Annotated in this window: 134 protein-coding genes, 1 pseudogene and 1 riboswitch (2 of these 136 cut by a window edge); of the genes and pseudogenes, 115 read left to right on the plus strand and 20 right to left on the minus strand. The window is 33.4% G+C overall.

The annotated features are described in order from the left end of the window. The 14 genes and pseudogenes from MUA60_RS03690 to MUA60_RS03755 form a co-directional block, all read left to right on the plus strand. Nucleotides 1–509 carry the end of an FdhF/YdeP family oxidoreductase gene (locus MUA60_RS03690; protein ID WP_262649800.1) on the plus strand. It extends 1,852 nt beyond the left edge of the window, so only the last 509 of its 2,361 coding nucleotides appear in the window; its start codon lies beyond the left edge, outside the window; it ends in the stop codon at nt 507–509. 161 nt (nt 510–670) lie between these two features. Continuing rightward, nucleotides 671–1,438, plus strand: a complete 768-nt coding sequence (gene modA, locus MUA60_RS03695) for a molybdate ABC transporter substrate-binding protein (protein ID WP_037589049.1) — start codon at nt 671–673, stop codon at nt 1,436–1,438. A gap of 11 nt (nt 1,439–1,449) precedes the next feature. Then, the gene (gene modB, locus MUA60_RS03700) at nt 1,450–2,118 is read left to right on the plus strand and encodes a molybdate ABC transporter permease subunit (RefSeq protein ID WP_037589047.1); all 669 of its coding nucleotides are present in this window, start codon (nt 1,450–1,452) and stop codon (nt 2,116–2,118) included. A gap of 6 nt (nt 2,119–2,124) precedes the next feature. After that, entirely contained in the window at nt 2,125–2,724 is a 600-nt protein-coding gene (locus MUA60_RS03705; RefSeq protein ID WP_262649808.1) for an ATP-binding cassette domain-containing protein, read from the plus strand. A gap of 200 nt (nt 2,725–2,924) precedes the next feature. Continuing rightward, nucleotides 2,925–6,596, plus strand: a pseudogene (locus tag MUA60_RS03710) (nitrate reductase subunit alpha). Beyond that, nucleotides 6,586–8,142, plus strand: a complete 1,557-nt coding sequence (gene narH, locus MUA60_RS03715; protein WP_262649810.1) for a nitrate reductase subunit beta — start codon at nt 6,586–6,588, stop codon at nt 8,140–8,142. The pseudogene MUA60_RS03710 and the gene narH overlap by 11 nt, the downstream one beginning before the upstream one ends. Next, nucleotides 8,135–8,710, plus strand: a complete 576-nt coding sequence (gene narJ / locus MUA60_RS03720) for a nitrate reductase molybdenum cofactor assembly chaperone (protein WP_262649811.1) — start codon at nt 8,135–8,137, stop codon at nt 8,708–8,710. Before narH ends, narJ begins: the two co-directional genes overlap by 8 nt. After that, nucleotides 8,703–9,383 carry a respiratory nitrate reductase subunit gamma gene (gene narI, locus MUA60_RS03725; RefSeq protein ID WP_262649812.1) on the plus strand — a complete coding sequence of 227 codons (681 nt, stop codon included), beginning with the start codon at nt 8,703–8,705 and terminating at the stop codon, nt 9,381–9,383. Before narJ ends, narI begins: the two co-directional genes overlap by 8 nt. A gap of 29 nt (nt 9,384–9,412) precedes the next feature. Beyond that, entirely contained in the window at nt 9,413–9,856 is a 444-nt protein-coding gene (gene nreA, locus MUA60_RS03730) for a nitrate respiration regulation accessory nitrate sensor NreA (RefSeq protein ID WP_262649814.1), read from the plus strand. Next, entirely contained in the window at nt 9,853–10,887 is a 1,035-nt protein-coding gene (locus tag MUA60_RS03735) for a sensor histidine kinase (RefSeq protein ID WP_262649815.1), read from the plus strand. The genes nreA and MUA60_RS03735 overlap by 4 nt, the downstream gene beginning before the upstream one ends. Before the next feature lie 16 nt (nt 10,888–10,903). Then, nucleotides 10,904–11,491 (plus strand): nitrate respiration regulation response regulator NreC, encoded by a 588-nt coding sequence (locus MUA60_RS03740; RefSeq protein ID WP_262649816.1) that lies wholly within the window; start codon nt 10,904–10,906, stop codon nt 11,489–11,491. Between the two features lie 204 nt (nt 11,492–11,695). Continuing rightward, nucleotides 11,696–12,856 (plus strand): nitrate/nitrite transporter, encoded by a 1,161-nt coding sequence (locus MUA60_RS03745; protein ID WP_262649817.1) that lies wholly within the window; start codon nt 11,696–11,698, stop codon nt 12,854–12,856. A 121-nt stretch (nt 12,857–12,977) separates the two neighbouring features. After that, a complete protein-coding gene (locus MUA60_RS03750; RefSeq protein WP_262649818.1) occupies nt 12,978–13,979 on the plus strand; it encodes a ThiF family adenylyltransferase in 1,002 nt (333 codons plus the stop codon). 11 nt (nt 13,980–13,990) lie between these two features. Further along, on the plus strand, nt 13,991–14,491 hold the full coding sequence (locus tag MUA60_RS03755; protein WP_394812733.1) for a MogA/MoaB family molybdenum cofactor biosynthesis protein: 501 nt from the start codon (nt 13,991–13,993) through the stop codon (nt 14,489–14,491). Here the strand turns inward: MUA60_RS03755 and moaC are convergent, their stop codons facing one another. Further along, on the minus strand, nt 14,492–14,971 hold the full coding sequence (gene moaC / locus MUA60_RS03760) for a cyclic pyranopterin monophosphate synthase MoaC (RefSeq protein ID WP_262649819.1): 480 nt from the start codon (nt 14,969–14,971) through the stop codon (nt 14,492–14,494). Nucleotides 14,972–15,038: 67 nt separating this feature from the next. On the opposite strand from moaC, the gene MUA60_RS03765 reads away from it, so the two are divergent. The 6 genes from MUA60_RS03765 to moaA are packed head-to-tail and all read left to right on the plus strand — an operon-like array spanning nt 15,039 to nt 19,093. After that, nucleotides 15,039–16,298, plus strand: coding sequence for a molybdopterin molybdotransferase MoeA (locus MUA60_RS03765; protein ID WP_262649820.1), 1,260 nt, complete (start codon nt 15,039–15,041; stop codon nt 16,296–16,298). Next, the gene (gene mobB / locus MUA60_RS03770; protein ID WP_262649821.1) at nt 16,295–16,753 is read left to right on the plus strand and encodes a molybdopterin-guanine dinucleotide biosynthesis protein B; all 459 of its coding nucleotides are present in this window, start codon (nt 16,295–16,297) and stop codon (nt 16,751–16,753) included. The genes MUA60_RS03765 and mobB overlap by 4 nt, the downstream gene beginning before the upstream one ends. A gap of 8 nt (nt 16,754–16,761) precedes the next feature. Beyond that, nucleotides 16,762–17,211, plus strand: coding sequence for a molybdenum cofactor biosynthesis protein MoaE (locus MUA60_RS03775; protein ID WP_126477759.1), 450 nt, complete (start codon nt 16,762–16,764; stop codon nt 17,209–17,211). Then, nucleotides 17,211–17,444, plus strand: a complete 234-nt coding sequence (gene moaD / locus MUA60_RS03780) for a molybdopterin converting factor subunit 1 (RefSeq protein ID WP_262649823.1) — start codon at nt 17,211–17,213, stop codon at nt 17,442–17,444. Before MUA60_RS03775 ends, moaD begins: the two co-directional genes overlap by 1 nt. Before the next feature lie 7 nt (nt 17,445–17,451). After that, nucleotides 17,452–18,042, plus strand: a complete 591-nt coding sequence (mobA, locus tag MUA60_RS03785; protein ID WP_049320020.1) for a molybdenum cofactor guanylyltransferase MobA — start codon at nt 17,452–17,454, stop codon at nt 18,040–18,042. A 28-nt stretch (nt 18,043–18,070) separates the two neighbouring features. Further along, nucleotides 18,071–19,093 (plus strand): GTP 3',8-cyclase MoaA, encoded by a 1,023-nt coding sequence (gene moaA / locus MUA60_RS03790; RefSeq protein ID WP_262649825.1) that lies wholly within the window; start codon nt 18,071–18,073, stop codon nt 19,091–19,093. Nucleotides 19,094–19,403: 310 nt separating this feature from the next. On the opposite strand, the gene MUA60_RS03795 is transcribed toward moaA, so the two are convergent. After that, nucleotides 19,404–20,444, minus strand: coding sequence for an SDR family oxidoreductase (locus MUA60_RS03795; RefSeq protein WP_262649826.1), 1,041 nt, complete (start codon nt 20,442–20,444; stop codon nt 19,404–19,406). Between the two features lie 149 nt (nt 20,445–20,593). Here MUA60_RS03795 and MUA60_RS03800 point away from each other — a divergent pair, with 149 nt between their 5' ends. The 5 genes from MUA60_RS03800 (at nt 20,594) to MUA60_RS03820 (ending at nt 28,954) form a co-directional block, all read left to right on the plus strand. Further along, nucleotides 20,594–21,796, plus strand: a complete 1,203-nt coding sequence (locus MUA60_RS03800) for a putative multidrug effflux MFS transporter TcaB (RefSeq protein ID WP_262649827.1) — start codon at nt 20,594–20,596, stop codon at nt 21,794–21,796. An 18-nt stretch (nt 21,797–21,814) separates the two neighbouring features. Continuing rightward, a complete protein-coding gene (locus tag MUA60_RS03805; RefSeq protein ID WP_262649829.1) occupies nt 21,815–22,570 on the plus strand; it encodes a VOC family protein in 756 nt (251 codons plus the stop codon). Nucleotides 22,571–22,948: 378 nt separating this feature from the next. After that, on the plus strand, nt 22,949–24,199 hold the full coding sequence (locus MUA60_RS03810) for a lipid II:glycine glycyltransferase FemX (protein ID WP_262650580.1): 1,251 nt from the start codon (nt 22,949–22,951) through the stop codon (nt 24,197–24,199). 124 nt (nt 24,200–24,323) lie between these two features. Then, a complete protein-coding gene (locus MUA60_RS03815; RefSeq protein ID WP_316964774.1) occupies nt 24,324–27,488 on the plus strand; it encodes an efflux RND transporter permease subunit in 3,165 nt (1,054 codons plus the stop codon). A gap of 305 nt (nt 27,489–27,793) precedes the next feature. Further along, nucleotides 27,794–28,954: an aminotransferase class I/II-fold pyridoxal phosphate-dependent enzyme gene (locus tag MUA60_RS03820; protein ID WP_262649830.1), complete on the plus strand. Its 1,161-nt coding sequence runs from the start codon at nt 27,794–27,796 to the stop codon at nt 28,952–28,954. Nucleotides 28,955–29,023: 69 nt separating this feature from the next. On the opposite strand, the gene mspA is transcribed toward MUA60_RS03820, so the two are convergent. Both mspA and MUA60_RS03830 read right to left on the minus strand, forming a co-directional pair. Continuing rightward, nucleotides 29,024–29,344 carry a membrane stabilizing protein MspA gene (mspA, locus tag MUA60_RS03825; protein ID WP_262649831.1) on the minus strand — a complete coding sequence of 107 codons (321 nt, stop codon included), beginning with the start codon at nt 29,342–29,344 and terminating at the stop codon, nt 29,024–29,026. A gap of 15 nt (nt 29,345–29,359) precedes the next feature. Beyond that, nucleotides 29,360–29,527 carry an SE1832 family protein gene (locus tag MUA60_RS03830; protein ID WP_049320027.1) on the minus strand — a complete coding sequence of 56 codons (168 nt, stop codon included), beginning with the start codon at nt 29,525–29,527 and terminating at the stop codon, nt 29,360–29,362. 45 nt (nt 29,528–29,572) lie between these two features. Here MUA60_RS03830 and ybaK point away from each other — a divergent pair, with 45 nt between their 5' ends. Both ybaK and MUA60_RS03840 read left to right on the plus strand, forming a co-directional pair. Then, nucleotides 29,573–30,055 carry a Cys-tRNA(Pro) deacylase gene (gene ybaK, locus MUA60_RS03835; protein ID WP_262649832.1) on the plus strand — a complete coding sequence of 161 codons (483 nt, stop codon included), beginning with the start codon at nt 29,573–29,575 and terminating at the stop codon, nt 30,053–30,055. A 104-nt stretch (nt 30,056–30,159) separates the two neighbouring features. After that, nucleotides 30,160–31,071 carry an AEC family transporter gene (locus MUA60_RS03840; RefSeq protein ID WP_262649833.1) on the plus strand — a complete coding sequence of 304 codons (912 nt, stop codon included), beginning with the start codon at nt 30,160–30,162 and terminating at the stop codon, nt 31,069–31,071. 54 nt (nt 31,072–31,125) lie between these two features. On the opposite strand, the gene MUA60_RS03845 is transcribed toward MUA60_RS03840, so the two are convergent. The 3 genes from MUA60_RS03845 to MUA60_RS03855 form a co-directional block, all read right to left on the minus strand. Further along, complete coding sequence (locus tag MUA60_RS03845) at nt 31,126–31,911, minus strand: glucose 1-dehydrogenase (protein WP_262649834.1); 786 nt, start codon at nt 31,909–31,911, stop codon at nt 31,126–31,128. A gap of 30 nt (nt 31,912–31,941) precedes the next feature. Next, nucleotides 31,942–32,799, minus strand: coding sequence for a GRP family sugar transporter (locus tag MUA60_RS03850; RefSeq protein WP_262649835.1), 858 nt, complete (start codon nt 32,797–32,799; stop codon nt 31,942–31,944). 161 nt (nt 32,800–32,960) lie between these two features. Further along, nucleotides 32,961–33,833 carry a GNAT family N-acetyltransferase gene (locus MUA60_RS03855; protein ID WP_262649837.1) on the minus strand — a complete coding sequence of 291 codons (873 nt, stop codon included), beginning with the start codon at nt 33,831–33,833 and terminating at the stop codon, nt 32,961–32,963. A 142-nt stretch (nt 33,834–33,975) separates the two neighbouring features. On the opposite strand from MUA60_RS03855, the gene MUA60_RS03860 reads away from it, so the two are divergent. Both MUA60_RS03860 and MUA60_RS03865 read left to right on the plus strand, forming a co-directional pair. Next, on the plus strand, nt 33,976–36,111 hold the full coding sequence (locus MUA60_RS03860; RefSeq protein WP_262649838.1) for a DNA topoisomerase III: 2,136 nt from the start codon (nt 33,976–33,978) through the stop codon (nt 36,109–36,111). A gap of 226 nt (nt 36,112–36,337) precedes the next feature. After that, nucleotides 36,338–37,672, plus strand: a complete 1,335-nt coding sequence (locus tag MUA60_RS03865; RefSeq protein ID WP_262649840.1) for an NCS2 family permease — start codon at nt 36,338–36,340, stop codon at nt 37,670–37,672. A 55-nt stretch (nt 37,673–37,727) separates the two neighbouring features. On the opposite strand, the gene MUA60_RS03870 is transcribed toward MUA60_RS03865, so the two are convergent. Beyond that, nucleotides 37,728–38,096, minus strand: coding sequence for a hypothetical protein (locus MUA60_RS03870; protein ID WP_025906797.1), 369 nt, complete (start codon nt 38,094–38,096; stop codon nt 37,728–37,730). A 316-nt stretch (nt 38,097–38,412) separates the two neighbouring features. Here MUA60_RS03870 and rpsJ point away from each other — a divergent pair, with 316 nt between their 5' ends. The 37 genes from rpsJ to MUA60_RS04055 all read left to right on the plus strand — a co-directional run bounded on the left by rpsJ (nt 38,413) and on the right by MUA60_RS04055 (nt 58,027). Beyond that, nucleotides 38,413–38,721: a 30S ribosomal protein S10 gene (gene rpsJ, locus MUA60_RS03875; RefSeq protein WP_016998799.1), complete on the plus strand. Its 309-nt coding sequence runs from the start codon at nt 38,413–38,415 to the stop codon at nt 38,719–38,721. A 31-nt stretch (nt 38,722–38,752) separates the two neighbouring features. Beyond that, nucleotides 38,753–39,415: a 50S ribosomal protein L3 gene (gene rplC / locus MUA60_RS03880; RefSeq protein WP_262649841.1), complete on the plus strand. Its 663-nt coding sequence runs from the start codon at nt 38,753–38,755 to the stop codon at nt 39,413–39,415. A 29-nt stretch (nt 39,416–39,444) separates the two neighbouring features. Continuing rightward, the gene (gene rplD / locus MUA60_RS03885) at nt 39,445–40,068 is read left to right on the plus strand and encodes a 50S ribosomal protein L4 (RefSeq protein ID WP_262649842.1); all 624 of its coding nucleotides are present in this window, start codon (nt 39,445–39,447) and stop codon (nt 40,066–40,068) included. Beyond that, on the plus strand, nt 40,068–40,346 hold the full coding sequence (gene rplW, locus MUA60_RS03890) for a 50S ribosomal protein L23 (protein WP_262649844.1): 279 nt from the start codon (nt 40,068–40,070) through the stop codon (nt 40,344–40,346). Before rplD ends, rplW begins: the two co-directional genes overlap by 1 nt. Nucleotides 40,347–40,377: 31 nt before the next feature. After that, the gene (rplB, locus tag MUA60_RS03895) at nt 40,378–41,211 is read left to right on the plus strand and encodes a 50S ribosomal protein L2 (protein WP_262649845.1); all 834 of its coding nucleotides are present in this window, start codon (nt 40,378–40,380) and stop codon (nt 41,209–41,211) included. 64 nt (nt 41,212–41,275) lie between these two features. Beyond that, nucleotides 41,276–41,554 carry a 30S ribosomal protein S19 gene (gene rpsS / locus MUA60_RS03900; RefSeq protein ID WP_025906792.1) on the plus strand — a complete coding sequence of 93 codons (279 nt, stop codon included), beginning with the start codon at nt 41,276–41,278 and terminating at the stop codon, nt 41,552–41,554. Between the two features lie 25 nt (nt 41,555–41,579). Further along, entirely contained in the window at nt 41,580–41,945 is a 366-nt protein-coding gene (gene rplV / locus MUA60_RS03905; protein ID WP_262649846.1) for a 50S ribosomal protein L22, read from the plus strand. 28 nt (nt 41,946–41,973) lie between these two features. Further along, nucleotides 41,974–42,627 carry a 30S ribosomal protein S3 gene (rpsC, locus tag MUA60_RS03910; protein WP_262649848.1) on the plus strand — a complete coding sequence of 218 codons (654 nt, stop codon included), beginning with the start codon at nt 41,974–41,976 and terminating at the stop codon, nt 42,625–42,627. A 2-nt stretch (nt 42,628–42,629) separates the two neighbouring features. Next, complete coding sequence (rplP, locus tag MUA60_RS03915) at nt 42,630–43,064, plus strand: 50S ribosomal protein L16 (protein WP_016998807.1); 435 nt, start codon at nt 42,630–42,632, stop codon at nt 43,062–43,064. Then, nucleotides 43,054–43,269: a 50S ribosomal protein L29 gene (rpmC, locus tag MUA60_RS03920; protein WP_016998808.1), complete on the plus strand. Its 216-nt coding sequence runs from the start codon at nt 43,054–43,056 to the stop codon at nt 43,267–43,269. The genes rplP and rpmC overlap by 11 nt, the downstream gene beginning before the upstream one ends. A gap of 23 nt (nt 43,270–43,292) precedes the next feature. Next, nucleotides 43,293–43,556, plus strand: coding sequence for a 30S ribosomal protein S17 (gene rpsQ, locus MUA60_RS03925; RefSeq protein ID WP_016911101.1), 264 nt, complete (start codon nt 43,293–43,295; stop codon nt 43,554–43,556). A 33-nt stretch (nt 43,557–43,589) separates the two neighbouring features. After that, nucleotides 43,590–43,958 carry a 50S ribosomal protein L14 gene (rplN, locus tag MUA60_RS03930; protein WP_016911102.1) on the plus strand — a complete coding sequence of 123 codons (369 nt, stop codon included), beginning with the start codon at nt 43,590–43,592 and terminating at the stop codon, nt 43,956–43,958. 43 nt (nt 43,959–44,001) lie between these two features. Continuing rightward, nucleotides 44,002–44,322: a 50S ribosomal protein L24 gene (gene rplX / locus MUA60_RS03935; RefSeq protein WP_262649850.1), complete on the plus strand. Its 321-nt coding sequence runs from the start codon at nt 44,002–44,004 to the stop codon at nt 44,320–44,322. Nucleotides 44,323–44,347: 25 nt separating this feature from the next. After that, complete coding sequence (rplE, locus tag MUA60_RS03940) at nt 44,348–44,887, plus strand: 50S ribosomal protein L5 (protein WP_025906788.1); 540 nt, start codon at nt 44,348–44,350, stop codon at nt 44,885–44,887. 27 nt (nt 44,888–44,914) lie between these two features. Continuing rightward, entirely contained in the window at nt 44,915–45,100 is a 186-nt protein-coding gene (locus MUA60_RS03945) for a type Z 30S ribosomal protein S14 (RefSeq protein ID WP_016998812.1), read from the plus strand. 29 nt (nt 45,101–45,129) lie between these two features. Continuing rightward, a complete protein-coding gene (gene rpsH / locus MUA60_RS03950; RefSeq protein WP_025906787.1) occupies nt 45,130–45,528 on the plus strand; it encodes a 30S ribosomal protein S8 in 399 nt (132 codons plus the stop codon). Nucleotides 45,529–45,557: 29 nt separating this feature from the next. Beyond that, nucleotides 45,558–46,094, plus strand: a complete 537-nt coding sequence (rplF, locus tag MUA60_RS03955) for a 50S ribosomal protein L6 (RefSeq protein WP_025906786.1) — start codon at nt 45,558–45,560, stop codon at nt 46,092–46,094. 27 nt (nt 46,095–46,121) lie between these two features. Continuing rightward, nucleotides 46,122–46,484, plus strand: coding sequence for a 50S ribosomal protein L18 (rplR, locus tag MUA60_RS03960; RefSeq protein WP_037589017.1), 363 nt, complete (start codon nt 46,122–46,124; stop codon nt 46,482–46,484). 18 nt (nt 46,485–46,502) lie between these two features. Continuing rightward, nucleotides 46,503–47,003, plus strand: a complete 501-nt coding sequence (gene rpsE, locus MUA60_RS03965) for a 30S ribosomal protein S5 (RefSeq protein WP_037589016.1) — start codon at nt 46,503–46,505, stop codon at nt 47,001–47,003. 16 nt (nt 47,004–47,019) lie between these two features. Next, on the plus strand, nt 47,020–47,199 hold the full coding sequence (gene rpmD, locus MUA60_RS03970; RefSeq protein WP_037589015.1) for a 50S ribosomal protein L30: 180 nt from the start codon (nt 47,020–47,022) through the stop codon (nt 47,197–47,199). Between the two features lie 30 nt (nt 47,200–47,229). Beyond that, nucleotides 47,230–47,670: a 50S ribosomal protein L15 gene (rplO, locus tag MUA60_RS03975; protein WP_025906782.1), complete on the plus strand. Its 441-nt coding sequence runs from the start codon at nt 47,230–47,232 to the stop codon at nt 47,668–47,670. Then, nucleotides 47,670–48,971, plus strand: coding sequence for a preprotein translocase subunit SecY (gene secY, locus MUA60_RS03980; protein WP_262649852.1), 1,302 nt, complete (start codon nt 47,670–47,672; stop codon nt 48,969–48,971). The genes rplO and secY overlap by 1 nt, the downstream gene beginning before the upstream one ends. An 18-nt stretch (nt 48,972–48,989) precedes the next feature. Continuing rightward, the gene (locus MUA60_RS03985; RefSeq protein WP_262649853.1) at nt 48,990–49,637 is read left to right on the plus strand and encodes an adenylate kinase; all 648 of its coding nucleotides are present in this window, start codon (nt 48,990–48,992) and stop codon (nt 49,635–49,637) included. Nucleotides 49,638–49,944: 307 nt separating this feature from the next. After that, complete coding sequence (infA, locus tag MUA60_RS03990; RefSeq protein WP_001118443.1) at nt 49,945–50,163, plus strand: translation initiation factor IF-1; 219 nt, start codon at nt 49,945–49,947, stop codon at nt 50,161–50,163. Between the two features lie 32 nt (nt 50,164–50,195). Then, a complete protein-coding gene (gene rpmJ / locus MUA60_RS03995) occupies nt 50,196–50,309 on the plus strand; it encodes a 50S ribosomal protein L36 (protein WP_003156543.1) in 114 nt (37 codons plus the stop codon). Nucleotides 50,310–50,329: 20 nt separating this feature from the next. Next, complete coding sequence (gene rpsM, locus MUA60_RS04000; protein WP_037589013.1) at nt 50,330–50,695, plus strand: 30S ribosomal protein S13; 366 nt, start codon at nt 50,330–50,332, stop codon at nt 50,693–50,695. A gap of 22 nt (nt 50,696–50,717) precedes the next feature. Next, nucleotides 50,718–51,107: a 30S ribosomal protein S11 gene (gene rpsK, locus MUA60_RS04005; protein ID WP_025906484.1), complete on the plus strand. Its 390-nt coding sequence runs from the start codon at nt 50,718–50,720 to the stop codon at nt 51,105–51,107. An 82-nt stretch (nt 51,108–51,189) separates the two neighbouring features. Next, on the plus strand, nt 51,190–52,134 hold the full coding sequence (locus MUA60_RS04010) for a DNA-directed RNA polymerase subunit alpha (protein WP_262649855.1): 945 nt from the start codon (nt 51,190–51,192) through the stop codon (nt 52,132–52,134). Nucleotides 52,135–52,150: 16 nt separating this feature from the next. Next, on the plus strand, nt 52,151–52,516 hold the full coding sequence (gene rplQ, locus MUA60_RS04015) for a 50S ribosomal protein L17 (RefSeq protein ID WP_025906481.1): 366 nt from the start codon (nt 52,151–52,153) through the stop codon (nt 52,514–52,516). Between the two features lie 329 nt (nt 52,517–52,845). Then, nucleotides 52,846–53,652, plus strand: a complete 807-nt coding sequence (locus MUA60_RS04020) for an energy-coupling factor transporter ATPase (protein ID WP_025906480.1) — start codon at nt 52,846–52,848, stop codon at nt 53,650–53,652. Then, nucleotides 53,649–54,512, plus strand: coding sequence for an energy-coupling factor transporter ATPase (locus tag MUA60_RS04025; protein ID WP_262649856.1), 864 nt, complete (start codon nt 53,649–53,651; stop codon nt 54,510–54,512). Before MUA60_RS04020 ends, MUA60_RS04025 begins: the two co-directional genes overlap by 4 nt. Further along, on the plus strand, nt 54,505–55,302 hold the full coding sequence (locus tag MUA60_RS04030) for an energy-coupling factor transporter transmembrane component T family protein (protein ID WP_262649857.1): 798 nt from the start codon (nt 54,505–54,507) through the stop codon (nt 55,300–55,302). The genes MUA60_RS04025 and MUA60_RS04030 overlap by 8 nt, the downstream gene beginning before the upstream one ends. Nucleotides 55,303–55,312: 10 nt before the next feature. Continuing rightward, complete coding sequence (truA, locus tag MUA60_RS04035) at nt 55,313–56,116, plus strand: tRNA pseudouridine(38-40) synthase TruA (RefSeq protein ID WP_262649859.1); 804 nt, start codon at nt 55,313–55,315, stop codon at nt 56,114–56,116. 209 nt (nt 56,117–56,325) lie between these two features. After that, nucleotides 56,326–56,763, plus strand: a complete 438-nt coding sequence (gene rplM / locus MUA60_RS04040) for a 50S ribosomal protein L13 (RefSeq protein ID WP_025906474.1) — start codon at nt 56,326–56,328, stop codon at nt 56,761–56,763. Nucleotides 56,764–56,782: 19 nt separating this feature from the next. Next, a complete protein-coding gene (rpsI, locus tag MUA60_RS04045) occupies nt 56,783–57,175 on the plus strand; it encodes a 30S ribosomal protein S9 (protein WP_025906473.1) in 393 nt (130 codons plus the stop codon). Nucleotides 57,176–57,350: 175 nt separating this feature from the next. Then, the gene (locus tag MUA60_RS04050) at nt 57,351–57,842 is read left to right on the plus strand and encodes an HAD family hydrolase (protein WP_262649860.1); all 492 of its coding nucleotides are present in this window, start codon (nt 57,351–57,353) and stop codon (nt 57,840–57,842) included. 20 nt (nt 57,843–57,862) lie between these two features. Further along, nucleotides 57,863–58,027 (plus strand): HAD hydrolase-like protein, encoded by a 165-nt coding sequence (locus tag MUA60_RS04055; protein WP_262649861.1) that lies wholly within the window; start codon nt 57,863–57,865, stop codon nt 58,025–58,027. Between the two features lie 38 nt (nt 58,028–58,065). Here MUA60_RS04055 and MUA60_RS04060 read toward each other — a convergent pair whose 3' ends face one another. Continuing rightward, a complete protein-coding gene (locus MUA60_RS04060) occupies nt 58,066–58,695 on the minus strand; it encodes an ABC transporter ATP-binding protein (RefSeq protein WP_316964802.1) in 630 nt (209 codons plus the stop codon). A gap of 12 nt (nt 58,696–58,707) precedes the next feature. Further along, on the minus strand, nt 58,708–59,790 hold the full coding sequence (locus MUA60_RS04065) for an ABC transporter ATP-binding protein (RefSeq protein ID WP_262649862.1): 1,083 nt from the start codon (nt 59,788–59,790) through the stop codon (nt 58,708–58,710). Between the two features lie 282 nt (nt 59,791–60,072). Here MUA60_RS04065 and MUA60_RS04070 point away from each other — a divergent pair, with 282 nt between their 5' ends. Together MUA60_RS04070 and MUA60_RS04075 are read left to right on the plus strand one after the other, a co-directional pair. Beyond that, nucleotides 60,073–60,444 carry a VOC family protein gene (locus MUA60_RS04070; protein WP_107590391.1) on the plus strand — a complete coding sequence of 124 codons (372 nt, stop codon included), beginning with the start codon at nt 60,073–60,075 and terminating at the stop codon, nt 60,442–60,444. A 17-nt stretch (nt 60,445–60,461) separates the two neighbouring features. After that, nucleotides 60,462–60,923 carry a DinB family protein gene (locus MUA60_RS04075; protein WP_262649863.1) on the plus strand — a complete coding sequence of 154 codons (462 nt, stop codon included), beginning with the start codon at nt 60,462–60,464 and terminating at the stop codon, nt 60,921–60,923. A 154-nt stretch (nt 60,924–61,077) separates the two neighbouring features. Here the strand turns inward: MUA60_RS04075 and MUA60_RS04080 are convergent, their stop codons facing one another. Next, complete coding sequence (locus tag MUA60_RS04080; protein WP_262649864.1) at nt 61,078–61,218, minus strand: hypothetical protein; 141 nt, start codon at nt 61,216–61,218, stop codon at nt 61,078–61,080. 87 nt (nt 61,219–61,305) lie between these two features. Between MUA60_RS04080 and MUA60_RS04085 the strand changes: the two genes are divergently transcribed. Genes MUA60_RS04085 through MUA60_RS04095 form a run of 3 tightly spaced genes read left to right on the plus strand, consistent with a single transcriptional unit; the run spans nt 61,306 to nt 62,992 of the window. Beyond that, a complete protein-coding gene (locus tag MUA60_RS04085) occupies nt 61,306–61,509 on the plus strand; it encodes a DUF1272 domain-containing protein (protein ID WP_262649866.1) in 204 nt (67 codons plus the stop codon). A 19-nt stretch (nt 61,510–61,528) separates the two neighbouring features. Then, a complete protein-coding gene (locus MUA60_RS04090; RefSeq protein WP_262649867.1) occupies nt 61,529–61,969 on the plus strand; it encodes a GNAT family N-acetyltransferase in 441 nt (146 codons plus the stop codon). Between the two features lie 18 nt (nt 61,970–61,987). Then, complete coding sequence (locus tag MUA60_RS04095) at nt 61,988–62,992, plus strand: zinc-binding alcohol dehydrogenase family protein (protein ID WP_262649868.1); 1,005 nt, start codon at nt 61,988–61,990, stop codon at nt 62,990–62,992. A gap of 281 nt (nt 62,993–63,273) precedes the next feature. On the opposite strand, the gene MUA60_RS04100 is transcribed toward MUA60_RS04095, so the two are convergent. Beyond that, nucleotides 63,274–64,719, minus strand: coding sequence for a YhgE/Pip domain-containing protein (locus MUA60_RS04100; protein ID WP_262649869.1), 1,446 nt, complete (start codon nt 64,717–64,719; stop codon nt 63,274–63,276). Next, a complete protein-coding gene (locus tag MUA60_RS04105) occupies nt 64,703–65,161 on the minus strand; it encodes a MarR family winged helix-turn-helix transcriptional regulator (RefSeq protein ID WP_204186379.1) in 459 nt (152 codons plus the stop codon). Before MUA60_RS04105 ends, MUA60_RS04100 begins: the two co-directional genes overlap by 17 nt. A 249-nt stretch (nt 65,162–65,410) precedes the next feature. On the opposite strand from MUA60_RS04105, the gene MUA60_RS04110 reads away from it, so the two are divergent. From MUA60_RS04110 to MUA60_RS04170, 13 genes are all read left to right on the plus strand, one after another. Next, nucleotides 65,411–66,511, plus strand: a complete 1,101-nt coding sequence (locus tag MUA60_RS04110) for an ABC transporter ATP-binding protein (protein WP_262649870.1) — start codon at nt 65,411–65,413, stop codon at nt 66,509–66,511. 41 nt (nt 66,512–66,552) lie between these two features. Further along, complete coding sequence (locus MUA60_RS04115; protein WP_262649871.1) at nt 66,553–67,806, plus strand: extracellular solute-binding protein; 1,254 nt, start codon at nt 66,553–66,555, stop codon at nt 67,804–67,806. Nucleotides 67,807–67,814: 8 nt separating this feature from the next. Next, on the plus strand, nt 67,815–69,083 hold the full coding sequence (locus tag MUA60_RS04120; RefSeq protein ID WP_262649872.1) for a sugar ABC transporter permease: 1,269 nt from the start codon (nt 67,815–67,817) through the stop codon (nt 69,081–69,083). After that, on the plus strand, nt 69,083–69,925 hold the full coding sequence (locus MUA60_RS04125) for a sugar ABC transporter permease (RefSeq protein WP_262649873.1): 843 nt from the start codon (nt 69,083–69,085) through the stop codon (nt 69,923–69,925). The genes MUA60_RS04120 and MUA60_RS04125 overlap by 1 nt, the downstream gene beginning before the upstream one ends. Before the next feature lie 15 nt (nt 69,926–69,940). After that, nucleotides 69,941–70,945, plus strand: a complete 1,005-nt coding sequence (locus tag MUA60_RS04130) for a LacI family DNA-binding transcriptional regulator (RefSeq protein WP_262649874.1) — start codon at nt 69,941–69,943, stop codon at nt 70,943–70,945. 14 nt (nt 70,946–70,959) lie between these two features. Continuing rightward, nucleotides 70,960–72,615 (plus strand): alpha-glucosidase, encoded by a 1,656-nt coding sequence (locus tag MUA60_RS04135; RefSeq protein ID WP_262650583.1) that lies wholly within the window; start codon nt 70,960–70,962, stop codon nt 72,613–72,615. A gap of 293 nt (nt 72,616–72,908) precedes the next feature. Then, on the plus strand, nt 72,909–73,874 hold the full coding sequence (dhaK, locus tag MUA60_RS04140) for a dihydroxyacetone kinase subunit DhaK (RefSeq protein WP_262649875.1): 966 nt from the start codon (nt 72,909–72,911) through the stop codon (nt 73,872–73,874). A 12-nt stretch (nt 73,875–73,886) separates the two neighbouring features. Beyond that, a complete protein-coding gene (dhaL, locus tag MUA60_RS04145; RefSeq protein ID WP_262649876.1) occupies nt 73,887–74,462 on the plus strand; it encodes a dihydroxyacetone kinase subunit DhaL in 576 nt (191 codons plus the stop codon). Between the two features lie 2 nt (nt 74,463–74,464). Beyond that, on the plus strand, nt 74,465–74,833 hold the full coding sequence (dhaM, locus tag MUA60_RS04150; RefSeq protein WP_196308411.1) for a dihydroxyacetone kinase phosphoryl donor subunit DhaM: 369 nt from the start codon (nt 74,465–74,467) through the stop codon (nt 74,831–74,833). Nucleotides 74,834–74,912: 79 nt separating this feature from the next. Then, the gene (locus tag MUA60_RS04155; protein ID WP_262649877.1) at nt 74,913–75,641 is read left to right on the plus strand and encodes a FadR/GntR family transcriptional regulator; all 729 of its coding nucleotides are present in this window, start codon (nt 74,913–74,915) and stop codon (nt 75,639–75,641) included. A gap of 389 nt (nt 75,642–76,030) precedes the next feature. Then, nucleotides 76,031–77,566 carry an AbgT family transporter gene (locus MUA60_RS04160; protein ID WP_210127221.1) on the plus strand — a complete coding sequence of 512 codons (1,536 nt, stop codon included), beginning with the start codon at nt 76,031–76,033 and terminating at the stop codon, nt 77,564–77,566. Nucleotides 77,567–77,739: 173 nt separating this feature from the next. Continuing rightward, nucleotides 77,740–78,681, plus strand: a complete 942-nt coding sequence (gene manA, locus MUA60_RS04165) for a mannose-6-phosphate isomerase, class I (protein ID WP_262649878.1) — start codon at nt 77,740–77,742, stop codon at nt 78,679–78,681. 15 nt (nt 78,682–78,696) lie between these two features. Continuing rightward, nucleotides 78,697–78,927 carry a hypothetical protein gene (locus MUA60_RS04170; protein WP_048541014.1) on the plus strand — a complete coding sequence of 77 codons (231 nt, stop codon included), beginning with the start codon at nt 78,697–78,699 and terminating at the stop codon, nt 78,925–78,927. Nucleotides 78,928–79,050: 123 nt separating this feature from the next. Here MUA60_RS04170 and MUA60_RS04175 read toward each other — a convergent pair. Beyond that, a protein-coding gene (locus MUA60_RS04175; protein WP_262649062.1) for an IS3 family transposase occupies nt 79,051–80,603 on the minus strand; the annotation gives its coding sequence in 2 pieces (ribosomal slippage) (nt 79,051–79,926 and nt 79,929–80,603; 1,551 coding nt in all). Between the two features lie 319 nt (nt 80,604–80,922). Here MUA60_RS04175 and MUA60_RS04180 point away from each other — a divergent pair. The 15 genes from MUA60_RS04180 to MUA60_RS04250 all read left to right on the plus strand — a co-directional run bounded on the left by MUA60_RS04180 (nt 80,923) and on the right by MUA60_RS04250 (nt 96,815). Next, entirely contained in the window at nt 80,923–81,945 is a 1,023-nt protein-coding gene (locus MUA60_RS04180; RefSeq protein WP_262649880.1) for a LysM peptidoglycan-binding domain-containing protein, read from the plus strand. Between the two features lie 214 nt (nt 81,946–82,159). Further along, on the plus strand, nt 82,160–83,530 hold the full coding sequence (locus tag MUA60_RS04185; protein ID WP_204183031.1) for an EVE domain-containing protein: 1,371 nt from the start codon (nt 82,160–82,162) through the stop codon (nt 83,528–83,530). A 140-nt stretch (nt 83,531–83,670) separates the two neighbouring features. Beyond that, nucleotides 83,671–85,044 carry an alanine/glycine:cation symporter family protein gene (locus tag MUA60_RS04190; protein ID WP_262649884.1) on the plus strand — a complete coding sequence of 458 codons (1,374 nt, stop codon included), beginning with the start codon at nt 83,671–83,673 and terminating at the stop codon, nt 85,042–85,044. A gap of 243 nt (nt 85,045–85,287) precedes the next feature. Beyond that, entirely contained in the window at nt 85,288–85,647 is a 360-nt protein-coding gene (locus MUA60_RS04195) for a transcriptional regulator, SarA/Rot family (RefSeq protein ID WP_262649885.1), read from the plus strand. Nucleotides 85,648–85,775: 128 nt separating this feature from the next. After that, the gene (nhaC, locus tag MUA60_RS04200; RefSeq protein ID WP_262649886.1) at nt 85,776–87,200 is read left to right on the plus strand and encodes a Na+/H+ antiporter NhaC; all 1,425 of its coding nucleotides are present in this window, start codon (nt 85,776–85,778) and stop codon (nt 87,198–87,200) included. Nucleotides 87,201–87,322: 122 nt separating this feature from the next. Continuing rightward, nucleotides 87,323–87,727, plus strand: a complete 405-nt coding sequence (locus tag MUA60_RS04205; RefSeq protein ID WP_262649887.1) for a thiol-disulfide oxidoreductase DCC family protein — start codon at nt 87,323–87,325, stop codon at nt 87,725–87,727. Between the two features lie 66 nt (nt 87,728–87,793). Further along, nucleotides 87,794–88,759, plus strand: coding sequence for a LacI family DNA-binding transcriptional regulator (locus MUA60_RS04210; protein ID WP_262649889.1), 966 nt, complete (start codon nt 87,794–87,796; stop codon nt 88,757–88,759). Between the two features lies 1 nt (nt 88,760). Beyond that, nucleotides 88,761–89,642 carry a ribokinase gene (gene rbsK / locus MUA60_RS04215; RefSeq protein WP_262649890.1) on the plus strand — a complete coding sequence of 294 codons (882 nt, stop codon included), beginning with the start codon at nt 88,761–88,763 and terminating at the stop codon, nt 89,640–89,642. Continuing rightward, a complete protein-coding gene (gene rbsD / locus MUA60_RS04220) occupies nt 89,635–90,024 on the plus strand; it encodes a D-ribose pyranase (RefSeq protein WP_262649892.1) in 390 nt (129 codons plus the stop codon). Before rbsK ends, rbsD begins: the two co-directional genes overlap by 8 nt. A gap of 11 nt (nt 90,025–90,035) precedes the next feature. Further along, complete coding sequence (locus tag MUA60_RS04225) at nt 90,036–91,532, plus strand: sugar ABC transporter ATP-binding protein (RefSeq protein ID WP_262649894.1); 1,497 nt, start codon at nt 90,036–90,038, stop codon at nt 91,530–91,532. Further along, nucleotides 91,513–92,451 (plus strand): ABC transporter permease subunit, encoded by a 939-nt coding sequence (locus MUA60_RS04230; RefSeq protein ID WP_262649896.1) that lies wholly within the window; start codon nt 91,513–91,515, stop codon nt 92,449–92,451. Before MUA60_RS04225 ends, MUA60_RS04230 begins: the two co-directional genes overlap by 20 nt. Before the next feature lie 24 nt (nt 92,452–92,475). Continuing rightward, complete coding sequence (locus MUA60_RS04235; protein ID WP_037588978.1) at nt 92,476–93,390, plus strand: D-ribose ABC transporter substrate-binding protein; 915 nt, start codon at nt 92,476–92,478, stop codon at nt 93,388–93,390. 185 nt (nt 93,391–93,575) lie between these two features. Then, on the plus strand, nt 93,576–94,019 hold the full coding sequence (locus tag MUA60_RS04240) for a Dps family protein (RefSeq protein WP_262642693.1): 444 nt from the start codon (nt 93,576–93,578) through the stop codon (nt 94,017–94,019). Nucleotides 94,020–94,159: 140 nt separating this feature from the next. Next, the gene (locus MUA60_RS04245) at nt 94,160–95,569 is read left to right on the plus strand and encodes an FAD-binding oxidoreductase (protein WP_262649897.1); all 1,410 of its coding nucleotides are present in this window, start codon (nt 94,160–94,162) and stop codon (nt 95,567–95,569) included. Beyond that, complete coding sequence (locus MUA60_RS04250) at nt 95,559–96,815, plus strand: (Fe-S)-binding protein (RefSeq protein ID WP_262649908.1); 1,257 nt, start codon at nt 95,559–95,561, stop codon at nt 96,813–96,815. The genes MUA60_RS04245 and MUA60_RS04250 overlap by 11 nt, the downstream gene beginning before the upstream one ends. Before the next feature lie 274 nt (nt 96,816–97,089). On the opposite strand, the gene deoD is transcribed toward MUA60_RS04250, so the two are convergent. After that, complete coding sequence (gene deoD, locus MUA60_RS04255; protein ID WP_025906394.1) at nt 97,090–97,800, minus strand: purine-nucleoside phosphorylase; 711 nt, start codon at nt 97,798–97,800, stop codon at nt 97,090–97,092. A gap of 112 nt (nt 97,801–97,912) precedes the next feature. Here deoD and MUA60_RS04260 point away from each other — a divergent pair, with 112 nt between their 5' ends. The 5 genes from MUA60_RS04260 (at nt 97,913) to MUA60_RS04280 (ending at nt 102,525) form a co-directional block, all read left to right on the plus strand. Next, nucleotides 97,913–98,848 carry a DNA-binding transcriptional repressor DeoR gene (locus MUA60_RS04260; protein ID WP_243560743.1) on the plus strand — a complete coding sequence of 312 codons (936 nt, stop codon included), beginning with the start codon at nt 97,913–97,915 and terminating at the stop codon, nt 98,846–98,848. An 84-nt stretch (nt 98,849–98,932) separates the two neighbouring features. Beyond that, nucleotides 98,933–99,595 carry a deoxyribose-phosphate aldolase gene (deoC, locus tag MUA60_RS04265; protein ID WP_262649909.1) on the plus strand — a complete coding sequence of 221 codons (663 nt, stop codon included), beginning with the start codon at nt 98,933–98,935 and terminating at the stop codon, nt 99,593–99,595. 82 nt (nt 99,596–99,677) lie between these two features. Continuing rightward, the gene (locus tag MUA60_RS04270; protein WP_262649910.1) at nt 99,678–100,979 is read left to right on the plus strand and encodes a pyrimidine-nucleoside phosphorylase; all 1,302 of its coding nucleotides are present in this window, start codon (nt 99,678–99,680) and stop codon (nt 100,977–100,979) included. Nucleotides 100,980–100,990: 11 nt separating this feature from the next. After that, a complete protein-coding gene (deoB, locus tag MUA60_RS04275) occupies nt 100,991–102,175 on the plus strand; it encodes a phosphopentomutase (protein ID WP_262649911.1) in 1,185 nt (394 codons plus the stop codon). After that, entirely contained in the window at nt 102,175–102,525 is a 351-nt protein-coding gene (locus MUA60_RS04280) for a DoxX family protein (RefSeq protein WP_262649912.1), read from the plus strand. The genes deoB and MUA60_RS04280 overlap by 1 nt, the downstream gene beginning before the upstream one ends. A gap of 399 nt (nt 102,526–102,924) precedes the next feature. Here MUA60_RS04280 and MUA60_RS04285 read toward each other — a convergent pair whose 3' ends face one another. Continuing rightward, nucleotides 102,925–103,392 carry an S-ribosylhomocysteine lyase gene (locus tag MUA60_RS04285; RefSeq protein ID WP_025904442.1) on the minus strand — a complete coding sequence of 156 codons (468 nt, stop codon included), beginning with the start codon at nt 103,390–103,392 and terminating at the stop codon, nt 102,925–102,927. Nucleotides 103,393–103,529: 137 nt separating this feature from the next. Here MUA60_RS04285 and MUA60_RS04290 point away from each other — a divergent pair, with 137 nt between their 5' ends. The 6 genes from MUA60_RS04290 (at nt 103,530) to MUA60_RS04315 (ending at nt 108,876) form a co-directional block, all read left to right on the plus strand. Next, nucleotides 103,530–104,072 (plus strand): GrpB family protein, encoded by a 543-nt coding sequence (locus MUA60_RS04290; protein WP_206180385.1) that lies wholly within the window; start codon nt 103,530–103,532, stop codon nt 104,070–104,072. Nucleotides 104,073–104,115: 43 nt separating this feature from the next. After that, nucleotides 104,116–104,215: riboswitch (SAM riboswitch) on the plus strand. Nucleotides 104,216–104,274: 59 nt separating this feature from the next. After that, nucleotides 104,275–105,462, plus strand: a complete 1,188-nt coding sequence (locus MUA60_RS04295) for a M20 family metallopeptidase (RefSeq protein ID WP_037589813.1) — start codon at nt 104,275–104,277, stop codon at nt 105,460–105,462. Then, complete coding sequence (ldmS, locus tag MUA60_RS04300; protein WP_262649913.1) at nt 105,459–106,652, plus strand: L-aspartate--L-methionine ligase LdmS; 1,194 nt, start codon at nt 105,459–105,461, stop codon at nt 106,650–106,652. Before MUA60_RS04295 ends, ldmS begins: the two co-directional genes overlap by 4 nt. A gap of 95 nt (nt 106,653–106,747) precedes the next feature. Further along, entirely contained in the window at nt 106,748–107,410 is a 663-nt protein-coding gene (locus MUA60_RS04305) for a DUF2750 domain-containing protein (RefSeq protein WP_262649914.1), read from the plus strand. Nucleotides 107,411–107,587: 177 nt separating this feature from the next. Then, complete coding sequence (locus MUA60_RS04310) at nt 107,588–108,352, plus strand: hypothetical protein (RefSeq protein ID WP_262649915.1); 765 nt, start codon at nt 107,588–107,590, stop codon at nt 108,350–108,352. Nucleotides 108,353–108,354: 2 nt separating this feature from the next. Further along, on the plus strand, nt 108,355–108,876 hold the full coding sequence (locus MUA60_RS04315; RefSeq protein ID WP_262649916.1) for a hypothetical protein: 522 nt from the start codon (nt 108,355–108,357) through the stop codon (nt 108,874–108,876). Nucleotides 108,877–108,949: 73 nt separating this feature from the next. Here MUA60_RS04315 and MUA60_RS04320 read toward each other — a convergent pair whose 3' ends face one another. The 3 genes from MUA60_RS04320 to coaW are packed head-to-tail and all read right to left on the minus strand — an operon-like array spanning nt 108,950 to nt 111,177. Next, nucleotides 108,950–109,720 carry a TrmB family transcriptional regulator gene (locus tag MUA60_RS04320; protein ID WP_262649917.1) on the minus strand — a complete coding sequence of 257 codons (771 nt, stop codon included), beginning with the start codon at nt 109,718–109,720 and terminating at the stop codon, nt 108,950–108,952. 11 nt (nt 109,721–109,731) lie between these two features. After that, entirely contained in the window at nt 109,732–110,361 is a 630-nt protein-coding gene (locus MUA60_RS04325; protein ID WP_262649918.1) for a pentapeptide repeat-containing protein, read from the minus strand. A gap of 18 nt (nt 110,362–110,379) precedes the next feature. Beyond that, nucleotides 110,380–111,177 carry a type II pantothenate kinase gene (gene coaW, locus MUA60_RS04330; RefSeq protein ID WP_262649920.1) on the minus strand — a complete coding sequence of 266 codons (798 nt, stop codon included), beginning with the start codon at nt 111,175–111,177 and terminating at the stop codon, nt 110,380–110,382. A gap of 150 nt (nt 111,178–111,327) precedes the next feature. On the opposite strand from coaW, the gene MUA60_RS04335 reads away from it, so the two are divergent. The 5 genes from MUA60_RS04335 to MUA60_RS04355 are packed head-to-tail and all read left to right on the plus strand — an operon-like array spanning nt 111,328 to nt 114,043. Continuing rightward, nucleotides 111,328–111,576 (plus strand): CDP-alcohol phosphatidyltransferase family protein, encoded by a 249-nt coding sequence (locus MUA60_RS04335; RefSeq protein ID WP_262649921.1) that lies wholly within the window; start codon nt 111,328–111,330, stop codon nt 111,574–111,576. 20 nt (nt 111,577–111,596) lie between these two features. Further along, entirely contained in the window at nt 111,597–111,935 is a 339-nt protein-coding gene (locus MUA60_RS04340) for a hypothetical protein (protein WP_262649922.1), read from the plus strand. Continuing rightward, nucleotides 111,932–112,870 carry a phosphatidate cytidylyltransferase gene (locus MUA60_RS04345; RefSeq protein ID WP_262649923.1) on the plus strand — a complete coding sequence of 313 codons (939 nt, stop codon included), beginning with the start codon at nt 111,932–111,934 and terminating at the stop codon, nt 112,868–112,870. The genes MUA60_RS04340 and MUA60_RS04345 overlap by 4 nt, the downstream gene beginning before the upstream one ends. Before the next feature lie 13 nt (nt 112,871–112,883). Next, nucleotides 112,884–113,513, plus strand: coding sequence for a lysophospholipid acyltransferase family protein (locus tag MUA60_RS04350; protein ID WP_262649924.1), 630 nt, complete (start codon nt 112,884–112,886; stop codon nt 113,511–113,513). Beyond that, entirely contained in the window at nt 113,507–114,043 is a 537-nt protein-coding gene (locus MUA60_RS04355; protein WP_262649925.1) for a YqaA family protein, read from the plus strand. The genes MUA60_RS04350 and MUA60_RS04355 overlap by 7 nt, the downstream gene beginning before the upstream one ends. A gap of 69 nt (nt 114,044–114,112) precedes the next feature. Here MUA60_RS04355 and MUA60_RS04360 read toward each other — a convergent pair whose 3' ends face one another. Continuing rightward, nucleotides 114,113–115,343, minus strand: partial view of a BCCT family transporter gene (locus MUA60_RS04360; RefSeq protein ID WP_262649927.1) — the 3' portion only. 368 nt of this gene lie beyond the right edge of the window; 1,231 of the gene's 1,599 nt are visible here — the last part of the coding sequence; its start codon lies off the right edge, out of view; it ends in the stop codon at nt 114,113–114,115.

The raw sequence follows: 115,343 nt of genomic DNA on the forward strand, positions 1-115,343 counted from the left end.
ACGTCTTCCAGTGGGGCGGTGCTTGGCTATGTGAAGATGGCATTTGTCCAACTGAAGATGGTAAAGGTCATTTAATCAGTGTAGACATTCCAGACTTAAACAGACAACCTGATGATTTCATGTTAACGACAAGAAGAGGTAAACAATTTAACTCAATGGTATATGGCGATTATGAATCCTTTAACCATGGTGGAAGATATGATGTATTAATGAATAAAGAAGATGCCGATAGATTAAGCATTGCTGAAGGTGAAGGTGTTGTATTGCATAATGGTTTCGGCGTATTCCAAGGTGTTGCAAAATATGTAGATATCTTAAAAGGAAACATTGAAGTCTATTTCCCTGAAGGCAACTATTTATTACCTAGAGGTAGATATGAGAAGTACGCTAAGATTCCAAATTACAACATTACAGTTAAAGTAGAAAAAGCAGATAGATTTAACGCTAAAAAAGATAGAGATTATTATGAAAAACCAATTAAAGATTTAGAAGAAATACCGATGCAATAATAGATAGGGAGTATCCTCAATTAAATAAGGATATTCCCTATCGTTACATATTTCACTATACTTTAAGAATAATTTGTGAAAAAATGTACTTGAGCCTTACAATAGTATAAATAAAGGTGTAAATTAAGTTTGTACATATCTAAAAAGGAAGGAAAGAAGTCATGAAAAGATTTTTAACATTAGTCTTTGCTTTGTTACTTGTATTAGCTGGTTGTAGCACAGAATCTAACCAAGATAAAGCTAAAAAAGAAACTGAAAGTAAGACGTTAACAGTATCAGCCGCAGCAAGTTTGACAGATGTTTCTAAAGCTCTAGAAAAAGAATTTAAGAAGAAGCATCCGAATACGAATATTAAATTTAATTACGGTGGTTCAGGTAGTTTACGTAAACAAGTAGAAGCTGGCGCAGATGTAGACGTATTAATGTCTGCAAACACTTCTGATGTTGATAAATTACAAGATAGTAAAAAAGTTAAAGAAGTTTATGATTACGCTAAAAATAAATTAATTATTATTAAATACGAAAACTCTAGCATCAAAAATATTAAAGATGTTAGTGCGCCAAACAAAGTCGCAATTGGTGAAGAAAAAAGTGTACCAGCAGGTCGTTACGCTGTAGAATACTTGAAAAAAGAAGATCTATATAACGGCATGACAAGTACATTTGTTTTCGCTAAAGATGTTAAACAAGTATTAAACTATGTTCAAAAAGAAAATGCAGAAGCAGGATTTGTATATGCAACAGATATGTATAAAGGTAAAGATAAAAAAGTCGATAACGTCGTTAAATTAGCGGATGCACCTTTAGATCATCCAATTACTTATAGAGCTGGTCTTGTTACCGACAAGAAAGAAGCTAAAGAATGGTTTGAATTCTTAAAATCAAAAGAAGCTAAAGAAATTCTTAAAGAATATCACTTTGAAGGATAGGAGATAATGCTATGCCAGACTTAACACCACTATGGATATCAATAAAAGTAACAATTATCAGTACAATCATTGTGTGTATCCTAGGTATTATTCTGGCAAAGCTGATGCTCAATTATAAAGGTAAATTAAAGCCTGTAGTTGAAAGCATTATTATGCTTCCAATCGTATTACCACCGACCGTTATGGGGTTTATACTCCTTATTGTCTTCGGTAAGAATAAGTTTTTCGGTCAATTTTTATCTGATGTATTGCATATCAATGTGATTTTTACGTGGGTAGGTGCAGTGATAGCAGCGATTATTGTAAGTTTGCCGCTTATGTATCAACATGTAATGAATGGATTTCAATCTATTAATCCAAAGATGCTTAACTCAGCAAGAACGATGGGCGCTAGTGAAGGGAAAATTTTTAGAACAATTATTTTACCGTTATCTAAACGTTCCATTTTCTCTGGTGTTGTGATGAGTTTTGCTAGAGGGTTAGGAGAATTTGGTGCAACGCTTATGATTGCTGGCTATATTCCTGGTTTAACGAATACATTGCCATTAGAAATTTATTTCTTAGTGCAAGCTGGTGAGGAACACAAAGCATGGTTATGGGTTATTGTACTCATCGCATTTGCAGTTTGTGTGATTAGCTCACTTAATATATTAAATCAAAAGAATCATAAATGGGAGTAGATATGGATGATTGATATATCAATTAAAAAGTTAATTAAAGACAGAACGATATCATTAAATATCCAAGCTGACACTCCGAAAATTTATGCGATAGTTGGGCGATCAGGTATAGGTAAATCCACATTATTAAACATTATTGCAGGTCTTACTGAAGCGGAAACTTGCAGAATAGAAATTAATCAAAAAGTGCTCAGTAATCAAAAGCATGTAATTAAAGTGCAAGATAGAAATATTGGTTATCTGTTTCAAGATTATCAACTTTTTCCACATAAGACAGTTCATGAAAATATTCATTACATGATTGAGACTAATAAAGAGACAGAGCAATTGATTAAACATTTACGTATAGAAAATTGTTTAAATCAATATCCATCTACTTTATCTGGAGGAGAGTCACAAAGAGTTGCATTATGTAGAGTATTAAGTGTCAAACCTAACTTATTACTTTTAGATGAACCCTTTTCAAGTTTAGATGATGAAACAAAAGACGAAGGTATGGCGTTAGTAAAGTCCATTTTTAAGACTTGGCAAATACCGATCATACTTGTGTCTCATTCTAAAAAAGAAGTTCAAATTTTAGCAGATGAAGTTATCGAAATTAGTTAAATGTTCATTGTAAGGTGAAAAATAAATAATATGTCTGAAGCCTCAAACAAAGATAAACACTTTGTTTGAGGCTTTTTTGTGCAAATAAAAGAATGTAGGGAATTCGTTATGTTGTATAGGTAATCCCCTAATACATAAACATTGTGAAAAAAATACAATTGATATAGATAATTAAGGGCAAATAATAGGAGGTTCTAACTATGTCTAAGTTAGGTTTGAAATTCTTTAAGCCAACCGAAAAATTTAATGGAAATTGGTCTATATTAGATGAAAAAAGTAGAGAATGGGAGAAAATGTACAGAGAAAGATGGAGCCACGATAAAGTTGTCAGAACGACTCATGGTGTGAACTGTACAGGTTCTTGTTCATGGAAAGTATTCGTGAAAAATGGTGTGATTACATGGGAAAATCAACAAATTGATTATCCTTCTTGTGGACCTGATATGCCTGAGTTTGAACCTAGAGGATGTCCGCGTGGTGCTTCTTTTTCATGGTATGAATATAGTCCATTACGTGTGAAATTTCCTTATGTTAGAGGTAAGTTATGGAAACTTTGGAAAGCTGCTTTAAGTGAATACGGAGATCCTGTTGTCGCTTGGGCATCCATTGTTGAAGATGAACAGAAGGCTGAAATTTATAAAAGTGCACGCGGTAAAGGTGGACATGTTCGCGTCAATTGGAGAGATGTGACACAACTCATCGCAGCACAAATTATATATACTGTGAAAAAATATGGTCCAGATAGAATTGCTGGATTTACACCTATACCGGCTAAGTCCATGATTAGCTATGCTTCAGGTGCGCGTTTTATATCGTTATTAGGTGGGGAAATGCTTAGTTTTTATGATTGGTATGCTGACTTACCACCCGCTTCACCACAAATCTGGGGTGAACAAACGGATGTACCTGAATCAAGTGATTGGTATAACGCCGGTTATATTATTATGTGGGGATCAAATGTACCATTAACGCGTACTCCAGATGCGCATTTTATGACAGAAGTTAGATACAAAGGTACTAAAGTCGTGTCTGTCGCACCAGACTATGCTGAAAATGTGAAATTTGCTGACAACTGGTTAGCACCAAATCCAGGTACAGATGCAGCATTAGCGCAAGCCATGACACATGTCATTCTTCAAGAATATTATGAAGATAAACAAGAAGAGATGTTTATCAACTATGCTAAACAATACACTGATATGCCTTTTATTATACAACTTGATAAACATGGAGAAGGCTATAAAGCAGGTCGTTTCTTAAGATCAAGTGATTTAGGTATAGAAACAGAACACGCAGAGTGGAAGCCTGTTGTATTCGATCAAAATAGTAAACAACTTGTCATACCTAATGGAACAATGGGACAAAGATATGAAGAAGGCGTTAAATGGAATTTAAATTTAGTTGGTGAAGATGGAAAAGAAATAGATCCAGCTCTATCTTTTAAAGACCATGAATCAAAAGTGATGACAATTCAATTTCCGTATTTTGATAATGATGGAAATGGTATTTTTGAAAGACCTATTATCGTTAAAGAAATCGAAAATAAAGACGGAGAAACAATTTATATCGCGACAATATACGACTTAATGACAAGTCAATATGGCGTAAGAAGATTAAATCATCCATTAGAAGCAACAAGTTATGAAGATGAAAATTCAATGTATTCACCTAAATAGCAAGAAAAAGTAACAGGTGTTAAATATTCAATAGTGACACAAGTAGCTAGAGAATTTGCACAAAATGCAGTTGATACAAATGGTCGCTCAATGATTATTATGGGGGCAGGTATCAATCACTGGTTTAACTCTGATACGATCTATCGATCTATATTAAACCTTGTTATCTTATGTGGATGCCAAGGTGTAAATGGTGGCGGATGGGCGCATTACGTTGGTCAAGAAAAATGTCGTCCGATTGAAGGTTGGTCAACGATTGCTTTTGCGAAAGATTGGCAAGGACCACCTAGACTTCAAAATGCTACAAGTTGGTTCTACTTTGCAACGGATCAGTGGAAATATGAAGAGTCTGGTGTTGATAAATTACAGTCACCATTATCAAATGAATTAAAACATCAACATCCAGCTGATTATAACGTATTAGCTGCTCGATTAGGATGGCTACCATCATATCCGCAATTTGATTGTAATAGCTTATTGTTTGGTGAAGAAGCGAAAGATGCAGGAGATGACTCAAATGAAGCAATTCTTCAAAGGGCAGTTGAATCTGTAAAATCTAAAAAGACTAAATTTGCTATAGAAGATCCAGATGCAAAGAAAAATCATCCAAAAACATTGTTCGTATGGCGTTCAAATTTAATCTCTAGTTCAGCTAAGGGACAAGAGTACTTTATGAAACATTTATTAGGAACTAAATCAGGTCTATTAGCAAATCCTAATGAAACAGATAAACCAGAAGAAATTGTATGGCGAGAAGAAACAACCGGTAAACTAGATTTATTAGTTGCGCTAGATTTTAGAATGACTGCAACACCGTTGTATGCAGATGTCGTATTACCAGCAGCAACGTGGTATGAAAAACATGATATTTCTTCTACTGATATGCATCCATTCATTCATCCATTTAATCCTGCAGTTGACCCATTATGGGAATCAAAATCAGACTGGGATATTTATAAAACATTAGCAAAATCTGTTTCGGATTTAGCGAAGACACATATGAAAGGCACATTTAAAGATGTTGTAACAACGCCTTTAGCACATGATTCTAAACAAGAGATTTCAACACCGTACGGAATTGTTAAAGATTGGTCTAAAGGTGAAATTGAAGCAATACCTGGTAAAACGATGCCTGGTTTCGCAGTTGTAGAAAGAGATTATACAGCCATATACGATAAATATGTATCAGTGGGACCATTATTAGAAAAAGGTAAAGTAGGTGCACATGGGGTAAGTTTCTCAGTAAAAGAGCAATATGATGAATTGAAGCTTATGTTAGATACGTGGGAAGATGATACTGTTAAAAATGGCCTTCCTAGAATGGATACAGCACGTAAAGTAGCAGATGTCATATTGAATGTTTCATCAGCTTCAAATGGTAAAGTCTCACAAAAATCTTACGAAGATTTAGAAGAACAAACAGGCATGACATTGAAAGATATTTCTAGTGAACGTGCATCAGAAAAAATCACATTCCAAAATATAACAGCACAACCGAGAGAAGTTATACCGACAGCAGTATTCCCGGGTTCAAACAAATTAGGTAGAAGATATTCACCATTTACGACAAATATCGAACGTCTTGTACCGTATAGAACGTTAACAGGTAGACAAAGTTATTATATTGATCATGAAGTATTTTTACAGTTTGGCGAGAACTTACCTATCTATAAACCAACATTACCGCCAATGGTATTCGGTACGAAAGATAAAAACATAAAAGGTGGCGTAGATACATTAGTATTAAGATATTTAACGCCACATGGTAAGTGGAATATTCATTCAACATACCAAGATAATTTGCATATGTTGACGTTATTTAGAGGTGGTCCAACTGTATGGATTGTGAAAGAAGACGCAATGGCGAACGACATTAAAGATAATGATTGGTTAGAAGTATATAACAGAAATGGTGTTGTTACAGCAAGAGCAGTTGTATCTCATAGAATGCCTAGAGGTACGATGTTTATGTATCACGCACAAGATAAACATATTGAGACACCTGGATCAGAAATTACAGATACTCGTGGTGGTTCACATAACGCACCTACACGTATCCACTTGAAACCTACGCAATTAGTAGGCGGTTATGCACAAATTAGTTATGGCTTTAATTACTATGGGCCAATTGGAAACCAAAGAGATGTATATGTTGCCATCAGAAAAATGAAGGAGGTAGATTGGCTTGAAGATTAAAGCGCAAGTAGCTATGGTTATGAATTTAGATAAATGTATAGGATGTCATACATGTAGTGTCACATGTAAAAGTACATGGACAAATAGACCAGGCGCTGAATATATATGGTTTAATAATGTCGAAACGAAACCTGGTATCGGTTATCCGAAACGTTGGGAAGACCAAGAAACTTATAAAGGTGGTTGGGTACTCAACAAAAAAGGAAAATTAGAATTAAAATCAGGTAGTAAACTATCTAAAATTGCACTGGGTAAAATTTTCTATAATTCTGATATGCCAGAAATGAAAGATTATTACGAGCCGTGGACATATAATTATAAACATTTAACAACAGCTAAAGAGGGGAATCATTCTCCAGTTGCAAAAGCTGAATCTGTTATTTCAGGTAGAAAATTAGATATTAAATGGGGACCGAACTGGGAAGATGATTTAGCGGGTGCTCATGTTACAGGACCTACTGATCCAAACATTCAAAAAATCGAAGAAGAAATTAAATTTAACTTCGACCAAACATTTATGATGTATTTACCAAGACTGTGTGAACATTGCTTAAACCCAAGCTGCGTTGCATCATGTCCATCTGGTGCAATGTATAAAAGAGATGAAGATGGTATTGTACTTGTCGACCAAGATGCATGTCGTGGTTGGAGATATTGTATGACAGGTTGTCCTTATAAGAAAGTATATTTCAACTGGAAAACGAACAAAGCAGAAAAATGTACATTCTGTTTCCCAAGAGTTGAAGCTGGTTTACTAACAGTATGTTCTGAAACATGTACAGGTCGTATGAGATATTTAGGTGTATTACTTTATGATGCTGACAAAGTTCAAGAAGCAGCTTCTGCAGAAAACGAAAAAGACTTATATCAAAAGCAACTTGATCTATTTTTAGATCCATTTGATGAAGATATTATTCAACAAGCTGAAAAAGATGGTATTTCACATGATTGGATTGAAGCGGCACAAAATTCACCAGTATATAAACTGGCAATAGAATATAAATTAGCGTTTCCTTTACACCCTGAATATCGAACATTGCCAATGGTATGGTATTGTCCACCATTAAGTCCGATTATGAATTACTTTGAAGGTAAAGATTCTATTAGAAATCCAGATATGATTTTCCCAGCAATAGAAGAAATGAGATTACCTGTTCAATATTTAGCAAATATGCTAACAGCAGGTGATACGAAGACAGTTAAAGAAGCATTGCAAAAAATGGCGATGATGCGTAGTTATATGAGAGCTAAATCAAGTGGTAAAGACTTTGATATTTCAAGACTTGAACGTGTAGGACTCACTGAAAGACAAACGAAATCGATGTATAGATTACTCGCGATTGCTAAACACGAAGATCGTTTTGTTGTTCCAACATCACATAAAGAAGGTTATATGGATACTTACAGAGCACAAGGTAGTCAAGGATATGGCGGCGAAATGTTTGGTCCAAATTGTGATGGTTGTGGTGTTCAAGGATTATCAGAGCAAAAATCCGGACAAGAAATATACAATGAGAACTTCTATGGAGGGATTTTCCGTGATTAATTTAGATGCATTATATGAACTTAAAGAAAGCTTTGGTTTCTATAGTAACCAGTTAACTTATCCAGAAAAGTTAGATTTTCATCCTAAAGCATTTAATAAAGCTTTCGATACCAATCATCCGGCTTATCGTGACATTAAGCAATATTGGGAAAATATGCATGATATTTCATTAGATGATATTCAAGAAGTGTATACAAGAACGTTTGATTTTGAAAAAAAGACGACGTTATATATGACATACAACAAGCTAACAGAACAAAAAGAACGAGGACAAATGCTAGCAAGATTAAAAGTACTTTATGAAATGTTCGGGCTAAAAATGCCTCAAAATGAACTGTCAGATTTTTTACCGCTTATGCTTGAATTCTTATATGCTGCAGAGTGGAGAGGTGACAGTCGTGCACAAGAAAGTTTAACGCTTGTTGTGATGGTCATTGAAGATGGAACGTATGGATTGCTTCAAGCTTTAGGTAAACAAAACAGTCCGTATTTTCATCTAATTAAAGCAATTAGAGAAACGTTAAAATCATGTGTAGTAGAGCAAGAGAAGGTGATCAACGGTGATTAATCAATTTATATGGGTTATCTATCCTTATTTATGTATCGCTATTTTTATTACTGGTCATTTATTCAGATTTAAATATGATCAATTTTCATGGACAGCAAAGTCTAGTGAGTTTATTGAGAAGAAACAATTGATGTGGGGAAGTATTTTATTTCACTTAGGTATTATTCCAGTTATATTCGGACATATAGTTGGTTTGGGCATACCTGCAGAATGGTTGAGTAGTGTCGGCGTTAATGATCATTTATATCATATCGGTGCAGTTTATATTGGAAGTATTTTCGGTATTGTGACATTAATCGGTATGGTTCTGTTAACAGCTAGAAGAATCACGAAACAAAATGTAAGAAGGTTAAGTTCAGCATCGGACATTATTGTGAATATATTATTGTTAGTGATTGTATTGATGGGTTGTATTTCAACGTTATGGACGAACGCGACAACACCAGACTTTGATTATAGACAAACAATTTCTGTTTGGTTTAGAGGTTTATTAATCTTTAAACCGGATGTTGCTTTAATGAATGACGTACCTTTAACATTTAAGACGCATATTATTTTAGGATTTTTAATCACAAGTTTATGGCCATTTACGAGATTGGTACATGTTTGGAGTGTGCCACTTAATTACTTCAGTAGAAGTTACATTATTTACAGAAAACATAAAACAAATTAAACTATAAATAAAAAGTCGAGGTGTTTAAAATGTCTAATGATTTTAATTTTCAGGAACAGTTGGATCTTATTCGTAGTACTTATGGTGTTGATTTTGTCGGATTAGCTATGACTTCTGAAGACGCTGCTCACTTTCATATAAAGTGGCAATATGTATCTGGAAATTTAAATCATAGATATCAAAACATCGTTTTAAGAAGCGGAAGAGGGATAGCAGGAATTGTGATTAAAAGTGGCAAACCTATTGAAATTCATGATTTGAAAGAAAGTCCATATCGTGATCAACCCTTTAACTATCCAATTGTTCAAAGTGAACAATTAACATCATTGCTTGCAATTCCATTATGGAAAAAGTATCGAGTATGTGGTGTACTCTTGCTTGGACAACGTGATGAAAAACAATTTCCTGAAATAGATATGAATGATTTTAATCGCTTTGGACCATTTTATGGAAAGGATATGATGAATGCATGAGTTCAGAAGATGCTTCAATATTAATGGATATATTAAAACAATACTATGAAAAAACGAGCGAAATGATTGTGTTTTTAAATAGTAAAGGACAGGTTATTAATATGAATGAAGCTGCCCGAAGAGTAATCTCTGAAGACAATCAATCATCATTGACACATGCCATTTGTAGTAGATGTGAAGGTTATTCAAATGAATATGCCTTACAATCATGTAGAGACTGTTTTTTAGAGTCTTCAAAGATTGGTAATACAAGTTTTCAAGTGTTTATGCAGACAAATAGCGGGACTGTTGAACCTTTTACAGCGACTTATCAAACGATTAGTCAAGAAGACGATGTTAAAGTGTATACATTACAAAATGTATCGCCACAAATTGAAAGACAGCAGAAATTACATCAACAAACGATGATCCAAAAAACAATATCCGCACAAGAAAACGAACGTAAAAGAATTTCTAGAGAGTTACACGATGGTGTTGTTCAAGAATTGCTAAATGTCAGTGTTGAACTTAGATTATTGAAATATCAGAATGATATTGACGTATTGAAGCAGCAGTCTCAACATATTGAAACGTTAATGTCTCGATTAATCGATGATATTAGAAACTTATCTTTAGAACTAAGACCTTCATCATTAGATGACCTTGGACTAGACGCAGCTTTTAAGTCATATTTTAAACAGCTTGAGAAAAATTTTGGGTTCCATGTTCACTATCATTATGATTCGTCTATTAAACGTTTTAATACGGAGATTGAAACGGTCGTATATAGAATTGTACAAGAAGCGGTGTTTAATGCGTTGAAGTATGCTAATGTGGATAGTGTTGATGTACATATGTCTTGTGATGGCAATGAAATAGAAGTTGAAATTGCTGACCAAGGAAATGGCTTTGTATTAGGCAGTCAGCCAAAAGGTTCAGGACTTGGTATATATGGGATGAAAGAACGTGCTGAAATCGTTGGCGGTAAAATCAATATCGAAAGTAAACTTAAAAAAGGTACAAATATTAAATTGAATGTACCAATAGCATAAATGGTGGGTGGTATATATGAAAATCGTAATAGCAGATGATCATGCAGTGGTGAGAACAGGCTTTTCAATGATTTTGAATTATCAAGAAGACATGGAAGTTGTTGCGACAGCTGCAGATGGTATAGAAGCATATCAAATGGTTGCAAAACATTCACCAGATGTATTGATCATGGATTTAAGTATGCCACCTGGTGAATCGGGATTAATCGCAACTGGTAAAATAGCAGAAGACTTTAAGCAAACTAAAATATTAATATTAACGATGTTTGATGATGAAGAATTAATTCATGCTGTAAGAACGATATATAGAGGCGATATGTATATTGATTCTAAAGTTACAAGTTCGCTCGTGAACGAACTCTTTAATCATCAAGGTAACAATGAGCAAAGTACTTCTGATCCATTTAAAATATTGTCTCAAAGAGAACTAGAAATCTTACCTTTAATCGCAAAGGGTTATGGTAATAAAGAAATTGCGGAGAAATTATTTGTTTCTGTCAAAACGATTGAAGCACATAAAGCGAGAATTATGGATAAACTCGGTTTAAAATCGCGTCCAGAATTAGTTGAATATGCTATGAAGAAAAAATTATTAGACTTCTAAAACAAAATTGACCTGATAAATTGTGACTCAAAAGCCTCAGTTTGTCAGGTCTTTTTATGTTTTTTATCGGATTGAATTTATAAATGAATATAGGGATTTTCCATGTTTCAATAAGGGGATATCCTTATGTGCACTTTTTCACAAATAACCTACAATAATATTGGAAAGATTATACATAAAGATTAATTTCGAAGGGTGAAAAACATGAGAAACAATTTAGGAAAAGTTCAACTACCGCTCCAAACCTTTAGTTTAATGGCAGGATTTATGGTTTGGAGTATACTCGCACCTTTAATGCCTTATATTACACAAGATATAAGTGTAGAAGAAGGTCAGAAAGCCATTATTTTAGCAATCCCTGTTATTTTAGGATCGATTTTAAGAATACCAATTGGCTACTATACGAACTTATTAGGTTCTAGACTTGTATTTTTAGTGAGTTTTATTATTTTATTATTTCCAGTTTTTTATTTAAGCCAAGCACATTCAACTACAGGATTGATGGTTGCAGGATTCTTTATAGGTCTTGGTGGTGCAATCTTTTCAGTAGGTGTTACTTCTATTCCTAAATATTTTCCAAAAGAAAAGCATGGTTTTGCGAATGGTATTTATGGAATGGGGAATTTAGGGACAGCTGTATCATCATTTTTAGCACCTCCAATTGCAGGCATTATCGGATGGCAGCATACTGTACAACTTTATTTAATCGTATTACTTATCTTCTCAGTATTAATGTTTATCTTTGGAGATAAAGAAGAACCTAAAGTGAAAATTCCAATGATTTCACAAACGAAGCAAGTCATCAATAACTATAAACTTTACTATTTTAGTTTCTGGTATTTTATTACATTTGGTGCATTTGTTGCATTTGGTTTGTTCTTGCCAAACTTTTTAGTGAGTCATTTTGAAATTGATAAAGTAGATGCGGGTATTAGAACAGGTATCTTTATTGCGATTGCAACATTACTTAGACCAATTGGTGGTATGTTAGGAGATAAATTTAATGCTTTAAACGTATTGAAAATATTCTTTATCGGTTTAATAGCGGGCGCAATCGTACTTTCAATATCACATCATCTCATCTTGTTTACAATTGGATGTTTAACGATAAGTGTTTGTGCAGGTATTGGTAATGGACTAGTATTTAAACTTGTACCAACATACTTCACAAAAGAAGCAGGTGTTGTAAACGGAATCGTATCTATGATGGGTGGTCTCGGCGGCTTCTTCCCACCATTAATGATAACGTTAGTAACGAGTTTGACTGGTTCAAATCATTTAGCATTCTTTATGCTTGCTATATTTGGTGTGATTGCACTCATTACAATGATGCATATGACTAAAATAGAAAGTAAGCATGTTTAGTTGTTTGTCTTTAAAATTAAAAAGGCTGAGGCAATGTGTTGCCTCAGCCTTATAATTAATTGAGGATAAAAGCGTTTAACTCTATAATAGAGTTAAAGAGATTCGTGAAAGGTTGATATAAATGAACGAACGTTATTCTCGTCAAATTTTATTCGATAAAATTGGAGAACAAGGTCAAGAAAGAATTGAACAAGCGAGTGTCACTATTGTAGGCATGGGTGCACTTGGTACTCATGTTGCTGAACAGTTGACTAGATCGGGTATAAAGAGACTCAATATTATTGATCGAGATTATGTTGAATCGTCAAATTTACAAAGACAAACATTATTTATAGAGAATGATATTAAAGAAATGTTGCCTAAAGTCGTAGCAGCAGAAAGACATTTAAAGAAAATTCGTGAAGACATTACAATAAAATCTTATATTGCACAATGTGATGCAAAGTTATTACATGAAGTTGCGCGTTACTCAAACATTATTATTGATGCGACAGATAATTTTAATACGAGACAAATTATTAATGATTTTGCGTACAAGATGAATATTCCGTGGATATATGGCGCATGTTTAGAATCTACTTATGTTCAAGCGACTTTTGTGCCTAGTGAAACACCTTGCTTCAACTGTGTATTACCACAATTACCAGTGATTAACAGAACTTGTGACACAGTAGGCGTGATAAATCCTGCTGTTACAATGGCAGCAAGTTTACAAGTTGCAGATGCACTTAAAATATTAGCTGGTTATTCATTTACACCTAAAATTACGTACGGTGACGTTTGGTTCGGTGAACATCAATCATTTGGATTTGAACAAATGAAACGAGACGATTGTGAGACTTGTGGAGCAGAACCAACTTATTCAAAATTATCAAATTCAGACAAACAACTAACTGAATTATGCGGCCGTCATACTGTTCAATATATAAACGAGAAACTTAATCGACCAGCAATTGAAAAGTTTGTTGCTCAAAATGGATTATTGCATCGTTCTAATGCTTATATGATTCAGTATTTATACGATGACCATCGTGTCGTAGCATTTAATAATGGTAGATTATTAATTCATGATTTGGATTCTGTAGAAGAAGGCAGACAATTTGTTGAGAATATGTTTGGATAGGAGTTAAATCGATGAGTGTAGTTAATAGAATAGATCGTCTTATAAATGTGTCAATATTAACCGTAAGTGATACGAGAACGAAAGAAACAGATAAAGGTGGACAACTTGTTCAACAATATTTGAATGATCTCAATGTTGAAATTAAAGAGGGGCATTATCAAATTGTTAAAGATGATGTCACTGAAATTCAAACACAAGTAAATGAGTGGTTAAGTAAAGATGTAGACGCCATTATTACAACTGGCGGTACAGGTATTAGTCAAAGAGATGTGACGATCGAGGCGATTAAACCTTTACTAGATAAAGAAATAGAAGGATTCGGTGAGATATTTAGATATTTAAGTTATACAGAAGATGTAGGTACGAGAGCCATACTTTCTAGAGCAATTGCAGGTACAGTTGGGCATCAAGTTATTATTTCAATACCGGGGTCTACAGGTGCAGTTAAATTAGCAATGGAAAAGCTCATAACTAAAGAATTGAATCATTTAGTACATGAGCTTAATAAATAACTATTGGCGTTTGAAGTCGCCGTTTTTGCCACCAGTCTTATAAGATAAATATGTTTCACCTATAACCATGCCTTTATCAACGGCTTTACACATATCATATATTGTTAAAGCTGTAACACTTGCAGCAGTTAAAGCTTCCATTTCTACACCGGTTTGACCTTTCGTCTTAACGGTTGCTGAAATATTTATTGTGTATGGTTCATCTTTATCCCATTCATAAGAAATATCGATGCCTGTTAATTGAAGTGGGTGACACATAGGTATCAATTGGCTTGTATTCTTAGCAGCTATAATGCCAGCAATTTGTGCTGTACCAAGTACATCGCCTTTTTTATTTGTTGCATTTTTTATTTGATCATAGATTGTTTGATTTACTTTAATACTTGAGTTTGCAATTGCGATACGTGTGCTTATTTCTTTATCTGAGACATCGACCATTTTTGCATGGCCTTGCTCATTAAAATGTGTAAATTCAGACAAAATCATCATCCTTTCTAAAGGTATTATAACATGTAAGTTTAAATAAATTGATAGGGAGTGCAGACAATTGACAGTTGAAATGAGAACACCTATACCAGTAAAAGAAGCTATTGAACGTGTTATCAAAGTAGTAAAGCAATTAGAGACAGAAACAGTATCAATAAATGATAGTTTAAACTATATTCTTGCTGAAGATATTCAAGCAACTTACGATATTCCTCGATTTGATAAGTCACCTTACGATGGGTTTGCAATTAAAAGTGCTGATTCTAAAGGGGCATCAGGAGAGAATAGAATATCATTTAAAGTTGTAGATCATATCGGTGCTGGAACAGCTTCAAATGTGACTTTAAATAGTGGAGAAGCGGTACGTATTATGACTGGCGCACCTATATCTGAAGGTGTAGATGCAGTTGTAATGTTTGAACAAACAGTGGAAACAGAAACAGGATTTACTATTCGTAAACCATTTACGGAAGGCGAAAATGTCGCTTTTCAAGGCGAAGAATGTAAAGAAAATGAATGCGTCTTACATAAAGGACAACGTATAAATAGTGGTGTTATTGCAGTTTTGGCAACATTTGGTTACCAAACTGTTAAAGTATCCAAAAAGCCAACCGTTGCCGTCATCGCAACAGGTAGTGAGTTAGTAGGTCCAAATGAACCATTAGAACCAGGTAAGATTAGAAATTCAAATGGTCCAATGATTGAATCGTTATGTAAAGAAGTTGATATCGAAGCTACTACATACAACATTCAAGAAGATAACTTACAAGGCTGCATTGATATTGTTGAGAAAGCAATGTCACAACATGATATCGTGATTACAACAGGTGGGGTATCAGTTGGAGACTTCGACTATTTACCGAAAGTGTATGATGCAATTGGTGCAACAGTACTCTTTAATAAAGTGCAAATGAGACCGGGTAGCGTAACAACTGTTGCTCACAAAGATAATAAGATGTTGTTTGGTTTATCAGGCAATCCATCAGCTTGTTACTCAGGATTTCATTTGTTTACGAAGCCAACCATTCAAAAAATGATGTCTGCTGATGCTATATACCCAGTCATCATAGACGCGAAGTTGAATGAAGACTTTAAAAAAGCTAACCCATTCACGAGATTTATTAGAGGTAAATTATCCTTCACTTCACAAGGTGTTTATGCTGAGCCTTCAGGATTTAATAAATCAAATGCGGTTGTCGCGATTGCTAAAAGTAATGGTATGATTATTTTACCTAGTGGAACAAGAGGCTATCAAAAAGGTGACGAAGTGAAAGTTCTATTAACAGACCATCAGTCATATGAAAGTAAATTAACACTATGAAGATATTACAAATAGTTGGTTATAAAAATAGTGGTAAAACAACATTAATAAATGAATTAATTAAAGAATGTCGTAGTCAGCAATTAACAGTATCTACAATTAAACATCATGGGCACGGTGCAGACGAAATTTCTTTAAATCATAAAGAAGTAGACAGTTTAACGTTTATTAACAGTGGTGCTAAAGAAAGTATCGTGTTGGGTAAACAGTTAATAGAGAGAGTAACGTATGAAGAGAAGTCATTACAGCAAATAATCGATGAAGATTTGTCTGTTGAGCCTGCTGTGCTATTAATTGAAGGATTTAAGCATGATCATTTTCCAAAAGTACTTTTGACGAAGCAATCTGAAGATTTAGCACAAACATTACACAATATTGTATATCAGTTTGATGCGTTTAATCTTGAAGAAAAGAAAGACTTTATAGTTTGGTTTGAAAATTGGTTGAAAAAGTAGGTGTAGAAGTGAAACAATTTGAAATCGTCAATGATCCAATAAATCCTGAACAATACAGAAACTGGACACTTAATGAAAAACAAGGTGCAGTTGTTGTCTTTACAGGCCATGTTAGAGAATGGACTAAAGGCATTAAAACAGAGTACTTAGCTTATGAGGCATACATCCCAATGGCAGAGAAGAAATTAGCTCAAATTGGTGATGAAATTAAAGAAAAATGGCCAGGTACAATAGTTGCAATTGCACATAGAATTGGTGAATTACAAATATCAGATATAGCTGTTGTTATCAGTGTATCTTCACCGCATAGAAAAGATGCATATAAAGCAAATGAATATGCGATTGAGAGGATTAAAGAAATCGTGCCAATCTGGAAAAAAGAAATATGGGAAGATGGGGAAGAATGGCAAGGCAGTCAAAAACAATACCATTCTTCTATTCAAATGGAGGGTGAATAATGAAAGTATTGTATTTTGCTCATTTAAAAGAAATAATAAACATAAATGAAGAGCAAATAACTCTTAACCAAGACTACTCTGTGTTAAACTTTAAGCAATATTTAGTTGAGAAGCATCCAGAGTTAAGGGATGAAACTTTTCAAGTTGCTGTAAATGAGGAATTTGTGCAAGAATCAAGTGTCATAACAGACCAAGATGTTGTTGCATTGATTCCACCAGTTAGTGGAGGGTAAAGAGAAAATGATAGCAATAGTTCTAGCTGGCGGTAAGTCCAGTAGATTCGGTTCACCAAAAGCGTTAGCGACAATTAATGGAGAAGTTTTTTATGAAAAAATCATTCAAACTTTAAATCAAACGAATTTATTTGAAAAAGTTGTGATTAGTACGAGTGAAGAATTGAAGGATTCATTTAATCACCATAATGTTGTCGTAGATTTATCAAAGTACAAAAATAATGGTCCTTTAGGTGGGATTTATAGCGTGATGCAAAAACATGATTCGGAATGTTATTTTGTGATTGCTTGCGATACACCTAAAATTACCGAAAAAGCGATTAGTCATTTATATCAATTTTTTATTTCGCGTGTAATGGAAGAACAGCTAGACATTGCTGGATACGAAGCAAATGGTAAAAAAATGCCGACATTAGCATTTTATAGTCATCGTGTCGAAGCGGACATTAAAGAAGCGTTAGACCATGAAGCTTTTAGAATGAAAGATATATATGAAAAGAAACCTTCACAATGGTTAGATGTATCAAATGTGAAAGATTCAACTAATTGGTACCAAAATATAAATTACATTGAAGATTTAGAAAAAGCCGAGTCTTAACGATTGTATAGGTAGAGGGGGCGTTACGATGCATCAACCTATCAAAGATAAATTAGGAAGACCAATTAGAGATTTAAGAATATCCGTTACCGATAGATGTAATTTTCGTTGTGATTACTGTATGCCAAAAGAAATTTTTGGAGATGATTACGTCTTTTTACCTAAAGAAGAATTGTTGAGTTTTGAAGAAATTACGAGATTATCTCAGTTATACAGCTCACTTGGTGTAAATAAAATTAGAATTACAGGCGGAGAACCGCTTCTAAGACGAAATCTATACGAGCTTGTAGAAGCTTTGAATAAGATAGATGGTATAGAAGACATCGGATTAACGACAAATGGTATGTTGTTAAAAAAACATGGATTGAATTTATACAATGCTGGACTACGAAGAGTGAATGTAAGTATAGATGCAATGGATGATGAATTATTTAAATCGATTAATAATCGTCAAATATCCGCTTCTCAAATACTTGATCAAATAGATTATGCAGTAAGCATAGGTTTAAAAGTTAAAGTGAATGTCGTGATCCAAAAAGGGGTGAACGACCAAGAAATATTGCCACTTGTTGAGCATTTTAAAGAGAAAAACATTATCGTAAGATTTATAGAATTTATGGATGTAGGTAATGATAATGGGTGGAATTTTGATAAAGTCGTCACTAAGAAAGAAATGTTAAATATTATTTCTTCAGCCTATGATGTAGAACCAGTGGACGCCAATTATTTTGGAGAAGTTGCAACATACTATCGCCATAAAGATAACGGCGCACAATTTGGTTTGATCACGAGTGTATCAGCATCATTTTGTTCATCGTGTACACGAGCAAGAATTTCATCTGACGGTAAATTTTATGGTTGCTTATTCGCTGAAAAGAATGGCTATGATATAAAATCAGAACTAAGAAGCGGTAAGACAGACGAAGAATTATTAAGCACATTAAAGTATTTATGGAATATAAGAGATGACAGATACTCAGATGAACGAACAGCAGCTACTGTAGCAAGACGAAAGAAAAATAAAATTGATATGAACTATATAGGTGGTTAGACTAGAAGTTAGGGACAGAATTGTGAGAAATGTCTCTAAGTGAGCGCATATCTAATTACCAGAATTCGTAATAATGGAAGTTAGCACATTCTAATATAACTAAATAAAATTTCAATTATATTATAAAATATGTTGTTAATTTTTGGCGTTTTTTTGGCGCTGACTCCTGCGGGAACAGCATGATTCGAAGACTACAGGCTGAGAACATGCCCGCGGAAAGCATGCGCATAAAAAATGCCGGGCAAAGTCTAAGACTTTATCGACACTCTAAAAACAAGCTAGGACACTCCCAATGTCCTAGCTTGTTTTATTATTTCATAAAATATTTTCCGATAATCATATCTAACGTATCTTTTGAAAGTACGAGTGTTTGTTCGTTTGCTTTTTTGAGCATTTCTTCCGTATTCTCATCATTAAATTTGATAGATTTAGAGAAGTAAGGTGCAAATACATCGATAAAACTATTCAACACTCTTTCTTCATCTGTTATTGTATTTATCTCACTAATTGGTGCAACTTCTAATTGATGGAAGTCTAGGTGTTTCTTAATTGTCTCAAATATAAAGTCATTTGATGGTGGGTTCTGATTGGTTGCGTGATAAATCTTATGATTTTCTGCATAATCACATGCTACTGTGAGTACTTGTACAACATAATCAACGGGTACGAAATTCGACGTATGACTTGCATCTCCAAATAGTCTATATATTGAATGATCTTTCTTTTTTTCTACACGTCTTTTGAAAACTTTTAATGCTTTCATAAAACCGTACAGCGTGAAGTTTGAATCTGCTTCTCCTGTTACGGAATCGCCAATTATAATTGCTGGACGTATAATTGAAGTTGCCATTGTTTTATTTTGCATCACGATATGTTCGGCTTTAATTTTAGTCGCTTCATAAGGATTATTGGTTGGTGAATCGATTGAATGTAGCACTTCATTACCGAGTTCTTGTTCACCAACCGTATAGGCTGTTGAAACATATAAAAAATGCTTTGTTTGTATTTGTTCTGCTAAATCCAAAGCATGTTGTGTACCGATATAATTGATTTGATAAAGATCATCAGCAAGTTCGAAATTAAATTTGACGAGTGCAGCTAAATGATAAAATTTATCTATTTGAGGTATCGTGTCAATATCACTTTCAGACACACCACATAATGCTTCTGTAATGTCTCCACTTATAAAGTGAATTCTTGAATGATACGATGGCTTTAATTTATTGAGCAATTGATCTTTCTTCTGCTCACTCCTGTATAATACATAAAATTGCTTTTGTGCATCTTTTGCAAGTGATTGTATTAACTCTGCACCTACAAATCCCGTAGCACCTGTTAAAAAAATGTTCATGTTTCCACTCCGATTCTAAGTTTCTGACTATATTTTGAACGATGACTATATGAAAGTAAAGTATTTTAATAAGTGTTCACATATAACATTGCTATTTGAAAATTGTTAAGCAATAATATTAAGTAATAGATATAAAAGGAGCGTATTTCATGAACGAACAAAAGATGGCTAAGCCTTCATTATTTTTAATCGTGATTCTCGGTTTACTAACCGCATTTGGACCATTTTCAATAGATATGTATTTACCAGCATTACCAGAAATCAGTCGTGATTTTGATACAACAACGTCAAACACACAATTAACGCTCACACTCTTTATGGTTGGTTTAGCAGTTGGACAAGTTTTTGTCGGGCCACTATCTGACTTTATAGGGCGTAAACGACCACTCATGGTTGCATTGATTGTTTATACAGTTGCTTCAATACTATGTGTATTTGCACCTAATATATATGTCATGATGGCATTACGATTTGTACAAGGTTTTACTGGTGGGGCAGGGGCAGTTATTTCCCGGGCAATTTCCAGTGATTTATATAAAGGTAAAGCTTTAACGAAATTCTTAGCGATATTAATGCTTGTTAATGGTGTAGCACCTATTTTAGCACCTGTATTGGGTGGTATTATATTATCGTTCTCAACTTGGAAAGTAGTCTTTATTTTATTAACGATATTCGGCTTTATAATGTTTAGCTTATCTTCAGTAAAATTAACAGAATCATTACCAGTAGAAGAACGTTCATCAGGCAGAATCAGTGAAGTGCTAACAGACTTTAAAAATTTACTCAAAAGTCCAAAATTTTTAATGCCTTTGTTTATACAAGGTTGTACATACGCGTTGTTATTTAGTTACATATCCGCTTCATCATTCATAACGCAATCTGTCTATCATATTTCACCATTAGCGTTTAGTTGTATGTTTGCTTTTAATGGTCTTGGATTAATATTGTCCGGTCAAATTATTAATAAATTAGTCGACTATTATGACGAACATGTACTTATGCGTTTATTCGGAATGATTCAAATTATAGGTGTGATTATCGTTTCAATCACATTAATGAATGGTTTATCCATTTGGATATTAATGATTGGATTCTTTATACTCGTTAGTCCAGTATCTGCAATTGGTACGACTGGTTTTTCTATTGCGATGGTTAACAATAAGGGTGGCGCAGGAAGTGCTGCAAGTTTATTAGGATTATCTCAATTTCTATTTGGTGGTATCGTTTCACCGTTAGTGGGTATAAAAGGAGAACATGAAGTATATCCATATGTCCTGACAATCATTATCGTTTCAATATTGCTGATTATTTTATTCTTCATTAATAGTAAAGTGTTTAAAAGAGCAGCTTAAAAGTAGGAGGGTATGTACATGAATTTAAAATTTGATCATATTATTCATTACGTAGACGGTATAGAATCAATTGAATTTCCACATCAATATGTACAAGCCATCCAAGGTGGTAAACATACGCAATTAGGAACCTACAATCAATTAAGTTATATAGATTTACATTATATAGAGTGGATTGATGTCTTTGATGCAGCTTTAGCGCGTTCATATGCTCATACAGAAGAAGGTAGATTAAGCTTTGCGAATACATTTAAAGATACGCATGTACAAGAAGGATTTAAAAGGATCTGCCTTAGAACACAAGATATCGATAGCATGAAGACTCATCTAGAGCAATTTGATTTAGATATTGTAGGTCCAATTGAAATGTCGAGAACGAAACCGGACGGCACAACGATACAATGGCAATTACTATATTTAGATGATAAGCAAGATTTAAATTTACCATTCATCATTCAGTGGGGCGAAAGTGATGAACAAAGAGAAGCTTCTTTAGAAGATAATTTTCATAATAATTTATCAATAGATGAAGTGACGATTCAAGTAAGCAATCTTCATGAATCGAGTCAAAATTGGCAATCATGGTATGGATTGAAAGAGATTGAAACAAACGAAGAATTTGTTAAGTTAAGCTTTAAAGAAGATGATGTTGTCATTAAACTTACAGAGGGTGCAGAAGAGAAATATACAACATTAACACTCTCATCAACAAATATAAAAAAAGACACGCGCATTTTATATAAAGGCGCGTGTTACGAATTCAAAGCTAATTAGCGTAAACACTGAGATAGACGCTTTGAATAATAATACCTAAATGCACCAGTGCAATTAAGGCGCTTATAATGGCTATAAATAATATGGATTTGCGTGCGTTCTCAAGAATAAAGACGATGCTTAGTAGCAAGGTGAAAGCAACAGTTATGATACGATAGCTTAAATAATTAATCGTGCTATCAAAATTTAGACTGACCGCAATCAGTATGATATTTATAATAATAAAAAGTGTTAGAACAAGTTGTCTCATATATTTCAATCCTAACTGTATGTTTTATATGACAAGTATAACAAATATTGGTCTTTTGCGTGAAATTATAGTACGTTTCATTGTATAATTAAAAGACGAATTGATAAAAAGGAGATTTATAAATGACGATAAAGAAAATGAATATCACTCATGAGCAACATGATGAATTTGTAAAGCAACATCCAAATGGTGATATGTTGCAACTTACAAAGTGGGCAGAATCCAAAAAGCTTACAGGTTGGTATTCTCGTCGTATAGCAGTGGGCGATGGTGAAAAGATAACAGGTGTAGCACAACTTTTATTTAAGAAAGTGCCAAAGCTACCATATACATTATGTTACATATCAAGAGGTTTTGTTGTTGATTATAAAGACGAAACATCTGTTAAAGTACTTTTTGAATTATCTAAAGAAATCGCACGTAATGAGAAAAGTTATGCCATTAAAATTGACCCAGATATAGAAGTGGATCAATCTGAAGGTGTTCTTGAATATTTAACTTCATCAGGATTTGAACATAAAGGATTTGAAGATGGATTAAGTAAGAAATATATCCAACCTAGAATGACGATGATCACTAAAATCGATCAACCTGAAGAAGACTTAATGCAAAGCTTTGATAAACGAAACCGTTCACGTGTTAGAAACTCTTTAAAAAGAGGTACTGAATTAGTTATTGGTAACCGTGACGACTTGAAAATCTTTGCGAAAATCATGGAAGAAACAGGCGAGAGAGACAATTTCTTAACAAGAGATGTTTCGTACTTTGAGAATATTTATGATCATTTACATCCAGATGGCGACTGTGAATTATTCTTAGTTAAAGTTGTGCCTGATACAGTCTTAAAAGACTTATTTAAAGAACGTGATGCACTATTAGAAGAAAAAGAAAAATTAGCAAATAGAAGACAAACTAAGAAAGTCGTTAATCAATTAAATGATGCTGATGAAAAATTAGGTAACTTTGAAAAACGTATTCAAGAAATGGAAGAATTAAAAAGTAAAAAACCAGATGGTGTGTATTTATCTGGCGGTATCTTAATCTTCTCAGGTACAAAATCATATTATTTATATGGTGCGTCATCAAATGAATATCGTGAATTTTTACCGAATCATCGCATGATTATTGAAATGATGCGCTTTGCTAAAGAAAAAGGCGCTACTAAGTTTGACTTCGGTGGTACGGATAATAACCCAGACCAAGGCCATGAACATTATGGATTATGGGCATTCAAGAGAGTTTGGGGTACTTATTTAAGTGAGAAAATTGGTGAATTTGATTATGTATTAAATAAACCACTTTATACAGCAATCGAGAAAGTTAAGCCAGCAGTAGTCACTTATAAAAGAAAAATCGAAAAGAAAATCAAAAGAAACTAGACATAAAATTAAGGCACTAAAACTTTAAATTATTAAATTTTAGTGCTTTCTTTATGTATAAGGTATGTTTCAGCGTTAAATTATTATACAATTATTTACAAATCATAAATTAGGAGGAAATTGAGTGGTTCAAAAAATGATCAAGTTCTCGCTGAATAATAAATTTGCTATTTTGCTTATGACGATTATTATTTTGCTTGGCGGCATATATTCAGCGTTCAAAATGAAACTAGAGTTATTACCGGATATTACAACGCCTGTTATTACAATTACGACGCCATATCCAGGTGCAACACCTGAAAGTGTTCTAGAAAATGTAACAGAACCAGTTGAAAAAGAAGTTCAAAATCTAGAAGGTGTACAAAATGTAACAAGTCAGTCTTTAGAAAATGCTTCAGCAATTACATTAGAATATACATATCAAACAGACATGGATGAAGCTGAGACTGAATTAAGAAAGAAATTAGAAGCGTTAGATTTACCTGATGGTGTTCAAGATCCGGATATGAGTAGAATGTCTATGTACTCATTCCCAGTTGTGAGTTATTCAATTTCTGATAAAGATGACGATCTTGAAAAAGTCACAAAGCAAATGGAATCAGGTTTAATACCTAAACTTGAAAAAGTAGACGGCGTTCAAAATGTATCATTGTCTGGTCAAACGTTAGAAGAAGTTAATTTAGAATTTGACCAAAATGAATTAACGAAACGTGGTATGAGTGAAGATGAAGTACTTCAATATATTGATGGTGCTACGAAAGAATCACCTTTAGGTTTATATACATTTGGTGATGATTTGAAATCAATCGTTGTAGATGGAAGGTTTACTTCAATTAAAGCGCTAAAAGACTTAGAAATACCTATGACAGGTGGTGCTTCAAGTGGTGGAGAGCAAAGTGCAGCAAGTCAATCACAACAAGCCCAGCAAGCTCAACAAGGTCAAGAAGGTTCTGAATCAAGTGATAGTAGTGCATCTCAAAGTATCCCATCTGTAAAATTATCTGATATCGCAGATGTTAAACAAGAGAAGAAACGAGATTCAATTTCTAAGACGAATGGTAAAGATGCGTTAGCGCTTCAAGTAACGAAATCTACAGATGCCAATTTAGTAGATGTCGTTGATAATGTAGACAAAGAACTTGAAGCTTATAAGAAAGATCATAAGAACGTAGAATCTGTACAATTGATGGAAACAGCATCAACAATTAAAGATTCAGTATCGACGATGGTTGAGAAAGCTTTAATCGGTTCTATCGTTGCAGTTATTATCATTATGTTCTTCTTAAGAGATATTAAATCAACTATTATCGCGATGGTATCTATTCCAATGTCATTATTAATGGCACTCATTGGTCTAAAAGCGATGGATGTTTCATTAAATATCTTAACTTTAGGTGCATTAACAGTCGCAATTGGACGTGTTATTGATGACTCCATTGTTGTTATAGAGAATATTTATCGACGCATGTCGGATAAAGGTGAAGAACTGAAAGGTAGTAAACTGATTACAAGTGCGACGAAAGAAATGTTTATTCCAATCATGTCGTCAACAATCGTTACAATTGTCGTATTCTTACCGTTAGCTTTTGTAACTGGACAAATTGGAGAAATGTTTAGACCATTTGCTTTAGCAGTAGCATTTAGTTTATTAGCTTCACTACTCATCGCATTAACAATCGTGCCAGTTCTTTCACACATCTTCTTTAGAAATGGTATTAAGAAAGCTAAGAAAGAAAGAGGACATTGGTTAACGGATAAATACAAAGGTATTTTAAACTGGAATTTAAATCATAAATGGCTCGTTATTGTATTAAGTATCGTGCTTGTTATTGCAAGTATTGCACTTGTATTTACGCCTTATATCGGTAAATCGTTTATCGATACAGGTGAAGATAAGATGTTAGCACTAACTTATAAACCTTCGCCAGGTGAAAAAGAAGATCAAGTTGTTAAAAACGGTGAACAAGCTGAGAAATATTTATCAAAAGATAAAAACGTAGAATTCGTTCAGTATAGTGTAGGTGGAGAAAATCCATTTAATCCATCTGCCAAAAATGACATGGCTTTAATGGTTAAATACGATAAAGATACACCTAACTGGGATAATGTCGGTAAAGAAGTTATGGATCATATCGGTAAATTCAACCATAAAGGTGAATGGAAACAACAAGATTTCTCTACTGGCGGTACAGCGAATGAAGTATCTGTAAAAGTATCAGGTCCATCAACTGAAGCTATAGAAGGTACAGTTAAAGACGTAGAGAAAGAAATGAAGAAAGTTAAAGGTGTAGAAAACGTAAGTTCGAACCTTTCTAAATCTTATGAGCAATACGATGTGAAAGTTGATCAAAATAAAGCGAGCAAATTAGGACTTTCTGCAGGTCAAATTGCTATGACGCTTAATCAAACTACACAAGAAAAAGTCGTTACTAAATTAAATGATGATGGTAAATCTATCGATGTTAAACTGACTAAAAAAGAAGAATCAGATTGGTCAGAGAAGAAATTAGAAGATACTAAGATTACATCTCCATTAGGTAAAGATGTGAAACTAAGTGATATTGCGACATTGAAGAAAACAACTTCACCAGATACAATCACAAGAGAAAATGATAAAATTTCTGTTTCTGTAGATGCTAAAATCATGGCAGACGATGTTGCTAAAGTGACAACAGATGTTAATCAAAAAGTTTCTAAAATAGATACACCTACAGATGTTGAATTGAATGTTGGCGGTACAAACGACGACATCAACGAAGCAATAGAACAATTGTTGCTTGCGATGGGCGCTGCGATTTTAATCGTATATTTAGTCATCGTATTAACATTCAAAGGTGGATTAGCACCATTTGCAATATTATTCTCATTACCAGTATCTATTATTGGTGTAATCGCAGGACTGTTAATTACACAAGAAACAATATCCGTACCAAGTATGATTGGTATGTTAATGTTGATTGGTATTGTTGTAACGAATGCGATTGTATTAATAGATAGAGTGATTAATATGGAAGAAGCGGGCATGTCTACAAGAGAAGCATTAATAGAAGCAGCAGGCACGCGTTTAAGACCTATCTTAATGACAGCTATTGCGACAATCGGGGCATTAGTACCACTATTATTTGGTGGCGGAAGTTCTGTTCTTATTTCAAAAGCATTAGCAATTACAGTAATAGGTGGATTAATTTCTTCAACATTATTAACACTATTGGTTGTGCCAATTTCATATGAAATCATTATGAATTTTAAGCGAGCAATATTTAAAAGACCAAAAGAACGTATAGAATAGATACTTAATCCCTCCATGTCTGTGAGACAAGGAGGGGTTTTTGTATGTAGTAAATATATTGGTGCCGTTAGTAACAAAAGTCGGGAGAAATGTAACTAAGAGCGGCCATAGTAACAAAAGTCGAAGGAAGTGTAACTAAGGCAGCCTATCCTAATAAAAGCAACTATCATAACAATCCCATATACCTATTATGATTTATTTCTTAGTAATTTAATAAGAAAATACTTGTTCGTGTTTCATACTTTGATAGAATATATTCATATACAAAAATAGTCTGAAGAATTTTATTTCGAGGAGTCGTTATTGTGCCAATATCAAAACTATTATCAGAAATACCAGACAGTTACTTTGGAAAGACAATGGGTCGTAAGGTTGAACATGGTCCGTTACCGTTAATTAATATGGCGGTTGGTGTCCCAGATGGTGAGACGCCAAAAGTTATCGTAGATGAATTTATTAAAGCTGTACAAAAGCCAGAAAATCAGAAATATGGTGCTTTTCATGGTAAAGATACGTTTAAACAAGCGATTGTAGATTTTTATAAGAGACAATATGATGTGGATTTAGATAAAGAAGAGGAAGTATGTATTTTATATGGTACAAAAAATGGTTTAGTCGGTTTACCGATTTGTGTCGTTGAACCTAATGACTATGTATTATTACCGAATCCAGGCTATACAGATTATTTAGCAGGTGTTCTACTCGCTCGTGCTAAACCATATTCTTTAGAATTAACGCCTGAACATCAATACTTACCACAGTGGGATGAAATAGAACCTGAAATCTTAGATAAGACAAAATTAATTTATTTAACTTATCCAAATAATCCAACTGGATCTGTTGCAAATACAGAGTTTTTTGATGAAACGATTGCTAAATTTAAAGATACACAAACAAATATTATACATGACTTTGCATATAGTGCTTTCGGATTTGATCAGAAGAATCCGAGTATTCTCCAGTCGGAAGGCGCTAAAGAAACTGCTGTAGAAATATTTTCCTTATCGAAAGGGTATAATATGTCTGGTTACAGAGTAGGCTTTGCAGTCGGTAACAAAGAAATGATTGCTGCTTTAAAGAAATATCAAACGCATACACATGCTGGTATGTTTGGTGCATTACAAGATGCGAGTACTGTCGCTTTAAATGAATGTGATGAATTTCTTATTAAACAAAATGAAATATTTAAGACGAAAAGAGATCAATTTGAAGCGTCATTAAGAGAAGTAGGTATACCATTTGAACCAATGAAAGGTGGTATATTCCTTTGGTTACAAACACCTCCAGATTATGATGGAGAAGCATTTGTAGAATACTTATTACAAGAGGTTTCTATATTAGTTGCTCCAGGTATACCATTTGGCGATAATGGTCAAAATTATGTCAGAATCTCATTAGCGTTAAGTGATGACGAACTATTGGAAGGTGCTAAGAGGTTACAAGGTCTAGCTCACTTATACAATTAAAAAGAGCTGAGAAATACTTTTTCTCAGCTTTTTCACATAAATGAGATTTTGTCGATATGCTTTAGGGTATTAAAACACTATAAATAATAAAATCACAAATATGATCAATATAAAGATCGACATATAATTGAGTAGTTGAATTGCTTTTTGGTCTTTAATGCGATATTTAAATGCTGTAATTTCAACATTGATAACGAGACAAACCAATACAGCTAATACCCACCAAGTTTGCATTGCAAAGCTAAATACAATACTGCCTAAAAAGACAATAAGCATAAGCCCCATTATAAATCTTAAAGCTTGCGTAAGCATCGTATGTAGTTGGTATATGCTTAAGTAACTAATAATAAGATAAATAATGGTAAATAATAAAAGTATGAGAATTAACATAGTCATTTCCTTTCGTTAATCTTGATCAAGTTGAGCGCGAACTTTACTGATTTCTTCTTCGATTTTGACAAGTTGTTTTTCAAGTAAGTCGGTTGCTTGACCGGTAGATTCTCTCTTTTCTAGGTCATTTTGTATACGTATGTAATCATATTTAAGTTCAGAAAGTTGTTGGTTTAAATCCATTTTAAACACTCCTTTTTATAAAATAGCTATGAAGTAGGTGATAAATTGAAAAAAGTTAAAACCAATGCGATGCGCATCTTAGATCAATATAATATATTTTATCATACTCATGAATTTAAAATAGGAAAAGATCATTTAGATGGTCATGAAGTTGCGCAATTAATTCAGAAACCAGAACATCAAGTGTATAAGACGCTTGTATTAACAAATGGGAATCGCGAATATTTCATCTTTGTTATTCCAGTCGTTGAACATCTTGATATGAAAAAAGCTAGTAAAGCTGTTGGTCAGAAAAAATTAGAACTCTTACCACTTGATCAACTCACCAAAGTTACAGGTTATGTAAGAGGTGGTTGTTCTCCAATTGGTATGAAAAAAACATATCAAACCGTAATTGATATCAATGCTGAATCATTATCTACGTTTATCGTCAGTGCAGTTAAACGTGGCTATCAGATTGAACTTGATCCAGCAGATTTAGCCAAAGTGATTGATGTAAGCTTTGATGATATTATTAAATATAACTAAACTAATTTTAGTATAATTTATTAATATTTCAAACAAAAAGTGTGCATAGAAGTTAAACTGTTGTTAATATAGATAAATGTGAGTTTAATGAGAGAAGTGATAAAGTGACAGAAAAATTTATAATGATTATTTTATTAATTGCTTTAGGATACGTTCTAAAGAAGCTTAAATTCTTTAAAGCTTCTGATGGTAATGTACTTGCAACACTTGTACTAAATGTTACTTTGCCTTCATTAGTGATTGTAAATTTAAACGGATCTGATTTAGATTTATCTTTAGGATGGCTACCTATATTAATGCTATTATACGGCATTATAGCAAAGGTACTAATCATATGGTTATTTAAGAAAAAATATAATAATCAAATAAGAGGTACTGTGGGCATGATGGCCGCTTCAGTTAATATTGGACTGTTTGCATATCCATTAGTCGCACAAATTTGGCCTAAAAATGGTTTATTATACTTCGGTATGTTAGACATTGGTACAGCTATCATTATGTTCGGTGTAACATATTTTGTTGGTAGTTACTTCAATGATGGTGGCGATCAATTTGACTTTAAACGAATGGGTTTAAATTTATTAAAGACCGTACCACTTATGACATATATGATTATGTTTATCTTAAATATAATGAGCATTAAAGTACCTGACAAAGCGATAGAATTCTTTGAAATTATTGCAAATGCGAATATGCCATTATCCATGATCTTATTAGGTTTATTCTTGAATTTTAAAATCGAAAAAGCATACTTACCGATTGTTGTTAAATACTTAGCATTTCATTATGGCTTTGGTTTATTAATGGGATTACTTGTTCATTTCTTCTTACCTGTTGATGACCCAATGATCAAAACGACGTTACTTATTGGTTGGTTATTACCTATAGGTGTTTCAGTACTGTCTTATGCCATTACATTTAAATATAAGACCTTACCTATAGTCGGCATGGCTACTAATTTAAGTATTGTCATATCAATCGTCATTTTATATGTATATCAATTTTTCTTTGTTTAATTAGACATTAAAAAAAGCGTTTGGATTTCGCATCCAAACGCTTTTTGTTATATATTAACCTTTACCGCCCATGAAAGCAGGGTAGTTTGTCATTCCGCCATCAACATATATTGTTGTACCGTGAATGTAACTTGCTTGTTCTGAAGCTAGGAATGCATTAATATTTGCAACTTGATCCGCTTCACCAATTTCATGTAATGGAATCATTTCTAATGTTTCTTCGCGTGTTGCAGGGTCAGAGAATTTTTCGCGAGTATGTTCTGTAACAATAGCCCCTGGAGAAACATTATTAATTCTTATACCATTTTTACCGTATTCCATTGATAAAGTTTCCATCATCAATTTTAAGCCGCCTTTACTTGCTGCGTAATTGACGTAGTTTGGCCAAGGAATAACATCATGCACACTTGCAGTATTGATAATTTGACCTTTAATATCATGCTCTAAGTAGTAATTAATGACTTCTCTACTACCAATAAAAGCACCTGTTAAGTTGATATCGATAACTTTAGACCATTCTTCTAAACTCATTTCATGAGATGGAATTGGTTTTTCGAAACCAGCATTATTGATTAACACATCTATACGACCAAATGTTTCATGTGTTTGTTGAATCAAGTTCTTGATTTCTGACTCTACTGAAACGTCTGCTTTAATTGCAACCGCGTCAGCACCTGAATCTTTAATAGATTGAACGATTTTTTCAGCTTCTTCAACGTGATCTAAATATCCAATAACAACTTTTGATCCTTCTTTACCAAATCGTTTAGCAGTTGCTTTACCAATACCACTGTTACCTCCAGTGACAATCACAACTTTATCTTTTAAATCTTCATACATATTAAACACTCCTATTTTTATATATTGAGTTTACCCTTTAGCTGCACCAATAATGAATGCTGCAATAATGATTAACACGATACCTATCCAAATAAATGTCATTTGACGTTTTGTTTTTTGTTCGCCTAATAGGTAAATACCACCTAGAGTAGAAACGATTACTAACATTTGTGAAAATGAAAAGCTCGTTCCGACACCAACTTTTGGTTGTGAAATGAATAGGAACATATTACCTAATGCCCATACAATCCCTGGCAATAAGTTGAGTGACGTATGTTTAACAGAAGGTTTATGTTTGAATGATAAAATAATACCCCCAATTACCATACCAATAGATTGTGGAAATAGTGCATCCCAACCTTCAACTCCGAATACTTGACCGATTACAACGTATACGACATAACCGACAGTAGAGATGAGTAATATTGGAATAGCTTTACCAATCTTTTTAGTATTTCCACTGTTTCCAGAACCTTTTTTCTGAACAGATGTAAATATCACACCGATAATCAGTAACACTAAACCTGATAGGCCAAGTGCAACTTGCGTACCTGTTGACCATTCTCCTAAAAATGCAGCACTGAATAATGTTGTTCCAAGTAATTGTAAGCCTGTAGATATAGGCATCGTTATTGAAACCCCAATTAAGTCTACACTTCTAAGTTGAAATCCTTGTCCAAGTGCCCAGAAAGCACCTGAAATCATACCGATTATAACTGTAGTGAATGTAAAGTGCACATCACCAAAGAAGAATAGACATAAACCGATGATGAAAGCCCCAATTGTTGTACCTAAGATTTGGTTATAAGGACCTCCACCAACTTTAACGTTGATTAATACGACGCTTCCCCAGAACAATGCTGGTAATAGCGCTATAAGGTATTCCATACACAAGACTCGCTTTCTCTATTTATTTGTATTATTTAAACTACCCAAGTATTATACGCACGAAACTTTTTTATTGTAAAACATATAGCTCACAATGTAATTTTACTATTAAAAAAGACCCATGAGCGCTTATTAAGCATTCATGAGCCTTAGTTTAAATATTAAACATCGTATGGTCTCACATATTTAAAATGATGTGTTTCATTGACGATGTGGAAACCGACTTTTTCATATAATAATTGTATTTGTTCATGCTTTTTACTATCTACATAAATACGAACTGTTTCGACGTCTTGATGATTAAATGCTTCTGTCGTCGCGAAATGTATCATTTGAAACGCGATGCCTTGTTTTCTGTAATCATGGTGAGAAGCTAAATTAGGAATTGTGGCTAATTTCTCAGGTATATCTATGGATAGATAGATGTATCCTTTAACAAGACCTTCAGCTATATATAAATAAAGCGCATGATTATCGTCTAGTGAATCTATAATATCATCAGCACTTATATCACTATGTTTGAAACTATTGGAATGTAATTTATTAAAGGCATAGTAATAAGGTTTGCTGTATGGCGTCATTTGGTGTTGCTTATCAATTGGTAAAGGTGGTTGTTGAATTTCTAATGTATATTGCGTTTCTACATATCCCGCATGCAGTCTTTTCAGTTTACTATTATTTAAAATGTGATCTTTGTGTAGCGAAATGTGGCAATATTTAATGTTTGGATGATTATTTAAAAGTGTTTCCCATATTTCTTTTAAGGCGCTTAACGTTTCTTCATTTGTATCATTAACGATTGGTCCCCATACATTTGCAGTCTCATCATCTACACGCTCAAATCCTAATATCCCGGTAATTGTGTCATTGTCTTCTATATAGTAGAAGGTGGTTTCATCAAATTTATGGCTTAAGTCATTCTTAATATCTTCTATTGACTGAGGTATATGTGTCACGTAGTTTGTTTCTTGCCTGTTTTTTTCGTGTAAATAAGAAGCTATCGGATCGATTTCTTTAAGAGGCAGTATTTGCATGATAGTCACTCCTTTAATATTCAACGATTATTTTATTCCATTATACGATTAATCGAAAATTTATAAAAGTTTTTCATGCCTTTAGAACACTTTTTATTCATGTTATAATAGTAAGAATGTAAAAAAGAATGGGTGAAAAGAAATGAAAGCATTAGTTCTTCCAGAAAAACCTTCAGTAGGTCGTGACATCGCTAAAGCATTAGGTATTCATGATCAGAAGAAAGGTTACTTTGAAAATAAAAATTATATCGTTACTTGGGCATTAGGACATCTTGTAACGAATGCTACACCTGAAGAATACGACAAGAAATTTAAAGAATGGAATTTAAATGTCTTACCAATAATTCCTGATTATATGAAACATGTTGTAATTAAGAAAACAAGAAGCCAATTTAACACAGTTCAACATTTGATGAAGCGAGACGATGTAAATTCAATTATTATTGCGACAGATGCTGGTAGGGAAGGTGAACTTGTTGCAAGGTTAATTATTGAAAAAGCAAAAGTCAAAAAGCAAATTAAGCGACTATGGATCAGTTCAGTTACTGAAAAAGCAATTAAAGCAGGCTTTCAAAATTTAAGACCTGGTGAAGCATATAACAATTTATATCAAGCCGCATTATGTAGAAGTGAAGCGGATTGGATTGTTGGTATAAATGCGACTAGAGCTTTAACAACGAAATATGACGCGCAATTATCATGTGGTCGTGTACAAACACCAACTTTAAATCTTGTACAAATGAGACAACAAGAAATTCAATCATTTAAACCTGAAAAGTATTATCAGATGAATATTGAAGTTGAAGGTTATAAATTTAAATGGTTGAGTAAGAGTGGAGATAAAACATTTGATGCTGATTTAATAGAACAAGTTAAACAACAAGTTCAAAATAAAAAAGGTATTATCCAAAATATCTCGAAAAAGAAAAAAACAAAGTATCCTCAAAAGTTATACGATCTTACAAGTTTGCAACAAACAGCGTATCAACGTTATAAAATGAGTGCGAAAGAAACGTTGAATACAATGCAAGCATTGTATGAACAACATAAAGTACTGACTTATCCTAGAACAGATTCTAACTACTTAACAGATGATATGGTTTCTTCTCTGAAAGAACGAGTATCATCATTAACTGCTACACCACTTAAATCACATGCTGTACCATTGCTTAAAAAACCAATTAGAGCGGGGAAACATTTTGTTGATAATAAGAAGGTTTCAGACCATCATGCGATTGTACCAACAGAAGTGAGACCTAACTTTGATCAGTTATCTCCTAGAGAACAGAAAATTTATATGCTAGTGGCTGAAAGATTTTTAGAAGTATTATTATCACCATATCAATATGAAGAAACAACTGTGACATTAACATGTGAAGGGGAAAGTTTTAAACTGACACAAGAAGTAGCAGTTGAATTAGGCTTTAAAGAACTATATGAAGAAAAGACGCATGTGAAAGCTTTGCCTTTTGAAGAACAGCAGCATGTGAATATACAAAAAGTGAATGTCGTTAGTAAAGATACAGAACCGCCTGCGTACTTCAATGAAGGAACTTTACTTAAGGCGATGGAATCACCACATCATTTCTTTAAACCTAAAGATAAGAAAATGGCTCAAACTTTATATGAAACAGGTGGTATTGGAACAGTTGCGACAAGAGCGGATATCATCGAGAAGTTATATAGTTCTAATGTAATAGAAGCGGTGCAAGGTAAAATTAAGATTACGCCTAAAGGTAAACAATTATTAAACTTAGCACCTGAACAACTGACATCACCAGAATTAACGGCAGATTGGGAAATGAAGTTAACGCAAATCGAAAAAGGAAATTATTCTAAAAATAAATTCATGAATGAAATGAGAAACTTCACGAGAGAAATCATTGCGGATATTAAAGAAAGTGATGATAAATTCAAGCACGATAATATCACAACGACTGAGTGTCCGACTTGTGGTAAATTTATGCTTAAAGTTAAAACGAAAAATGGTCAAATGCTCGTGTGTCAAGATCCAACATGTAAGACTAAGAAGAATCAACAAAGACAAACGAATGCCAGATGTCCAAACTGTAAGAAGAAACTTACACTGTATGGAACAGGTAAAAAAGCAACTTATAGATGTGTATGTGGTCATACAGAAACACAAGAGCATATGGACGAAAGACTTAAAAATAGAAAATCAGGCAAAATAGGCAAAAAAGAAATGAAGAAATATATGCAAACTGAAGAAGTAGAAAACAATCCATTTAAAGACGCTTTAAAAGGATTGAAGTTCTAACTTAATATGAAAAGAGACTGGGATATCATGTGATATCTCAGTTTTTTAATATCTTAGCAGCAATAGAGTTGGCTAGAAGCATACTGTCACGGATGATAAACGTAAAAACCGAACTATAACACGAACATAAATAAATTTAATTATAAAAATGTTCGTAAAAAGTATTGATTTTTGATGTTCCCAGTAATACAATGTACAGTGTTGAAATTAATAAAGGAGTCTTATGATGAAACGTTACTTTAAGTTTGATGAATTGGGAACAAATTATAAAAGAGAAATTCTTGGTGGTTTAACGACATTCCTTTCTATGGCATACATATTAGCAGTTAACCCATCAATGTTAAGCTTGGCAAGTGTTGAAAATGTACCTGATTCAATGAGAATGGACCAAGGTTCTGTGTTTGTTGCTACAGCATTAGCAGCACTAGTTGGTTGTTTATTTATGGGTATCATTGCGAAATACCCTATAGCTTTGGCACCAGGTATGGGATTAAATGCATTTTTCGCGTTTACAGTTGTGCTTACAATGGGTATTCCATGGCAAACTGGTTTAACGGGCGTACTATTCTCAGGTGTTATATTTGCGATATTAACGATGAGTGGTTTACGAGAGGTTATTATCAATGCAATACCATTTGAATTAAAGATGGCTGTATCTGCCGGTATAGGATTGTTTATTACCTTTGTAGGTTTACAAGGTGCAGGTATTGTTAAAAAAGAAGATTCAACTTTAGTTACACTTGGTACAATGCATAACCCAGAAGTACTATTAGCAGTGTTTGGTATTATCATTACTATTATATTAATGGCTAAAAAATTACCAGGAGCAATTTTCATCGGAATGGTCTTAACAGCTATTGCGGGATTAATTACAGGTTTAATTGCAATGCCAGATAGTATAGTAGGGAAAGTACCAAGTGTATCACCAACATTTGGTGCAGCATTCGAAGTGTTTGGTGATTTATCTACTATATTTAATGTACAATTCTTAATTGTCGTTTTAACTTTCTTATTTATAGATTTCTTTGATACTGCAGGAACGTTAGTTGCGGTAGCCAACCAAGCAGGTTTAATGAAAGATAATAAATTACCTAGAGCAGGTAAAGCATTATTCTCTGATTCATTAGCAACAATTGTAGGTGCAATATTTGGTACTTCAACTACAACAAGTTATATAGAATCTAGTGCAGGTGTTGCAGTTGGTGCACGTACAGGATTCGCAAGTGTTGTAACAGGTATTTGTTTCTTAGCAGCATTATTATTCTCACCATTAATGTCAGTTGTTACAAGTGCGGTTACAGCACCAGCACTTGTTATAGTAGGTGTATTGATGGTTAGTAACTTAGGTAAAATTGATTGGCAAAAATTTGAGATTGCAGTACCAGCTTTCTTAACAATGATTATGATGCCTTTAACATATTCAATTGCAACAGGTATTGCGTGTGGATTTATCTTCTATCCAATCACAATGATCGTAGCAAAAAGACATAAAGAAATTCACCCAATTATGTACGGTTTATTCTTCGTCTTTGTCGCTTACTTTGTATTTGTACATGCATAATAAAAAAAGCCACGAGATTTCATTTAATGAAGTCTCGTGGCTTTCTATTTATATATTAACTTTTATAAGTAGTCTTGTAATATTTAGATGGGATATATACTGGCGCAATTATAATCGTAAATAAGAAGATAATCATTAAAACGACCATTACGATATGTAGTAACCAGCCAATAATAGGAATGATTGCAACAAAGCTAGCGATTAGTCCGATTAATGGAATAACAAATATTACTTTAACAGAATTCTGGTTATCTATTAATAGGATAAGTGTCGTAATAAAGTATAACGTTCCATTAAGTACCAAGGCATTATAACCAGTTGAAAGAACAATTCCTCCACCTAGAAAAGGTATAGCTAATAATAACTCAGATACAACTAATATAATAGAAAGAACTAGCAACACTGATTTAATTCCTCTTTTCATGATTTCACCACCTAGTTAAAATTGCTTGTTATATTATAACATTTTGATTACAAATTATCTATTTAAATTTTACCTATTGAATAAGAACGCATAATCCGTTATAATATTTGGGTATGTGTTAGATGAAATTAGAAAAAATATATGGTTATCTATTGATTAATAGAAATAAATCATGTATCATATCTAATGTTGGACTTTAAGAAGCGATGAAGCGAGAGGTTACTGACACACCCGGCCGCTTTGCCATGGCGGTGTGTAAGAGAGTTTTCGTGGAGAAGTCTATCACTATAAAGTAGACGAACAAGGAGGGAAAATTATGGCAAAACAAAAAATTCGTATCCGTTTAAAAGCGTATGATCACCGCATGATCGATCAATCAGCAGAGAAAATTGTTGAAACAGCTAAACGTTCAGGAGCTCAAGTGTCTGGTCCGATTCCATTACCAACTGAGAAATCAGTTTATACTGTAATCCGTGCCGTTCATAAGTACAAAGACTCACGTGAACAATTCGAACAACGTACGCATAAACGTTTAATCGACATTCTTAACCCTACACCAAAAACAGTTGATGCTCTTATGGGCTTAAACTTACCATCAGGTGTAGACATCGAAATCAAATTATAATTCATTAAAATAACAGGAGGTGCGACTTTCGATGACCAAAGGAATCTTAGGAAGAAAAATTGGAATGACTCAAGTGTTCGCAGAAAACGGTGAATTAATACCAGTTACTGTAGTAGAAGCTAGTCAAAACGTAGTATTACAAACTAAAACTGAAGAAGTAGACGGCTACAACGCTGTTCAAATCGGTTTTGAAGACAAACAAGCATATAAAAAAGATCGTAAATCTAACAAATATGCTACTAAAGCTGCTGAAGGCCATGCTAAAAAAGCAGGTACAGCATCTAAGCGCTTCACTCGTGAATTCAGAAACATTGATGTTTCAGTATACGAGGTAGGTCAAGAAGTCACTGTAGATACTTTCCAAGCAGGAGACATTATTGATGCAACAGGCGTTTCAAAAGGTAAAGGTTTCCAAGGCTCTATTAAACGCCACGGTTTCTCTCGTGGACCAATGAGTCACGGTTCTCGTTACCACAGAGGCTCTGGTTCAATGGGTATGGCTTCAGATGCTTCTAAAGTATTTAAAGGTAAAGAATTACCAGGCCGTATGGGCGGAAACACAGTTACTATGCAAAACTTAGAAGTAGTTAAAGTTGATGCAGAAAATAACGTAATTTTAGTTAAAGGTAACGTGCCAGGTCCTAAAAAAGGTTTAGTAAAACTTACAACTTCAATTAAAAAAGGTAATAAATAATTATTTAGGTGAAAGGAGGAAACAACATTATGGCTAATATTGATGTATTAAAAGTAGATGGATCAAAATCAGGTTCTATCGAATTAAATGATAGTGTATTTGGTATCGAACCAAACCAACACGTATTATTCGAAGCAGTCAACTTACAACGTGCTTCATTACGCCAAGGTACTCACGCAGTTAAAAATCGTTCAGCAGTTCGTGGTGGTGGACGTAAACCTTGGAAACAAAAAGGTACAGGTCGTGCTCGTCAAGGTACAATCCGTGCGCCACAATGGCGTGGTGGTGGTATCGTATTCGGTCCTACACCAAGAAGTTACTCTTACAAAATGCCTAAGAAAATGCGTCGTTTAGCATTACGTTCTGCATTATCTTCAAAAGTAAGTGGTAACGAATTAACAGTTTTAGAAGCATTCAACTTTGATGCACCTAAAACAAAAGAATTCAAAAATGTAATGAGCAACTTAGAACTTTCTAAGAAAGTTTTATTCATCGTTGATACTGTAGACAGCAACGTTGAATTATCAGCTCGTAACATTCCAGGTGTTAAAGTTATCGACGCTCAAAGATTAAACGTATTAGATATCTTAGATTCTAGTAAAGTCGTAATAACTAAAGCAGCAGTGGATAAAGTAGAGGAGGTGCTCGCATAATGGAAGCAAGAGATGTTGTTAAGCGCCCCGTAATCACAGAAAAATCTTCATCAGATATGGCTTTAGATAAATACACATTTGATGTAGATACACGTGCAAACAAAACACAAGTAAAAATCGCAATCGAAGAAATTTTCGACGTGAAAGTTGATACAGTAAATATCATGAACGTTAAAGCAAAAGCTAAACGTGTTGGTCGTTACAATGGTTTCACTAACAAACGTCGTAAAGCAATCGTAACTCTAAAAGAAGGTTCTTCAATAGACCTATTTAACTAAAAATAATTACCATTAAGGAGGTAAAACGACAATGGCTCTTAAAAAGTATAAGCCAATTACAAATGGTCGTCGTAATATGACATCTTCAGACTTCGCTGAAATTACATCAACGACTCCTGAAAAGTCTTTATTACAACCGCTTCCGAGAAAAGCGGGACGTAACAACCAAGGTAAATTGACAGTTCGTCACAGAGGTGGCGGTCATAAACGTCAGTACCGTGTAATTGATTTCAAACGTAACAAAGATGGAATTCCTGCTAAAGTAGCAACTATCGAGTATGATCCAAACCGTTCAGCTAATATCGCATTATTAGTATACGCAGATGGTGAAAAAAGATATATCATTGCTCCTAAAGGATTAAAAGTAGGACAAGAAGTATTCAATGGTCCAGATGCAGATGTCAAAGTAGGTAATGCATTAGCATTAACTGATATCCCAGTTGGTACTACAATTCACAACATCGAATTAAAACCAGGTAAAGGTGGACAATTAGTCCGTTCAGCTGGTACAAGTGCTCAAGTACTTGGTAAAGAAGGTAAATACGTACTAGTTCGTCTTAAATCAGGTGAAGTTCGTATGATCTTATCTACTTGTCGTGCAACAATCGGTCAAGTTGGTAACGAGCAACACGAATTAATCACAATTGGTAAAGCTGGTCGTTCTAGATGGATGGGCAAACGTCCTACAGTTCGTGGTTCTGTAATGAACCCTAACGATCACCCTCACGGTGGTGGTGAAGGTCGTACACCAATCGGTCTTAAATCACCAATGTCTCCATGGGGCAAACCAACACTTGGTAAGAAAACTCGTAAACAAAACCAACGTTCATCTAAATTTATCGTTCGTGGTCGTAAGAAAAAATAATAATACCTTATTTACGTGTGCGGCTTAGATGCCGCGCGCATTAAATAAGAAGGGAGGCGCCATAATGGCTCGTAGTCTTAAAAAAGGACCTTTCGTTGATGATCATTTAATGAAAAAAGTTGAAGCTCAAAACGAAGGTGAAAAAAAATCAGTTATTAAAACATGGTCTCGTCGTTCAACAGTATTTCCTAACTTCATCGGACATACAATAGCAGTATATGATGGTCGTAAACATGTGCCAGTTTTCATTACTGAAGATATGGTTGGACATAAATTAGGAGAGTTTGCACCTACACGTACTTATAAAGGTCATGCTGCAGACGACAAAAAGACTAAACGCTAATTTCTAAAAAGAGGAGGAAGTCACAATGGAAGCAAAAGCGGTTGCTAGAACAATAAGAATCGCACCTCGTAAAGTGAGATTAGTTTTAGATCTTATTAGAGGTAAAGAAGTGGCAGAAGCAATTGCCATCTTAAAATTAACAAACAAAGCAACATCACCTGTTGTTGAAAAATTATTAATGTCAGCATTAGCAAATGCAGAACATAACTATGATTTAAATCCTGACACATTAGTAGTTAAAGAAGCTTACGCTAATGAAGGACCTACATTGAAACGTTTCCGTCCACGTGCACAAGGTCGTGCAAGTGCGATTAACAAACGTACTAGCCATATTACAATCGTAGTTGGCGAAAAAGAAGCTAAAGAAGCTAAAGAAGTTAAAGAAGCATAATTAACTAAATCATTAAGGAGGGAATATAGTGGGTCAAAAAATTAATCCAATCGGACTTCGTGTCGGTGTAATTCGTGACTGGGAAGCAAAGTGGTATGCAGGTAAAGACTTCGCAATACTTTTACATGAAGACTTAAAAGTTCGTAAATATATCGCAGAAGCATTAAAAGAAGCTTCAGTTTCAAGTGTTGAAATTGAACGTGCAGCAAACCGTATCAATATCGCTATCCACACTGGTAAACCAGGTATGGTTATTGGTAAAGGCGGTTCAGAAATTGAAAAATTACGTAACAAATTAAACGCATTGACTAACAAAAAAGTACACATCAACGTTATCGAAATCAAAAAAGTTGATTTAGATGCAACATTGGTAGCAAATAACATTGCTCGTCAATTAGAAAACCGTGTATCTTTCCGTCGTGCTCAAAAACAAGCTATCCAACGTGCAATGAAATTGGGAGCTAAAGGTATCAAAACTCAAGTATCTGGTCGTTTAGGTGGCGCAGATATCGCTCGTGCAGAACAATATTCAGAAGGAACTGTTCCACTTCATACATTACGTGCAGACATTGATTTCGCACATGAAGAAGCCGACACTACTTACGGTAAATTAGGTGTTAAAGTATGGATCTACCGTGGAGAAGTTCTTCCTACAAAGAAGTCTAGTGAAGGAGGAAAATAATAATGTTATTACCAAAGCGTGTTAAATTCCGTCGTCAACATCGTCCAAAAACAACTGGTCGTTCAAAAGGCGGAAATGAAGTAACATTTGGTGAGTACGGTTTACAAGCTCAAACAGCAGCTTGGATTACTTCTCGTCAAATCGAATCAGCTCGTATCGCAATGACACGTTACATGAAACGTGGCGGAAAAGTATGGATCAAAATATTCCCACATACACCATATACTAAAAAACCTTTAGAAGTACGTATGGGTTCAGGTAAAGGTGCAGTTGAAGGATGGGTAGCAGTAGTTAAACCAGGACGTATCTTGTTCGAAGTTGCAGGCGTTCAAGAAGAAGTTGCACGTGAAGCATTACGTCTTGCAGCACACAAACTTCCAGTTAAATCTAAGTTTGTAAAACGTGAAGAATTGGGTGGTGACACAAATGAAAGCTAAGGATATCAGAAATTTAACCACTACTGAAATTGAAAAAGAAATCAAAGAAGCTAAAGAGCAATTATTCAACTTACGCTTTCAGTTAGCAACTGGTCAACTTGAAGAGACTGCTAACATTCGAAAAGTTAAAAAGACGATTGCACGTCTAAAAACAATCGTTCGTGAAAGAGAAATCGAAGAAGAGAAAGCAGCAGATAATAAATAATCAAGTAGAGGAGGTTCATTACTGTGAGTGAAAGAAATGACCGCAAAGTTTACGTTGGTAAAGTAGTTTCAGATAAAATGGATAAAACTATTACAGTAGTTGTTGAAACATACAAAACTCATAAATTATATGGTAAACGCGTAAAATATTCAAAAAAATATAAAACGCATGATGAAAACAATTCAGCAAAAATGGGCGATATCGTTAAGATTGCAGAAACACGTCCTTTATCATCAACTAAACGTTTCCGTCTAGTTGAAATCGTTGAAGAATCAGTAATTATTTAATAGAAGTATAAAGATAAGGGAGGTCAAACAAAGATGATCCAACAAGAAACACGTTTAAAAGTAGCAGACAACTCTGGTGCTCGTGAAGTATTAACAATTAAAGTTTTAGGCGGATCTGGTCGTAAGACAGCTAACATTGGTGATGTAATCGTCGTTACTGTTAAAAATGCTACACCAGGTGGCGTTGTTAAAAAAGGTGAAGTTGTTAAAGCTGTTGTTGTACGTACTAAATCAGGTGTACGTCGTGAAGATGGCTCTTACATCAAATTTGACGAAAATGCATGTGTAATCATCCGTGATGACAAAGGTCCACGTGGTACACGTATATTCGGTCCTGTAGCGCGTGAATTACGTGAAGGTAACTTCATGAAGATCGTTTCTCTAGCGCCAGAGGTACTTTAATCTATAATGATAAAAAACAAAATTCCTAAGGAGGTGCCTACACATGCACGTACGTAAAGGTGACAACGTAATCGTTATCACAGGTAAAGATAAAGGTAAAACTGGTAAAGTTTTAGAAGCATTACCTAAGAAAGAACGCGTAGTTGTAGAAGGTGTTAACATCATTAAAAAACACCAAAAACCAACTCAGTTCAATCCAGAAGGTGGTATCTTAGAAACAGAAGGTACTATCCACGTATCAAACGTTCAATTACTTGATCCTAAGACAAATGAACCAACTCGTGTTGGATTCAAAGTAGTAGATGGTAAAAAAGTTCGTATCGCTAAAAAATCTGGCGAAGAAATCAAATCATCAAAGGAATAATTATTAAGTGAAAGGAGGATCCACTTTGACACGTTTAAAAGAAAAGTTTAATAATGAAATTTCTGCTGAGTTAGTTAAGAAATTTAACTATAGTTCAGTTATGGAAGTACCAAAAATCGAAAAAATAGTTGTAAACATGGGTATCGGTGATGCAGTTCAAAACTCTAAAGTTTTAGACTCTGCAGTTGAAGAACTTCAAGCAATCACTGGTCAAAAACCATTAGTAACTAAAGCTAAAAAATCTATTGCGACTTTCCGTCTTCGTGAAGGTATGCCAATCGGTGCAAAAGTTACATTACGTGGAGAAAGAATGTATGAATTCTTTGATAAATTAATCTCAGTTTCATTACCACGTGTACGTGACTTCCGTGGTATCTCTAAAAAAGCATTCGACGGTCGTGGAAATTACACTTTAGGTGTTAAGGAACAATTAATTTTCCCTGAAATCGACTATGATAAAGTAAGTAAAGTACGAGGAATGGATATCGTTATCGTTACAACTGCTAACACTGACGAGGAAGCTCGTGAATTGTTAACACAATTCGGTATGCCATTTCAAAAGTAATCTCTAATTATAAAGGAGGCTAATTAAGTGGCTAAAAAATCAATGATCGCTAAACAACAACGTAAACAAAAATTCGGAGTTCGTGAATACACTCGTTGTGAACGTTGTGGACGTCCACACTCAGTATATCGTAAATTCAAACTTTGCCGTATTTGTTTCCGTGAACTAGCATACAAAGGCCAAATCCCTGGCGTACGTAAAGCTAGCTGGTAAACTCAAAAGAATGAAAGGAGGAAACACAAATGACAATGTCAGATCCAATCGCAGATATGTTAACTCGCGTGCGTAACGCAAACATGGTACGTCACGAAAAATTAGAGTTACCTGCATCAAACATTAAAAAAGAAATCGCTGAAATCCTTAAAAAAGAAGGATTCGTAAAAAGCGTAGAATATATCGAAGATGATAAGCAAGGTGTTATCCGTATGTTCCTTAAATATGGTCAAAACAACGAGCGCGTTATCACAGGATTAAAACGTATTTCTAAACCAGGTTTACGTGTTTATGCTAAAGCTGACGAACTTCCAAAAGTTCTTAACGGTTTAGGTATTGCACTTGTTTCTACATCTGAAGGTGTTTTAACTGATAAAGATGCTAGACAACGTGGAATCGGTGGAGAAGTATTAGCTTATATCTGGTAATTATAAAATTATAAGGAGGTGCCCACATAATGAGCCGTGTTGGTAAGAAAATTATTGAGATCCCTTCAGACGTTACAGTTACTATCGAAGGTAACACAGTAACAGTTAAAGGATCTAAAGGTGAATTAACTAGTACTTTTAATGAAGAAATGACATATAAACAAGAGGACAACAGCTTAGAAGTTGTACGTCCATCTGACTCTAAAGAACATAAAACAATCCATGGTACAACTCGTGCGTTAATCGCTAACATGATTGAAGGTGTATCTAAAGGTTTCGAGAAAAACTTAGAACTTATTGGTGTTGGTTACCGTGCCCAAATGCAAGGTAAAAATATCATCTTAAACGTTGGTTATTCTCACCCTGTAGAAATCGTTGCTGAAGATGGAATCACATTATCAGTAGAGAAAAACACTAAAGTTAAAGTAGAAGGTATTTCAAAAGAACGTGTTGGTGCAATTGCATCTTATATCCGTTCAATCCGTCCACCAGAACCTTACAAAGGTAAAGGTATTCGTTACGAAGGCGAATATGTTCGTCGTAAAGAAGGTAAAACTGGTAAGTAATCATTAAGATAAGAAAGGAGCACTAACATGATCGCTAAAATCGACAAAAATAAAGTTCGTTTGAAAAGACATGCTCGCGTACGTGCTAAATTAGCTGGAACAAGCGAAAAGCCACGTTTAAACGTATATCGTTCAAACAAACATATTTATGCTCAAGTAATTGATGACTTAAACGGTGTAACAATCGCTCAAGCATCAACTGTAGATAAAGAATTTAACCTAGAGCAATCAGGTAATGTAGAAGCAGCTGCTAAAGTAGGCGAAATCGTTGCAAAACGTGCCGCTGAAAAAGGCGTTGACGCTGTAGTATTTGATCGTGGAGGATATTTATACCACGGACGTATCAAAGCATTAGCTGATGCAGCTCGTGAAAACGGACTTCAATTTTAATTTAAAGGAGGGACACTCATGCGTCGTAAAGAACAAGAAGTTAAAGAATTTGAAGAGCGCGTAGTTACGATTAACCGTGTAGCTAAAGTAGTTAAAGGTGGTCGTCGTTTCCGTTTTACAGCTTTAGTAGTTGTTGGAGATAAAAATGGTCGCGTAGGTTTCGGTACTGGTAAAGCACAAGAGGTACCTGAAGCTATTAAAAAAGCAGTAGAAGATGCTAAGAAAGAATTAGTAACAGTTCCACGTGTTGAAGGAACAACTCCTCACCAAGTTATTGGACGTTTTGGTGCAGGTCGTGTTTTAATTAAACCAGCAGCACCTGGTACAGGTGTTATTGCAGGTGGACCAGTTCGTGCCGTATTAGAACTTGCTGGTATCACTGATATCTTAAGTAAATCATTAGGTTCTAACACACCAATCAACATGGTTCGTGCAACAATTGAAGGACTTAAAGAACTTAAAAATGCCGAAGAAGTAGCTAGTCTACGCGGTAAATCAGTAGAAGAATTATTAAATTAAGGAGGGAACAAACACTATGGCTAAATTAGAAATTACCCTCACTCGTAGCGTTATTGGTCGTCCTGAAACTCAACGTAAGACAGTTCAAGCGCTAGGACTTAAAAAAACAAACTCAACTGTAGTAGTTGAAGATAATCCTGCGATTCGTGGGCAAATCAACAAAGTAAGTCACTTAGTAAAAGTTACTGAAAAATAAATTCATCTAAAGTATTAAGGAGGTGCCAAAATGAAATTACATGAATTGAAACCAGTTAAAGGTGCTCGTAAAGAACGTAACCGTGTTGGTCGTGGTATGGCTACAGGTAATGGTAAAACAAGTGGCCGTGGTACTAAAGGTCAAAAAGCACGTTCAGGTGGCGGTGTTCGTTTAGGTTTCGAAGGTGGTCAATTACCATTATTCCGTCGTTTACCAAAACGTGGATTCACTAACATCAACCGTAAAGAATATGCAATTGTTAATCTTGATCAATTAAATCGTTTCGAAGAAGGAACTGAAGTTACACCAGCGTTATTAGTAGAATCAGGTGTTGTTAAATCTGAAAAATCTGGCGTTAAAGTTTTAGGAAACGGTTCATTAGAAAAGAAATTAACAATAAAAGCTCATAAATTCTCAGCTTCAGCAATTGAAGCAATCGAAGGTAAGGGCGGAACGCATGAGGTGATCTAATGTTTGAAACGATCATTAGTTTTTTGAAGACTAAAGATATTCGTAACAAGATATTATTCACACTAGCAATGCTCGTAATATTTAAAGTTGGAACTTACATTCCAGCTCCTGGTGTTAATCCAGATGCTTTTAATCAAAATAAAGGTTCGCAAGGTATTACCGATTTGTTTAATACATTCGGTGGAGGTGCCTTGCAGAACTTCTCAATTTTAGCGATGGGGATTATGCCTTACATTACTGCCTCAATCGTAATGCAATTATTACAAATGGATGTTGTACCTAAGTTTACAGAGTGGTCTAAACAAGGTGAAGTTGGTCGTAAAAAGATTAATCAATTTACACGTTACTTCACAATTGTATTAGCCTTCATTCAAGGCTTAGGTATGTCGTATTCATTTAATAATATGCTCGGTGGTAATTTAATTCAAAATACTTCAGTCTTAAATTATGTGTTAATAGCACTTGTTTTAACTGCAGGAACAGCTTTCTTAATGTGGTTAGGTGAACAGATAACACAATTTGGTGTAGGTAATGGTATTTCTATTATTATCTTCGCTGGTATTTTATCTTCTATGCCAAACTCATTAATTCAGTTCTACCAACAAAGTTTTGTTGGTGCAGATGATACTACTATGGCTTGGTTAAAAGCGATTGGTTTATTCGTAGGTATGATTTTACTAACTGTTGGTGCAGTTTATGTACTTCAAGCAATTCGTAAAATTCCTATTCAATATGCTAAACGCCAAACTCAAGGTTCAGGTGGTTCATTATCTGCAAACGCAACATATTTACCTTTAAAAGTTAATGCAGCTGGTGTAATTCCTGTAATCTTTGCGATGGCATTCTTCATGCTTCCGAAGACATTAACATTGTTCTTCCCAGATCAAGAATGGGCGCAAACAGTTACAAATTACGCAAATCCATCTCATAATATAGGTATGATCGTATATGTTATTTTAATTATAGCTTTCGCTTACTTTTATGCATTTGTTCAGGTTAATCCTGAAAAAATGGCAGAAAACTTACAAAAACAAGGTAGTTATGTACCAGGTATTAGACCTGGAGATCAAACTAAAAAATACATCACTAAAGTGCTTTATCGTTTAACGTTTGTGGGATCAATTTTCTTAGCTGTAATTTCTATTATTCCGATTTTAGCAATTAAGTTAATGAATTTACCTCAAGCAATACAAGTTGGTGGTACTAGCTTACTAATCGTTATCGGTGTTGCAATTGAAACAATGAAAACTTTAGAAGCTCAACTCAATCAACGTGAATATAGAGGCTTTAGAAGACGATAAGCAAGTAGGAGGGTTTTTATGAACATCATTTTAATGGGTTTACCTGGAGCAGGTAAAGGTACTCAAGCGAGTGAAATTGTTAAGAAATACCCTATTCCTCATATCTCAACTGGTGATATGTTCCGTAAAGCGATCAAAGAAGAGACTGACCTTGGTAAAGAGGCTAAATCTTATATGGATCGCGGGGAACTTGTACCAGATGAAGTGACTATAGGTATCGTTAGAGAAAGACTAGCTGAAGAAGATGCGAAAAAAGGATTTTTACTAGATGGTTTTCCTCGTACAGTTGAACAAGCTGATGCATTAAATGAAATTTTAAGTGACTTAGATCGTAAAGTAGATGCTGTTATCAACATCGAAGTTGCGGAAGAAGAACTTATGAATCGTTTAACTGGTAGAAGAATTTGTGAAGTATGTGGAACAACTTATCATTTAGTATTTAATCCACCAAAAGTTGAAGGTGTTTGTGATCTTGATGGTGGTAAATTATATCAACGTGAAGATGATAACCCTGAAACAGTAGCAAATCGTTTAAGTGTTAATGTTAAACAAACTAAACCACTTTTAGATTTCTATGAAAATCAAGGTGTCCTTAAAAACATCGATGGTTCTAGACAAATTGATAATGTTACTGATGATGTTATTCAAATTCTTGAATCATTATAGTAATGACGCTTTCACCCCGAATTCGCCTAACTTTAGGTGATTCTTGAACGCGTGAATGCGTTCAATTTTAAGAATCAAGATAGTATTTAGGTTTTTGAAATACAATCGGAGTGATTACAAGAAGCGATAAGTATTTGAAGTGTTGTCGAATGCAAATCTTAAGTATTAAATCATCCCAATTTTATAAACCTGTGCTTATTCTATGTGATTTAATCACCTAAAGTATGTCTCTAATTTTGGACCAGGTTTTAAAACATGAAATACTTTTGTATTTCACTAGAATGAATAGAAAAAGGGGGAAATGATCATGGCTAAACAAGATGTAATCGAATTAGAAGGTACAGTATTAGATACTTTACCAAACGCTATGTTTAAAGTAGAATTAGAAAATGGACATGAAATTTTAGCACACGTTAGTGGTAAAATCCGTATGAACTATATTAGAATTCTACCTGGCGACAAAGTAACAGTTGAAATGTCTCCGTATGACCTAACACGCGGAAGAATCACTTATCGTTATAAATAATCGTCACTCCAAATACAAGGAGGTATACAAAGATGAAAGTAAGACCATCAGTAAAACCAATTTGCGAAAAATGTAAAGTTATTCGTCGTAAAGGTAAAGTAATGGTGATTTGTGAAAATCCAAAACACAAACAAAAACAAGGCTAATAAAAGAGAGGTGTAAATAAATGGCTCGTATTGCAGGTATTGACGTACCACGTGAGAAACGCGTAGTAATCTCGTTAACTTACGTATATGGTATCGGAAAAACAACAGCACAAAAAATTCTTAAAGAAGCAAACGTATCTGAAGACACACGTGTTCGTGATTTAACTGATGACGAATTAGGTCGTATCCGTGAAGTTGTAGATGGCTACAAAGTTGAAGGTGACCTTCGTCGTGAGAAAAACTTAAACATTAAACGTTTAATGGAAATCGCTTCATACCGTGGAATTCGCCACCGTCGTGGTTTACCAGTTCGTGGTCAAAACACTAAGAACAATGCGCGTACGCGTAAAGGACCAGTTAAAACAGTAGCGAACAAGAAAAAATAATAAGTAAAGGAGGCACATATAAATGGCACGTAAACAAGTTTCTCGTAAACGTAGAGTTAAAAAGAATATTGAAAGTGGTGTAGCTCACATCCGTTCAACATTCAACAATACAATCGTAACGATTACTGATGATTTCGGTAATGCATTATCATGGTCTTCAGCAGGTGCGTTAGGATTTAAAGGTTCTAAAAAATCAACACCTTTTGCAGCTCAAATGGCTTCAGAAACAGCTTCAAAAGCTGCTATGGAACACGGTTTGAAAACTGTAGAAGTAACAGTTAAAGGTCCTGGCCCAGGTCGTGAATCAGCGATCCGTGCGTTACAATCAGCTGGATTAGAAATCACAGCAATTAAAGACGTAACACCAGTTCCACATAACGGATGTCGTCCACCAAAACGTCGTCGTGTATAATTTTTGTTAGTTCTAATGTTCAAGAGTCACTGGATAGAAATTAATAAAGTTTAATCGACGTTTATAAGGAGGATATATTTAAATGATTGAAATCGAAAAACCTAGAATTGAAACAATAGAAGTTAGTGATGATTCTACATTCGGTAAGTTCGTTGTTGAACCGCTAGAACGTGGTTATGGTACAACACTAGGCAACTCCTTACGTCGTATCCTATTATCTTCATTACCAGGTGCGGCAGTTAAAAATATCGAAATTGAAGGTGTACTTCACGAATTCTCAGCAGTTGAAAATGTAGTTGAGGATGTTACTACTATCATTATGAACATCAAGAAATTAGCTATAAAAATCTACTCTGAAGAAGACAAAACACTTGAAATCGATATTAAAGATGAAGGTGAAGTTACTGCGAAAGATATCATGCATGACAGTGATGTTGAAATTTTAAATCCAGATTTAAAAATTGCAACTGTTTCTAAAGGTGGACACCTTAAGATGCGCTTAATTGCTAATAAAGGTCGCGGATATGCTTTAGCTGAACAAAATAACACAAGTGATTTGCCAATTGGTGTCATTCCAATCGACTCACTTTATTCTCCAGTAAATCGTGTAAACTATACAGTTGAAAATACACGTGTAGGGCAAAGTAGTGATTATGATAAATTAACAATTGATGTGTGGACAGATGGTTCATTATCTCCTCAAGAAGCAGTTTCTTTAGGTGCTAAAATCATGACTGAATACTTAAACATTTTTGTTAACTTAACTGATGAAGCACAAAATGCTGAAATCATGATTGAAAAAGAAGAAGATCAAAAAGAAAAAGTACTTGAAATGTCTATCGAAGAATTAGACTTATCAGTACGTTCTTATAACTGTCTAAAACGTGCAGGAATTAATTCTGTACAAGAATTAGCAGACAAATCTGAGGCAGATATGATGAAAGTTCGAAACTTAGGTCGTAAGTCTCTTGAAGAAGTTAAATATAAATTAGAAGATCTTGGTCTTGGTTTAAGAAAAGAAGACTAATAAAGGAGGTTAATTCATGGGTTACAGAAAATTAGGTCGTACTTCTGATCAACGTAAAGCAATGTTACGTGACTTAGCTACTCAACTTATCGTTTCTGAACGTATCGAGACTACAGAAGCTCGTGCTAAAGAAGTTCGTAAAGTTGTTGATAACTTAATTACTTTAGGTAAAAAAGGTGATCTAGCTTCACGTCGTAGAGCTGCTCAAACGATTCGTGACGTTAAAATCTTAGAAGATGACAAAACAATTACTGCATTACAAAAATTATTCAATGATGTTGCGCCACGCTATGAAGAGCGTCAAGGTGGATATACTCGTATCATGAAAGTTGGTCCACGTCGCGGTGACGGTGCTGAATCAGTAATTATTGAATTAGTATAATCTATTCTTTATTGGAGTGACGAAAGTCACTTCAATCATTTCTATATAAATACAATTTATTTAACACACACAAAGCAAATGAGTGCAATGATAATGTTTACCACACATAGATATTGTCTAGCTCAGAGTACTCCACCACATTTGAATGACTTATCGCGTGAACTCGTCTATGGTGGAGTGCGCGCTTTTTTATTTTAAATCCGTTTTTACGGATTTTTTTTATTGTATTTTATTTTATAATAGTTAGTATGTTTAAAGTAATTAATGCTTACAATTTCGTATGTATACTGTAAAATATATAGTAATTAACTTGTTGAAGGATGAATGTTATGGTGCAGGAAAATTTGATTAGGTTCTCGAACGTTACATTTAAATATGATGAAAATGAGCCGGCTGCACTTCGCGATGTTTCGTTTAATATACAAAAAGGCAAGTGGACATCCATTGTCGGACATAATGGTTCAGGAAAGTCTACAATTGCTAAATTAATGATGGGTATTAACCAAAATTATGAAGGTGAAATCGTTGTTGATGGCATTTTACTCTCGAACGATACAATTGATGAAGTGAGAAGACACGTCGGTATTGTATTTCAAAATCCTGATAATCAATTTATTGGCTCAACAGTGGAGTATGATGTAGCATTCGGTATGGAAAATCAAAGTATAGACTATCACGTTATGCATGAAATAGTTGATGAGGTATTAACGGAAGTTGGCATGTCAGACATGAAGACATTCGAACCAAGTCATCTTTCAGGTGGACAGAAACAACGTGTCGCGATTGCAGGCATATTAGCGATGTCACCAGACATTATGATTTTAGATGAAGCGACAGCTATGCTTGATCCTGAAGGTAAAGAAAGTATTATGAACTTAATTAAGTCTATTCAAAGTGAACACCACTTAACAGTTATCTCTATTACACATGATTTAGAAGAAGCTGTTAATGCTGATGAGATTATTGTGATGAATAAAGGTGAAGTATATAAACAAGACATACCTGAAGAAATATTTAAGCAAGGTGCCTATTTAACTGAAATTGGTTTAGACTTGCCTTTTGCTATGAGAATGAACTACTTGCTCAATCATAATTATGAATATACAACATTCGAACAGTTGGTGAATCGAATATGAAAATAACGTTTGATCACGTCACTTATGACTACAGTATAAAGACACCATATCAATATAGAGCTTTGAATCAAGTTTCGACGACATTCACAGAATCTAAATTTTATGCCATTGTTGGCCAAACAGGTTCTGGTAAATCAACATTAATTCAGCACTTAAATGCTATATTAAAGCCGACAGAGGGACAATTAATGATCGGTGATACAAACATTACGAAGAAGACGAAATCAAAGAAATTAGCGCCTGTGCGTAAAAAAGTAGGTATCGTCTTTCAATTTGCAGAACATCAATTATTTGAAGATACAGTTGAAAAAGATATTATTTTTGGACCGCTCAATTACGGTATGGATAAAGACACAGCTATTCAAAAAGCAGAATCTCTTATGGATTTGTTAAACATGGATCGTAGCTTATTAAAGAAATCGCCATTTGAGCTCTCAGGTGGTCAGAAACGACGTATAGCCATTGCAGGTGTATTAGCTATGGAACCTGAAATACTTGTCCTTGATGAGCCTACAGTGGGCTTAGATCCGAAAGGGCAACAAGATATGATGGAACTCTTCAATGACATTCATGAAAATCTCGGTATTACGGTTATATTAATTTCACACCAAATGGATATCGTACTTAAATATGCGGATGAAGTTAAAGTCATTAAAGCTGGTGAAATCGTTGCAGAAGATAAGCCAGTTAATATTTTTACAAATAAAGAACTTCTGAATCAAACGCATCTTGAACCACCTCATATTATTAAACTTCAACAAGCAGTTGAAGCTAAATATAATATGAAGTTTGATCAAATCGCGACAAGTGAAGAGATGTTTAAAGATATGTATGAAAAGCAGGTGAAGCCTCATGACTGATAAGTTAATAATCGGGCGATACATACCTGGTAATACAATTATCCATCGATTAGATTCACGCATGAAAATGCTGTATGTATTTATATTTATGATATTAATATTCTTTTGTAATTCATGGGCATCTTATGGCTTTATGGTATTAACCGTGTTAATCATTATGTATTTAGCAAAAATAAGATTCTGGTTCTTAATTAAAGGACTAACACCTGTAATGCTGCTGTTTATTTTTACGTTCATTATGCATTTAATTGTGACGAAAGGCGGACCAGTCATTATTGATTTAAAGCTATTCACAATCGAACAAAATGGTATCGTACAAGGTGCATTTATTGTTTTAAGACTTGCACTTTTAGTGATGATTTCAACAATCATGACGTTAACAACAAGTCCGATAAGCTTAACCGATGCAATAGAATCAATGTTGAGACCGTTAAAAAAGGTTAAGTTCCCAGTACATGAACTTGCAATGATGATGTCCATATCACTTAGATTTATCCCAACATTAATGGATGAATTAGATAGAATCATAAAAGCACAAACATCAAGAGGATCTGACGTAACAGCAGGTAGTATATTTAACAGATTAAAAGCTATTATTCCACTACTCATTCCGATGTTTATATCGGCTTTTAAACGAGCAGATGATTTAGCAGTTGCTATGGAAGCTAGAGGTTATAATGCTTCAAATCAACGAACAACTTATCGTAAATTAAAATGGAAACTAAGAGATAGTATCGGACTCGCAACAATTATTGTTGTAGCGATAGCATTATATTTATTAAGGAATTGAGGTGCAGACTTTGAGAATGTTAGTGAAAATTTCATATCACGGTGGACAGTTTATGGGATTTCAAATTCAACATCATGAACGAACTGTGCAATATGAATTTGAGAGGATTCTAAAAAGAATGCATCAAACATTTGTAAGAATACATCCTTCAAGCAGAACCGATAAAGGCGTGCATGCTATTGAGCAGTATTTCCATTTTGATACACCATTAAATATTAAACCAGATAAATGGGAATATGCTTTTAATTCAGCATTGCCTAAAGATATACATGTACAAAGTGTAGAACAAATTGATGAAGACTTTCACTGTAGATATGATTGTGTAGGTAAGAAATATCGTTATAAAGTTTATATCGATCCAGAAAGACATGTATTCGAACACGACACAAAAGTACAACAAAAGAAACCCGTTGATATTCTTTTGATGAATCAAGCTGCACAACATTTTATAGGTACACATGACTTTACAAGTTTCTGTTCACAAAAGACTGAAGTACAAAATAAAGAACGTACCATTTATCAAAGTGAAGTCGTTGAAACTGATGACGGATTTGAATTTATCGTTACAGGATCAGGCTTTTTATACAATATGGTAAGAGTAGTGGTCGCTTATTTAATACTCGTCGGTGAAGGGAAGAGAAGCGGTGATGATATTCATCAGCTTCTAGAAGAAAAAAATCGAAACAAAGTACCACATACAGCACCAGCACATGGGCTATATTTAGAAAAAATTTACTTAGATAAAGCAGAACTTATCAAAGAGTTCGGAAATGATATCAAAATATATAATAAAAAGTCTTCAGAAAATGTTTAAAACCAATTGACAAAAAGACAAATAAATTATATTATAGACAACGGTATTGTTTTATATCACCACCACGATAAGCCCCGGAATCTTATTGTGTTTTAAGATATAGAAGCAGGAATCAGACAAAGGAAATAAGATGTATATATGAAGCTTTGGTACAGGTTAATATATACATCTTAACCCAGAACTTTTTTAAAATTTAGGAGGACACTATAATGCGTCAAACATTTATGGCTAATGAAGCAAACATCGATCGCAAATGGTACGTTGTTGATGCTGAAGGACAAACGTTAGGTCGTTTATCATCAGAAATCGCATCAATCTTACGCGGTAAACATAAAGTAACTTACACACCACACGTTGATACAGGAGATAACGTTATCATCATTAACGCTGAAAAAATCTACTTATCAGGTAATAAAGAACAAGATAAAATTTACTACCGTCACTCAAATCACCCAGGTGGATTAAAATCAGTATCTGCTGGTGAATTAAAAGAGAAAAACCCAGTTCGTTTATTAGAAACATCTATCAAAGGTATGTTACCTAAGAGCAAACTTGGTGAAAAACAAGGTAAAAAATTATTCGTATATGCTGGTGCAGAGCATCCACATGCTGCACAACAACCTGAAAACTACGAGTTACGTGGTTAATTAAGAGGAGGATACTACATTGGCACAAGTTGAATATAAAGGCACAGGTCGTCGTAAACATTCAGTAGCACGTGTACGTTTAGTACCTGGTGAAGGTAACGTAACAATTAACAAACGTGACGTACGTGACTACTTACCATTTGAATCATTAATTTTAGATTTAAACCAACCATTTGATGTAACTGAAACAAAAGGTAACTACGATGTTTTAGTAAACGTTCAAGGTGGAGGTTTCACTGGACAAGCACAAGCTATCCGTCACGGAATTGCACGTGCATTGTTAGAAGCAGATCCAGAATACCGTGGATCATTAAAACGCGCTGGATTACTTACACGTGACCCACGTATGAAAGAACGTAAGAAACCTGGTCTTAAAGGTGCTCGTCGTTCACCACAATTCTCAAAACGTTAATATGCCAAAGTTGTTGCGAACTTGTTCGCTTACAAATTTGGTACGCAAATTGTATTTGCAATTTGTGTTCAAAAGAATATACGTTTCAACACTTCTCGAACAACTTCGAGGAGTGTTTTTTTATGTAATGGTATAATATATTCCATAACCTTACAGACTAAAAGGAGATTTTTCGATGTATAAAAATATTTTATTTGATTTGGACAATACTTTATTAGATTTTAATGCTCGTGAAAGGGAAGCAATCAAGGCGGTTTTTGAATCTGAGGGTATTGTGTTTAATGATTTGAATTTTAAGCAGTATCAGGATATTAATAAGCGTTTATGGATAGAGCTTAAGCAGGGCAAGGTTTCTAAGGATGAAGTGTTAACGACTCGCTTTAAGGAATTTTTTAAGCTGTTTGATTTAAATGTTGATGCGCGTGCTAAAGAGGCTATTTTTAGAAAGACGTTGAATGATAATCATGAGCTGGTTGATGGTGCGAAAGATATATTAAGTTATTTGAAAGAAGCGGGTTATCATCTTTATAGTGCTTCTAATGGTGTTTATGAAACTCAGATGAAACGCATGAATGATGCAGGTATTTTTGATTATTTTGATGATCATTTTATTTCAGAGAAAATTGGATTTGAAAAGCCTCATAAACAATTTTTGATCATTGTTTAAATGTTATTAAAGATGATGATTTGTCACATTATTTAATGATAGGAGATACGTTAACATCTGATATTACTGGTGCTAATGAATATGGTATTGATTCATGTTACTTTGACCATCAAAATCTTGGTAACGGCGATATTGCGACATATGTTATTAATCATTTAGAAGCGTTAAAGGATATAATAAAGTAAGCTGAGATGTATTGTCTCAGCTTTTATTGTGCTTATATTTATTTCTCTTCGTTGATATACATTCTATAATAGAATCCTTGTTTCTCTATAAGTGTATCGTGATTACCAGATTCTATAATGCCTTCTTTTGTTAGGACGTATATGTTATCTGCATTTCGAATTGTTGATAATCGATGGGCGATGACGATAGTAGTCCGATTGAGTGTCAGTTGTTCTAATGATTGTTGAACGACTTTCTCACTTAAATTATCTAAAGCACTTGTGGCTTCATCTAAGATGACGACTTCTGGGTTTTTTAAAAACATTCTTGCGATACTAAGTCTTTGTTTTTGCCCGCCAGAAAGTTTAGCACCTTTTTCACCAATTTGAGTGTGATAACCATTAGGCAGTTGTTGAATAAATTCATGTGCGTTTGCTAATTTAGATGCATGAATGATTTCATCCATTGAAGCTTCAGGATTACCATATTTAATATTCTCATAAACGGTACTTGAGAATATATAGACATCTTGTTGAACGATACCTATTCTTTGTCTAAGTTCTTCAAGAGGCATTGTTCTAATATCTTGATGATTAATCGTTATGGATCCTGATGTGACATCGTAAAATCTTGGTAGCAGATTGGCGATGGTTGATTTACCTGAACCTGATGGGCCAACTATCGCAATATATGCACCGGGTTAGATTGTTAAATTTAAATTCTTGATAATATCTTCTTGGTCATATTGAAAGTAAACATGATCAAATTGAATAGCACCGTTTGAATGTTGTATTTGATGTTGATGAGTATTCTCTGAAGTTATATCTGGTTTAAGTTGCATTAATTTAAAGAAGCGGTTAAAACCTGAAATACCTTCATTATATTGAACAGACAGCTTAACAAGTACTTCTATAGGTGTTGCGATATTACCTACATAAAGTACAAATGCTAACAAATCCCCGATAGAAATTTCTTTTTTCATAATTAGTAATGCACCGAGCACAATGATGATGACAGGCATTGCTTGAATGATGGACCCTATAATCTCATTATATAGAGCTTCATATTTATGAACTTTCTTTTTGATTTCAATCGCTTTTTTATTAAGTGATTTATACTGATTACTTTCAAATGATTCATTCGTAAAAGATTTTGTAACTTTAATTCCTGATATCGTATTTTCTAAAAATCCATGAATTTCAGCATTTGTAGCTTTATCTTGTTCATAGATAGAAGAGAGCTTTTTGATGTAGTACCAATAAACCACAATCATAATAGGAATAAATAGCATCATCACAATTGTTAATTCTACATTGATATACAAGAGAATGACGACAGCACCTATAAAACGAATAATGTACATTAAGATATCTTCAGGACCGTGATGATATAACTCTGATAAGTTCTCAAGATTACCCGTTAATCTCGACATCAAACTACCCGTACTATTTCGGTCGAAAAAGTGATGAGGTTGGCTTTGAATATGTTCATATAACTCTTCGCTCATATCTTTCTCCATCTTTGCACCCATAACATGACCATAATAATCTATAGAAATATGGCACAAAAATTGAATCAATATGAGCAATACCATAGCAGCACCTAGTAAGTAAATTTCTTTAACATGCGCTACAGAGAAATGTTGAATTAAATTCTCTGTGATATAACGAATAATCAATGGTATTACAAGCGTTATAACCGTAATAAGTAATGAACAAATTAAAGTTAAACCGAAAATTCGTTTATAAGGTCTGTAGTATGATATGAATTTTTTAAATTTCACAATAATAGCTCCTTAAGTTTTATTGGTGTCGTTTACCAATAAACTTAATACATTTCACTTAAAGGTAAACGACCTCAGTGGCAGTAGTTAAAAGGATACGATTATTATTTTTTCTCATGGTAATCTTCCTCTATAGTGTGAAATTACAGTAAAGACTGTTACTGAGAGTATAAGTTAAAATCAAATAAAACACAACGCGGATGAGAATACTTTGTTATTTTTGCACTTGATTCGTATATAGCGTATTCTAAATATATTAAATGAATGAAGGTGAGATGTATGATTGAAAAGTTACATCAAGTCATGTTATATGTTGATGATCAAGAAAAGGCTGTTGAATTTTGGAAAGATGTAATGAACTTTGTTGTGAAGTCTGAAGACGAGTTGCCTGAAGGTTTCAAGTCTGTAGAAATTGCACCTAGTGAAGATGCTGAAACGTCTTTTGTATTATTTGATAAAGCTTTTATTGAAAAGTACAGTCCTGAAGTGAGTTTAGAAACACCTTCTTTAATGTTTAAAGCTACGAATTTTGATGAATTATATAAGTCGTTAAAAGAACAAGGATTAACTGGTCATGATATTATAGAAATGCCTGAGGGTAGAGTATTTAATTTTCATGATAAGCAAGGTAATTATTTTGCAATTACTGAGTAAAAACGGAGGGAATTGAAATGATAGAAGCACAGTTTCGAATTTCTTATAGTATGTTATCTGATGTTGTCAAAGATATAGATGAGAAACAAGCGGATTTTCAACTGGAGTTAGCGAAAAACAATATTAAATGGCAACTCGGTCACGTAATTGTGGCGAATGAATCATTTGTCTTTGGTTCAAGTGAAGAAGGTAATATACTCGGTGAAAAGTTAGGTGAATCATTCTCACCAGGTACTTCACCACAAGATTTTACAGGTGTAGAACCAACTTTCCAAGAATTAAAAGGTATATTAAATCAACAACTAGAAAGAATATTAAATGCACTTGATGAACAAATGGACAAATCTAGAAAAGCACCAATAGCGAATATGGATACATTTGCAGAAACAATTTCATTTGGCATATTGCATACGAATTATCATACTGGTCAAATTAAGTTGATGAAATCAATGTTAGATAAATTAGATCAAGGCGTATAAAAATATAGGGAGCGGGACAGAAATCTAATTTGTATAAAAAGGTTTCGTAGTCCCGCCCCGGCAAGGATGACTAGAGTTGAAAAAAGCTTGCTACAAGCGCATTTTCAATTCAGTCATCTACTGCCAATATACTAAAACAGGCTGAGACATTACTTTATGTCCCAGCCTGTTTTTCATTAGAACAGTCAAAGCATAATAATGTTTTGTCTTCTTGCACGACACCTTCTATAAAGCCACTATTACAATAAATATCTGTTTGGCATTTTGCACATTTACCTACGAATTCTTTTTCCATATAATCACACCTTAAAATTCATTTTATGTACTTAAAAGTGATATGATAATTATGTATATACTAACATATTTTTATGGAGTGATAGAAATGGCTTTAGAGATGAAACCAAATTGCGAAAAATGCGGATATGAATTTCATAAGAAAAGTAATGCTTTTATATGTGTTCAAGAAACAACATACTGCAGAGAATGCGCGGAAAATTTATATTATGTTTGTCCAAAATGTAATGGGGAACTTGTCGTTCGTCCAAAAGCAAAAGCTGATACTAAAACTGTAATGGGAGACTGTTAATAATAAATGAGGTGATGGATTGAATATTCGAAGATTACAACTCAATGAGGTAGAGAAAGTTGTTGCTGTATTTGATGACTATCGTGCTCATTTTGGACAACAATCAGATATAAAGGCGACGTATGAATTTATATATAGAAATGTTTCTTGTGAAGATGCGGTTATATTTATAGCTGAAGCGAATGAGCAAGTGATAGGATTTGTACAGCTATACAAGATGTTGTCATCAATGAAAATGTCAAACCTACTTATTATTAATGATTTATTTTTAACAGCAGATGCGAGAGGTCAACGAATCGGTGAGCAATTAATGAACCAAGCATTTACTTATGGGAAAGAAAATGGATATGAGACAATATATTTAGAAACCGAAAAATCAAATATAGCTGGTAATCGTTTATATCAAAAATTAGGCATGCAAATCGATGATGAACATAACTATTATCATAAACATTTATAAACAAGAGGTGACTTTTAGATGAAAGCAATTGTGTTTAGTAACAGTTTTGATTTGAAAGTATCAAATGAATTTGAAGAAAGAGATATACCAGTTCCAGAAGCTAAAGGAAGAAATCTTTTAGTGAATGTGAAAGCAGCGAGTATAAATCCTATAGATACGAAATCAAGAAATACATCTGATGGAGAATTTAAAATATTAGGGTATGATGCAGTAGGTGTTGTAGAAGCGATTGGAGAAGAAGTAGAATTGTTCCACGTAGGTGATGAAGTATATTATTCTGGCACAAATACGAAACAAGGGTCGAATGCAGAATATCAATTAGTTGATGAACGACTTGTGGGCATTAAACCAGAACACTTATCTTACGTAGAATCAGCAGCTTTACCTTTAACAGCACTAACATCATTTGAAGCATTATTAGAAGGACTAAATATTTCTTCTAATCCTGAAGATAATAAAGATAAGAAGTTACTGATTATTAATGGTGCAGGCGGTGTAGGTTCTGTCGCAACTCAAATTGCGAAACATTTAGGGCTAACAGTAATCACGACAGCATCACGTAAAGAAACGAGAAGATGGTCAGAGAAAATGGGTGCTGACATCGTGCTCAATCATAAACACCACTTACCAGATGAATTAAGAGCACATAAAATTAATCAAGTAGATTATATCTTTAATACACATAGTAGTGATGCATACTTTAATGTAATGGCAGAAATGATTAAGCCAAGAGGAAAAATCGTAGCACTTGTTAATTTTATTGATAAAGTAGATTTAAATTTATTAAAAGATAAAAGCGTGACATTCTCATTTGAATTTATGTTCACTAGACCAAAATATGAAACAGACGACATGATCGCACATCATGAATATTTGAGAAAGTTAACATATTTATTAGATAGAGGTACGATTAAAACGACAGTAAATAAGACACTAAAAGGATTAAGCGTAGAAACAATTACAGAAGCACATCGTTTAATAGAAGAAGGAAAAAGTATTGGTAAAATAGTTATAGAATATTAACAGTACTAATAGAAATGACATTACGAACACTTTCGGCAAAACTTGTTTATAACGGGTGCGTTACGAACATTTTCGACAAAACTTGTTCATAACGGGTGCGTTAATTACAAAAGTCAGCGGAAGTGTAACTATGGGTGTCTATAGTAACAAAATTCGGCGGAAGTGTAACTATGGGGGCTATAATTACAAAAGTCGCAACAACTGTAACTACCGTAGCCATCACTACTTAAAATAAACTACAAAAAAGCACAACCTCGCGTGAGGTTGTGCTTTTCTACATCTTAATAGTCGTTTTCGTTTGTGATACGTCTTAAGTGTGGATATTTAGAACGTATTACATATACAAGTAATGTTAGTGCGGCAAATACGATTGCGATAAGTCCGATTATAAGCATTGATTGTCCATAAGTTACGTCGCTTGTGAAGTTGAAGATATTTTCTCTTAGTGCTTTAATAACATAACTCATTGGAGAGAATGGGTGTAAGTCTTGGAAGAACTTACCTGATAATTCTATTGGGAATGTACCTTCACTTGATCCTAATTGTAAGATTAATAATATAATCGCTAAGAATTTACCGATATTACCTAATACAACTGTTAGGAATGTCACAATCATGTATGCTGCAATACTCCATAAGATGAGTGTTAAAGTAAAGTATCCTGGATTGGCGATATCAATTTCAAATCCGTATAAACATAGTACCGCTAATGCTAATGCTGATCCTAAAGCTTGCATCATGAATATTGCAAACTTACTTAACCACCATTTGAAACCTGTGGAATCACCAATTCGTTTATCGATAGGGTAAACTGCTGAGAATGCAACTGCACCTACATATAAACTTAATGATAGGATATATGGCGCAAAGCTTTGACCATAGTTATTAACTTCTGTTAAATCATCTTCGTTTGATACGACTGGTTTATTGATTGCTTTAACATTTTTATCTTCAAAGTATTTATCATCTGATTGTTTAATAGCTTTATCTATATTCGCTTTTAATTTATCATTGTTAGCTTGTAAATCACTTAAACCTTGAGATACTTTCATACTGCCTTGTAAAAGTTGTTGTCCTTCAGCGCCAGCCATTGGAGCAAGTTGTTCTAATCCAGATTCAACTTGTTTATTACCGTCAATGAGTTGAGATTCTGCATCTGACATTTGTCCAAGTGCTTTAGAAGTATCTTTATAATCATCTGTTAATTTATTCATACCTTTAAATGATTCTGAAATATATTTCTCACGAACAGATTCACTTAAATCATATTCAACAGCTGTAATAGCTTTAGTTGCGATTTGTGAACCAGTGTAACTATAACCAGGGTTCGTTTTGACATTTAAGTCGATTTTTTTAGGATTTTTGTCTAACATAGATCCTGCATTTTTAGTCGTTTCAGATGGAATTGAAATGACAGCATAAGATTCACCATGTTCTAAATGTTTGTCTGCAGTTTTTTGAGAAACAAATTCCCATTTAAATTTATCATTGTCTTTTAATTTATCTACTACATCATTACCGATGTTTGTCTTTTCACCATTGATTTTTCCGCCGTTATCGCTATTTACTACAGATATCTTTAATGAATCCGTCTTTCCGTATGGATCCCATAAAGAACCTACAAATACTGAACTATAAATAAGTGGAATAAGCATAATTGCTATAAGTGATACGAGTAAGAACTTATGTGTCCATAAATTTTTTATATCATCAAACATGATTAACATTGTCCTTTCCTGTTATAAGTTTATTAGCTTTCTCTAATTGTTTAACAAACGTTATAATCTCTTCGTCTGAAAAGTGAGAAGACAGTTTACGATTAAATGTTTCGTAAATAACATCTTCAGTACGCTTTACAAGTTCTAAACCTTTATCTGTTAGCAAAACAGATTTCTCTCTCTTATCTTCGCCTTGCTGAATAGCAATGAGGTCTAGATGCTTCAATTTATTAATTCTGTTTGATATAGCAGTCTTAAAGACACCTTGTTTAGCAGCAATAAAACTGTATGTGCATCTAGGAAAATCTTTAATAATTTTTAAAGTTTGATATTGTTCTTTAGAAACAACTTCATCTAACCCAGAATTATTTAAAATCTTTGCAACTTCACTGTGTATATTAATGATGGATTCTTGGAATAGGTTAAAAGCTTTTTTTAATTCTTCTTCCATAATTAGTACACCTCCTGTACTTAATACAAAGAGTATAGTACACCCTATGTACTATAATTGCAAGAGGTTTAACTCAAAAAAATACAATCGTTTGCGTGTAAAGGCTTTCTTTTGAAAATAAATAGTTTATATTCTCATAAATTATTAATGCAATCGTTTGCATAAAAATTGTTGACTTTTTAACTTTTTACACATATGATAAATCTATATCAAATTTTGAAAACGATTACAATTATGGAGGGTTTATCTATGGCTGAAATGAAATTAGAGAATATAAAGAAGACTTACGACAAAGGTAATACTGTAGTACATGATTTTAACTTACATATAAAAGATAAAGAGTTTATTGTTTGCGTTGGTCCATCAGGGTGTGGAAAGTCTACAACTTTGAGAATGATCGCAGGATTAGAAGATATTACATCAGGAAATTTTTTAATTGATGATCGAAGAATGAATGATGTCGCACCGAAAGATAGAGATATCGCAATGGTCTTTCAAAATTATGCATTATACCCACATATGACAGTCTATGACAATATGGCATTTGGACTTAAACTACGAAAAATGAATAAAAAAGAAATAGATAAAAGGGTTCAATACGCAGCTGAAATTCTTGGTTTGAAGGAATACTTGCCAAGAAAACCTAAAGCTTTATCAGGTGGTCAAAGACAAAGGGTTGCATTAGGTCGAGCAATTGTAAGAGATGCGAAAGTATTCTTAATGGATGAACCTTTATCTAATTTAGACGCGAAATTAAGAGTTCAAATGAGAACAGAAATATTAAAGTTGCATGAACGATTACAAACTACAACGATTTATGTCACGCATGACCAAACAGAAGCTTTAACGATGGCAACACGTATTGTTGTCTTAAAAGATGGCGATATTATGCAAATAGGTACACCGCGTGAAGTATATGACGCACCGGAGAATGAGTTTGTTGCACAATTTATTGGATCACCAGCAATGAATATTTTTGACGCAAAAGTTAATAAAGACGAGTTAGTGATTGGCAATCAAGTGATTAAATTAAATGAAAGTAAAGCACGCATGTTAAATCATAACGGCTATGATGGCAAGACGATACGATTCGGTATTCGACCAGAAGATATTCATGATGAACCTGTATTTATCAATGCTAATAAGGATTTAACCTTTAAGACTAAAGTACTTGTTAGTGAATTATTAGGTTCTGAAATTATGATTCACGGATTATTTAATGATGAAGAAATTTGTGCCAAGTTAGATGCTAGAACAGTCATTCATCCAAATGATGAAATTGAGCTCGCATTAGATTTAAATAAATGTCACTTCTTTGATAAAGAAACTGGAGAAAAAATAAAAAATTAATTGATTGAGTGAATTAACAATTAATGAAAGAAGGGGATTAGATGAAACATATAATAAAAGTTTGCTCAATATTACTCGTGACATTATTGCTTGCAAGTTGTGGTCCTAATCGAACACAAGAAGATATTGATAAAGCATTAAATGATGATGAAAAAACGGCCAAACCTAAGTCACTTACGATGTGGGTAGATGGCGATAGACAAATGGCTTTTTATAAGAAAGTAACGGAAGATTATACAAAAAAGACAGGTATTAAAGTCATTCTTAAAAATTCAGCTCAAGATGATCAAGTAGATAACTTGTCACTTGATGGTCCTTCAGGTAATGGACCTGACTTATTCTTTCAACCGCATGACCGTGCAGGAGATGCTTATTTACAAGGATTAGCAGCAGAAATTGAATTTACAGATGAAGAATTGAAAGGTTATTCCAAAGAAGCATTACAAACTTTAAATTATGAAGGTAAACAGTTAGCATTACCCGTTATCGTAGAATCAACGGCTGTTGTCTATAATAAGAAACTCGTTAAGACACCACCGAAGACGATGGATGATGTTGAAAAAATCGCAAAAGATGTAACGGACAAAGATAAAAAGCAATATGGATTTATGTTTGATGCAAAGAACTTCTACTTTAATTATCCATTTTTATTCTCTCAAGGCGGATACATATTTAAAGAAGAAAAAGATGGATTTAATACAAATGATGTTGCAGTAAATGCTCCATCTGTCGTGAAAAATGGAGAGAGATTACAATCTTGGTATGACAAAGGTTATATTACGAAGTCAGCTAATCAAGATGTAATTGTAGGACTGTTTAAAGAAGGCAAAGTAGGTATATTTCTAACAAGTCCTTGGCAAACGAATGAGTTCAAAGAAGCACTTGGCGATGATTTTGGAACAGCAACTTTCCCAACTGATAATGGTAAAGAAATGAAACCATTCTTAGGGGTAAGAGGTTGGTTTATATCCGAATATAGTGAAGAGAAGTACTGGGCTAAAAACTTAATGCTGTATTTAACAAATAAAGATAATATGCAGAAATATACAGATGAAATGCAAGAAATTACAGGTCGTACAGACGTTTCTTCTAAAAATGAATTATTAAAGCCATATGAAGAACAAGCTCAAAATGCTATTCCAATGCCAAACATTCCAGAGATGAGTCAAGTATGGGATCCGATGGGAAATGCAGCGACATTTATATCCAACGGTAAAGACCCTAAAGAAGCGCTTGATGAAGCGAAAAACGGTATTGATGAACAAGTAGAAATTATGAATGCATCTAAAAAATAAAAGAAGGTGTGAAAATGAGAAATCCAAAATTAGCAGCCATGCTATCGATTATTCCAGGTATTGGCCAATTCTATAATAAAAGATATATAAAAGGTAGTATATTTATCGTATTTTTTATTAGTTTCATTTCAGTATTTTATCAATTTATGAATATTGGATTCTGGGGATTATTCACTTTAGGTACAGTGCCTAAACTAGATGATTCTAGGGTTCTATTAGCACAAGGTATCATTTCGTTATTATTAATTGCATTTGCAATCACTTTATATGTCGTAAATATCATAGATGCTTATCGTAATGCAGATCAATATAATAAAGGATTTGAAATTAAAGATAGTAAAGGTCGAATGACGGCGACATGGGATAAGACTTTCCCATATTTATTAATATCACCAGGTATCTTTTTATTAATATTTGTTGTCGTATTTCCACTTTTATTCATGTGTTTTTTAGCTTTTACAAATTACAATTTATATAATGCACCACCTAGACATTTATTAGAATGGGTAGGATTTGATAACTTTAAATCATTAGTTACAGTACCTATTTGGAAGACAACATTCTTTAACGTATTAACTTGGACGATTGTTTGGACTTTAGTAGCGACTACTTTACAAATCGCGTTAGCGTTATTGCTCGCTATTATTGTTAACCACCCACTTATTAGATTTAAAAAGCTTATTAGAACAGTATTAATCTTACCTTGGGCAGTTCCATCGTTTGTAACAATATTAATCTTTGCTGCCATTTTTAATGATGATTTCGGTTCGATTAATAATGATATCTTGCAACCATTATTTGGTATTGCACCAGCTTGGTTAAATGATCCATTCTGGGCAAAGGTTGCTTTAATCTTAATTCAAGTTTGGCTTGGATTCCCATTCGTATTCGCTTTATTCACTGGTGTTCTACAAAGTATTTCATCAGACTGGTACGAAGCGGCAGATATGGACGGCGCATCAAGTTGGCAAAAATTTAGAAATATTACGTTTCCACATATTTTATTTGCGACTGCACCATTATTAATTATGCAATACGCAGGAAACTTTAATAACTTTAATTTAATTTACTTATTTAATAAAGGTGGTCCACCTGTTTCTGGTCAGAATGCAGGTAGCACAGATATCTTAATTTCATGGGTTTATCGATTAACATTTGATATGCAAAATTATAATATGGCCGCAACGATTTCATTAATTATCGGTGTGTTTATTGCCATTATTGCATTCTTACAATTTAGAAAGACAAGTACTTTTAAAGATGAGGGGGATATTTAATGAATAAGAAGAATAAAAATATATTAAGAGAGATTATCATGTATGGCATTTTGATTATTATGTTTATTATCATTATTTATCCATTACTGTGGACTTTAGGGTTATCACTTAACTCAGGTTCCAATCTTTATGGTTCTTCTATGATACCGAAAGATGCATCTTTGAAAAATTATATTTATTTACTAACTGATCCATCGAGTGATTATCTCACTTGGTATAAGAATACTTTAATCGTGGCGACGGCTAATGCTCTATTTTCTGTAATCTTTGTTGGTTTAACATCATATGCATTTTCAAGATATCGTTTTGTCGGTAGAAAATACGGGCTGATTGCATTTTTAATTTTACAAATGTTCCCGGTATTGATGGCAATGGTAGCAATTTATATCTTATTAAATACAATAGGCTTATTAGATTCACTATTCGGTCTTACTTTAATTTATATAGGTGGTTCCATTCCGATGAATGCTTTCTTAGTTAAAGGATATTTCGATACAATTCCTAAAGAATTAGATGAATCTGCTAAAATAGATGGTGCAGGACATATGAGAATATTTTTCACAATTATGTTACCGTTAGCTAAACCGATTCTAGCAGTTGTTGCACTATTTAATTTTATGGGACCATTTATGGACTTTATTCTGCCAAGAATTCTATTACGAAGTCCTGAAAAATACACACTAGCAGTCGGATTATTTAATTTTATAAATGATAAATTCGGAAACAACTTTACAGTATTTGCTGCTGGGGCAATGATGATTGCAATACCAATCTCAATAGTATTCTTATTATTACAAAGATACTTAGTGACTGGTTTAACGGCAGGTGCTACAAAAGGATAATAAAGGAGTGATCTCGTGGTTACAATAAAAGATGTTGCGAAAGAAGCAAATGTTGCACCATCAACAGTATCAAGAGTGATTAGTGGACATAAAAGTATAAGTGAAAAGACATCAAAGAAAGTAAAAGCTGTGATGAAGCAATTGGGATATCAACCTAATATTGCCGCGAGAACACTTGTAACACAAAAATCTAAAACGATTGGTTTAATTTTAAAATCAGCTTCTAAAGAAATGAAGCAAAACCCATTCTTTACAGATGTTCTGATGGGGATATCAATAGCTTGTAAACAAAGAGAATATTCAACGATTATGACAACGTCAGTTGAACAAGCTGACCTATTAGTTGAAGTAGAAAATCTCATTAAATCTAAATCAATAGATGGCTTTATTATGCTTTATTCAAAAGAGAATGATCCCGTTACACAACTACTCAAAAAATATCAATTTCCGTTTGTTGTTGTAGGGAAACAACTAAGCGAAAGAGAAATTATTCATATCGACAATGATAATGTCGAAGCAAGTCAAATGATTACAGAATTTATGATTCGAAAAGGCCATGAACATTTAGCTTTTATAGCTGAACCAGATTCATATGCTGTTGCATTAGACAGGGTAGAAGGCTTTAAGAAAGCTTGCGATAAACATGGTATCAACCAATATGAAATTTACCATGCAAATCCTAACAGAGATGAAATATTAGCAATCATTAAAGAAATGAAAGAAAGTGCGACTTTCCCTACAGCGATTATTACGTCAGATAGCATGATCAATATTAATTTATTAAGTGCATTATATGAACTTAATATAAGAGTGCCAGATGAAGTGATGACAGCAACTTTTAATGATTCATTTATTAATACTTTTGCTTCACCGCCTCAAACGGTCGTGAATATTTATCCTGAACATTTAGGTGAGGAAGCGGGTATAGCTTTAATTAAACTGATTGAGAATCCTAATATTTTAAGAAAAAATACGATTATTCCAACAGATATAATAGAGAGAAAATCAACGATAAAATAAGAGGTGACTGAATGATGGAGGAACGAATTTGGTGGAAAGAAGCGGTATGTTATCAAGTTTATCCTAGAAGTTTTAATGATTCTAACAATGATGGTATTGGTGACATAAATGGTATTAGAGAAAAGTTAGATTATTTGAAAGATCTAGGTATAGATGTGATTTGGGTTTCGCCAATATTTAAATCACCTAATGATGATAATGGTTATGATATTAGTGATTATCAAGATATTATGGATGAGTTTGGAACGATGGAAGACTTCGAATTACTTTTAAAAGAGACACACGATAAAGGTATGAAACTCATATTGGATTTAGTCATCAATCATACATCAGATGAACATCCTTGGTTTATCGAGTCTAAATCGAGTAAAGACAATCCTAAAAGAGATTGGTACATATGGCAAGAAGGTAAAGACGGCAAAGAACCTAATAACTGGGGAAGTATATTCAACGGTTCAGCTTGGGAAAGAACTGAAGAAACAGATGAATACTACTTGCATATTTTCAGTAAAAAACAACCTGATTTAAATTGGGAGAATGAAGCGGTTCGCTCTGAATTATATAATATGATTAACTGGTGGTTTGATAAAGGTATCGATGGTTTCCGTGTAGATGCGATTACACATATTCAAAAATCATTTGAAGATGGGGACATACCAGTCGAACCAGGTGATGAGCAGTATAAAGCAGCATTTGAACGCTATACGAATAGACCAGGAATATTAAATCATTTATGTGAATTGAGAGATGAAACATTCAATAAATATGACATTATGACAGTAGGGGAAGCAAATGGTGTTAGTCCTGATGATGCGAATGATTGGGTAGGCTTTGATAATGGTATATTTAATATGATTTTTCAGTTTGAACATTTAGGATTATGGAATACAGAAGATAGCGGATTTGATGTTATACAATATAAAAATATTATGTCTAAATGGCAAGACCAACTTGAAGGTGTGGGCTGGAATGCGCTATTTATCGAAAATCATGATCAACCAAGACTCGTTTCAACTTGGGGAGATGATGAGCAGTATTGGTATGAAAGTGCAACAAGTCATGCGACAAATTATTTCTTACAAAAAGGCACACCATTTATTTATCAAGGACAAGAAATAGGGATGACAAATTATCCGTTTGAATCATTAGAAGATTTTAATGACGTTTCTGTTAAAAATGAAATTAAATTGAAAGAACAAAATGGGGAAGATACATCATCTTTATTAAATAATTTAAGTAAAGTAAATAGAGATAATTCACGTACAATGATGCAGTGGGATAATCGTGAGTATGCAGGATTTTCAACAACAGAACCATGGTTCCACGTAAATCCAAATTACAAAACAATCAACGGAGCAGATCAATTAGAAGATGATCATTCTGTATTAAATTATTATAAGCGTTTGATTCAATTGAAAAAAGATTACGACGTGTTTAATTACGGTAAATACGAACTAGTCGAAAAAGATCATAAACAAATCTATAGTTATAAGCGTATATTAGATAACGAAGAAGTTATTATTATGAGTAACTTAACAGACGAGAAAGCTAGTATCACATATCCACTCAATATAGAAAAAAGTAAGTTATTATTACACAACTATACAACAATAGAAGATATAAACATATTAGAACCATTTGAAACAAGAGTATATCTAATAGAAGAATAATAAGTTGAAATCCGAGACAACAGGCTTTGTCTCGGATTTTTTATTTGTGGATGGGGATGTAACGATCAGAATTCGAAGAAATGGTAATAAGAACGCGCTAACTACCATAATTCGGAAAAGTGGTAATAAGAACGCACTCTCGTTAGGGACATTATTCAGAATTCTGTCCGTAAGCTCCACATACAAGCTCATTCTTAAATTATGTTTTCTTATTAACTCATATTGTTAACGCTTACCTAACTAAACGTTTTATAATGGAATAGAAAACATAGAATTCAACGGGAGGTCATTATATGAAGAAATTAATGAATGAAAAAACAAACTTTGTAGCGGATATGCTTAAGGGAATCGAAGTGATGGATAACTCAGTTGAAATTATTAGCGATAATGTTGTCGTTCGTACAAATGTTAAAAAGAGTGGTGTTGCTTTAGTTTCTGGTGGTGGTTCTGGTCATGAACCGACGCATGCTGGTTATGTTGCTGAAGGTATGTTAGATGCAGCTGTATGTGGTGAAGTCTTTACTTCTCCTACACCGGATAAGATTCTCGAAGCAATTAAACATGTCGCGACTGATGAAGGTGTCTTATTAATCATTAAGAACTATGCCGGAGATGTTATGAACTTTGAAATGGCGCAAGAGATGGCCGAAATGGAAGGTATTTCTTGCCAATCCGTTATCGTACGTGATGATATTTCTATTGAAAATGAACAAGATAGAAGAGGTGTAGCGGGTACAGTTCTTGTACATAAGTATGCCGGCTATCTATCTGATAATGGATATAACTTAGCAGCTATTAAAGAAAAAGTAGAATCATTTATTGAAAACATTAGAACGATTGGAATGGCCATTTATCCTTGTTTAGTACCAACAACAGGTCAATACGGATTTGATTTAGATGATAATAAAATGGAGATTGGTATTGGTATTCATGGTGAACGTGGTATTTATCAAGAAAATATTGAAACAATCGATAAAATCATTAACCGTTTAATGCATGAACTTGAAAAGGAAGTTTCTGATAAATCATTAATCGTTATGATTAATGGTATGGGTGCGACACCAGATTCAGAACTTGCAATCATCGCGCATTATTTTAATGAATATGCAGAACAAAATGAATTAGATGTTAAAAAGTACTTTGTTGGCAATTATATGACGGCACTAGATATGCAAGGATTTTCTATTACATTAGTGCCTTATCAACAAGAAGTTGAAGAAGCATTTAACGCACCGACAGAAAGTAAATATTTTAAATAGGAGGCATTTTAAATGAACGCAGAAACATTGTTGAACAAACTTAAAGAATTAAGTCATACATTTGAACAAGAAGAACAAAATTTAACACAATTAGACAGAGCAATTGGTGATGGCGACCATGGTGTTAATATGTTACGCGGATTTAAAGCAGTAGACGAAAAAGTTACAGGAGATACAGTAAGTGATGTATTGAAATCTACGGGTATGACTTTAATGAGTTCAGTAGGTGGTGCATCAGGTCCACTGTATGGATTTAGCTTTGTTAAAATGGCAGGTCTAGATTATGACGAAATCACTTCTGATAATTTATTAGAATATATAAATACTTTTAAAGATGCTGTTGCTGCTAGAGGTAAAGTATCAGGTGGAGAAAAAACAATGTATGATGTGTTGTTAAAAGCCTCAGATCATTTATCGAATGGGGATAAATTATCTGAAGAGGTGTTGCAACAGTTCGCTGAAGATACGAAAGATTTAGAAGCAACTAAAGGCAGAGCATCCTATTTCAAAAAGGATTCTATAGGACATATAGATCCTGGTGCACAAAGTATGGTATATGTATTAAAAGCTTTAAGTGAGGATGTGTAAACATGGCGACAATAGGTATTATTAGTCATAGTAACGATATCGCACAAGGTGTAAAAGCATTATTGGAGCAAATGTCTCCAAGTGTCACAGTAATCGCAAAAGGCGGGACAAATGAAGGTGGTATCGGTACAAGTATTGATACAGTTAATGAAGTGATTGATGCATTAACTGAAGATGCATTGTTATTTTATGATATTGGTTCATCTGAAATGAATTTAGAAATGGCGTTAGACTTATATGATGGTGAACATAAATTGTATAAAGTAGACGGTCCAATTGTAGAAGGTGCATTTTTAGCAAGTGTATCTTTATCAACAGGTGCAACATTAGAAGAAGCAATGGAAAGTATTAAAAGAGAATTTCATCAATAATTTAAATTCTTTAAGATGAAATATATTTTAAATGATATAATTGCTCTACTAATGATTTTAACAAGGTGGAGAAAGTAGAATGAAGATATCGAACAAGAAATTATACGAAAAAGTTGCAGATGTCATCATATTAGATATTAATGAAGGTCGTTTGAAAATAGGAGACCGCTTACCATCTATAAAGGCTTTATCTGAAAGTTTTGGGGTAGGACAAGCAACGATAAGAGAAGCATTGAATGCGTTAAGAGCAATGGGCTATGTAGAAATTAAACACGGGCAAGGGACTTTCATCGTTGAAAGAGAAGAAGTTTATTTTAATATCGAAGCAATTAATGGAGACGTTAAAGATATTGAAAATTTACTAGAGGTCCGTAAAATTGTTGAAGTCGGTGTATCAAGACTAGCAGCTGAAAAAAGAACGGATGATGACTTGCATGCTATTGAATCTGCATTAAAAGACATGAAACAAGCCATTCAAGACAATGAATTAGGAGAAGCTTCTGATTTGAAATTTCATTTAGCTGTAGTAGAAGCGGCTAAAAATGATATGCTTAAACAATTATTGTTAAATGTATCTGAAATTATGAGGCATACAATGAAAGAAACGAGAAGGATTTATTTATATACGAAAAGTAAATCAATCGAGAAGTTGTATAACGAGCATAAAGAAATTTTTGAAGCTATTAAATCTCAAAACGCAGAGCTTGCGCAACATAAGATGGCATTTCATTTAGAAGAAGTAGAAAAAGTTGTAATCAGTAATATTAAAAAAAGAACAATAATACTTGATGATGATAACTGCTATTGATGTCTAATATAGACATGATAGCAGTTTTTTATTTTATGCAAAATTAAAAGCGATAAGCTTCAGGAGGCTTATCGCTTTAGGGTATGTAACCCCATCCGTTCCATTTCATAATCATATATAAAGACTTCTTACAGTTAATAATAAATTGCATGATGTCTATTCGAAAATGAAGTGCATTTATTACAACTTATCATCTGTATACTTAGTATAAGGTCAACGGTGCACTTTATCAATGTTAATTCTTAAAAAAAGATGCCAAATTTACACTTAATTGTGATTTAAAAATTTATATAAAGACTTGTTATAAAAAAATGTAAAATTATCAGAACCTTCAAAAAATAAACACAGTTTGATATACTGATTTTAATTTACTGATGGGAGGATAATATATGAATCAAACAAAAGAAAAAGTTTCAATCATTAATAGATTTCTAAATTTAATAGAAAGAGCAGGGAATAGATTACCCGATCCGAGTATACTATTTTTCTTCTTATGTGCAGCGTTAATATTTCTGTCTTGGTTTATTTCATTATTTCACGTAAAAGTGGAAAGTCCTGCAACTGGGAAGACTGTAGAAGTTACAAATTTAATTTCTAGAGAAGGTTTTGGAAAAATTATTAGTGAATCTATCACGAATTTTTCAGAATTTCCTGCGTTAGGTTTAGTACTAGCAGTTATGTTAGGGATAGGTGTTGCTGAGAAGACGGGTTATTTTGATAAGTTAATGATCCAAGTTGTTCAAAAAGCACCTAGAAAAATTATCGTACCCATTATTATTTTGGTAGGTATTATCGGTAATGCTGCAGGAGATGCAGCACCAGTCGTGTTACCACCATTAACAGCGTTAGTCTTTATAAAGTTAGGTTATCATCCGATTGCTGGACTTGCGATGGCTTATGCCTCAGCACTAGGTGCATTTGCTGCGAACGTTACGTTAGGTATGAGTGATGCGTTAGTATATGCGTTTACGAAACCAGCAGCTGAAATCATTGATAAAGACATCAATTTAAATGTTGCGATGAACTGGTATTTTATTGCAGCATCAACAATTATCCTATTACCAGCAATTTATTTTGTCAGTATGAAAGTCGTTATTCCGCGTTTAGGTACATACAAATCTGATGAAGGCTCTGAGGATCAAAGTGATGATAATGAAATTAGTGCAAAAGAAAGTAAAGCATTGAAGTTTGCGAATATTAGTTTCTTTGTTGTTATAGCGTTATTACTTGCTTTAGCAATTCCTGAAAATGGTTGGTTAAGAAATCCAAAGACAGGTAGTTTAATTGATAAAGCACCGTTAATGGATGGTGTAGGTATCATTATTTTAGTTATCTTTTTCGTGCCTGGTTTTGTATATGGTATTCTTTCAGGGAAAATCTCAAATACAAAAGATTTAGGAAAAATGTTATCAGATTCCATGTCCACAATGGGTAGCTTTATCGTTATTGTGTTCTTTGCTGCTCAACTTTTAGCATATTTAGAATGGAGTAATTTAGGTATTGTCATTTCTGTAAAAGGTGCAGAATTATTACAAGGTCAAAATGGAGTCATCTTGATTATTGGATTTATCATTCTAAGTTGTCTAATCAACCTATTAATCGGAAGTGCCTCAGCTAAATGGGCGATATTAGCACCAATCTTTATACCAATGTTTATGTTATTAGGTTATCATCCAGCATTTACGCAAATGGTTTATCGTATCGGTGATTCCATAACAAATCCGATTACACCAATGATGCCGTACTTACCATTATTACTTTCATATGCTCAAAAATATGATAAAAATATGAAACTAGGTACATTAATTTCAAGTTTAATGCCATATTCAATTGTGTTAGGAATCGTTTGGCCGTTATTCATGATTATTTGGTTCTTACTGGGTATTCCATTAGGACCAGGTGGAGATATTCATTTGAATAAATAGTATTATACATTTTAATAATTATAAAATTTTTAATAGTTATAAATTCAATCTATCTGTGTTATGAGTATTCCACAATATAGTGTCGTTATGGTACAATCACCATTGGTACATTAAAACGATTATAAAAATAAGCGGTATACAATATATAACAACAATTAGAAAAGGATGATTGAATGTCTCCATTAATTTTAAAGCCTGTATTCAAAGAACGTATATGGGGTGGTAGAAATTTAGAAAATATGGGATATAACCTGCCTGAAGGACGAATCGGTGAATGTTGGGGGATATCTGCACATGTAAATGGGCCAAACGAAATCGCAAACGGACCATATAAATGGAAAACTTTAGATGAAGTTTGGTTAAATCACCCAGAACTTTTCGGCAATCCTACAGAAGAAAAGTTCCCATTATTAACTAAGATTCTTGATGCAAATGATCAACTATCTGTACAAGTACATCCTGATGATAGATATGCACATGAACATGAAAATGGTGAATTTGGTAAGACAGAATGTTGGTATATTATAGATGCTAAAGAAGATGCAGAAATTATATATGGCACGTACGCAAACACAAAACAACAATTAGAAGAATTTATTCAGAATGAAGATTGGGATCATTTATTTAAACGTGTAAAAGTAGAAAAAGGAGACTTCTTCTATGTACCTAGTGGAACAGTTCACGCAATAGGTAGTGGTATTATGATTCTAGAAACACAACAAAATTCTGATACAACTTATAGAATTTACGATTATGACAGAATTGATAAAGACGGCAAGAAGAGAGAACTACATTTAGATAAGAGTATCGATGTTATAACAGTCGGTGCACAAAGTCCAAATGTACCACCTAAAAAGATTGATGATGAAGACCAAAAAGGAACATTATTAATCGAAAGTGAATTCTTTACAGTTGCTAAGTGGGAAATTAGTGGGACGTTTAATTTTAGAAAACCTAGAGACTATTGCTTAGTAAGTGTGATAGCCGGAAGCGGAGAAATCATTACAGATGGTAATGTATTTGAAGTAGAAAAAGGCAATCATTTAATCATGACAGCAGATGATTTAGATAATCACATAAATGGTGAATTAGAAGTCATCATTAGTTATGTGTAGATTGGGGTCTATCAAATGAAAAAATTTCTATATTTATCATTAGTATGTGCAGTCATTGCAGGATTAGGTTTATTTTTCGGAATGCCTAAGTATCCAACGCCAGTCATTCCATTTATCATAGCGTTAATTGGTTTAATACTTGCAATCTCTACATTAAAAGACAAAGACATATCAGCAGGACTCAAAATAGGCGGCATATTAGTCAACCTTATGCCATGCTTAGCAGGGTTATCGTTGATCGTATAAAGCATAATAAATCAACAGTAGAAATTCTGTAAAAGAATTTCTACTGTTGATTTATGTATGATAGGATAATATCGCACGAAGACTTTGAACATAACCCTGTCAAGTAGACACTAAAAAAAGTAATCAATATGTTGGCTGTGCTTTTATAAGCGCAGCCATTTTTAATGAAATTCTTTTAGAATTATAAAATTTTATATATTCATTTATTTGCTTTGTGGCGTGTTTTATATCATTGAATGTTTGAGATTTGTCTTTGAATACCTCTGATTTGAGTAACCCCCAAAAGCCTTCCATAGGACCATTATCAATACATCTACCTACACGAGACATGCTTTGCTTCATAGAAGCATTTTTAATCATCTCTCTAAATAGAACACTCGTATATTGGAATCCTCTGTCGCTATGAAATATAATGCCTTCGGTATTTCTTTTAATTATGGCTTTGTTAAAGGTATCGTATACAAGCTTATTATTGTTTTGAGATGAGACTACATGGCTGATGACTTTCTTAGCACCTAAATCATAAATAGCGCTTAAATACACTTTAGATCCATTTTTCAATTTAAATTCTGTCACATCTGTTAACCAGACCTTATTAACTTTACTTGTTGTAAATTTTCTGTTTAGGATATTTTGAGAAGTGATTTCTGGCTTACTAAGTTTATATTGCCTTCTCTTTTTTCTAATGACAGCTTTTAATCCATACTTCTTCATAATTCTATATACGCGTTTATGATTAACCTGGAATTTAGTATATAATCTCAGATAAATATAAATTCTTCGATATCCATATATGCCATCATGTTCATGATAAATCCTGAAAATCTCATCTTTTAATTCGTTATTGAATCTTTCAGATTCTGAAACCTCTCTGTTTTTCCATTTATAATAACTTGCTCTCGATATTTCAAGTGCGGCGCATATCCATTTGATTGGATACTTATCTTTTAATGCTTCGATTGTCTTGTATGCTGCTATTTGCTTGATTTTCGATTCATCAACTGCCTCTCTATTTCTTCCTGCTTTTTTAATACCTCATTCTCCATTTGGAGAAATTTATTTCTTTGTTCAAGTGCTTTTATTTTTAATTCAAGTTCTTCTTCTCTAGTTAAAGCTTCAACTGGTTTTCCTTTACCTCTACCATCTACTAAACCAATATCACCATGTTTTTCATACTTTTTTACCCAATTATAGACTTGTGAATAGTTAACTTGGTACTTTTCAGCTGTCTTATTAAAGTCTCTATTATTTTCAATACAATATTTAGCTATTTCAATTCTCTCTTCAAATGTTGTTTTTCTAGTATTCATAGTGTCTACCTCCAGATATGGAAAATAAGATTTATTTTCCTTTCCTTCAGTATACTTTTCCACCCAATTTTTTAAAGTAGCATGATGTGAAATATTGTAATAGGCTGCTAGATCTGAATACGTCTTATTAGTCTCTAGATATTCTTTAACAACTTTTTCTTTAAATTCGCGTGTATAGATTTTATTTCGATTCTTATTTATAAGTGCTGTTATACCATGTTGCTTATACACTTTATATTTAAATCGAATCACACTATCACTAATATCTAAATTTAACTTATCAATTACATTTTGAAAGGAATAACCCTTTTCATGCAAATCGAAGATTTCCTGATACAGTTTAACAGGTAGTCTAGTTTTATACATAAAAATACCTCCTATAGAGTTTTAGTTTTTTTAATGTCTATTCTATAGGGAATAATACAGAGATATCATGCGCTAAGGTACTAAATCAGGGTGTAATGTACGAACACTCATGCATATTACCTTCCTCTCACATCCAATTTATCTTTCGCTAGTTATAATATGCGATTTATTATATTTGTTCATTTTCTAATTAATCTTTAAAAGTAATATTATAAGATTAATGAAAATGAAATAAAACTGTAATATAAACGGTAAAGATTAAGGTGTATAATTAATAAGAATTCATAAATAAACTGTAAGAAGATGGAGGTAAGTTATTTTGAAGAAAAAGACAATAGCGGCATTTGTTGGTGCTTCGGTTGCAGTTGCAGTATCATCTCATCAAGCGGAAGCAGCAACTTATAAAGTTAAAAGTGGAGATTCTTTATGGCTGATTGCTGATAAACATAATACAACGATTGCGAAAATTAAAAGCTTAAATAATTTAAGTTCAAATCTTATTTTCCCTAATCAAGTATTGCAAGTTCCTGGTACTTCAAATTCATCAAATACATCGAGCACGAGCTCAAGATCTACTTCAACTTCATCAACGACATATTACACAGTAAAATCGGGAGATACATTAGGGGTTATTGCTGGTAAATATGGTACGACGTATCAAAAAATTATGTCATTGAATGGGTTAAGCAACACGATTATTTATCCGGGACAAAAATTAAAAGTTAATGGAACAGCAACTTCTAGTAGTAACACGGGTAGCTCTAGCAACAGTGGAGCGTCTAATGCTTCAGGTAGCACTTCTACTTATACAGTTAAGTCAGGAGATTCACTATCAGCGATTGCAGCTAGATATGGAACGACATACCAAAAAATTATGTCATTAAATGGTTTATCAAACTTTATCATTTACCCGGGACAAAAATTAAAAGTGAGTGGAACATCATCAAGTTCAGGTTCTACTTCTACTTCTAATTCAAATAACAACAGTGGATTCACATCACCGACATTCAATCATCAAAATTTATACGACTGGGGTCAATGTACTTGGCACGTATTTAACCGTCGTAAAGCTATAGGTAAACCAATTAGTACGTATTGGTGGAATGCAAACAATTGGGCAAGTGCAGCTGCTAAAGATGGTTATGTTGTTAATCACACACCATCAGTTGGATCAATCCTTCAATCATCAGCTGGATACTATGGTCATGTTTCATTTGTTGAAAGAATTAATTCAAACGGAAGCATTCAAGTATCAGAAATGAATTTTAGTTCATCACCAGGTGTACTAACTTACAGAACGCTACCAGCTTCTCAAGTTTCAAGTTATAATTTTATACATTAATATTGAAGAGTCTTGGACATTATGATGTGTCCTCGGCTCTTTTTTTTATAATTGTAAACATAGACATGAGTGTGAATGTCTTATACAATGTTAATATTAATGTGTTGTTAAAAAAGTAAATTTTAAGCGTAATTTTTATATGAAAATAAAATTAAGATATCAAAGTAAACATCATTATGAAAATCGATCATTATAGATATTAAGGAGTATACATATGTCTGAAGAAAGAAACTACTTTTGGTTAAATTGTGGATATAATAGGTGGCGTCATACGGAACCATTAGAAGGCCAAACTGCAGTGTTTGAATCAGGTGCAAGCTTTAATCCAACGCAAGGTTATCATGCATTTAAGACAGCTAAACCGGGAGATAAAGTCATTTATTATCAAGTGCAAAATCAAGTCGGCTTACTTGGATTCGGTGAGATCTTACAAGTTCAAACGGGTGGCAATCAAAAAGTAAGCATCCAATTTAAATTTGAGCAATCTTTAACAATGTTATCGATTGAATATTTAAAGAGAAGTGAACAATTAGAATCTAGAATTAAACAAATGACAGAACAATTGTTTAATCGCATTACGAAAGAAGAATTCGATTTAATTATAGGGTTAGGACAAGGCGCTATAAAAATTCCTAGGTATTTCCTGTTAACAGAAGAAATTCAATTTGAACCAGATCAAACATATACAATATATACACATACTGTAAATGGTATTAAGAGAAATGGTTATACGTACTATACTCAGTTAGAAATAGGAGACCAGATTATATTTTTAAGTAGAAATGCTAATCAGTCAATTATAGGGACTGGTGAAGTGTCAGATAGTATACATAAGTTGCCACCACAACCTGGTAGAACAGATTCTACATGTATTGAAGTTAAATATCATGAAGATATTAACCCTGTGAATATTGGCGAATTAAATAGACATCAAACGTTAAAGAAATTATATTTCTTACAAGACAGTTCGAAACAATCTATTGCTAATTTAACAAAAGCACAATATGATGCGATGTTGGATATGAGTAACGGGACTTACAAAGAAAGTTCAAGTAATCAATATGAGATGTCTGTTCAACGTGAGCAGGAAAATGAACCTAAAAAAGATAAACCTATTATTTTAATGCTTTGTGACAATAAAGAAGACGGTTTGAAAAAAGCGAAACATTATGTTGAACGTGAACTTGCTAAAGGTATATATACAGTAGGTCATCCTGATTTCTCAGAAGAAATGTTATACGGTCGATATTTACCAAATGAAAGTGGCGCTTTATATTATAGAGAGGGTTTCATTACAGGGCATATTACGAACTCAGAAAGAGAATGGCTTGTGATTGACCAGTTTGAAAGAATTGATCCAGAAATCTTTCAATTATTCTTAAATGTACTTGATGGCCACGAAATGACATTACCAAGATATAATCATGAAGGTAAGATGGTAAAGTGGAGTCTAGAAAAAGACTCATTCTATCGTCATAATCCTAAATGGCGCATGATTGGTTTATGTTACGGCTCGATTGAAGACATAAAAGAACAATATTCACATCAATTCTTAAAACATTGTAGAGTATTACATGTAGGATAAAATAGGCGGAATAAAATCTTAACACTTAAGATTTTATTCCGTTTTTATTTTTTTAAAGGTTTATAAATTGCAGAATATTCTGTAATATAGAATTATGCTTGGTTTATTATTCACAAATAAAATTGCAAAGGGGTTATTTTATGGAGAAAATCTTAGCATTTTCAGATTGGTTATGGGGGTATCCAATCGTCACACTTTTATTAGTATCAAGTTTATTTTTAACATTGTATTTAGGATTAATACAAATTAGGCATTTTGGTTACATGATGAAACAAACTTTTGGAAGTATTAATAAAGAGCCTAAAGGTGAAGGTACAATTACGCCGAGGCAAGCGTTAACGTCAGCTTTATCATCAACAGTAGGTGCTGCAAACATTGTCGGTGTACCTACAGCTATTATGATGGGTGGACCTGGTGCAGTATTTTGGATGTTAGTGATCGCATTTTTAGGAATGGCATTAAAGTATTCCGAAAACGTACTAGGTATATATTATCGTGAGAAAAACGATAAAGGAGAATATGTTGGTGGACCAACATATTATATGAAAAAAGGCTTCAAAAATAAAAAAGTCGGATTAGTATTTTCATTTGTATTTGCATTTGCTCTAATGCTTGAACTTATTCCAAGTATTATGGTACAGGGGAATTCAGCTGCAAGTACTGTTCAAGATACATTCGATATTCATATGGGTATAACAGGCATCGTATTAGCTGTTATTGCTGCTTTAGTTGTATTTGGCGGTATTCAGCGTATCGCAACATTTACCGAAATGATTGTACCGGTTATGGTAGGTTTATATTGTATTTTGGGATTCTTGATTATTATACTGAATATTCAACATGTACCTAGTGTAATTGCGTTAGTTGTTGAGAAGGCATTTAATCCAGATGCAGCATTAGGTGGTAGTTTCGGTGCTGCTTTAGCCACTACAGTACGTTGGGGATTTGCACGTGGTATTTATTCAAACGAAGCGGGTCTTGGTACATCGCCAATTGCGCATGCTGCTGCAAAGACTGACCATCCTGTAAGACAAGCATTCTGGAGTGTTAGTGAAATCGTTGTTGATACATTAATCATATGTAGTACGACAGCATTTGTTGTTTTAGTATCTGATGTATGGAAAGATAATGATGCTAAAGAACAATCTGCTGCACTTACAGCACGTGCCTTTTATAATGAATTTGGAACATTTGGAAGCTGGATTGTATCTATTTCAATGGTCTTTTTCGTATTCTCAACAATCATCGTTGTTATATACTATGGATCAAGAATGGCAGAATATCTATTTGGCTTAACAGCAGGCTTTATTATGAAAATTGTTTATGTGCTCTCAATCGCACTTGGCGCATTCGGTGCGGGTACACAACTTTGGAATTTATTAGACATCGCACTTGCATGTATATTGATTCCAAATATTATCGCAGTTGTGATGTTAGCACCTAAAGTAAAAAGTTTAACAACAGAATTCTTTACAGGAAAAGAATTCTATTTAAAAGATAAAGCTAAAAAGTAAATATCTACAATTAATTGAATAGAAGAAAAAGATTATAACGATTACAGTTATAATCTTTTTTTATTTGTAAAATAATAGTACTTCTATACACTTTGTGAGTTAGTCATTTCAGTTTGATAATTTACCTCTAGAAAAATACATAAATTGTCAAATATATATTTAAATTCCATATTGATATTATTTAATTTTGTGTTAAAATTATTTTAAGAAAATCTAATTAGTGAAAAAATAGGAGGTCAGACTATGAAGACTCAATCTTATTCAGAAGCAATTTCAACATGTTCAGCGTTTTTCGATCAGCAAAATAAAATTGATAATATCTTTTTAGTTATTGAACAAAAATATGGTCTAAAGAAGCATGAATTTTTCTTTTTAATGAAATTAAATGAAGTGGAAGAAGTACATCTTAAAGATGCTATTGAAAAAGGCTATATTAAGCAAAATAAATCAGCGAGAGCGATTAAACGTTTATTTGAGAAAAGATACATATTAAAAAATCGCTTAAAATCAGACGAACGATCAGTAATTTTACGTTTTAATAATGAGTTCAAAGAAGAATTCAATGAAATTATGCAAGAAGTTATATATATGCTTAATGAATAATTATATGAGTTATAAGTATGAGCCTGGCACATAAATATTTGTCCAGGCTTTGTCATTATGGGATTGTAATATGTAGCATAAACTATTAAAATTATAAATGTAAGCGCTTTATTTATAAGAGGTTATCTATGGAGAATAATAGTACATCTAAGAAAGAAATTAGTTTCTTTTGGGCCGTTGTGCCATTTTTATTTATGATTATCAGTATGTTATTTACGGTAGTCGTTTTAGAGCAAGCTCCGCACATACCGTTAATGATAGGAACAGCAATTGCTGCAATTGTAGCTTACTATCATGGGTATAGTTGGCAAGACATCGAAGAAATGATGTATAAAGGTATTAGACTAGCCTTACCAGCAATCGTCATTATCATTTTAGTTGGTCTAATCATTGGTGTTTGGATAGGTGGAGGCGTAGTAGCCACAATGATTTACTTTGGCTTGAAATTAATAACGCCGTCATTATTTTTAGTAACCATCGCAGTTATTTGTGCAATCGTAGCGTTAGCTATTGGTAGTAGTTGGTCAACAATGGCAACAGTTGGTGTTGCTGGTATGGGTATTGGATTAAGTATGGATATACCAGCAGGCATGATAGCAGGTGCTATTATATCTGGATCATACTTTGGTGATAAGATGAGCCCATTATCAGATACGACAAACTTAGCAGCAGGATTAACAGGTACGGATTTATTTGATCATATTAAACACATGTTCTATACAACAGTACCTGCCGTTATCATTTCATTAATTGTATTTTTTATTTTAGGACAACAATTTTCAACTGGTAATATGAATCAAGCAAAAATTGATGCCATCAATAATGAAATGTTAGATAAATTTACAATTTCGCCGTGGCTATTGCTCGTACCTGTAATAGTTATAATACTAGTAGCTTTTAAAGTACCAGCAATTCCAGCATTAGTCGTCGGTATTGTTTTAGGATTCTTATCGCAAATATTTATTCAAGGTGGAAGTCTTCATGACAGTGTGAAGACATTACAAACTGGATTTGTATTAGAGTCTAAAAATGATTTAGTCAAAGAGTTGTTCAACAGAGGTGGATTAGAATCCATGTTCTATACAATTTCAATGACTATCGTTGCGATGACATTTGGAGGCATTCTTGAATATTCAGGTATGCTAAAATCAATCATTACAAAAATCTTAAAAATCGCAAAAGGTACTGGTGGTTTAATAGCATCTGTTATTATTTCATGTATAGGTACTAACGCTTCATGTTCAGAAGAATACATATCGATTGTAGTACCTTCAAGAATGTACATTAATACATTTTTAGAAAAAAGACTACATCCGAAAAACTTATCACGTGCACTTGAAGACGGTGGTACTGTAACATCTGTATTCTTCTTGTGGAATACATGTGGGGTATTTATCGCCCAAACATTGAATGTGAACGTATTAGATTATGGCATTTATGCAGTATTCAACTATACGGTACCAATCATATCTGTCATCTTTGGATATGTAGGATTTAAAATTATTAAAATTAACGAAGAAGAATATCAAGCATTTAAAAAGCAAGCTACGTAATTATAGAATTGAAGAGGTGCTAGGACAGAAGAGTCCTAGCACTTTATTGTTAGGGACATTATTTGGAATTGTATCTCTAAAACTTTTATTTATCATACTGTCGTGTTACGTTTAAGAAAATAATGATTGGAGTGATTGTTATCGCTATTGTTTATTATGATGGGGATTGTGGATACTGTAATCGTGCTGTGATGTGGTTAATTCATCATAAGATTTCGACTCGTTTTCAATTTGCTCAACTAGAATCTTCATATGGTGATCATTTATTTGATGCGCGACCTGAATTGCAAAATATAGATAGCATTATTGTCGTAGATGGTGACAAAGTATGGTTTAAATCAAACGCGATTATTCATTTATTAGGTCAAATAAAAGGGTATCAATTAATCGGATGGGCTTTGAAATGGATACCGAAATTTGTACGAGATATTGTCTATGATGCATTTGCCAAAGTCAGACATAAAGTGATTTTGAAAAATGCTTGTCGATTACCGACACCTGAAGAAAGAAAATATTTTTTAAATTAATATTGCATAAATAAAGATTGCGTGATATCCTTTTGTGTAAACGGTTACACAAAAGGAAGTTGAAGTATGGCAACAATTAAACAAGTTGCGCAACATGCAGGAGTATCTGTTGCTACTGTATCTAGAGCGCTTAACAAAAGTGGTTATGTTAAGAAGGAAACACAAGATAAAATTGATAAAGCAATTCAAGAATTAAATTATCGACCTAATGAAACAGCAAGAACTTTATATAAACGACAATCTAGAATGATAGGGCTATTATTACCAGATATGAGTAACCCTTTTTTTACAGTAGTTGCTAGAGGTGTTGAAGATGAAGCGATGGCGATGGGCTATCATATTATTATTGGAAATGGTGATGGTAATGATGAGAAAGAGCTTGCTTATTTAAATACATTTAACGTACATAATTGTAGTGGTATTATTGCTTCACAATTATCGAGTAAGGAAACTTTTGATTCATTTAAATCTTATAATATGCCTTTTGTTCTATTAGACCGTGTGTACGAAGATCATGAATTTGTTGAAACAAATCATTACAAAGGTGGACAACTTCAAGCTCAGGCAGTGATTAATGGAAAAGCGCAATCTGTTCTTATTTTAGAACAAGATTTAAATTACAAATCATTTAGAGAGCGATTCAATGGTGCGAAGTTAATGTTAGATGAAGCGAGTATCAACTATGTTTCAGCTAATGAATTATCTTTATCAGAAGATGATTTGCTTAATTTAATTAAAGAACACGACATTGATAGCATTATTTGTAGTAATGATGTTGGCGCATTTAACGTCATGAGTATTCTTTATAATCATCAATACAAAGTACCAGACGATATACAAGTGGTTGGTTATGATGATATACCATTATCACGTACATATTCACCAAGTTTAACAACGATTCATCAACCTGCTTATTTAATTGGTCAAAAAGCATGTCAACAATTGATTAAACAGTTGGAAGGTAAACAAAGAGAACATCATCAAATATTAGATGTGACTTTAGTGGAAAGACAATCAACAAGGAGAGGTTAAAATGAAGAAAATAACAGTTATTGGAAGTATGTCTATAGATTTAGTTGTATCAGCGTCTAAAAGACCAGGTAAAGGAGAAACAATTCTTGGGGACGATTTCTTTACAACACCTGGTGGGAAAGGTGCAAACCAAGCAGTCGCAGCTGCAAGATTAGGCGATAACGTACATATGATTGGTAGAGTTGGTGATGATGATTTTGGTAAGGAAATATATGAAAATCTTAAAAAAAATCACGTTATTGTGGATGGTGTGGAACCTGTTACACAAATGCCATCTGGAACAGCACATATAACATTATCTGAACAAGATAATAGTATTATTGTCGTACCTTCAGCTAACAATGAAGTGACGCCAGACTATGTTAAAAAACATCTAGAAGCATTGTCAGAAGGTGATATCATTTTATTACAACAAGAAATTCCAAGTGAAACAGTTGAATTTGCGGTTGAATATTGTTCAGAACACGGTTTGATTTCAATTCTGAATCCTGCGCCATATAGAGAAGTAAGCAACACTGTTATCGAAAAAGTTGATTATTTAACACCAAACGAAACAGAAAGTGATGAGATGTTTAAAGATGAATTAGATGAAGCTTTAGCAGCTTATCCAATGAAATTGATTGTAACTTTAGGCGATAAAGGTGCAGCTTATCATAATGGTAAAGAAAAAGTTCAAGTACCAGGATATAAACGTGAAGTGAAAGATACGACAGGTGCTGGCGATACATTTAATGGTGCATTTGCAGTAGCGCTTCAAAAAGAATACAGCTTAGATCAAGCATTAGCATTTGCTAATTTAGCAGCAAGTCACTCAGTAACTGGATTAGGTGCACAAGGCGGAATGCCAACATTACAAGATATTGAAGGAGAAAGGCATGTATAAGACAGGTATATTAAACAGTGAAATTTCTAAAGTATTAAGCGATCTTGGTCATACAGATCGTATTGTGATAGCAGATTGTGGATTACCAGTACCAAAAGGCGTGCGAAAAATTGATTTAGCACTGTCTTTTGGTGTACCAAGTTTTGAAAGCGTTTACGATATTTTGTTGGAACATATGTCTGTACAGAAAATGATTTTTGCAGAAGAAATTAAGACGGATAATTCAGCACTTTATGAAAAGATTCAAGAAACAGATGTTGAAAGAGAATTTGTATCACACGAAGCATTTAAAAAATTAACACAAGATACTGTCGCAATTATAAGAACAGGGGAAGCAACACCATATGCAAACGTCATATTAGAAAGTGATGTTTTATTTTAAGGAGGGATTTCATGCTAGAAATGTCTGGTGTACATAAAGCGTTTGGCCAAAATAAAGTGTTAACAGGTGTAGATTTTAAATTAAAAGAAGCTTCAGTTCATGCACTTATGGGAGAAAATGGTGCAGGGAAATCTACTTTAATGAAGATTCTTGTTGGTATTCATGAAAAAGATGCAGGTCAAATTAATTATCACAATCAAGAAGTTGACTTTAAAAATGCTCAGATGTCAGAAGAAGTAGGTATTACGTTTATACATCAAGAGCTTAATATTTGGCCAGAGTTAACAGTACTTGAAAATTTATTTATCGGGAAAGAAATGCGAAATAAATTTGGCATATTAAATGCGAAGAAAATGAAGAAAGAAGCATTAAAAGTCTTTGAAAAATTAAACTTTAATATCTCATTGAAGAAAGTTACAGGAAAATGTTCAATCGGTGAACAACAAATGATAGAAATTGCTAAAGCTTTAATGACCAATGCAAAAATTATCATCATGGATGAACCAACTGCAGCACTAACAGATAAAGAAATCACACAGTTATTTAAACTTATCAAAAATCTTCAAAATCAAGGCGTTTCATTTGTTTATATTTCACATAGAATGGCTGAGATATTTGAGATTTCTGATGAAATTACCGTTATGAGAGATGGTAAAACTGTGTTATACAAACCTACAAGTGAAACTAATTATGATGAAATTGTTAAATCAATGGTAGGTAGAGTCTTAACAGAGCAGTTCCCAGAAAGAACCGTTGAACCAGGTGAAACATTGATGCATGTTAAATCACTTAATAATGATGAACAAGGCATCAAAGATATTTCATTCTCATTAAGAAAAGGTGAGATATTAGGATTTAGTGGTTTAATGGGTGCTGGTAGAACTGAGATTATGAGAAGTCTGTTCGGAATTGATAAAGGCCATAAAGATATAGACATTAATGGTAAATCCGTATTGATTAAGTCACCGGAATATGCAATGAAACATGGTTTAGGCTTAATTACTGAAAATAGAAAAGATGAAGGACTCATTCTCGATTTCTCAATCGAACATAATATGGTTCTACCATCTCTTGAAAGCTTTTCGAATAAAGGGTTTATTAAAGAACAAGCGACACATGTATTTGCGGATCAAATGAGCAAAAGGCTCAATATTAAGACACCACGAAAAGCACTAGTATCCTCACTTTCAGGTGGTAACCAACAAAAAGTAGTATTGGCAAAATGGATTGGTACAGGTGCTCAAATCTTGATTTTAGATGAACCGACAAGAGGGATAGACGTTGGTGCTAAGAGAGAAATTTATCAATTGATGAATGAGCTAACTGAACGTGGTGTGTCGATTATTATGATTTCTTCAGAGTTACCTGAAGTTATTGGCATGAGTGATCGCGTTATTGTTGTTCAAGAAGGCAATATTAAAGGTGAAATTGAAGGCGAAAATATAACAGAAGAAAATATTATGACATTAGCTACAGGAGGGGAATTACATGCAACAACTAACAGCTAAGACTTCATTAGTCGAAAAAATTATTCCATTTATAGGACTTATATTATTAATTGTTGTGATTAGTATTATGAACTCAGCATTTCTAGATTTATCGAATTTATTAAACTTATTAAGACAAGTTTCAATTAACGGGTTAATTGCTTTTGGTATGACATTTGTTATTTTAACTGGCGGCATAGACTTATCAGTCGGTTCGATACTCGCATTATCAAGTGCATTTACCGCAATCTTAATTACAAGTGGTTTAGATCCAATCGTTGCATTGATTGTCGGAGTACTTGGTGGTTTCTTATTAGGTGTATGTAACGGTGTATTAGTAACATTCGGGAGTATGGCACCATTCATCGCAACACTTGCAACGATGACAATATTTAGAGGTTTAACACTCGTTGTAACAGATGGCAATCCCATTACTAATTTAGGTGATAGCTATATGTTCCAACTATTTGGTAAAGGTTATTTCTTCGGCATTCCAGTACCAGCAGTCACAATGATTATTGTATTTATTATATTGGCGATTATTTTACAAAAAACAACATTTGGTAGACATACATATGCTATCGGTGGTAATGAAGTCGCTTCAAAAATTTCTGGTATTAAAGTAAACAGAGTGAAAATTTTAATTTATGGTATTTCTGGTTTAATGTCTGCATTAGCAGGTGCAATTTTAACATCACGTTTAAACTCAGCTCAACCTACAGCTGGTACATCATATGAGTTAGATGCTATCGCTGCAGTTGTATTAGGCGGAACTTCTTTAACAGGCGGTAAAGGTAGAATTGTTGGAACGTTTATTGGTGTACTTATTATTGGTGTACTTAATAACGGATTGAATTTATTAGGAGTATCATCATTCTACCAACAAGTCGTAAAAGGTATTGTTATTTTAATTGCTGTATTAATAGATAGAAAAAAATAATCAATTAGATTGAGGGGAAAACAAATGAAGAAATTATTAATACTATTAATGACAACTGTGTTATTTTTAGCGGCATGTTCACTTGAATCGCCTTTGAAAAAAGATAATGAAGGTAAAACAAATAAGAAGAAATCTGATATAACAATTGGTGTCAGTGTTTCAACATTAAATAACCCATTCTTCGTTTCAATTAAAGAAGGTATTGAAAAAGAAGCTGAAAAACAAGGAATGAAAGTAAAAGTAGTTGATGCAAGAGATGATTCAGCTAAACAAACAAATGATATAGAAGATTTAGTTCAACAACAAGTTGATTATTTAGTTGTCAATCCTACTGATTCTAGTGCAATTTCTAGTGCGGTTCAGTCAGCAAATAATGAAGGTATACCTGTTATTACATTAGATAGATCAGTAGATAAAGGTGATGTTGCAACATTTATCGCTTCAGATAACGTTGAAGGCGGCAAAATGGGCGGACAATTTATTTTAGATAAATTAAGTAAAAATGCTAAAGTTGCTGAATTAGAAGGTGTTCCAGGTGCAAGTGCAACAAGAGAAAGAGGAGAAGGCTTCCATAAAGTTGCCGACAAATCACTTGATGTCATTGCTAAACAAAGTGCTAAGTTTGATCGAGCAGAAGGATTAAACGTGACTCAAAATATCTTACAAGCACATCCAGAAGTAGAAGCGATATTCTCACACAATGATGAAATGGCACTCGGTGCTATCGAAGCAATTGGTGATAAAGATGTAATCGTAGTTGGATTTGATGGTAATGAAGATGCAATGAAAGCAATTAAAAGTGGTAAACTAGATGCAACTGTCGCGCAACAACCTGATAAGATGGGTAAAGCTTCAGTAGACTCTATCATTAAATTGATGGACGGTAAGAAACTTGAGAAAGAAATTAAGATTCCACTTAAACTTGAGAAAGCAGAATAAATGTTTATAAAACGATAAAGAAGGTATAAGTCTAATGTAGGCTTTACCTTCTTTTTTATGTATATTTAAACTCTTATTTATAATTATTATAAATAAGCCGCTTATCATCGTTGACAGATTAGGATGATTATAATATAATAATTAATGTAATCAAGAAAAGTTAACTACAGAGGAGTGTAAAATAAATGACAAATAATAAAGAAGTAATCGAAGCATTAAATAAACAAGTAGCAGAGTGGACAGTATTATATACTAAATTACACAACTATCACTGGTATGTTAAAGGACCAAATTTCTTCTCACTACATGAGAAATTTGAAGAACTTTACAATGAAGCAAGTGTGTATATTGACGATTTAGCTGAACGTATTTTAGCAATTGAAGGTAACCCAATCGCTACTTTAAGAGAAGCATTAGAATGGTCAGTTATTGAAGAAGCTGAGAAAAACTTAACTGCAAACCAAATGGTTGAACAATTATCTAAAGACTTCACAACTGTAATTGCTCAATTAGAAGAAGGTATTCAATTAGCAGAAAAAGTTAATGACGATATGACTGGTGACATGTTATTAGCAATGGTAACAAGTCTTGAAAAACACAACTGGATGTTAAAATCATTCTTAAAATAATATTGAATTACGATTACCTAATCCATGAACATATTGGATTAGGTATTTTTTTAATTATAAATGTAAACGTATTCATTTGGAATGAAAATTAAAGTAAACAGTGCTATCATGAATATAATTTCATATTGAGGGGGGATAACATGGAAGAACTCTATCATGCTTTAAAGAAACATTTAGATAATGGGCGCGTTTCTAAAGAAGTAGCGGATCTTTCAAGTTATAGTTTTGATGCTTCTTTCGGTGAATACATGCCTGATATTATTTGTCAGCCAATGTCTACTGAAGAAGTGGTGCATATTGTAAAGTTAAGTAATCAATATGACGTACCAATTTATCCGAGAGGTAGTGGTACAAGTTTAAGTGGGGGACCACTTGCAGTTCATGGTGGTATAGTGTTGGATTTTTCAAGATGGGCCAATGAAATAACAGTTTACGAAAATGATTTAATGATGGAAGTTTCACCAGGCGTTATCACTGAGAAAATTCATAAAGTTGCTGAATCATATGGATTGATGTATCCACCTGATCCATCCAGTTCTCGTGTTTCAACAATTGGGGGTAACTTGGCTGAAAATGCAGGTGGACCAAGATGCTTAAAGTATGGCGTCACGAAAGACTATGTTGTTGGATTAGAAGTCGTAACGGCCAACGGAGATATTATTCACTGTGGTGGACGCACAGTAAAAAATGTTACAGGTTATGATATGACAAAATTAATCGTAGGGTCAGAAGGTACGCTCGGTATTATTACAAAAGCTACTTTACAATTGATTCCTAAGCCGATTGATACAAAGACAGCAATGTTGCAGTTTGATGATTTTATTACATCAGGTGAAGCGGTATCCAAAATTTTAAGATCAGGTATATTACCTTCTAAAATTGAAATTATGGATAAATATTGTGTTGATGCTGTATTATCGACACATCCAATTGAGAATGTGACAGCCGATGCTGAGTCGGTATTGTTAGTCGAATTAGATGGTCATCCTTTAGCACTTGAAGCAGAAATGAAAATCATCGAAGAAACATGTGCTGCGTTACCTGGTTGTAAAGTCATTATTGCTGAAGATGAAAAACAGGCATCCGAACTTTGGGAAGTGCGTAAACTTGTGTCACCAGCTATCGTGAAATTTGGACCAACAAAGATAAGTGAAGATACAAGTGTGCCGGTCAGTCAAATTCCAGCTTTCTTTGAAGAAATCGAAAGAATCCGACAAACTTATCAATTAAATTTAGTTGTGTTTGGTCATGCTGGAGATGGCAATTTACATCCTAATATCATTACTGATAAACGTAAGCCAGAAGAAATGAAACGAGCTGAAGAAGCAGTTGCTGAAATTTTTAAAGCATCACTGAAATTAGGTGGTACATTAAGTGGTGAACATGGTATTGGATTGTTTAAAAAGCCATTTATGTATAACGAATTTGATGAAGCAGGCATGAAATTTATGAAAGATGTAAAACAAGCATTGGACCCTAATAATCGTTTGAATCCAGGTAAAATCTTTCCAGACGAGCATGAAAGGTTTGTGTTAGTCCATGACGAATAATCTAATCGAAAAATTAGCTTATGATGCAACTTTTGATTGTGTACAATGTGGCTTTTGTTTACCGTCTTGCCCTACATATTTAACGATGAAAGAAGAAAAACATTCTCCACGAGGTAGAATCAATCTCGTTAAATATGCAGTTGAAGGTAAAGCAGAACTTAAAGATTTAGAAGAAGCGATTGATTTATGTTTAGGCTGTAGACAATGTGAAACAGTTTGTCCAACGAATGTTCAATATGGAGACATTTATGAATCGGCAGTCGAAGTATTACGAGAAAAACGAAATAAAAAATTAGACACACAAATTATGTCTGTATTTTTAGAACGTCAATATATGATAGATGCGATGTATAAAGGCTTGAAGCTCTATCATACGTCATTTGTTTCAAGGATTTTAAGTAAGACAAATGCATTGAAATTACTGCCTGAAAGATTAGGCAATATGGCGATGATTTTGCCACCAGTTCAAAAAGATAACCGACCTTACCAAACACCTTTTAGAACGAAAAAAACAACAATTGGCTTTTTCAGAGGTTGTATGATGGATTCATTTTTCTCACATATAAACGATCTTGCGATAAAAATTTTAGAAGCGCATAATATTCAAGTTGTAGAAATTAAACAACAAACTTGTTGTGGCGCACTTCAACATCATGCTGGAGAAATGGATAAAGCAAGAAAATTAGCCAAATTAAATATTGAAGCGCTAGAAAAATTCGATGTAGACTATTATGTCAATGCTATTGGCGGTTGTGGCGCTTCGTTAATAGAATATGATCATTTATTGAGAAATGAAGCGGAGTGGAAAGCTAGAGCAGAACAGTTTGTTGATAAAGTGAGAGATATATCGGTTATATTAGAAGATATTGACTTAAACTTAGAACATCCGATTAATATACAAGCCACTTATCAGCCATCATGCCATTTGCAAAACGTACAACATGTATTCAATGAACCTGAAAAAGTAATCAACCAAATAAAAGGACTAACATATAAAGTATTACCCGAAAAAGACATCTGTTGCGGTTCAGCAGGAATATATAATATCGTGAATTATGATGCATCGATGGAAATTTTAAATCGAAAAATGAGTCACGTAAAAGAAATAGAACCACAATTAATCATCACATCAAATCCAGGATGTCACTTGCAAATGTTGTTAGGTGTTAAAAATGAAGGATTAGAAGACAAAATTCAAGTCAAACATATCGTAGAAGTCGTTGCAGAAGCGTGCGGTATAGAATAATGAGCATGTTGAAGTGATGAGTGATGATTGGTGCGGGTGTTAGGGACAGAATTCCGAGAAATGTCCGTAAGTGAGATCCCTCCTAATTACCAGAATTTAGAATAATGGAAGTTAGCCGATTCTAATTACCAGAATTCAGAAAAATGGAAGTTAGCGACCTCTAATTATCTAAATTCTGAAACTTAAAGCAACCAATATTACTTCATCACTATCACAAATGAAAAGAGCTGAGACGGTAATCATCGTCTCAGCTCTCTTTTTATGCATATTGAAATTATTCTGCGATTTCTAATGCAATTTCCATCATTTGTGTAAATGAATTTTGTCTTTCTTCTGCTGTTGTTGCTTCATCTCTTAATAAGTGGTCACTTACTGTGAAGATACCTAATGCTTTTTTACCAGCTGCTGCGGCATTTACATATAATCCTGCTGATTCCATTTCAACGCCTAAGATACCTAATCTAGCCCATTTGCTTGTTACTTCTGAGTCTGCATTATAGAAAATATCACTTGAGAAGATATTACCTACGTGTGATGTTGCGCCGATTTCGTCAGCTTTGTTTTTAGCGCTTGCTACTAAACCGAAGTCTGCGATTGGTGCGAAGTAACCTGGTACGTTGAATTGATCAACATATCGAGAGTTTGTAGATGCACCTTGAGCGATAATAATATCGTATAAGTTGATATCTTCTTGCATAGCACCACATGATCCGATACGAATAATTGTGTCTACGTCAAAGAAATTATAAAGTTCATAAGAATAAATACCGATTGAAGCGATACCCATACCTGAACCCATAACAGATACTTCTTTACCTTTATAAGTTCCTGTGTAACCTAACATATTTCTTACATCGTTGAATTGTTCTACATTTTCTAAAAAGTTTTCAGCGATAAATTTAGCACGTAATGGATCCCCCGGCATTAGTACTGTTTTTGCGATTTTTACACCATTTGGTTGAATATGTGGTGTTCCTTGAGTCATAACTATCTTCTCCTTTAAATAAAATAAAAGTTTTTTCATCTTAAAGATAACATTTGTTTAAATTTTTTGCGAATTTTTGTACGATAAGAGTGAAAGAAAGTGGTGAATAGGGATGGATTTACAAAAGAACAAGGATAGTATCAAGATTGCAAAGCTTTATTATCAAGAAGGTTTGAGCCAAGAAGCGATTGCGAAAAAGTTGAATATTTCAAGACCAACGATATCAAGATTATTGAATCATGCTAAAAATCAAGGCTTTGTTACGATTAAAATTGATGACCCTTATCAAGATGCAGAAAGTTTAGCTTCACTTTTAAAAGCGAAATACAATTTAAAAGATTGTGTTGTTGAACATGCATCTTATAACGATTATTCAAATATTCAAACGGCAATTGGTAAAAAGACTGCTGAATATTTAAATAAAATTGTAAAAAACGGGGATAATATTGGTATAAGTTGGGGTAAAACGATGTATCAAGTTTCTCAATATCTAGAACAAAGTCATTTTAATGATATTGGTATTATCCAGTTGAAGGGCGGTATTAGTTTTTCAGATGTTGATACGAGAAGTCATCAAATTCTAGAAAGATTTGCTCAAGCATATAATGCGACACCGAGAGATTTACCGTTACCCGTTATTTTTGATGTAAAAGAAGTTAAAGATATGGTTGAAAAAGACCGACATATTAAATCAATACTCGATCAAGGTAGACAAGTTGATGTTGCGATTTTTACTGTAGGAACTGTAAGAGATTCTTCCCTATTATTTAAACTTGGATTTTTAAGTGAAGAAGAAAAAGACAGACTTAAAAAATCAGCAGTCGGTGATATTTGTTCAAGATTTTATAATAGTAAAGGCGAAGTGGCAGACGAAGCTATTAATAATCGTACGATAGGTATTGAACTTGATGCATTGAAAGGTATAGAACATTCAGTATTAGTTGCTGGAGGTGAGCATAAAGTCGCTTCAATTAGAGGTGCACTTGAAGGTAAATTGAGTAATATTTTAATTACAGATCAATACACTGCACAGGCGTTATTAGATTAGTGAACAATATTTCAGTTATCGTTTTACAAATGTTCAACAACGTTATATAATAGAGTTAATCAAAAAATATTAGGAGGATTCAACATGTCATTAGCTAAATATATCGATCACACAGCATTAAAACCAGATACGACTTTGGAACAAATTGACGCTTTATTAAGTGAAGCGAAAGAATATGGATTCAAATCAGTATGTGTCAATCCTACACACGTTGCACATGCCAAGAAAGCTTTAGAAGGGTCAGATGTACTTGTATGTACAGTAATCGGATTCCCTCTTGGAGCAAACACAAGTGAAGTTAAAGCATTTGAAACAGAAGATGCAATTAAAAAAGGTGCTCAAGAAGTAGATATGGTTATTAACACTGGCGCATTAAAAGACGCCAGAGATGAAGATGTTAAAAAAGATATCGAAAGTGTTGTTTCAGCAGCTAACGGTGTAACAACTAAAGTTATCATTGAAACTTCATTATTAACAGATGCTGAAAAAGTGAGAGCATGTGAACTTGCTGTTGCAGCAGGTGCTGATTTTGTTAAAACTTCAACAGGATTTTCAACAGGTGGCGCAACTGCAGAAGATATTAAATTAATGCGTGAAACAGTTGGTCCTGATTTAGGCGTAAAAGCTTCTGGTGGTATCCGTTCATACGAAGATGTTAAAACAATGATAGATAATGGTGCAACTCGTATCGGTGCTTCAGCAGGCGTTAAAATTTTAAAAGGTGAAGCGTCAGATTCAGATTACTAAAAATTAATGGTACTTGAAATAGTACCTTTAATTTTTCAAATTAAGGTAAGCGTATTCATACAAAAATTGGAGGGTATTAACGATGAGAATGGTTGATGTAATTGCAAAGAAACGTGACGGGAAAGAATTAACGAAAGAAGAAATTGAATTTTTTGTTAAAGGATATACTGCAGGCGATATTCCGGATTACCAAGCGTCTAGTTTAGCAATGGCTATATATTTTCAAGATATGACAGATGAAGAACGTGCAAACTTAACGATGGCTATGGTTGAATCAGGCGATCAAATTGATTTATCTGAAATTGAAGGTATTAAAGTTGATAAGCACTCAACAGGTGGCGTAGGTGATACAACAACACTTGTGCTTGCACCTTTAGTAGCAGCATTAGACGTACCAGTCGCAAAAATGAGTGGACGTGGTTTAGGTCATACAGGTGGTACAATCGATAAACTTGAAGCGGTTGAAGGGTTCCATGTTGAAATCAGTGAACAAGAATTTATCGATTTAGTGAATAAAGATAAAGTAGCTGTAATTGGTCAAACAGGTAACTTAACACCTGCAGATAAAAAGCTTTACGGCTTACGAGATGTAACAGGTACAGTCAATTCAATTCCATTAATTGCATCTTCAATTATGAGTAAGAAAATTGCAGCAGGTGCTGATGCGATTGTCTTAGATGTTAAGACTGGTGCAGGTGCATTTATGAAGACGATTGAAGATTCTGAGTTACTTGCGCATGCAATGGTAAAAATCGGGAATAATGTAGGTAGAAATACAATGGCAATCATTTCTGATATGAGCCAACCTTTAGGAAGAGCAATTGGTAACGGGTTAGAAGTGAAAGAAGCGATTGAAACATTAAAAGGTGAAGGTCCAGAAGATTTAACTGAACTTGTATTAACTTTAGGTTCTCAAATGGTTGTATTAGCTAAGAAAGCTGAAACTTTAGATGAAGCGAGAGAAAAACTTTTAGAAGTGATTCGAAATGGTAAAGCATTAGAAAAATTCAAAGTATTCCTTGAAAATCAAGGTGGAGACGGTTCTGTAGTAGATGACGTTACGAAATTACCACAAGCTCAATATACTTTTGAAGTTAAAGCTGAAACTTCAGGTTATGTATCACACATCGTTGCAGATGAAATTGGTGTTGCTTCAATGCTTTTAGGTGCAGGTAGAGCAACAAAGGATGATATAATTGACTTGGCAGTTGGTTTAGTATTAAATAAAAAAGTTGGCGATAAAGTTGAAGCGGGTGAATCGTTAGTAACGATTTATGCAAATCAAGAAGATGTTAAAGATGTAGAAGCTAAAATTTTAGAAAACATCACAATTTCTGACGAACAAGTTAAACCAACATTAATTCATAAAGTGATTACAGATTAGGAGTGTGTCAAATGACAAACCGATTTAAACGTATTCATTTAATCGTAATGGATTCAGTAGGTATTGGTGAAGCACGAGATGCTAAAGCATTCGGTGATGAAGGTTCTCATACATTAAAACATACACTTGAAGGTTTTAATGAAACATTACCAAACTTAGAAAAGTTAGGCTTAGGTAATATAGCAGACTTACCAGTAGTTCAAAAAGTATCCAATCCAGAAGCATTCTATACTAAATTAAGTGAAGCTTCAGTTGGTAAAGATACAATGACAGGACATTGGGAAATCATGGGTCTAAATATTGATAAACCTTTTAAAGTCTATCCAGAAGGCTTCCCAGAAGAATTGGTGAAAGAAATTGAATCAATCACTGGTAGAAAAGTTGTTGCAAATAAACCAGCATCAGGCACAGCAATTATCGATGAATATGGTAAGCATCAAATGGAAACTGGAGATTTAATTGTATATACATCTGCAGATCCAGTGCTACAAATTGCAGCACACGAAGATATCATTCCTTTAGAAGAATTATATGATATTTGTGAGAAAGTAAGAGAGCTTACGAAAGATCCTAAATATCTAATAGGAAGAATTATTGCACGTCCATACGTTGGCGAGCCAGGTAACTTCACTAGAACATCAAACAGACATGACTATGCATTGAAACCTTTTGGTAAAACAGTAATGAATACTTTAAAAGATGCTGATTACGATGTCATTGCAATCGGTAAAATTAATGACATTTACGATGGTGAAGGTGTTACGAAAGCTATTAGAACCAAAGATAACATGGACGGTATGGATCAATTAATCGATGTTGTAAAAAGTGATTTCACTGGAATGAGCTTCTTAAACTTAGTTGATTTTGATGCATTATATGGTCATAGAAGAGATAAAGAAGGTTACGCACAAGCTATTAAAGACTTTGATAACCGATTAGAAGACTTACAAGCAGTATTAAATGAAGATGACTTAGTTATTATTACTGCTGACCACGGTAACGATCCAACTGCTCCAGGTACAGATCATACACGTGAATATGTACCATTATTAATGTATAGTCCAAGCGTTAAAGAATATCATGAATTATCAGGTGATGATACATTTAGTTCAATTGGTGCAACAATTGCAGATAACTTTAATGTGACGCTACCTGAATTCGGTAAAAGCTATTTAAATGAGATGGGGATTAAGTAATGAATATAGTTAGACGATTATTTGGAATAGGATTTTCATTTGCAGGTGTGATGCATTTTTTGAGATCAGAAGGTTTTGAAGCAATCGTTCCAAACTATTTACCATTTAAAAAAGCAATTGTTTGGATAACAGGCGTGATGGAAATCGTATTTGGTATCATGTTAATGATCAAAAAGCCTAGTAGCTTAATGAAAAAATTAATCGAATGGTTCTTAGTAGCTGTATTTCCAGCAAATGTTTATATGGCACAAAAGAACATCCCATTAAACGGTAAACAATTACCAAAATGGGCGTTGTGGGGTAGATTACCACTACAATATGTGATGATTAAACTAGTAAGAAAAATGTAATATTTATATAGAGAGTTTGGGACATCGTATCCCAAACTCTTTTTTATTTGGGGGTGAGTTTGAAGTAGTGATTAGGTGAATATAATGTTGGGGGAGTTAGATATTAGGTGTCGTTATTAGCAAGTTTGGTGAGAAGTGCAAATAAGGAGACCAATAATTACAATTCTCAGTAGTTTTGTAACTAAGGCAGTCCATAGTATAACTTTGACCGACTTTTGTAATTAAGGCGGCCCATAGTAACACTTCGACCGAGTTTTGTAATCAAAACCCTCGTTATGAACAAGTTTGGGCAGAAGTGTTCACAACGCTCCCGTTATAAACAAGTTTACCCGAAAGTGTTCGCAACACCCAGCCATTCCAACATAAAAAAAGCCCAGGTCATATCCTGGGCTTTCCTCATTAATCTTCTTTAAAGATATTTTTCCAATTATCGCGTTCTGCTAAAAATTCAGTTGCTAATTGTTGTGCGCCTTCTAATGAATGGCTTGCTGCCCATCCGCATTGTACTTCGTTACATGCTGGGACTTCTGTTGCTTGTTCTACGTCTTTAAGTGTTGCTTCTAATATAGCAAGTACGTCATCATAATCGTCATGATTGATGAATGAAGCATAAAATCCTGTTTGACATCCCATTGGACTTACGTCTACCACTTTGTCTGTATGGTTTCTAATGTTCTCAGCCATTAAATGTTCTAAGGAATGTAATGCAGGCATTTCCATATGTTCTTTGTTAGGTTGTTTAAATCGAATATCATATTTATGAATAACATCACCATTAAGTCCTTCTTTGATTCCCGCAAGTCTCACAAATGGTGCGTCTACTATCGTATGATCTAAATTAAAACTTTCTACATTCATTTTTGTCATGAAGATTCCTCCTTTGATTTCGGCATCATTATATCAAGTTAATTTTGAAAAAACAATCAATTCAGATTTCTTTTACTTTCTTTCTATGTTACTTTATAAGATAATATTAATAAATTATTCTGAAATTAGGTGATGAGATGGAACGTTTACGAGTAGTCCCTTACGACAGTATATGGCAACACCTTTTTCTTGAAGAGAAAAAATATTTACAGTCGTTATTGAAAGAACATAGTATCAGCATTGAACATATAGGATCAACGGCTATTCCTGGATTATCTGCGAAGCCGATTATAGATATATTAATAGTTGTGAAAGATAGTAAATCGATTGATGAATTTACACATGAATTATCAGCTTTAGGATATGAGTCTAAAGGAGAACGTGGTGTTATCGGTAATCGATATTTCAAAAAATATGATCATTACGGTGCAGTATCTCACCATTTACATATTTATGATGAAGGTAGCCCACATATTTTAAGATTATTGTCATTTAGAGATTATTTAAGAGCTTTTAATGGTGAAAGAGAAAGATATAGTCGTCTCAAGCATGACTTAGTCATTGAATTTCCTGATGACAGTGAACAGTACTATAAAGGTAAAGACAGCATGATTAAAGAATTCGAGAAAAAAGCAGAAAAATGGTACTTAAAATCCAATGATATTGCAACAAATCATTGACATATCCGAGTAAGAAAGTTAGAATTAAATTCAAATTTCATACGAATTATCAAGAGAGACTGAGGGAAGGGCCCGATGAAGTCCAGCAACCTCCCATAATGGAAAGGTGCCAATTCCTACAGTTTGTTACTGGAAGATAAAAGAACGATTGGCGCACTCCTTACAAAGTAGTGCGCTTTTATATTGGAAAGGTGAATCATTAATGAGTAACTTATCGCAAAATATTATTAATTATATAGAACAAAATAGACATTTATATTTATCAATGAGTCATCAAATTCATGAGCGTCCTGAATTAGGAAATGAAGAAGTATTTGCATCACGTTTATTAAGCGATCAATTAAAGAGTCATCATTTTAAGATAGAGAAGAATATTGCGAAGCATCCGACTGGTTTCATTGCAACGTATGACTCAGGAAAAGAAGGACCAACTATTGCATATTTAGCAGAATATGATGCATTACCTGGTCTTGGTCATGCGTGTGGTCATAATATTATTGGGACTTCAAGTGTGTTAGCAGGTATCAGTTTGTCTAAAGTGATTGATCAAGTTGGTGGCAAAGTTGTCGTGTTAGGTTGTCCTGCTGAAGAAGGGGGTATTAATGGTAGTGCAAAAGCAACTTATGTGAAAGCTGGCATTATCGATAATATTGATATTGCACTAATGGTCCATCCTGGCCATGAGACGTACGTGACAGTGCCTTCGTTAGCTGTAGATGTATTTGATGTTAAATTCTATGGACGAAGCGCTCATGCCTCTGAAAATGCTTTTGAAGCGGTTAATGCGTTAGATGCTATGTTATCTTTCTTTAATGGGGTGAGCATGTTAAGACAACAAATTAAAAAGACAGATAAAGTGCATGGTGTCATATTAAATGGTGGTGAAGCAGCGAATATTATTCCTGACTTTACACATGCACGTTTTTATACGCGTGCCACTTCACGTAAAGAATTAGATATTCTTACTGATAAAGTGAGAAAAATAGCTGAAGGGGCAGCTATACAAACAGGTGGTACATATGAATTAAGACCAATTCAAAATGGTGTAAATGAATTCGTAATTAATAAGCCACTAGACGAATTATTTAGAAAGCACGCTGAACAAGTTGGGGAAGAAGTCATTGATGATGATTTTGGTTTTGGTTCTACTGATACGGGGAATGTAAGTCATATCGTACCGACTATTCATCCACACATTAAAATTGGACCATCTAATTTAGTCGGCCATACGAAAGAATTTTGCCAAGCTGCTGCAAGTACAAAGGGTGATAAGGCATTAATTAACGGTGCGAAAATATTGGCATCAATGGGATTAGAACTTATAGAGAATGTATCCCTTAGAAATGAAATCATTGAGCATCATCAAACATTAAGGGAGAACTTGTTATGAACAAAGAATATAGGAAACCACTCAATTTAACGTTAAGAGATTTATATGAAGAAGATATTGTATATAATGCGAGACCTTCGTATGAAGATAATCCTTGGTTAAAAGCTGAAGAAGCACAATCTAATTTTTTAACAGCAAGAGAAATGATTATCAGTAATATGCCCATGATCGTTCATGAAGCATGTTTAACAGATAATGTTAAAAGAATTTTAAAATTAGTAAATGTGGATATTCCGAGCAATATATATACTTTTAAAGATAGAACGCAATATGAACATTTACTACAACAGTTAACAGCTGACAATAAAAAAATATTCTTCCAATACATACATGGTCAACATTTATGTAAAGACGAAGAATATGCCGTTTATAAACCTAAATTTATAGATTTAAACAATAAATCTAAAATTGAACAATGGACGGGTGGTAAATATTTACCGAAACGTGAAATTGTGAAAGCTGTAGAATTTGAACAAGCTATTCAAAACTGGGATTTACCATTGGTGATTAAACCGGGAGACGAGTTACCTACAGCAGGTGGGTATGGTGTGATGATTTGTTATAATGAAGCGGATTTAAAGAAAGCAACTGATAGAATTAAAGAAGCCTCAGATACAAAATACATCATCATCGAACAATTCATTGAAGAAATTGATAATTATTGCGTTCAATACGTATATAGTGAAAAAACGGGTATACAATATATAGGTGCTGTAAAACAGCTTACAGATGAATACGGCTTCTACAATGGTAATGTTAATTCAAATTATGTACCACAAAGTGTTATAGATGCTGGGTATGAAATTATGAAAAATGGTGTTGAGCATGGTTATAAAGGTGTATCAGGGTTTGATCTTCTCGTAGATAACAACCACAATGTATATGCAATTGATTTAAACTTTAGACAAAATGGTTCAACAAGTATGTTATTACTGAAAGATCGATTACATGAAGGCTTTCATAAATTTCTAAGTTATCATTCCACAGGCGATAACACGCATTTCATCAATACAATAGAACAATTCATCAAAAATGGCTACCTCTATCCACTTGCATACTATGATGGTGACTATTTCGGTAAAGACAACGTAAAATCAAGATTTGTTGGAATTTGGCATGCAGAAACTGAAGAAAAGGCATTAGAGCAAGAGCAACTTTTTCTAGATGCATTAAGTAGTCTAAATAAATAAAAAATTTTTTACAATTTAACTTCTTTTATATTGACTTATACCTAATACGTATAATATATTTTATTGGGATTAAATATAAAGAAAAGGGTGGTAGAATGGCTATCCAGGATATGTCTAAATTTAAACAAATATTAACAAAAGAAAGATTTTATGTTGTGTTGAATGACCGTAAAATCTTAAGAGACGGCGATACTGATTTTCGTCTAATTTGGTCAACGAAAGAAAGTGCAGAATCATATTTAAAATCGTATGAAATTACGAAATACGATAAAATTATGGAGTTAGATTTAGATAGATTTGTTACATATGGAATGGATGATATCCTTGATGAAGGAGATCAATTCATTGTGGACAAATCAGCAGAAGATAACGGAATAAAAGTAGAAGCAATTCCATTCATAGAAGAAATTATGAGTGAACTAGATGATATCCGAATAGATGAATTTGCAGAAGACATTTGCAACGAAAACTATGTTTACGGGTTAACAGTCAAAGGACAAAAACAATTCATTATCGTATCAGAAGAAGATGCAAGTCTACCAAACATGATGACAGTATGGAGTACACGCAAATTAGCAGAAAAAGTACATCGTGATGACTTTGAAGAATACGATATTATTGAAGTAGAAACAGAAGTCTTTGAAGAATGGTTAGAAGACTTAAAACAAGAAGACATCGCATTAGGAATCAATTTAAAATCAGGCATGATCGGTACAGTAACAGATCCAAAAGCCATTTTAAACGCAATGCCATGTTAAATAATTAAATAAATGTAATTAAAAAAGACGCTCGCTATTAAGCAAGCGTCTTTTTTTGTCTTTTGAATTAATTGCAATTAATTAATAATATAATATTATTCGATTGGTGTAAAAGTACTAACTGGAGGTTATAATAAATCAAAAAATGGTAAATTATAGTAATTGGAGGCGGTTGATATGTTAAAGTACTTAAAATTAATCATTTATAAATGGCAATTTATAATTTCTTTTTTACTTTTATGTTCAATATCCATTATTCATTTGTGGAATGTCAAAATAGAGCATGGAGAACATCAACTACTAGAGTATACGCCTTACACAGAAAATATCATGATTAAAGGTGAATCATTATTATCTATTTTATATGTAGGACTTATGCCATTGGTCATTTCAATTGGCGTTAGTACGTTATTTTATAAATTAAATTTGAAATCAAAGTTTAAAACATTAATTTATTCGAGTGTTGTATCGTTTATTATGGTAACTTTACCGCTTTTAATAAATTTTTTAGGAATGTTTATGATTTTACCGAACATAAAACCTGACATTGTACTTAAACAGTTCGGTGGCATTTTTTCAGATAACCCAATGATCATTTCTTTGTATTATGATTATCCAACATTATTTATATTATCATTAATCGTGTTTGTAGGTTTATGGGGCATAGTAACAAATGTATTCTCAATATCATTACTATTATATTTTGGTGAGAAGTTTATTGTTAAGTTCATACCTTTCATTCTTCAAACACTATTTTATGCAATCACAGAATTCATGATAGTCGATATAATTGTATCGCCTATACATTTCTTATTAATATCATATGGTATATATAATTCACAATTTTTACCGAGTTTATTCTGTATATCGATTTATCTTGTATTGATTACATACATATATAGATTAAGCAGCGAAGAAAAAGTCATCAATGTAGGTGAATAACTATGAAAAAAACACTCATCATTACCGTTTTAGTCGTTCTATTTTTAAGTATTGGTTCAGTAGGGTACCATCAATATGTAAAGGCAAATGAAAAATTTACAGATTACGAATTAAAAAAAGAGGAGATTCAATTAAATCATAATCATGAAATAAGTGTAGGAAAATTAAAAATCAGTAATTTAGATGCGCATACTGTTAGTAATGAAATAATAATAGATATGGATATGACGATTTTAAAGAATAAAGGATCAAAATATGAATTTGAAAAAAACATAGATGGAGCTTTCATTTTACTTGTTGATGATTTATATGCTACAAGTGGCGGAAAATATGAATTAAAAAATAGTAAATATAAAACAGCTAGTGTGACTTATGATAAATATGAAGCTCATTTAAGTTTTAGCACTAACCTTGATAATATTAAAGGTAAACATAAATTGGAATGCGTTTACCTCGACCGTAATGGTCATAAGTTGAAGAAATTATATTTACCGATTCGTGTTGACGGTGGGAAGATTGTTTGATACATTATTAGTAACTACTAAGGTAGTTACTACATCCCAACGTAGTAAAATCATTTATCCCAAATAATAACCCTTAAGAGAAAAAGGTTTTTCTCTTAAAGGTTATTTCGTCTTCTATATCTTCTTCAAATTTACTAATATATTTATTGACTAGGACGTCATGCCAAATGTAGTCTTTCATCATTTTTATTTGTGTGTGATCATAACTGATATAAGCGCGCATATTTGATTCTGCTGTTTGTCCGTAAATCATGTGTTCATCGTCTACGATTACGACGAAAGGTTTAAGTGTTAATGAACTTTTGACGTAGTTTGTATAACGATGATTAATGAGATCATAGCCGGGTTGGTCGACTTGGAATGTAATTCCTTGAATATGGATATCTTCTGAGACATGGTTTGTTAAGATGTCATATAAGTCTGGCCATATTGAAACGGTGATTTGTCTTTTTGCTTTTTTAATGGCAGATGTTACAGCATCTAGGATTGTTGATTCATTTGTTAAGACTTCTATTTGAATAGGCGCATTGTCTTTTACGATATTTAATTTATTAATTTCTTGTTCAAGTTGAAGGAGTTCGTCGTTTTGCTTTTTTTCAAATAGTTGTATGGTTTGTTTTGGTGATAGGGCATAGTAGTATTTCTTTTGGTCTTGTAAATTGAAATAAGCGAGTCCTTGTTCATCAAGTTTATTGAGTGCTTCATAAATTTTTGAACGTGGAACGCTTGATATTTCACTAAGTTTATAAGCTGTTATGCCTGGATTTTGAACAAGGGCGATATAAGCTTTAGAGCCATATTCACTTAATCCAAAGCGTTTTAAAATGTCGATCATTTGATTCATAATGTCACCTTCTAGTTTGATGTTACGTTAACCCCGAATAACGGAAGTATATCATATGCTTGGTATTCAGAAACTGTTGCACCTTTTAAGTCATTAGGTTGTACAACAAGTTGTTCAATTGTATTGGACGATAAATCAATGTCTTTTAATGATGTTTCAACAACTTCAAGTGATTCTAATGCACATCTTTCAATTGCGACAGATTTTTGAGTACAGAATGAAAGGTAAGTTTCTGACATTTGATTATCGTTAAATAAAACGTGATCTAAGTTACAATTTTGAAATTGACTCATTTTTAACTGACAATTAGAAAATTGTACATGCTTGAGTTTAACGTCCGTAAAGTTAGGACCAATCATGCGACAATCTTTGAAGTGCACTCTATTAAGGGAGGCTTCGCTGAATATACAGTTTGAAAGGTCGCATCCTTTAAATATAATATCTAATCCGTGAATTTTAGTGAAATCAACAGATTCAAATGTACATTGATTGAAATACATTGTATCGATTTGACTCGTTTCTTCATCTAACTTAATCAATGCTTTATCAAAGTACAAGTCATACGAAGACTGATAGAGTGTTACATCTTTTGTTTCTTCGTATTCAAATTTATTGCGTAGTTTAGGTTCTATAATTTTCATATAAATACTCCTTAATGTTTAACAATATATTGAACCGAGCGCCCCTGAAAATTCACCATTTTCAATGAAGTATGGTTTTAGACCTCTTAAAATCGTGTAATCAACGACAATATTTTTGAGTAGTTCATTTTTAACAAATGAAGATCCAATAAACACAACATTTTCCGTATTGTATTGTCTTGCGGCATGGATGGATACGGTTGTGACTGTTTCTCCCACGATACCCATTACAGCTGCTAAGCGATCAGCATTTGGAAATGCATCGTTCATATGCTGTAATACATGTCCAAAGTTAGCAGCAGTTAATTCACCAGAAATAGGGGTGTCATCACCTTTATAAATATGTTTAACTTTTAAATCTATTTTATCTCGATCTCCATTTAAAGCTGTTTGAACAAGTTCGTCATAATCGCTAATTTGAGTCAGTAAATAACTTAAACCTTGTATCATACCACCACCAGCTCCAGTACCGCCTGCACGTTCTTGATGATCAGTAGTTGCGTAATGAATAGAAGTACCAGTACCGACATTCGAGAATATATATGTTTCAAGGTCTATATTGTTTTCTTTTAAAAATATTTGAATCCCTTTATAAGTCGCATCAAATTCAATACTACGTTTCGCTTGATGTTTAATGCATGAGTCTAAGTATTGTGCTTTACCACCTGTAATTGATACTTCAACATCATCTAATTGATTTAACCAATCTGCAACTTGATCAATGTCAGTTGCTAACCATTTTTGATACGTTCTTTCATTATTTAATTCGGTCACGACTTTAATTAAAGTACCACCGGCATCAATACCAATTTTCACACGAACACCTCATCTAGAAAAGTATATAATTATCGTTATTATACTATAAAAAATTGTATATGATAAATTAATGGTTTTTAGAAATATATTATAAAAATTGTATAATTACATGATAAGATGATACCAAGTATAAATGAAGGAGGTTATATTTTGATTAGCATATACGAAATAAAACCGAAATTTCAGCAACTATTAATGCCTATCGTTGACTGGATGAGAAAAATCGGAATGACACCAAATCAAGTTACAATATTAGCATTACTGCTATCAATCGTAACTGGGATTATTTTAAGTATATTTCATGAAAACAAATGGATTTATATTTTAATACCAATCGTGATGTTTGTAAGAATGGCTTTAAATGCAATTGATGGTGTAATGGCAAAAAATATCAAATGAAATCTCACTTAGGGTTATTGTTGAATGAATTAGGGGATGTTATAAGTGATTTATTTTTATTTATACCATTCGTGTTTATTGCTGAAGATTATGGAATAGGTATTATGTTGTTTATCAGTTTATCAATCATAAGTGAAATGGCTGGTGGAACTGTTCAAGTGATCGGTAGTTCAAGAAGATATGACGGTCCGATGGGTAAAAGTGACCGAGCATTTATTGTAGGTTTTATCAGTTTCTTGATTTTTGTTCATTTAAATATCATACCTTATTTACATTTTGTGTTCTATATTTGTTCAATACTCATGTTAATCAATATTTATAATCGAATAACAAATGGATTAAAGGAGGTTAAATCATGAACTTAGGGAAGATATCTTCAGAAATGCTGATTGTTATGATTGGGGTATTTATCGTACTCGTATTATCCAGTTTGATTAGTATTTATTTAACGAAACGATATCCTGAAAAAGACTTCACTGAAATTAGATTGAGAATTAAATCATGGTGGAGTATGTGTATTATCTTTACAATTCCTTTAGTTATTCACTCTACTGTGTCATTGATTTTTCTTGGCTTACTTTGTTTTTTAGCTTTGAAAGAGTATTTTTCTTTAATCCCTACAAATCGTAGTCATAGAGCTGTATTATTCTGGGCGTACTTATCTATACCAATTCAATTTACATTTATCTATTTTGGATTTTATGGCATGTTTATTATTTTTATTCCGGTATATATGTTCTTATTTATACCGATACAAGCAATATTGATAGGTGAAACAAAAGGGTTTTTACAATCAATGGGATCTGTACAATGGGGCATGATGTTAATGGTGTTTAGTTTAAGTCATTTAGCATACTTAATTGTCTTACCTGGCGAAAAAAGTTCAGTACCCGGTGCGAGCCTTGTTTTATTTTTAGTTATATTAACGCAAGCAAATGATGTCTTTCAATTTCTGTTTGGTAAAGCATTTGGTAAACATAAAATTGTACCTAAAGTAAGTCCAAACAAGACATGGGAAGGTTTTGTTGGGGGGATTATTTCAACGACAATTCTATCTTTATGTTTAGCACCATTATTAACGCCATTCACGTTATTAGGCATGATTGTAGCAGGTTTATATATTAGTATTATGGGATTTGTGGGAGGTGTGAATATTTCAGCTTTAAAAAGAGATTTAAATATTAAAGATACTTCTCAAACAATACCAGGTCATGGCGGTATTTTGGATAGAGTAGATTCTTTAACTTACACAGCGCCACTCTTCTTCCACTTTGTAAGGTTCTTTTACTTTTAAGGGGTGAACCGATATGTTAAGACTCATTATATTTACATGTATCATTAAGCCAATTATTATAATTGTTTTAGGATTAAATATACGTAGACGAGAATGGTTACCTAAAAAAGGTCCTATAGTGATTATTGCCAACCATAATTCACATTTAGATACACTTGTACTACTTTCATTGTTTCAAGGAGAAGGATTTAAGAAAGCACGACCTGTAGCTGCAGGCGATTATTTTCTGAAAAACAAACTATTAAAATGGTTTTCTATGAATGTTATGAGAATCATACCAATAGAGCGAAAAATGACGCGAGATATTAAAGGATTATTTGAACCAATTGTGGATGCTTTAGATGAAGGCAGTATTATTATCTTGTATCCAGAGGGAAGTAGAGGCGAACCTGAAAAGTTATCAAAATATAAATCCGGGATTTATTATTTAATGAGAGAACGTCCAGACATTCCGATACAAACTTTGTTTCTACATGGGTTAGGCAAATCATTACCGAAAGGCTCAAAACTATTTGTACCATTCTTTGTTGATATTTTTGTAGGACGTCCATTTTTATTTAATGAAAATAGAAAAGCATTTATGGATGAGCTTAATGAGCGAATGAATGAGCTTAGAAATGAAGGTGATTTTAAAGAATGGTAATCATATTTATATGGGCTTTTCTTGAAGCAATTGTATTCTTTATTATCCCTGATGTGACTCTAACTTATTATGCAATCAAGCAAAAAAGTAAATTTAAATTATTGTGTGCAAATTTGATTGCAATTATAGGTGCAGTTCTAGGTGGCATCATCGTTTACATTATTTCAATTCAACATTTGAACTTTGTTGAAATGATCATGATTAAGATTCCGGGTATTCATCCTTATATGATAGAACACGTGATACATTCATTAGAAGATAAAGGTGTGCTCGGATTAATAGAAGCACCATTGTTTGGTGTTCCATATAAACTTTATGCAATGATGAGCTATCACGCAGGTATATCATTTCTTGTATTTATATTCGTAAGTTTCTTTGCAAGACTCTTGAGGTTTATATTAACGAGTTATCTAGCATATGTACTCAGTCATATTGTGTTTAAAAACGTTAATCAATATATCAAAATATTACTATGGTTAATCGTATGGATAATCGTCTATTGGATATATTTTTCGATACATGCGTTTTAATTTATGTAATTAAGACAATCAAAGAAGGCACCATTCATTGATTGAAACAATGAATGATGCCTATTTTAATTATTTTTCTTCTTCTTCACGTTCTTCTAATGACTTAGAGAAATCTGTGTCATCATCTATATAAGTCATTTTGAAATGTTTAGATGGTTCTCTACGTAATGCTTTCATAATAGAGAACATCATTAAGAATAGTATAAATGCGAATGGCAGTCCGGCTACGACAGAAGCGGTTTGTAAACTTTCTAAACCACCTGCTAATGTCATGGCAACTGAAATGGCACCAATTAATGTTCCCCAAACTAATTTATACTTGAATGGCGGTACGATTGAGCCTTTATCAGACATGCTTGATAAGATAAAAGTAGTTGAATCCGAACTTGTAACAAGGAACAAGAAGATTAATATTATTGCTAGAATACTAGTTGCTTCGTAAAATGGGAAGTTTGATAATAGAGAGAATAGTGCAACTGTATAATCTCCTTTAACATCTTCCGCAATAGAAGCACCTTTATTAATAACTAAATACATGGCCGTTCCACCAAAAGTGGCAATCCAACTAAATGAAATAAGTGGTGGAATAATTAACACGCCAATTACAAATTCTCTAATCGTTCTGCCTCTTGATACTCTGGCTACAAATCCTCCGATAAATGGAGACCATGCAATGACCCATGCCCAATAGAACACAGTCCATTGTTGAACCCAAGAATTGTCACCTTCATAAGGATTTAATCTAAAACTATATTGTACAAAGTTTGTAATATAGTCACCTATAGCAACAGTAAATGTTTCAAATATAAATTGTGTCGGTCCTAAAATAAGTATAAATATAAGTAAAGCAAAACAAATAAATATGTTAGCATTACTTAGCCATTTAACACCTTTATTAAGACCTGATGCTGATGAACCAAGAAATAGTAAAGTCATCATGACGGTGATGATAATTTTAGTCCAATTATTATTAGGAATATCAAAAACATGATGAAGTCCGCCACCAATTTGCATTATCCCTAGACCAATTGAAGTTGCAATACCCATGACAGTTGCGACTATCGCCAAGATATCGATAACATTTCTGTATGGTTTCTTATAAGTTTCACCGAATACGGGTTCCATTGCTGTAGATATTAAACCATCTCTTCTTTTTCTAAATTGGAAGTAAGCTACTATAAGCCCTGCCATTGCAAAGATAGACCATTGTGAAATACCCCAATGGAAAAATGTATATCCCATAGCAAGTCGAGCTGATTCTAATGTAGCGCCATCTACTTCATTTGGAAATGGTGATTTT

Origin of the sequence: Mammaliicoccus sciuri (genome assembly GCF_025561425.1) — a bacterium.
Lineage (GTDB): Bacteria > Bacillota > Bacilli > Staphylococcales > Staphylococcaceae > Mammaliicoccus > Mammaliicoccus sciuri_A.

Excerpts from the sequence above, each read along its gene's own strand:
- MUA60_RS03845 (WP_262649834.1), bottom strand. The coding sequence starts at position 31,911 with ATGTATGAAGATTTAAAAGATAAAGTTGTGATTGTCACTGGAGGTAAC.
- MUA60_RS04050 (WP_262649860.1), top strand. The coding sequence starts at position 57,351 with ATGTATAAAAATATTTTATTTGATTTGGACAATACTTTATTAGATTTT.
- MUA60_RS03745 (WP_262649817.1), top strand. The coding sequence starts at position 11,696 with ATGAGAAACAATTTAGGAAAAGTTCAACTACCGCTCCAAACCTTTAGT.
- MUA60_RS04080 (WP_262649864.1), bottom strand. The coding sequence starts at position 61,218 with ATGGAAAAAGAATTCGTAGGTAAATGTGCAAAATGCCAAACAGATATT.
- MUA60_RS04190 (WP_262649884.1), top strand. The coding sequence starts at position 83,671 with ATGGAGAAAATCTTAGCATTTTCAGATTGGTTATGGGGGTATCCAATC.
- MUA60_RS04310 (WP_262649915.1), top strand. The coding sequence starts at position 107,588 with ATGTTAAAGTACTTAAAATTAATCATTTATAAATGGCAATTTATAATT.
- MUA60_RS04270 (WP_262649910.1), top strand. The coding sequence starts at position 99,678 with ATGAGAATGGTTGATGTAATTGCAAAGAAACGTGACGGGAAAGAATTA.
- MUA60_RS04100 (WP_262649869.1), bottom strand. The coding sequence starts at position 64,719 with ATGTTAATCATGTTTGATGATATAAAAAATTTATGGACACATAAGTTC.
- rbsK (WP_262649890.1), top strand. The coding sequence starts at position 88,761 with ATGAAGAAAATAACAGTTATTGGAAGTATGTCTATAGATTTAGTTGTA.
- MUA60_RS04025 (WP_262649856.1), top strand. The coding sequence starts at position 53,649 with ATGAAAATAACGTTTGATCACGTCACTTATGACTACAGTATAAAGACA.
- mspA (WP_262649831.1), bottom strand. The coding sequence starts at position 29,344 with ATGTTAATTCTCATACTTTTATTATTTACCATTATTTATCTTATTATT.
- rplN (WP_016911102.1), top strand. The coding sequence starts at position 43,590 with ATGATCCAACAAGAAACACGTTTAAAAGTAGCAGACAACTCTGGTGCT.
- MUA60_RS04235 (WP_037588978.1), top strand. The coding sequence starts at position 92,476 with ATGAAGAAATTATTAATACTATTAATGACAACTGTGTTATTTTTAGCG.
- rbsD (WP_262649892.1), top strand. The coding sequence starts at position 89,635 with ATGTATAAGACAGGTATATTAAACAGTGAAATTTCTAAAGTATTAAGC.
- MUA60_RS03850 (WP_262649835.1), bottom strand. The coding sequence starts at position 32,799 with ATGGAATACCTTATAGCGCTATTACCAGCATTGTTCTGGGGAAGCGTC.
- rplQ (WP_025906481.1), top strand. The coding sequence starts at position 52,151 with ATGGGTTACAGAAAATTAGGTCGTACTTCTGATCAACGTAAAGCAATG.
- MUA60_RS03805 (WP_262649829.1), top strand. The coding sequence starts at position 21,815 with ATGAATTTAAAATTTGATCATATTATTCATTACGTAGACGGTATAGAA.
- rplM (WP_025906474.1), top strand. The coding sequence starts at position 56,326 with ATGCGTCAAACATTTATGGCTAATGAAGCAAACATCGATCGCAAATGG.
- MUA60_RS04160 (WP_210127221.1), top strand. The coding sequence starts at position 76,031 with ATGAATCAAACAAAAGAAAAAGTTTCAATCATTAATAGATTTCTAAAT.
- mobB (WP_262649821.1), top strand. The coding sequence starts at position 16,295 with ATGAAGATATTACAAATAGTTGGTTATAAAAATAGTGGTAAAACAACA.
- MUA60_RS04105 (WP_204186379.1), bottom strand. The coding sequence starts at position 65,161 with ATGGAAGAAGAATTAAAAAAAGCTTTTAACCTATTCCAAGAATCCATC.
- MUA60_RS04115 (WP_262649871.1), top strand. The coding sequence starts at position 66,553 with ATGAAACATATAATAAAAGTTTGCTCAATATTACTCGTGACATTATTG.
- MUA60_RS04110 (WP_262649870.1), top strand. The coding sequence starts at position 65,411 with ATGGCTGAAATGAAATTAGAGAATATAAAGAAGACTTACGACAAAGGT.
- rplO (WP_025906782.1), top strand. The coding sequence starts at position 47,230 with ATGAAATTACATGAATTGAAACCAGTTAAAGGTGCTCGTAAAGAACGT.
- MUA60_RS04240 (WP_262642693.1), top strand. The coding sequence starts at position 93,576 with ATGACAAATAATAAAGAAGTAATCGAAGCATTAAATAAACAAGTAGCA.
- MUA60_RS03865 (WP_262649840.1), top strand. The coding sequence starts at position 36,338 with ATGAAACGTTACTTTAAGTTTGATGAATTGGGAACAAATTATAAAAGA.
- MUA60_RS04230 (WP_262649896.1), top strand. The coding sequence starts at position 91,513 with ATGCAACAACTAACAGCTAAGACTTCATTAGTCGAAAAAATTATTCCA.
- MUA60_RS04170 (WP_048541014.1), top strand. The coding sequence starts at position 78,697 with ATGAAAAAATTTCTATATTTATCATTAGTATGTGCAGTCATTGCAGGA.
- MUA60_RS04075 (WP_262649863.1), top strand. The coding sequence starts at position 60,462 with ATGATAGAAGCACAGTTTCGAATTTCTTATAGTATGTTATCTGATGTT.
- rpsJ (WP_016998799.1), top strand. The coding sequence starts at position 38,413 with ATGGCAAAACAAAAAATTCGTATCCGTTTAAAAGCGTATGATCACCGC.
- MUA60_RS03735 (WP_262649815.1), top strand. The coding sequence starts at position 9,853 with ATGAGTTCAGAAGATGCTTCAATATTAATGGATATATTAAAACAATAC.
- MUA60_RS04315 (WP_262649916.1), top strand. The coding sequence starts at position 108,355 with ATGAAAAAAACACTCATCATTACCGTTTTAGTCGTTCTATTTTTAAGT.
- MUA60_RS04305 (WP_262649914.1), top strand. The coding sequence starts at position 106,748 with ATGGCTATCCAGGATATGTCTAAATTTAAACAAATATTAACAAAAGAA.
- rpmC (WP_016998808.1), top strand. The coding sequence starts at position 43,054 with ATGAAAGCTAAGGATATCAGAAATTTAACCACTACTGAAATTGAAAAA.
- rpmJ (WP_003156543.1), top strand. The coding sequence starts at position 50,196 with ATGAAAGTAAGACCATCAGTAAAACCAATTTGCGAAAAATGTAAAGTT.
- deoC (WP_262649909.1), top strand. The coding sequence starts at position 98,933 with ATGTCATTAGCTAAATATATCGATCACACAGCATTAAAACCAGATACG.
- MUA60_RS04295 (WP_037589813.1), top strand. The coding sequence starts at position 104,275 with ATGAGTAACTTATCGCAAAATATTATTAATTATATAGAACAAAATAGA.
- MUA60_RS03795 (WP_262649826.1), bottom strand. The coding sequence starts at position 20,444 with ATGAACATTTTTTTAACAGGTGCTACGGGATTTGTAGGTGCAGAGTTA.
- nreA (WP_262649814.1), top strand. The coding sequence starts at position 9,413 with ATGTCTAATGATTTTAATTTTCAGGAACAGTTGGATCTTATTCGTAGT.
- rpsK (WP_025906484.1), top strand. The coding sequence starts at position 50,718 with ATGGCACGTAAACAAGTTTCTCGTAAACGTAGAGTTAAAAAGAATATT.
- rplF (WP_025906786.1), top strand. The coding sequence starts at position 45,558 with ATGAGCCGTGTTGGTAAGAAAATTATTGAGATCCCTTCAGACGTTACA.
- rpsS (WP_025906792.1), top strand. The coding sequence starts at position 41,276 with ATGGCTCGTAGTCTTAAAAAAGGACCTTTCGTTGATGATCATTTAATG.
- rpsM (WP_037589013.1), top strand. The coding sequence starts at position 50,330 with ATGGCTCGTATTGCAGGTATTGACGTACCACGTGAGAAACGCGTAGTA.
- dhaL (WP_262649876.1), top strand. The coding sequence starts at position 73,887 with ATGAACGCAGAAACATTGTTGAACAAACTTAAAGAATTAAGTCATACA.
- MUA60_RS04095 (WP_262649868.1), top strand. The coding sequence starts at position 61,988 with ATGAAAGCAATTGTGTTTAGTAACAGTTTTGATTTGAAAGTATCAAAT.
- infA (WP_001118443.1), top strand. The coding sequence starts at position 49,945 with ATGGCTAAACAAGATGTAATCGAATTAGAAGGTACAGTATTAGATACT.
- rplP (WP_016998807.1), top strand. The coding sequence starts at position 42,630 with ATGTTATTACCAAAGCGTGTTAAATTCCGTCGTCAACATCGTCCAAAA.
- rplB (WP_262649845.1), top strand. The coding sequence starts at position 40,378 with ATGGCTCTTAAAAAGTATAAGCCAATTACAAATGGTCGTCGTAATATG.
- nhaC (WP_262649886.1), top strand. The coding sequence starts at position 85,776 with ATGGAGAATAATAGTACATCTAAGAAAGAAATTAGTTTCTTTTGGGCC.
- secY (WP_262649852.1), top strand. The coding sequence starts at position 47,670 with ATGTTTGAAACGATCATTAGTTTTTTGAAGACTAAAGATATTCGTAAC.
- modA (WP_037589049.1), top strand. The coding sequence starts at position 671 with ATGAAAAGATTTTTAACATTAGTCTTTGCTTTGTTACTTGTATTAGCT.
- MUA60_RS03755 (WP_394812733.1), top strand. The coding sequence starts at position 13,991 with ATGAGTGTAGTTAATAGAATAGATCGTCTTATAAATGTGTCAATATTA.
- moaA (WP_262649825.1), top strand. The coding sequence starts at position 18,071 with ATGCATCAACCTATCAAAGATAAATTAGGAAGACCAATTAGAGATTTA.
- MUA60_RS04285 (WP_025904442.1), bottom strand. The coding sequence starts at position 103,392 with ATGACAAAAATGAATGTAGAAAGTTTTAATTTAGATCATACGATAGTA.
- MUA60_RS03740 (WP_262649816.1), top strand. The coding sequence starts at position 10,904 with ATGAAAATCGTAATAGCAGATGATCATGCAGTGGTGAGAACAGGCTTT.
- MUA60_RS04245 (WP_262649897.1), top strand. The coding sequence starts at position 94,160 with ATGGAAGAACTCTATCATGCTTTAAAGAAACATTTAGATAATGGGCGC.
- MUA60_RS04185 (WP_204183031.1), top strand. The coding sequence starts at position 82,160 with ATGTCTGAAGAAAGAAACTACTTTTGGTTAAATTGTGGATATAATAGG.
- modB (WP_037589047.1), top strand. The coding sequence starts at position 1,450 with ATGCCAGACTTAACACCACTATGGATATCAATAAAAGTAACAATTATC.
- MUA60_RS04010 (WP_262649855.1), top strand. The coding sequence starts at position 51,190 with ATGATTGAAATCGAAAAACCTAGAATTGAAACAATAGAAGTTAGTGAT.
- rplC (WP_262649841.1), top strand. The coding sequence starts at position 38,753 with ATGACCAAAGGAATCTTAGGAAGAAAAATTGGAATGACTCAAGTGTTC.
- MUA60_RS04260 (WP_243560743.1), top strand. The coding sequence starts at position 97,913 with ATGGATTTACAAAAGAACAAGGATAGTATCAAGATTGCAAAGCTTTAT.
- MUA60_RS04355 (WP_262649925.1), top strand. The coding sequence starts at position 113,507 with ATGGTAATCATATTTATATGGGCTTTTCTTGAAGCAATTGTATTCTTT.
- MUA60_RS03985 (WP_262649853.1), top strand. The coding sequence starts at position 48,990 with ATGAACATCATTTTAATGGGTTTACCTGGAGCAGGTAAAGGTACTCAA.
- MUA60_RS04030 (WP_262649857.1), top strand. The coding sequence starts at position 54,505 with ATGACTGATAAGTTAATAATCGGGCGATACATACCTGGTAATACAATT.
- deoB (WP_262649911.1), top strand. The coding sequence starts at position 100,991 with ATGACAAACCGATTTAAACGTATTCATTTAATCGTAATGGATTCAGTA.
- rplX (WP_262649850.1), top strand. The coding sequence starts at position 44,002 with ATGCACGTACGTAAAGGTGACAACGTAATCGTTATCACAGGTAAAGAT.
- MUA60_RS03705 (WP_262649808.1), top strand. The coding sequence starts at position 2,125 with ATGATTGATATATCAATTAAAAAGTTAATTAAAGACAGAACGATATCA.
- MUA60_RS04290 (WP_206180385.1), top strand. The coding sequence starts at position 103,530 with ATGGAACGTTTACGAGTAGTCCCTTACGACAGTATATGGCAACACCTT.
- MUA60_RS04350 (WP_262649924.1), top strand. The coding sequence starts at position 112,884 with ATGTTAAGACTCATTATATTTACATGTATCATTAAGCCAATTATTATA.
- MUA60_RS04125 (WP_262649873.1), top strand. The coding sequence starts at position 69,083 with ATGAATAAGAAGAATAAAAATATATTAAGAGAGATTATCATGTATGGC.
- MUA60_RS03750 (WP_262649818.1), top strand. The coding sequence starts at position 12,978 with ATGAACGAACGTTATTCTCGTCAAATTTTATTCGATAAAATTGGAGAA.
- MUA60_RS04205 (WP_262649887.1), top strand. The coding sequence starts at position 87,323 with ATGATTGGAGTGATTGTTATCGCTATTGTTTATTATGATGGGGATTGT.
- MUA60_RS03860 (WP_262649838.1), top strand. The coding sequence starts at position 33,976 with ATGAAAGCATTAGTTCTTCCAGAAAAACCTTCAGTAGGTCGTGACATC.
- moaD (WP_262649823.1), top strand. The coding sequence starts at position 17,211 with ATGAAAGTATTGTATTTTGCTCATTTAAAAGAAATAATAAACATAAAT.
- MUA60_RS03870 (WP_025906797.1), bottom strand. The coding sequence starts at position 38,096 with ATGAAAAGAGGAATTAAATCAGTGTTGCTAGTTCTTTCTATTATATTA.
- rplR (WP_037589017.1), top strand. The coding sequence starts at position 46,122 with ATGATCGCTAAAATCGACAAAAATAAAGTTCGTTTGAAAAGACATGCT.
- dhaM (WP_196308411.1), top strand. The coding sequence starts at position 74,465 with ATGGCGACAATAGGTATTATTAGTCATAGTAACGATATCGCACAAGGT.
- ldmS (WP_262649913.1), top strand. The coding sequence starts at position 105,459 with ATGAACAAAGAATATAGGAAACCACTCAATTTAACGTTAAGAGATTTA.
- MUA60_RS04345 (WP_262649923.1), top strand. The coding sequence starts at position 111,932 with ATGAACTTAGGGAAGATATCTTCAGAAATGCTGATTGTTATGATTGGG.
- mobA (WP_049320020.1), top strand. The coding sequence starts at position 17,452 with ATGATAGCAATAGTTCTAGCTGGCGGTAAGTCCAGTAGATTCGGTTCA.
- MUA60_RS04320 (WP_262649917.1), bottom strand. The coding sequence starts at position 109,720 with ATGAATCAAATGATCGACATTTTAAAACGCTTTGGATTAAGTGAATAT.
- MUA60_RS04250 (WP_262649908.1), top strand. The coding sequence starts at position 95,559 with ATGACGAATAATCTAATCGAAAAATTAGCTTATGATGCAACTTTTGAT.
- MUA60_RS04225 (WP_262649894.1), top strand. The coding sequence starts at position 90,036 with ATGCTAGAAATGTCTGGTGTACATAAAGCGTTTGGCCAAAATAAAGTG.
- rplW (WP_262649844.1), top strand. The coding sequence starts at position 40,068 with ATGGAAGCAAGAGATGTTGTTAAGCGCCCCGTAATCACAGAAAAATCT.
- rpsE (WP_037589016.1), top strand. The coding sequence starts at position 46,503 with ATGCGTCGTAAAGAACAAGAAGTTAAAGAATTTGAAGAGCGCGTAGTT.
- MUA60_RS04325 (WP_262649918.1), bottom strand. The coding sequence starts at position 110,361 with ATGAAAATTATAGAACCTAAACTACGCAATAAATTTGAATACGAAGAA.
- rplV (WP_262649846.1), top strand. The coding sequence starts at position 41,580 with ATGGAAGCAAAAGCGGTTGCTAGAACAATAAGAATCGCACCTCGTAAA.
- MUA60_RS04155 (WP_262649877.1), top strand. The coding sequence starts at position 74,913 with ATGAAGATATCGAACAAGAAATTATACGAAAAAGTTGCAGATGTCATC.
- manA (WP_262649878.1), top strand. The coding sequence starts at position 77,740 with ATGTCTCCATTAATTTTAAAGCCTGTATTCAAAGAACGTATATGGGGT.
- rpsH (WP_025906787.1), top strand. The coding sequence starts at position 45,130 with ATGACAATGTCAGATCCAATCGCAGATATGTTAACTCGCGTGCGTAAC.
- MUA60_RS04210 (WP_262649889.1), top strand. The coding sequence starts at position 87,794 with ATGGCAACAATTAAACAAGTTGCGCAACATGCAGGAGTATCTGTTGCT.
- dhaK (WP_262649875.1), top strand. The coding sequence starts at position 72,909 with ATGAAGAAATTAATGAATGAAAAAACAAACTTTGTAGCGGATATGCTT.
- MUA60_RS04085 (WP_262649866.1), top strand. The coding sequence starts at position 61,306 with ATGGCTTTAGAGATGAAACCAAATTGCGAAAAATGCGGATATGAATTT.
- MUA60_RS04195 (WP_262649885.1), top strand. The coding sequence starts at position 85,288 with ATGAAGACTCAATCTTATTCAGAAGCAATTTCAACATGTTCAGCGTTT.
- deoD (WP_025906394.1), bottom strand. The coding sequence starts at position 97,800 with ATGACTCAAGGAACACCACATATTCAACCAAATGGTGTAAAAATCGCA.
- MUA60_RS03800 (WP_262649827.1), top strand. The coding sequence starts at position 20,594 with ATGAACGAACAAAAGATGGCTAAGCCTTCATTATTTTTAATCGTGATT.
- MUA60_RS03830 (WP_049320027.1), bottom strand. The coding sequence starts at position 29,527 with ATGGATTTAAACCAACAACTTTCTGAACTTAAATATGATTACATACGT.
- MUA60_RS03855 (WP_262649837.1), bottom strand. The coding sequence starts at position 33,833 with ATGCAAATACTGCCTCTTAAAGAAATCGATCCGATAGCTTCTTATTTA.
- MUA60_RS04280 (WP_262649912.1), top strand. The coding sequence starts at position 102,175 with ATGAATATAGTTAGACGATTATTTGGAATAGGATTTTCATTTGCAGGT.
- MUA60_RS04020 (WP_025906480.1), top strand. The coding sequence starts at position 52,846 with ATGGTGCAGGAAAATTTGATTAGGTTCTCGAACGTTACATTTAAATAT.
- rpmD (WP_037589015.1), top strand. The coding sequence starts at position 47,020 with ATGGCTAAATTAGAAATTACCCTCACTCGTAGCGTTATTGGTCGTCCT.
- rplD (WP_262649842.1), top strand. The coding sequence starts at position 39,445 with ATGGCTAATATTGATGTATTAAAAGTAGATGGATCAAAATCAGGTTCT.
- MUA60_RS04135 (WP_262650583.1), top strand. The coding sequence starts at position 70,960 with ATGGAGGAACGAATTTGGTGGAAAGAAGCGGTATGTTATCAAGTTTAT.